This window comes from Paraglaciecola arctica BSs20135 (assembly GCF_000314995.1).
GTDB lineage: Bacteria > Pseudomonadota > Gammaproteobacteria > Enterobacterales > Alteromonadaceae > Paraglaciecola > Paraglaciecola arctica.
The window spans coordinates 57,672-161,114 of the sequence record NZ_BAEO01000051.1; the positions used below are offsets into that span (position 1 = coordinate 57,672).

Genomic DNA, 103,443 nt, shown 5'->3' on the forward strand with positions numbered 1-103,443 from the left:
GATGCCAAGTTAAAAGAAATCAAAGTGGGCGCTAATCCAAAAGACTTCATCTTTAACATTTCAGAAAACTTACTCAGCGCCTATGCCAATAGCGACCTGTTAAGCAAATACGATATTTACCAAATCCTGATGGATTACTGGGCTGATACCATGCAAGACGATGTGTATGTATTAGCGCAAGACGATTGGCAAGCAGGAAACACCTTACGTGAGTTAGTGGCTAAAAAGGGCGAAAAACTCAAAGAAACGCCTGACTTAATCATCAATAAGAAAAAGTACAAAGCCGAGCTTATTCCACCAAGCCTGATAGTGAAACGTTACTTTGCCAATGAACAAGCACAAGTTGATGCTTTGCAAGCCAAACAAGACGAAGCCACTCAAGCACTGGAATCTTACCTCGAAGAACATGGCGCTGAAGACGGTTTATTAGCTGATGCCATGAACGATAAAGATAAAATCACCAAAGCTAGTGTCTTAGCACAAACTAAACTAGTAGCTAGTTCTGAAGAATTAAAAGCTCTAATGCATGCCTCTAAGTTATTTAACGCAGAAGCTGCCGCCAAAAAAGCCGTAAAAGAAGCCCAAGAAGCATTGGACTTAGCGGTATTTAATCAATATCCAAAGCTCGACATTGATGAAATCAAACTTCTAATTGTGGAAGATAAATGGCTGGCAACATTACAAGCCAATATCATCGCAGAAATTGAGCGAGTTACTCAGCAAATGGCAAACCGCGTAAAAGAGCTAGAAGAGCGCTATAGCACACCCTTACCAACACTGGCCAAGTCGGTAGATACGCTAAGTGATAAAGTTGCTGGTCATCTTAAATCAATGGGCTTGGAGTGGCAGTTATGAGTTTAATCGCTAACCAAGTTATACCTACTGGATACCAGAAATCTGAGGTTGGAGTAATACCTGATGAATGGAAGATATCTACAATTGATGATATATCACTATTGCCTATGCAAAATGGCTTGTTCTATGAACCAGCTCGAAAAGGTAAAGGTATACCACTAATTAATGTGTCTGATATGTATAAAGCAGCCCCTATCTCAATAGATAGTCTAGAGCTTTTTGATGCTACATTGCTTGAAGTTAAAACATTCAAAGTTATAGAGGGAGACTTATTTTTTACCCGATCATCTATTGTGCCAAGTGGAATTGCTTATTGTAATGTATATCCGAAAGTAACTAGTATTGCCGTTTTTGATAGCCACTTAATAAAAGTGAGAGTTAACCCTGCAATAGCTGATTATCGGTTTATGTATCTCAATTGCTTAGCAACTCATGCGAGAAAACATCTGATAGCAAATGCCAAGACTGCCACGATGACAACAATAGATCAAAAGGCTATAAAGAGTTGTCCTGTATTGCTCCCATCAATTAAAGAACAAACCGCCATTGCCAATGCCTTATCCGACGTTGATGTGCTATTAACGGAATTAGAAAACCTCATCGCCAAAAAACAAGCGATTAAAACCGCCACTATGCAGCAACTGCTAACAGGAAAAACCCGTTTACCGCAATTCGCTACTTACATCGCAGGCGAAGAGAAAGGGCAAGCCAAAGGCACAAAACCCAGCGAACTAGGCGAAATCCCTGAGGATTGGGAAATAGTAAAGTTTGGAAGCATTGTAAATTATATAAAAGGATATCCATTCAAATCAGCAGAGTATACTGATTCAGGAATTAGGGTTGTTAGAGTAAGCGACACATCTTTCACTTCGATTAAAAACGAAAACCCAATATTCGTTTCTGAAAATTCGAGAAGAAAATATAAAAAATGGAGTCTAGAAAAAGGCAATATTATTTTTACAACGGTAGGATCAAAGCCGCCAATGTATGACTCACTCGTTGGTAAAGCAATTCTTGTAGAATCTCATCACGAAGGTTTTTTACTGAATCAAAATGCGGTATTAATCAAACCAAAACTTGCTGCTGAAAATATATCGAATTTACTGGTAAGCCATTTTAGGACAGAGAGATATATTGACCATATTGAGCAAATTTATCGTGGTAATGCTAATCAAGCTAGTATTACTCTCGATGGCTTATTTGAATTTGAAATACCCTTACCAAGAGAGCCAGAAGAACAAACCGCTATCGCCACCATTCTCTCGGATATGGATAACGAAATCCAAATCCTTGAACAACGCCTAAAGAAAACACGTCAAATAAAACAAGGCATGATGCAAGAGCTACTTACAGGCCGCACAAGGTTGCCGTTTGACACATCTGACGAAAAAAGTACGGAGATTAGGAATGCCAACTGAACAAAGCCTTGAGCAACTTCGTGCTTTACTAAAAGAGCTATGCCATTTGCCTGCTGAAACCGAATGGGTAGAATTTAAGCATAATGTTGATGTGGTTAAAATTGGTGAATATATCTCGGCACTGGCCAACTCTGCGGCTCTGCTTGGCAAGCAAACGGGTTATTTGGTCTATGGTGTTGAAGATGCGACCCATAAAGTGATTGGCACTGACTTTACCCCTTCAAGCCAAAAGCACAAAGGTCAAGAGTTAGAAAGTTGGTTGTTGCAGAAAACCGCGCCTAAAATTCATTTTCAATTCTATGAATTTACTAATGTTGATGGTTTACCAGTAGTTATTTTGGAAATACAAGCAGCCAGCCATACGCCAGTGCAATTTGACGGCATAGAATACATTCGGGTTGGTTCGTATAAAAAGAAACTGCGTGAGTTCGCTGAGAAAGAGCGAGAGTTGTGGCGAGTGTTCGACAAAGTACCCTTTGAACAACAAGCGGCGACCGAAAACAGTAGTGCGGAAGAAGTTCTTAAATTACTCGATTACCCCGCTTATTTTGAGCTTACGGCACAACCTTTGCCAGAAGGGCGAGATGGAATTTTAGAGGCATTACAGGCCGATAGGTTAATTAGTAAAAACGACAAGGGAAGTTGGCAAATCGCTAATGTAGGTGCAATTTTATTTGCCAAAAAATTGCAAAACTTTCAGCACCTTGGGCGTAAAGCGGTGCGCCTTATTCATTATCGAGGTAATAGTCGTGTAGAAACAGTACGCGAGCTAGAGGGTAATAAGGGATATGCCGCTGGTTTTGAAGGCTTGATTGACTACATTAAAACCCTCTTGCCAGCGAATGAAGAAATAGGCAAAGCTTTTCGTAAAGAAGTGCCAATGTATCCAGAATTAGCCATTCGTGAGCTAGTGGCTAATGCCATTATTCACCAAGATTTTACGTTAACTGGCACTGGGCCAACGATAGAGCTGTTTGATACCCGCATGGAAATAACGAATCCGGGTGTACCTTTAGTAGATACCGATCGCTTTATTGACTCGCCACCTCAAAGCCGTAATGAAATGCTGGCGTCATTTATGCGCCGTATCAATATTTGTGAAGAACGAGGTACTGGCATTGATAAAGTAATATTTCAAACCGAATTATATCAATTGCCTGCACCTATTTTTGAAGTAACCGACAGACACACCCGTACAGTGTTATTTGGGTATAAAGCATTTTCCGAAATGGATAAAGAAGATCGTATTCGAGCCTGTTACCAACATTGTTGTTTACGCTATGTAAGCCGAGAACATATGAATAATACTTCATTAAGAGAGCGTTTTGGAATAGAAGGAAAGAATAGTGCCACGGTGAGCAGAGTGATTAAGGACGCAGTTAGCTCTGGGCTAGTGAAACCATATGATGCAGAGGCTGGAACCAAAGCCATGCGCTACGTTCCACACTGGAGCTAATTTGCTTGATTGTTGTTTGATTGCAATCACTTGAATTTGTGTTTTACTAAGAATTTAGTGTATTAAGTCATTGATTTGTATTGTTTAATATTTGCTTGATCGTTGCTTGATCGCAAGGGTTTAATTAAAGGATTTAGTTTATGAGTAATGTCGGCCAAAAAGAACGGAAAACCCAAAACCGAGTTGTTCAATTTTTTAAAGAACAGTTCAATTACCAAACCAAGCAAGGCATGATTAAAGTGCTACTCACTTGCAGTACACGGTTGTCATTAAATAAGGGATAAAGAAACTATGGAAGGAACTGTGGAGCAAGTAAATAAACAAAACTATTTAGATAAACAAATAACAAAAGTTAAAACATTACTTTTATTACCTAACTTGAGCATTCCTGCTTATCAAAGGCCTTATAAATGGACTCAAGCCAACCTAGCGGATTTGCTCAGCGATTTAAAAATCTATCGAGATAAATCCGCATATCGCTTAGGTGCAGTAGTATTTCATCACCATTGTAATGCTGATGAAAACCAACTTGATATTGTAGATGGGCAACAGCGCACCTTAACGTTAGTCCTTTTAGTTAAAGGGTTGATTGATGAACGCTTATCTACATTAAAGCGACAAGATGTAAAAGATACCCTGACCTCACTTGTAGAGCCAGTAAACTCATTTTTAAATCGACAACGATTTAATAATGATATTTCCCATCGAAATTTGCATCAAAACTATATGGCAGCTAAACGCGCCGTTGCGCGTAGTGACTTTACTGAAGACGATATAGAGTTTTTATTATCTCGCTGCGAAGTAGTCACTTTTGTGCTTAATGATGTGTCTGAAGCTTTCCAGTTTTTTGACTCTCAAAATGCCAGAGGCCGTGATTTAGATCCCCATGATTTGTTAAAAGCCTTTCACTTACGTGAATTTTCGCAAGCTGAAACTGAGCTAAAAGCCCAATCTGTGAGCCATTGGGAAAGTTTAGAGAGTGACCAGTTAGCAAGATTGTTTGCAAATTACTTATTTCGCATCCGTAACTGGACACAAGGGAAGTCAGCACAGTATTTTGGTAAATCACAGGTTGGATTGTTCAAAGGAGTTAATCTTGAACATGTCGGTTTATATCCTTATGTTGAACCGCTGCGAATTTCCCACCACTTTGTCGATGAATATAACGGCCAATACCAGCGTCACATTGACCACCAACACATGCACTTTCCATTTCACCTTGATCAAATGATCATTAATGGAAGACGTTTTTTTGAAATGACGAGTCATTATCAACAAAAGATTGCTGAGATAGTGAGTGATGAGCACAGTGGAAATAATGTAGCTAACGAAAACAGTCCAATTCGAATATTAGGGCATGAGCTAGAGCCAATTGCTTGTAAGATTTTACAAGTGCTGAACAGTTACCATTCTCGTACTCGCACAGGTGATGGCTATATTCGCACTATGTTTGATTGTGCAGTTATATTTTATTTGGATAAATTTGGCGAACACCAGTTATCGCAAGCGATAGAAAAGCTGTTTATTTGGGCATATAGCTGCCGCTTACAAAAGCAAGTGGTTCAGTTAGCTACAATGGACAACCATGTTTTAGCGAACAATATATTTGAAAAAACAAAGCAAGCTGTGCAGCCCAGTGATGTATTGAATTGGCCGTTATTAACGATTAAAGAAACAGACTGTAAGGGAACCAAACTAGCTGAAATTACCGAGCTGTTTAAGGAAATGAAGTATTATGAATAATATCCAAGCCCGTGATAAAAAAAGCATTGGTTCCGACAGCAGCAATAAAATACAAAGCTACAGAATTAAAGAGTTATTGATAGACTCTAACAGTTATCTAGTGCCTATGTACCAGCGCAACTATGCGTGGGGTGAAGGTGAAATAAATCAACTCATACAAGATGTATTGGATTACCAACAAAATAAGCCTAACCAAACATATTACATTGGTACTTTAGTAGCGTTTGAACGAACTGACGGCAGATTCGAAGTTATCGATGGTCAACAGCGATTTACTACCCTAACTCTCCTCGCATTTGCACTCAAACGCCTCTCTACAAAACACCAAACAATTGATATGGAGTGGTATAACAAACCAAATTTAGGATTTGAAAGTCGAAAAAAATCGACTGATACCTTTGCGAGTTTGATACATGGCGTTGCTTTAAAACACTTGCGTACAGATGAATATAACCAAGATGTAATTAATGGTTATGAATTGCTTGAAAAAGCATTATTAGCCCTAGGAGATAAACTGAAAGGGTTTTGTAGCTATTTGTTTAGTAACGTGGAAATAGCGCGTGTTTCTGTACCAAAGGATACTGACTTAAATCACTACTTTGAAGTGATGAACAATCGTGGTGAACAGCTAGAAAAGCACGAAGTTGTTAAAGCGAGGTTGATCTCGGTATTAAATGAAATAGAAGATGAGCAGGAACGAGAACAAAATATACAACTGCTTAGCAAAATTTGGGACGCAACCGCAAATATGGAGCGATATGTTCAGTATGGTTTTAGCCCGGATGAACGCCACAAAGTATTTGGCAATGATGACTGGGGGCAATTTACTCCAACTAGTTACACAGACTTAGCCGCGTGTTTGGAGCACGAAGCCACCAAAGAAAGCGGGCAAACTGATAATGTATCGTTGTCGCTAAATGAGATACTTGCTAAACCACCTCAGATATCTACTAGTGGTGACGCAACTCTTACGCCAGAGCGCTTTAACAGTGTGATTAACTTCTCCAACTTTCTGCTTCATGTGTTGAGGGTTTTAACCAAGCTAGACATCGCGTTAGATGACAAACGTTTGTTAGAGCAGTTTGATACTTATTTAAATGATAACAATACAGACAAGGTAACAGCAGTAAAAGACTTTGTATTTTCATTATTGAAGTGTAAATACCTCTTTGACCAATACATCATTAAGCGCGAGTTTAGTGACGGTAAAGATAAGTGGAGTTTGAAGCGCTTGCATTTCTATAACGCCAAGAGTCAGAGCTATATCAATACCTTTGATAATAGCAATGAGCAAGATAGCGAAGATGGTTTTGAAGGAGTTAATCGTCAATTATTGACATTATTGAGCGCATTTCATGTATCAACACCTACTTTGGTTTATAAACATTGGCTAAATGGGGCGCTTTTTCATTTGTTCCACATGAACAACGTAACCCCTCGTCATTATTTGAGGAGGCTTGAACACTTAGCCAGACAGTTTGTATTTGGGCGTTTTTTAAGTATCGATGGCGCAGATTACTACAACATGATTTACCAAGGAAAATCGTTTTCAACTGTCGATTTTAGTGACTCACAGGTAATGGAACTGCTGAAATACGGCACAATTGAGAATAACTTAGTTTTTAACTACCTCGATTATTTACTTTGGTGTGATGGCACTAAAAATGGTAGTGATGACGTGGTCAATCAATTTGAATTTACTTTCCGAAGTTCAGTGGAACACTTTTACCCTCAACACCCCCTTGATGGACATAGAAAGCTAGCGAAAAACGATTTACACCGATTTGGTAATCTTTGTTTAATTAGTCATAGTAAAAATTCAAAGTTGAGCAACTTACAACCAACAGCAAAACGAGATCATTTCAAAGCAGCCATAGCAGACAAAAGAATTGATACACTCAAACTTTACGAAATGATTAAAGTTATGAATAGCGCTGGTGAGTGGACAGAAACACAAATAGCTGAGCATGAGCGCAACATGCTAACGATTTTAATTAATGATTCTAAAGCGGAGCACAGGGATGAGTAACGTCGGCCAAAAAGAACGAAAAACCCAAAGTCGAGTGGTTAAATTTTTTAAGGAACAACTCAACTACGACTATTTAGGTGACTGGGAATACCGTGGCGGTAACAGTAATGTTGAAAAGGATATTTTAACCAATTGGCTGGAAAAACGTGGTGTTTCCGAACCGCTGATTACTCGTGCATTACGTAAGTTAGACGCAGCCGCCGCCCTTGGAGAAGGCAAAAAGCTGTTTGATGCGAATAAAGACGTGTATCGCTTACTTCGTTACGGCGTAAAAGAGAAAGAAGGCACAGGTGAGCAAAATAAAAACGTTTGGCTGATTGATTGGGTGAATCCAGAAGCCAATCACTTTGCGATTGCAGAGGAAGTAACGATAAAAGGCGAGCTTAAAAAGCGCCCTGACATCGTTATTTATGTAAATGGTATAGCCTTAGGCGTTATTGAGCTTAAACGTTCGTCGGTATCAGTTAGTGAAGGTATTCGCCAAAACCTCGATAATCAAAAGAAGGCGTTTATTCGCAACTTTTTCACTTCAATGCAATTGGTCATGGCGGGTAACGATACCCAAGGAATACGCTACGGCACTATTGAAACCTCTGAGAAATATTATTTAGAGTGGAAGGAGCCTGAAGGCGCTAGTAGCCTTCCTACGCCTAATATAGATACAGAAACCTTGTTAGACACACATTTAGCTCAGCTATGCGATAAAAACCGATTTTTACATTTAATCCATGATTTTGTTGTGTTTGATGCGGGAGTTAAAAAGACCTGCCGACATAATCAGTATTTTGGTATTCAAGCGGCCAAGAACCATGTAAGAAACAAACAAGACGGTATTATTTGGCATACACAAGGTTCGGGAAAAAGCTTAACTATGGTGTGGTTGGCTAAGTGGATACGTGAAAACATCACCGACTCTCGCGTGCTGATTGTGACAGACCGCACCGAGTTGGATGAGCAAATTGAAAAAGTGTTTTCAGGTGTTGATGAGGAGATCTACCGTACTAAGAGTGGCCGCGATTTAGTTGCAACCTTGAATCAACCTAATCCTTGGTTATTTTGCTCGCTTGTTCATAAATTTGGGCGTAATGGTGAAGCAAGTGATGATGAAGACGATGCCGCAACAAAGGATTATGTAGAAGCGCTGAAGCAAAGTATATCTAGCGATTTTTCAGCTAAGGGCAATTTGTTTGTATTTGTTGATGAATGCCATAGAACACAATCAGGCAAGCTACACGAAGCCATGAAAGCCATTGTGCCTGAGGCCATGTTTATTGGTTTTACAGGTACTCCTTTGATGAAAAGGGATAAAAAGAAGTCCTTAGAAGTGTTTGGCCCATACATTCATACCTATAAATTCAATGAAGCGGTTAACGACGGTGTCGTACTCGATTTACGTTATGAAGCTAGGGATATTGATCAGCATTTAACGTCAGAAAAGAAAGTAGATAAATGGTTTGAAGCAAAAACCAAAGGCCTTTCAAATTTAGCTAAAATGCAGCTCAAACAAAAGTGGGGCACGATGCAAAAAGTGCTATCCAGTAAGTCACGACTTGAGCAAATAGTTAGCGATATTTTAATGGACATGGAAATCAAGCCAGCTTTAGCAACTGGCCGAGGTAATGCGATGCTGGTTTGTGCCAGCGTTCATCAAGCTTGTGTGGTTTATGATCTATTTAATAAAACTGATTTAGCTGGAAAGTGTGCGGTAGTGACCAGCTATCAACCTGCTGCTAGCTCTATCAAAGGCGAAGAGTCTGGCGAAGGGCTTACCGAAAAATTATTTAAATACGATACCTACCGAAAAATGCTCGCAGATTATTTTGAGCAAAGCGAAGACGAAGCGTCTAAGCGAGTCGAAGAGTTCGAAAAAAATGTCAAAAAACGCTTTATAGAAGAACCCGGTCAAATGCGATTGTTGATAGTAGTAGATAAGCTGTTAACAGGGTTTGATGCGCCTTCAGCCACTTATTTGTATATTGATAAGAGCATGGCAGATCACAGCCTGTTTCAGGCAATTTGCCGCGTAAACAGACTAGATGGGGAGGACAAAGAATATGGTTATATCATCGATTATAAAGATTTATTCCGCTCACTTGATAAAGCCATTAAAGATTACACCGCCGAAGCCTTTGATGGCTATGACGAAGAGGATGTGGCTGGATTACTAAAAGACCGATTAACTGAATCAAGAACAGATTTAGACAATGCTTTAGAAGCCGTTAGAGCTTTATGTGAACCCGTTAAAGCACCGAGAGATTCCAAAGACTTCATACATTACTTTTGTGGCGAATCAGGTCTTGAGCCTGATGATGAAGAGTCTCGTTCAGAAAAAGAGGCTTTGCGCTTAACCCTTTATCAGGCAGTTGCTAAGCTTATTCGCGCCTACACAAGTCTTGCAAATGAGATGGAACAAGCAGGTTATAGCGAACAAGAAGCTGCAAAAATTAAAAAAGAAGTCGCTTACTTTGAAAAAGTCAGAGATGAAGTAAAACTCGCTAGTGGCGACTTATTAGAAATGAAGCGATTTGAACCCGCAATGCGTCATTTGCTAGATATGTACATCCGCGCTGATGACAGCGAGACATTAATGGACTTTGAGGAACTTGGGTTAATAGATTTGGTGGTGAATAACAATTTAAACGCAGCACCCAAAGGGCTTAGAGAAAACGAAGAAGCCATGGCTGAGGCCATTGAAAATAACGTTCGCAAAACCATTGTTGATGAGAACCCTGTAAACCCCAAATATTTCGATAGCATGGCAACGTTACTTGATGAAATTATCAAACAACGCAGAGCTGGGGCGATTAAATATCAAGAGTACCTTGAGCAAATACGTCAACTTGCCAAAAAAGTGGTTAATCCTGCTGGGAATACTGCTCACAGTTACCCAGAAACCGTTGATACGCCTGCTAAGCAAGCGATTTACGATAACTTTGGTAATGATGAAGTGTTAACAACCAAAATCGATACTGCCGTTCGCTACACCAAAAAAGCTGAATGGCTTGGTGATAGGTTTAAAGAGCGAGAAATTGCCAATGCGATTCGAGAAGAAGTAGCTAGTTATGAAGTAAACATTGAAGAAGTTATGTCGCTGATTAAAGCCCAAAAGGAATATCACTAGTGACAGTAACTGATACTGAACTGGTCACTATCGGCGGGATAGACGTTGAGGTTAATCGCAGGAACATTAAAAATATTCACCTAAGTGTTTTACCTCCCAATGGTAGGGTGCGATTATCTGTACCTAGCAAAACAAGTGAGCAAACAATAAGGTTAGCGATCGTAAACAAACTGGCTTGGATCAAAAAACAGCAGTCAGATTTTGCCAAGCAACCCCGTCAATCTGTAAGAGAAATGGCCAATGGAGAATGCCACTACCTTTGGGGACAAAAATATAGGCTTGCGATTAAAGCGGCTAAAGGTAAATTTTCGGTTCAAATTAAAGGAAATAACAAACTAGAGTTAGCTGTTAGCAATTCGACAACAACTGACAATAAACTAAAGCTACTCAATCGTTTTTACCGTGAACAAATACAAGTTTCAATGGCCAAAATGCTTCCTAAATGGCAGAAGACGTTGGGGGTGGCACCTGACTCGATAGAGATCAAAAAAATGAAAACCAAATGGGGCAGTTGCAATATCCAAGCAAAACGCATTTGGTTGAACTTAGAACTCGCTAAAAAACCAATTGAGTGTATGGAGTTCATCTTAGTACATGAGTTAGTGCACCTTCATGAGCGCCACCACAACGAACGCTTTCGAGCATTAATGAATAAGCACATGCCCAATTGGAAAGAACGCAGAAATTTGCTTAATAGTCTTCCTTTGGTGTATGAAGATTGGAGTTATTAAACAATTCAATATGAATATGAATATGAATATGGAAATTTTATGCCATCAATAGAATCAGATTTCTCTTTAAAAGAAATTAATACTCGAATGCTCCGACTATTAGAAAGCATTGATCTTAGTTCAGAGCCATTAAAGATACTTTTGTACGGCAATGGGTTTGTTCCAAAAGAAGGTGCTCTTTGGGACTATAAGTCGGAGTATAAGAATGACGCATTGTCACTTGCTAAAACGGTCCTAAGGATTGTCAGCTTCTACAATACCTGTGGGGGTTACTTAATTTTTGGGGTGAAAGAACTACAAAGAGATAGCTTGTTTGCACCAGTGAAAGTAGATCTTTCGGAACTTAACCAAGCACAATTAAGAGATACTATTCGCCGCTACACTAGCACCAGTATTGATGTATGCGTAAATACTATCCAGCTAAAAATCGAGGATGTTAATTTTGAACTTGGATTATTGCACATACCCAAACGAACAAGTAAATTGCCTATCAAATTTGTTCGAAATGGTCCTTTAAAAGAAGGGTCTAATAAAAACATCTTTTGCATAGACCAAACATACTTCCGTTTCTTGGACGAATGTAGACCCGCACAAACCCCCGAAGACTGGCAATTATTACTTTCTTCAAGAACCTTTAATCCGAGCACTGGCGTTGGTTCATCCACACCCTTCAATAAAATTTCAACTCTCTATCACAATTTACCCGATAGGAACCTCATATGTTCAAAGTTTATAGGCCGAAATGAAAAAATAGCCCAGATATGGGAATGGCTTGCAGATGAATTTGAGTATATGAAAATCCTTTCTGGCGACGGTGGTAAAGGAAAAACCTCAATAGCTTATAAATTTGCGACTGATTTCATTCATTCATACCCAGAAGGATTTGAACGAGTACTTTGGCTATCAATCAAACAAAAACAATTTTCTGGGCTAAATAATGAGTATTTCGAGCTTGAAGGAGAAAAATTTCATGATGTTCTAAGCTTTTTAGAATGTTTAGCAATCAATTGCGCTCTAGATACCACTGAGTATTCTGAAATTTCGTTATCACTTATTAAAAAAGAGGTAAAAGATGCTCTTACTGAGTTCCCTGCACTTATCATAATTGATGACCTTGATTCATTAGAAGACGAAGAACAAAAAAACGTTGTCGACACTTGCAGATATCTAAGTAGCAACAAAGCAAGGTTTCTGATTACAACACGTAAAAAGCTAGGTTATACATCTGATCAGTGTATTGATGTACCGGGCCTACCTAAAGAAGATTTCGAAGAATTCATTTCTACTATTATTTCAAAATCGACGAGAAAGGTACTTACAAGGAGAGAAGTTGAAAGACTGCACCAAGCATGTGATGGCTCTCCATTGCTCTCAGCTTCCATCGTACGCCTTTTTAATTTAGGAATGCCTTTCCAAATGGCATTAGAGCAGTGGAAGGGAGAAGGAGGCGAGGATGCAAGGAATGCCGCATTAGAAAGAGAAGTGGAATCGCTTTCCCCGGATGCGAAAAGAATTCTACTTATAATTTTTTATTTCAAAACTTGCTCATATACCGAAATAAAACAAGTGTCTGATCATGGTGATATTAAATTAGCAGAGCTTTTAGAAGAACTTAAGTCCTTATTTCTTGTAAACGAACCTCGCTTTATTGAAAGTGAGGAAAGATATAGTATTTCGAATACCACTGCTCTTATTGTTGAAAGAAAAGCATCTAACATGGCTATCGATCATAAAAGAATTGATACCGCAGTCAAACAAATGAGGCGAGGAGTTAAACGAAGTAATAAACCAAATTCCAAAGAAATCGGAGCTGCAATAAGTCAAGCTGATGCTTTATTGAAAGATCACAAAGTCTATGACGCGATATCTACAGTAGATTCGGTGTTGAATCAATACAAAAAACATCCAGACCTTTTATTAATGAAAGGTCGATGCTTAATGCACAGTGATATTTTAGATTACGAAAAATCTCGCCAACTTATCAAGCATTCTATTAACGCAGGACAAAATAAAGAATTAGCTTTTGATCTGCTGTATATCTGTGAGACAAAATTAGAAAACAATACAGGTGCAATTGAAGTCTGTTCAAAAGCTCATGAACAAAGTGGATTTAATAATAGTAGCTGGGCAGAAAGACTTGCAAAAGAGCTGGTTCAGAGATCGTTTAGACGTAAAGGCGATTCAAGAATAAGTGACCTTATGGAATCTAGCTCAGTTTTAGGAAGCTCACTGAAAAGCTTAAGCAATCTCGCGAAAGAGCAGAAAGTTTTGGAGCTTAGTGAGATTCACGACCTAATATGGTCAGAGTTAGAAAACGTAACTGACTTAACATGGCTCTCCAAGTACGATACCTGTGCGGAACTGATCGAAAGAGGAGATATCCGGACACTTTCCTTTAGAAGAGCTTTCTCTTGTATTGAAAGGGCTTATAAGGAGCCTAGACCTTCAACTAAAAAGAAAGAGGCTCTCGAAATTGTTATATTAAAGTTTTCAAAGCTACTCAGCAAAACTAAGTCCAACGAAGTTCAAGTGAAGCTTTGCGAAGAGCTATCAAATGAATTGTCTAAAATAAGCGTAAATATTTAGTTCATAAGTGGCTGGGAAAAAAGCGAAATAGCCATATTTAGGATTTGATTGCGTACCATTGGTAATGAAAAAGATAGAAGCCCTCATAAGAGGGCTTCTGGTTGATCAAGGATCATCGTTTCCAACGGGGAACTTAATTCCCATGGGGTAACCCATTATTTCTGTAGGGGAACTTAGTTAATCTACACAGTTTCTACTGATTTGAGTAAATAAAACGTTTATAGGGATTAAATAAGACGTTTACAGTAAATAAGGTGTTTACAATATAAGTAAAGTCCACTGCACAGTGGGCTTATTTATGTCTAATTATTTTTAACAATTTTGTTAAAAATTCATTATCGTATTTTAAACCACTAAAGCCCAACCCATTTTAGCAGTTCGCGCAGCAATGGTTTTCTACAAATTTATATTCAGACACTCTCTATAAAATCCTTTTCTAAGCAGGTATTAGGTCATGGTAGACAAAATTGATAAATCGTTGGGCTGTATTTCTTTTGTTTTCGATATCATCGCCGACCCAAATATGGTGTTCTGGATTCAAGTCTTCGCGCCATCTATGTAGCTCTTTCCCGATAACATCGGAAACAACGCCATGTTCAACCATCCCATTAATACGACTACTTAGGCTATCATTTGCTATTCCTCGGTCACGCAACTGTTTACCAAACCTTAAACTAATCTCCATTTCCAAAAAAGAACGTAACGAACATTCCCAATAAGGTGCACTTCGTTCTACAAAGTTTATGATTTTTTCTCTGTTCTCTTCATGAGCAGTACGAACAAATTCATCAAAATTGCCTACTTTTAAAGAGGATGTTTCGTGGTTTTTAGTAATTTCTATTAGCTTGATACGATGATTGTTACCAAAAGTATAAGTTTTGATGAACTGCGCAAGCCCTTCTCGGTAGTGGCTAAGCAAAATTATCTGCTCGCAACGCTCAGACAAGTTGACCATTTCTCTATGGGTTGCGGAAACTCGGTGATCGTCAAAGGATGTGACGGGGTCATCAAATACAATGACGGTCTTTTGTAAGTCCTCTTCATTCATAGCGTCCAGAGATGCTAAAAATACTGATAACCCTAACGCGCGGCGGTCTGATTCACTGAATAATTTATCTAAGTCCACCTCTGGTATATCTTGTTGATGAAATTTAACTTTTAAATGATAAACAGGCTCGTGACCTGACGTATCTAGTTGCCGTTCTAACAGAAAATTTTGGCTACCTAATTGGGTGAAATAATGATTGATCGAGCCAAAGTATGTCTCTAAATATGCATTTTGTTCAGTGCTCAATTGAGTTTCTAAAGCTGGTATGTCTGCCTTAAATTGCTCAATAGAGGCGTTTAAGGCTATTAGCTCCTCACAATGAACATTTTTTTCCACGCGAGTTAACTGTTTTTCCAATCTGTTTGTTTCTTGAGTAATTTTGGACAGTTGTTCTTCCAAATATTGGGCATCTAAATGCTCTTTAAATTCGCCAATTGCCTGATTACATTGCTCGACCATTCCAACATATTCGGCTAATTTTTCGTCTACATCGCTGATATGGCCTAATAGCTGCGCAGAATCTAATTCGTCAACTGTTTGGTGAGGTTTGGCAATTTTAATATTGTACTTTTCTATAAAGGCAGCCCTTGTGGAAAGTAGCTCTTCATTAATTACAGTGAGTAAGCCATCTATACTGTCACTTAATGCTATCAACTGCTCGCGTGCAACCTTATAACCAATTATATCTGGGTACGTATCCCAAGTTTGTTTGTTTCTATCTATTTGGCGAGCAATCCGAGTGAATGCCTGACTGTCAAAGCTGGCGGATAAACGATCTAATTCTTGTCTGACAAAGGACTCGTGTCGATCAAAAGCTTCATCAAAGTACTGTTTATAATCGTCAATTAACCTTGTCGCATCATCCGAAAGTACTTGTCCACAAAACTGACAATTGTCACCCTTACCATATTTAATACCTTGTTGAAGCCAATGCTCACTGCCGTGCGCTGTCGCTAAGTGCATTTTAATATGAATCTGTAGTTGTTCTTTCGCCTGCTCATGATGTGTATCTAAGCTTGTGGAGTAAACTTCATTAATCTCATTAATATTTGGCACAATGTCAGCATAGTCTTCCTCGATATGCACCAATTCTGCTCTGGCTTTCAACTCTTCTAGACCGTTATTTTGTGTTTCCAAACGATATTTTTCTTCATTTAACCCATCTCTTTGCTTTCGGGTTGCTTCAATATCGGCAGGTAAGGCAAGCACTAAAAAGCTGTCTACATCATCAACGCTACTAAAAACATCTTTAAGCAAGGTCTTATAACGTTGTGAACATCGTCGTTTATTTTCATTTAATTCCTTTATTCGACTAGCAAGCACAACTCCTTGTTCACCTAGTATAAATTGGCTGAAATTAACTTTGGTTTCGCGAGTAAACTTACGCGAGGTAAATACATGATCGTGGTAAAAAGCGTCGTTGAACGTTTTGAGTCTGTGGGAATCTCGTAATCGTTGCTGCCAAGTGTTATTTCTAAATAAACTCAATCCTTGCCCTTCGTTTTCTCCTTCGGCTGCAAACTTAAACTTGATTGTCTGGGCATCACCATCTTGTGGAGCAGGGATTGATTTTCTGGCAAGTACAACATCATGTTGATTCTTTTCTAGTGAATAAAAAATGTCACCCAATGTTGATTTACCATAAGTATTGCGACCATATATCAGAGTGATTTTTTCAAATGGTACTTTGCTAGCATTGCATTGGCTAAATGTTCCAACATTTTTAATTTCAGCTATACGGCACAACATAATCGTTCCTTAATTAACTAGTAAGCAAAGTTCCGTACGTCAACCAACAGGTCTTTGACTTGTTTGTTTATTCGTTTATTAAACTCAAATTCGATTTCATCATCACTCAATTTGCTGATATTTACTTTAAAGTAATCAGCTAAAACCGTTTTTTTCTTGGCTAAGTCATACTCATCGAAGTTTGGAATATAGCTAGTTTCATACTTTCTGAAACTGAGTTCTTTAAATGCACGAACAAATTTCTTTGGTGTAATAGTTACGTTAAAGCGTTTTACCAGCTTCTTAACGTAATGATCTAAAGTATGCAGTAAAGCTTCATCATTAATCTCCGAAAAGAAAAACAGCCAGCCCTTACTCTTGTTGTCATAAATACAACCTGTAATTCTTAGGTTCAGTCGCCACAACAGGAATTGTTCACTTTTTTGCTTAGAATGTTTATAGCTGGTAAATATCGAGACCAAAGATGCCTTTAATTTTTCAATTGTTCCTGTTCGAGCGCTAATGAGGTCACCGACAAATTGATAGCCCAGATAGTCAAAGCGTTTACCTAGCCGAGCAATGGTAGATTTATCAGGCCGTTTTATAGGGTCATACATTTTTAAACCTATATTAGAGAACTGCGCTCTTACATCTTTTGCTATTGCCTGTGCATTATTGAAGTCACAAAAAATCATGACATCATCAACATAACGGTAATATTTTATGTTTGGATATGCTTCAAATCGTTTATCGATGTTTATGAGGTAAATGGCAGCCAAAATATTAGAAATGGCTAAGCCTTGAGGTACACCCCTACCAGAAAGCTGGTCGGTGCTTTTTGAAAAACTAACGGTTGGTGAAGTGATAGCAGAAAAGAGTACATCTTTAATTTTATCATCTCGGATTTTTCTCCCTAATCTACTGCGAAGTTCTTTATGTTTTATAGAGGGGTAAAAATTGGTTACATCGAGCTTGATACAACCGGTATAGGTGTCGGAAGTAATATCTTGTTTTACTTTTTTTATGATTTTCTGGGGAAGATTAAACGTTACAACATCGGCGTATATTTGAGTTAAAAAATCACACATTGCACGAAGGGCAATACGGTCTCTAACCGTAGGTATTGATATCTCCCGAGGCGCTTTCTCTCGACCTTTACTAACCAGCTTTAATTTATATTTCGTAAATTGGTAAGTACCAGCCAACATCTTGCGCGATAAAATAGACACTTGCTCATCAAGCTGTTGTCGAAACGCATACTGATTTAAATTATCTATGCCAGTAGCACCTGAATAAACTATGTGCTCAGAAAATATGCGTTTTAAGTTAGCTTCGGAAAAATGTTTTTCAAATTGCTGCTGTATTGTCACGCCAGTTTTTCCAACAACATAAACAAGCCTAATGGAGCCGCGTAAAACAGAGTTAAAATACAAAAACGATAGAACTTAGATTTAGTAAAATGAAACCAATGAAAGTTCGTTGGGTGTGGGTTCACTTTGGTTTTGTCTGCTGTAGTCAAATATGTTTCTACCAAGGCATTTGTATGATCAACAAACTTGTGATTTTCACAGCTATTTAAAATTAGTTCATAGTCTTGGGCTAACTGAGTTTTTTCATCAGTGCTGTCGGCTTGACGATGTAACAATGTATTCAATGCTTCGTAGCATTCTTTTACTTTATCTGCTCTGCTTTTAAATGAAAAACTACCAATAAAGATCGACACACAAAGCAGCATAACCGAATAAACAACCCAAGAAATTCCTGCTACATCTGAGTTTGGCTGAAATTTTACGTAAAATATGGATGCAGCTACACCAACTAATGAGTACCAAAAAAGCAATAACTGAGAATGAAAATAGGCACTTAAAAGCCTTTTTTCGAGCTGTATTCTTGCTTTCCTTGTCCACCAAACGTTATCTGAAAAAGCCATTTTTACGTTCCTTAATTAAGATGTCCTAGAGTGTCCGTAAGTTACATAGATTAAACGCCCCTTGCGGGGCAAGTTGCCTAACACTCTTACAAAATAGAAAGGCAACTAAGAGACAAGCTCTTCAATATTAGTTGCACTCACAAGTGAGTGGAAAGTCTTCTCCGAAGCAAAGACAAACACACCCTAGGACAAAACTGCTTAGACTAGTATTTCCCCCGTCTATTAATAATCGTGTTGTTATAAAAATCAGAAAAATTATGTACCTAATCAATGCTAAATTATTATAATTTTTTGTACGTCTACATTTAAGAGTATTGGAAAACAGTATTTGGAACAAGCAAGCTTTTTGTTTTAGCAGCGGTTAGTTAGGTTTCGCATTTATCTTTAGTTCATAAAGTTATTTCTGTGGCGGAGATGTTTTTGAGTTTTTATTATTTTTTCTTCTCGACTTTCAGCAAAATAACTTTGCTTAACGAATGCCTGAAACGCTAACGTATTGTTGTTAAATGCCTTTAGAAATAACTCAAATTCAATCAATTTTTCTTCTGTGATTCTCATTGCGCCAATGTCAGGTAAATTGTAAGTTTTAAAATTGTAGTAATGCATGAGTCCCTCGTCAAATATGACGTGTGTTGACAAGTGAAATTTATTTGTTACGATAAGCTTCAATTCGAAGTGAAATCCAGTTCAACCTCTTATTTTCATTAATAAAAACCTTAAATAATTACATATTTTAGTTGTTTGTAGTTAGTATTTTCTGTTGTTTTTAACGAATTTATTGGCTTTACCAATAACTTTTCATGGTTTTTATGCTTTTCCTTGTTATTCTCGTTATTCGAGACTATTTTCCGATTTGTAGCCACTGGAAAATAAGTTATGAAAAATGAAAGTTCACCGAAAATTAAACAGCCAACAGTCACTGAGTTAACTGAAAATAAAATTGACGATTATGTAACCCGGAGAGAGTTCGAAGGTAAATACATCCCGTATAAAACTGCTCGCCAATTCTCAAGTAATGGAAATGCCTCAACTGAGCAACTTAGTCAAGATGCACAACGTCATGAATACTTTTCAGACATGGAACGGCATTTTGGATTGACACTCAGTTATTTAAAAAATGTCTCCAAGGTAAAGACGCAATACCCTTTAATCGATGTTGATACAACATTAGCGGTTGCAACTCGTCTTAATATCGCCCATCCCCGTTTTGCGCCAAAACGTGGATTGGTAAAAGATGCTAATCAGGGGTATCAAGCGTCTATCATGACTACAGATTTTTATTTTCAATATGTCGATATTATGACGGGTGAAATAAAAAAGATTGCTGTCTCGTTAAAATACAATGATGAAATATTAATTGTAGATGGTGGTGATACGGTTATTGGCCGAACAAGAGATAAGTTACAAATCGAACAAGTTTATTGGGAATATGAAAAGCAGCAAGAGTATAGGTTAATCACATGTTCACATTGGACATTGAGTCCGAATTTAGTAAAAAATATTGCAATAGCTAGAAGGCATCGTGACCTTGATATCCCTCATATCATTCTTAAATCTTTTCAAGTTCATTTTTTAGAATCCCTCACTGGTAGAAAGCGCCATCGACTGGCAGATTTGGTTTTTCTGGTATCCAAAAAAATGACTATCTCGTTTGAAAAAACATATGGCGTGTTTTGGTATCTCATCTGGCATAAGGGCTTACAGGTAGACCTATTCCGTCCGCTTGCAGACGCTAGTTTCGTTTTTAATGCAAAGGAGGATTACGCATGGGAATGGTAGGTCTTCTGACAGAAAAGGCATTTGATTATTCAATTAACGAAATCATAAAAGCTAAAAATACAGACGAAAAAGAACTCGAATATACGGTTGCGTATACTTTTCCTGAATCAAATGTAGTTGCGCTATCTCTACAACGTAAAAAACCTATTAAGCCTATTCTGGTTAAAGTTGGCGATGATATCGAAGGGCGTGCATGGGATATGTTTGAAAGAACGCCTAATACGTTTAGTACGTCTGAACACTATTTGTCTGCCACAGAAAGTCGTGTAGCCACGGCGTTTGATAAATATTCAAAAATAAAACCACTAATTGATTCTGATGACATAGAATTATATATCAAAGGCGATTTATCCAGAAAATCTTTCGATGCTTACGCAGAGCTAGCCAATATAGCTCCTCAGTCGTTATATAACTACCTCAATCAATATTTAGCATTTGGCTCTCATCCTTTAGCGCTATTACCACTAAAGTATCTTTGTGGAACTAATCGAAAGTTACCTTTAAATATTGAAGAGGCTGAGGCGAAAAGAGCTAAACGAGGTGGAAATTTTATTGGCGCAAAAGGCGATTCAGATGAATATTTAAGGCGAGATGCTACGCAAGAAGACATCGAGCGAATTAAAAAATTTATAAAAAAATACTTATCTAGAGTTTCTGACCACAAATATACTTCATTACATAGCGAGTTTTGCCAGCACTTTTGTTATTCAACGACTGTCGTGTATGGACATAAAGAGCGCTATCTTGACTTTCGTAAGTTTATTTCTATTGATCAATTCATTTATCATTTTGACAAACATGTTGATTGGAATAAGTGGGCGGAGCTTAAAACGAGTGTAAAAGCAGTTCAAAATAACCAAGACATTAAACGCGGTAAAGCACAAGAAAACTCTATTGGCCCAAGCGACACTTATGAAATTGACGCCACTACACTAAATATTTACGTGGTATCGAGAATCAACAGCAGGGGAAAATATACAGATAAAGAGGTGCTTGGTCGCCCTTACTTGTACTTTGTAGTTGATACCTTTTCGGGGATGATCGTAGGCTATTGCATTACGTTTAAGCGTGGCGTTTCTGCGGTTAAACAAGCACTTTACAATGCTTTTACAAATAAAGTCGATTTTTGTGCCAGATATGGAATTCAAATTGATGAAGAAGATTGGCCTTGCCAACATGTTTGCGTACGATTGTTTTGCGATAGAGGGGGGGAATATACCACTACTCTTTATGACGACATGTTGGCAGCGGATTTACTGCTAGAAACGATTACCTTTTCGATTTCCTATTTGAGCAAAAGAAAAGGAACAGTAGAGGTGAATTTTGATTCTCAAGACAAGATTCTGTTTCAGCGATTGGAAGGGAGTGTAAAGCCTGATCCTGCAAAAGATGCCGTTCACCCTTCAAACTTCGCTATACATGATATTGATTCGTTAAATCGGCTAATTATTGAATCGATTTTGTCGTTTAATCGTCAAAGAATGAATCACACACGGTTACAATCTTTTGATGTGTTTGAAGGAGTTAAGCCGACGCCTTTAGCATTATGGAATAAGCACATTTCTAAAAGAATGGCAGGTGGGAATCGTCAGCCCAAAAAACTAGTGATGTACGCGATGTTGGAACAAGAGGAAGCAAAAGTATCCCTCGACGGTATACTCATTTCATCAAGTGAGCTTTTATATAGAACATCTCATAAAGGCTTCCAAGAATGGCAACAAGAGATCGGCTTTCGCGGTCAGGCTAAGCCTTCAATAAAAGTGCGTATAAACAAAGATGACCCGCGTTACGCATGGTACTTATCAGAGAAGTTCGGCCCCGAAATCATAGAGTTTACACTGGCGTCACATGATGAGAGGTTTGAAGACTTAACTGCTGAAGAAATTAAGCAGCAAAAACAAATCGAAAAGCAAAGGATGTCTATCAATCGCAAAGACCGAAGAATGGCGAACGTTGCCTTACAAGCATCAATCGCTGAAGAACGTGAGTTATCAAACGAAAACACTTCTACTAGACCCCCAGATCGCAAAGGCATAGTCGCCGGAATACAGGAAAACTTCAAGCAAGCACAGAAATCAGAAAACGCCAGAGATGTTATCGAAACTCGCCGTGTATTTGGCTCCAGTGCAATTGATTCATCCGCAGATGACCTTGATACTCCATCGTCAAATAGCGAAGGAGGCAGTGATGACTGAAGCGAACCTTCTGCTTGAACAATGGATTGATGATAATCCATTTATTACATCGCTTCAGATGCTGAAACTGACTGAATCTGAATTGATATCTCGACTATCGGCAAGGGACGATATTACTCCCAATTATTCTGCATTACCAAACAGTACCAAACGTATTGGTTTGGCTAAACGATTTTATGTTCCGCCAGAGTATGCATTTGATTTGTATAATCAAATTCATCACATGATCCTTATTGGTTATCTCAATCGCCACCCTAAGACAGACGATTACGATAAGTATCTCAATTTAGTTGAAAACGGCGAAGTTTCGGTGAAAAACCTACCCGCACCAAATGCTCTACTAGACGCAGGAACTGCCATGCTTTGTATGGGGCGCTCTGGGCATGGTAAAACTACCGTTCATGATAAAATGTTAGAAACGCTTAATCCTTTTGGTAACTTTCATCCTCCTTCTGAAAACACTGGATTTAGACGACTACCGCAAGTCATGTTCGTAAAAACTTATATTAAAAGTGCGACAAGTAAAAAAGCTTTCTTAGTTTCGATTCTTAATGCCATCGATAAAAAGCTCAATAGTCATCTCACTGCAAAGCTTCCAAGCAGAGACACTGTTGGTGAGCAGGTTGATTATGTCATTAAAATATGTCGAATGGTTGGCCTTGGCTTACTTGTAATAGATGATATTCAATGGGTTTTAAATTCTAAAACTACGAAGGATAACAAGGTTGTTACTAATGTTTTTTTAGAAGAATTTTACAACGATTTAGGCGTGCCAATGATATTCATTGGTACACCTGAAGCTGGAGACCTTTTCAGTGCTCCTGAACAGAGCGAGCAGTCTGAAAGGCGTTTAATCAGTGATGGCAAGTTTGTTCTAAGTGACCACTTTATTGAACACCTAACATGGAAGACAATGGTTAAAGCCTTAAGCATGAACTTTTTAGGTCTGAGCGAGAAGTTAGTTGATAAGGAGTTTGAACATGCAATTTTTTACTATTGCGAGGGGAACATAAGCAAGTTGAAGCGTCTAGTAAATCATATATTAATTGCGAATTTGAGTATGACCAAGAGTAATCGATTTAATTCTTTGTATACAGCGCATGCGGCCACTCACATACGCAAAGAATCGATTAAACCAAAGATACCTACAGTTGATGTCACGCCAGCCTATTCTGCGGAAAAAACAGCGCAAATAGATGATAAAAATACGCAGAAGAAGGACTCAAAAAACCAAGAACGAATTGATCGGATAAAACGACTTCAAGCCCTAGATATGGGGGACGAATGATCTCATGTTGAACACCAGTCTTTCATCCATACTGCTAGAGAATATTAACATCAAACCCGGTGAGTATTTTCCAACCTATTTCTATCGACTCGTGGAGTATGCAGACTTTTTTGCTCCAAAGGAATTTTTAAGTCTTTTTCAAATATCAAGTCCTCGTTTGATAGGAGAGACCATGCCAAGGTGGGCAGTGAAGTTTGCCGTACAAGCCTATGGAAGAAAAAGATTCGAGGATGTATTGACTGATAATATGGTGGGCAAATATTGGCAAGGATTCGTCTCTCGTGATGTATTAAATGTACATGTGAAAAATCAATTGAATGACAAGGCAACGGGACGCGTACTGTTTAATGCTGAAAAGCTACTAATGCCTTACCACTCTCTAAAATACTGCTCAAAGTGCCATGATGAAGATGTAAGAGCCAAGGGCTTTGTTATCTGGAAAGCAGATCATCAAGCAATGTCAGCTTTTATTTGCCATCAGCATAATACAGCGCTGAGCCAACGTTTAGTGAGCGAGTTTAATGGGTTTGAATGCTCAGGCGATTTTTTTGATAAATCTTCTTTTAGCACCCCTCATATTACACTTTTTCACCGTTGGTTTGATTGGGAAACTAAGCTGCTGATTAGAGGAGGTGTTGATTATCAGCGGGAGCAAGTCGAACTTCACAAGCGTGTGTTTATGGAGAGTAGCTTCTATTCCCATTCTCCAAGTAAAGTGAGCGTTGCTCTTAATAAGCAATGGCAAAGTGCACTTTGTAAGTACTTAATTATTTTGTTTCCAAATTCACAGTGTTCTGCCAAAACCACGGCTAATAACAACGCATTTAAGGCCAGTGCCATTATGTCGGAAGATGGCAGTATTCATCCTTTTATGTTTTTGCTATTCAAGTTTTTCTACCTATTTGAATACCAGCCGTGAATACTTCTGTTTACACCCCACGCATCCAGCAAGATGAAACTTTGTATTCATACATTGCTCGTTGCCATTTATTGTGGGGTGGTTCAAATCATCGACAGACTTCAATGGACTTTTTTGGACGTAAAGGCGTTTGTTTGAATCAATGCCTACCTACTGAAGTGAGCAATATAGCGAAGCATGCCGATTACCCAGTAGATTATCTCTTGAGTAAGCATACCTTCTTACCATTGTTTGACTTGATGAGTGCTAACTCGTCAGATTTAAAGCAGGCAATGTTGAGATGCGGTGGGTATACGCTTGCGAATGCTTCAGGTGTGTCTCAACTAGGGAAAGCGGATCTTATAAATTCTAAATTCTGCTCCAAGTGCATAAAAGCCGACCTTGAGAAAATTGGAGTAGGGTATTGGCATTTAATGCATCAATTTCCCGGCATAAAATGTTGTCATATACATGGTTGTTGTTTGGTTGAAAGAAAAATAAACCCGAGAGTTTATGAGTTACCTGAATTACCTAAAAATGAGAAGCTAACTCTATCCCCAGAGATTCAAAAATCGTTTGCTAAATATGTGGTTTCAATGGCAATCGAGGCCGAAGTAGGTAACTCAATAGATGTTCCACTTGTCTCTGCGAATCGTATTGATGCTTTGTTTCGCAAAGGGGGGCATATTGATATGCAGGGGCTATTATTTTTAATTAAATCAATCGAGGTAGGGTTAGGACTGCCGAGGTTGTTAAATGAATCATGTGTCAGAAACATCCTTAATGACGAAACGCATAATGCACACCCACTTAAAAAATTACTACTACGTTTCGTCATTGGTTTTATACCAGAAAGCCACCCTGCTTTGGATGAGTCTAGAACGAACGGTTTGGAGCTAGCTAATCGCGAAGCGCGATGCCTTAAATTACTTCAAGAGTATCACTTCAGCATGCGAGAAATATCGCGCCGAGTAAATATCAGTGTTAGCGCTATAAAGTCATTGGCTAAGCGGCACCATATTCGCCTAGATGAGCGGCGTCAGTTCATTACCGCTGATATGGAGAAGCAAGTCGTTCAAGAGGCTATTGATGGGCAGCATCGCAGTGATATCGCTATAAAACACGAAATATCTGTGGGGGCTGTCGAGCAAATAATAGAATCAGTTGCAGGGTTGTCTTTATGGCGACAGTATTTGCGAATGTATGATAAACGCAATGAGATGCGGGAAGAATTAACCGATACCCTAAAGCGGTTTCCTAATGCATCTAGAAAGGCTATTAGAAGTCATGCAAATCGAAGCTATATTTGGTTGTTTAAGTTCGATAAAAAGTGGCTGAATAAAGCTTTACCACACAAACAACCATACCAATATCACGGTTATAAACTTTGGGTAAAAAGAGATGATGAATTTCTGCCAAAGCTGACATCTTTTCTCAAAGATCAAATCAAAAACACATCTGCTGCTCCAACACTAAAAGCAGTTGATAAATTCTTTGGCAGTCATGGTTGGTTTACTCGCTCAATTGAAAAATTGCCCAGATGCAAAACTGCCTATGAAGTATTTATAAAAGATTTTCACAAACAAATTTAACCCCGTTAATTTACAACACAGAGGTAGCGAGCATGAGTGACACTGTTAAAATTAAACTTGATAACTTCTTAATCCAAGAAGCTGAAAAAGCATTAGAGCAATATCCCAAAACGGCCAGTGAGCAAATAGAACGCTGGTGTTACATTGGTATGGCCGCTGAAAAGTATCTGACTGGAGAGGAGTTAATAGCGTTACAACTGGGTAACGGAAAGGTGGTTTTAGTACCAAAGGCGTGAATGAATTCGACCTGTCCAAATGGATTGATAATTAAATTGCTGTATAAATAAACATGATATAATCCCTTGGTGTGAAGGAGGTGAGTTGTAGGTTGCACTGCAATTTCTTGACACGACTAATTTTAATTCAATTTGAGGTACTAAAAATGGCTAAAGGTTCCAGTATTAATGGTAATGCAGACGGTAAGAATGGAAGCAATAAATCTTATTCTGTTAAAGGTCGAGGAAACGTTTCACGTCCCAAGATGGTGAAAGAAGTTAAGCAAGGAAAACACTCGGATACGCATGTGCTAAAGGTAAATGGGGTTGAATACGCAAGAAATAACCCTAATCATAATAAACCAGATAATATTGATGATTAGTTAGCTACTGCGTAATTCTAAAGGAGCGTATGCTCCTTTTTATTTAAAGATAGTTGCCATTAAGACTCTATATTGTTAAGTTGTGTTTAAGCTTTATCACAGGCTAAGCAGTCTGATAATAGTATTTACGCGTATGACTTGTTAAGAGGAAGCGCGAGGCTGGCAGCCTTTCTGTTAGGTACAAACCTCTACGGGTGTATGGTGATAATTAATTGGGAGTAATTCTTTAAGGATACTCTGCTCGCAAACAGACAGCCCTTATCTGGCGTGCGACATCAATTATTTATTGGATACACTATGCCTGTAAAAAACTCATGTCCCAAAAGCCAATCTCTTCAACATTACAAAAATATATCGTATGAAACTCTAGCCGCTAGTTGGTTGCTTAATGACGGCTGGGACGTATTTATGCCCATGATTGATCATGGTTTAAAAACTGACTTCGTTATTTCAGATGGCGATACATTTTATCGAATTCAAGTGAAGTCGATACTGTCTGAGGATGAAAATACCGTCGTTGAAAATAAGTGGGGTAATGCCAGTATTGATTATGTGATTTATTTTTCTAGGACTGGAAATTGGGGGTATATCACCCCACCATTTAAGCAGAACAAGAAGAGGCTTAATTCAACTGGTCATATTAGGTTTCACCAACACCCTAAAAACTTTGTCAAAGCGTTTAACCTAGTTTAATCAGTCTGTTGGACTTCTGGCTCGTTTGCGAACATTCACTTGTTGATACTGTTATTGGGTCGATGAATGATGTAGTTTGTGATTGTTTAAAATAAGTGGTTGTATTGAACCATCATGAATTTATTAGGATAAAGGTTGTTGTAGCGATGCCAAAAAGAACGAATGATTTTCAGAAACTGGTTTTAGCTATAAACAATCATTTTGCCTCTGAGTCGGCAAAGGTAACCGAATCTGCCATGTTATTTGATCCAGAATCAGAGCAAGACAGAGAGATTGATATTCTTATTGAAGATGAAATCGGGGGATATCATTTAAAAGTTGGTGTTGAATGCACTGCTATTGGAAGACCATTAACTGTTGGTAAATTAGCCGAGCTTGTCGATAAACACAAAAACGTCGGCATTAACAAGACTGTGATTGTCTCTAGATCAGGTTTCGCTGGTAGCGCGCAAAAAAAAGCAGAAAAGCTTGGCGTCGAGCTAATAGCATATGAAGCTGCAATGGAGAAGGACTGGCCATTAGACTTTAAAGTGATGTCAAACATAAAACCTGTGCATGTTTCTTGCGAGTTAATGCCAGATTTACCTCTGGCTCTAGCCAAAGAAAGTTCATTGGATGGATTCACAAATGGTGAAGATTATACGGTGGTTGAGCATCACAAGCCCGTCTCCCAATTCTTATTTGAGTTGTTAAGCTCTAAAACCGGAGGATTAATGCTACCTCCTTACTTAAATACTGAGCATGCTGAAAATGAAGGGGTCTCTTTCTCAGAAAATTGGTCATTTGCCCCTCCAATTACATTGAGATCTAAAAATGGAAAAACTGCAAAAATAATAGGTGCCAGCCCAAGTTATATATATCGTCGAACAACCCTCGTTGGTGACCTTAAGGCTGGTATTTACAATAACCGAATGGTTGCTTCCTCGGTGCTCAAAAGTAATGGCATATTTAAGGAAAGTCGATTCACTATATCCAGTGATACAAATCAAAATGGCCAAAGTGGATTTTCTCTGAGCTTGTCTCTCGATACGGACTAGTCGTATTCCAATGAGTACTGGAAATACCTTTAAACGCCTAAAAGTCGTATATTGATAACGGAGTAGATAAATGTCGATATGTAGATTAACTAGTTAATCGTCAATTTTATATTTCCCGAAAACAAAAATTTAACTAATTCTGACAGACGTATAGGGGCGAATAAGAGACTTTTAGACTTTGTTTCATTTAGGTCTATTGCCACAGAAAAGCAGCAATCGACACAATTAACGAATACATTTGTCAACCGTTAGCATTACTTAGCGAATAAAGTGCTATTCAAAAAATGGAACTTGAGATGAAAATGACAGAAGCAGAAATTAGGACTTTAATTGCCCAAAATATAAAGGGGTTTGATCCGAAATTGGAAGTGATTGAAGAAGAATTTAAAGTTGAAATGGATGATGGAACGAGAGGGTTTATCGATATTCTGGCTAGAGATGAATTCGGATATTTGACAATTATTGAACTTAAGAAAAGTAGAGTTAGCGAGAGAAGTGCTATTCAACAGTTATTTAAATATTCAGCAATGCTAAAAGAGTATTTGAGTATTTCTCAAGAAAAAATTCGTCGAGTAATTATTTCAACAGACTGGAGAGAACTGAAAGCTCCTTTCGCCGAATCTTCGGCTAATGCAGATTACCCAATAGATGGTTATAAGTTAAGCATCAGTAATGGTCAGCTAAACTATGAAAAAGTTGTCCTCGCGACGGAAGAGATTGATAGAGATCCTGCTATCAAATTTCACCTTTTTAAATTTTCCACTCAGGAAGATAGAAACAAAGCATTGGGAATGATAGAGGAAATATCTTCAGATATTACAGAGCTTAATCTACTTGTTTTTAAAATTGAGCTTGACCAACCGAAATCTGAAAAGTTCTTCGTTCATTCGAACTACGGGTTTGGATTGATAGTTACATTTTTTGCCTGTCCTTATGAGAAGGCATTAGAGAAGTTGAATATAGAACCTATAGACTACATGCCTTATGGTAGTATTCACTGCTCAAATAATAAACTGTTAGTCTCCTTAGCTTTTAATGTTAAGTTTACCCGCTCATTAGCAAACATCATCGACTATCGCTACGAACTAGAAAATCTAGATTCTTTTAGTAATTATCTGAGTTGGTACCCAGTTGATAACAATTACATCTCATTTGGAAAGATGTTTAGCAAAGCATCTATTTTTATGTCAAAAGATGATGTCTTGCGCCACGCTAATGGTGTCAGTGGTTTGCACTCATACTATTTCTGTGAGCGTTTTTCTACTAAAAACCCAGCTGATTCTATGGTTTTTAGAAAAAGCTTAAGCAACTTCTTAATGTTTAACAAAGAATGGTTGAAAATTACAAATTACCTTCTCAATAATCTTAGTGACGATGATGACGTTACTGTTTCTATTTTTAACCCATTAAATGTCATAGCTCTGATTCATGATTATATTAGCAGTAAAGAGTCATTGAGAATTCCAGAGCTACATATCGAGATAAAGAAATCTAGTGGTGAGATTGAATCTTATAGGGGGGCACTTATGTGTGAAGGCAGAGGCATTTTTTCTGGTGTTATAGATAAGATTGAGGAGACCTATGGAAGTATAAAAAACTTCAAATTGAGGTTGCTTAACCATAAAACACCAAACAAAGATGAAGACTTATCAACAATATTGGGGCTAAAGCATTTTGTAATGAAAGACGATAAACGATTAATTGTAGGTGATGGTGTTCTAGAGTTAGCCGATATAGACCTAAAAAAGGTTGGGTTAAACGTGTTTTTCTTAGATAACATTCAAGTAATTGATGAGGTTGCTCGATTATATGATAAACATGGGTTAAGTCATGGCATCGTTCAATTTTTTCCAGAAGAGTTTTAACAACGCTTGCAATATTAGAAATTAATGGGGGAAGAATAGACTTTTTCTATTTATGTTACTAGGTGAGCAATTGATTGCTTGTGTGACATACAAGACAAAACTTATCATTTTAAACATCTTATTTAAAAAACAGGGGGTCTAAAAGTGCTGTCAAATAAGGATGCTATTAAACATCTAATTTCCGGTAAACATCTACGTTGCTCTTTAGTTTATTTTTTAGAAACGAGCTTAGGCTCGTTTTTTTATGGCTACGCCACTTATGCGCTGACGCTTACTGGCATCCATGCCTTTTTTCAAACGAATCCCTTCGTTCAACTTACTTTTTTACTGCAGCTAAAAAAAGTAAGCAAAAAAAGCCGCTCGAGGGCGATGCTCTTCATCCGATTATATTATGAATTAAGCAGGTCGTGATGATCCGCTCCCGGCGGTACATCACTTAATTGGCTATCCATGCCAATTACCCTACTGAATTCACAATATAATCAGCGAGCCTTGAGTCGAGGGGAAGTTAAAAGCATCGGCGTTGCCGACTAAAATAGACTGAATGACGATGCGTTAAATAAAGTTGTATTTAATATTCAGGGTTGGTAGTATTTTTACCAGTCTTTGTCACAGGCAAACATGTCTGATAATAGTATTAATGCATATGACCTCTTAAGGGGAAGTGCAAGGCAGGCCGCCTTTCTATTAGATACAATCCGTTATGGGTGTATGGTGATAATTAATTGGGAGTTGCTCGTTATGAGGACTCTGATCGTATACAGAAAGCCATGTGCTGGCATACGACATCAATTATTTATTGGATATATCTATGCCTGTAAGAAATTCAAATCCCGCAAACCAATCCCTTAAACATTATAAAAGCATGTCATACGAAACATTAGCCGCTAGCTGGTTGCTTAAAGACGGTTGGGACGTATTTATGCCGATGATCGATCATGGTTTAAAAACCGATTTTGTTATCTCTGATGGCGATGATTTTTATCGTATTCAAGTTAAGTCGATAGAGTCTAATGAAGAAAATGTCTTCGTTGAAAATAAGTGGGGGAACGCCAAAATCGACTACGTCATTTACTTTTCTCGAATAGGAAGTTGGGGATTTATCACACCACCTTTCAGGCAAAGTAGGAAACGCCTTAATGCTGTTGGTCATGTCAAGTTTTACCAAGATCCTAAAAATTTTATGAAAGCGTTTAATAGGGCTTAGCTGCATCTTTAATTTTTCTTCTTCGGTTTCAATCGAAAATTACAATGAGTGTCCTCGTAAGTAATCACCAAATTAAAATGGGTGTCTTTGTAAATGTTTTGGTTTAGCGATATTCTTCCAACACTCGATACTGGTGAGGCATTGGTTGTTGGTGATGCTTGTTTGCTGCCAAGTCGAATTCGCATTGATGAACCTATAAATAAACCTAATAGCGGTACTGTGAACTTTTGGGACGAGTGGCAAGAAGCAACACCCGCTAACAGATTAACTACTGCAATTGATAATTGGCGTAAGCAAAATATTCAATAAAGAAATATTTACACAGTAATATGAATAAGGTTCTAACTTATATTTTGTTTTTACCCTGGGCGGTAGCGCAGTTTTTTGAATGGATTAATCAATAAATATTATTAAATTTATTTAAGTATATTGTTGGCTGGGAAGCTGCGGTAAAAATTATAGGAGTAATAATTGAACTTAATTTACTTATATATTAAAAAGCACAAAGTTCTTGAACAAGAAGAGATAACATTAACTAGTCAGTACACTGTAGCGTACGATAATAATAAATTTGAAATTAAGGACAGCCAGTTAGAATCGGACTTTTTCACAGAAAACTTGGATATAGTTGCTCTGTTTGGGAAGAATGGTGCGGGTAAGTCCACAGCTATTGATGTAGTCACATCTATATTAGGCAAAAAGGAACTTCCTGATGCTCAATTTGTCAGTATTTACAAAATAGAAGGTGAATTTTTTTATGACTTTAAGGGCGATTATCGACAATCAGAAGTCAATGTTTTATATAAAAGTAAAAGAGTCAAACATTTAAGCGAAATTAACGGTTTTGATAAACGGCAAAATATTATTTTTTTCTCGCATCACGTAGAACCTCTAGCGAAAAAGACAATATATAGAAGTAAGGGGCTTTTCAACTATTTGGATTGCTCTAACCAAAAGTATGTATCTAAATTAAATAATAAAAAGTTTCAAAACGAAGAAATACGAAAAACTTTTAATTTATTAAAATCTTATTCTGATTTCAGTGTTCATGAAGAATATGAATTTGATAAAGTGCCTATGAATGGCGAATTTAGAGTAGAAAAAGAACTGTCAAAGAAACTAAAATGTATATTCTCTTCATTAATCAAGTCTTCTAACGCGTTAGGAGTTGAACCTTCTGGATTACTGCCTAAGGATACTGTTCACTCTTTAATTGATCTTGCATTACACTTTGATGTCAATATGTACGAAAATGAACCACGAAGTATCGTGCATGGCGAAGGTCAAATTGATATAGAGAATGAGCCTTCCGTAACTTTTGTTAATTTTTTAAATACAGAATTAATTACGAAAATTATTGGTTCTTTATTAGAAAACCGTCAAAAAAGGCTTTTGGATATAATTATCGAGTTTGAATACTTAGTAATTGAAATTGAAAACCTACATTCACGCATTCAATCTGGAAATATTGATAAGACACAAAAAGAATTCGAAAGATTTTTAGCCGTTTTTCTAGAATACCTAAAGGGACGGTATAATAGTGATAGTGCGCAATTTACTATAGATCAGTTTTCTTCATATACTAATGACTTTGACATTAAGGACCATCGGCCAGATTATGCCGACAATTACGAAATTTCACAAATTTCAGACTATGTTGAAAAAAGTATGTACAAGCAAAATAAACCACTTAAAAAGGTTAGATTTGCTGTTGAGACATACGATGAATTTGTTGGTCTTAATGAAGTATTTGACCGTTATAAAGAGTTGTTTTCTGAGTATGAATTTAAGTGGAATGGTATTAGTTCAGGACAAAACTCAATTTTAACATTGTTTGCGAGAATATTTGATATATACAAAAAATTCAATGAGGTAACCATCTTTATTGATGAAGGAGAAATACACCTTCATCCAGAATGGCAAAGAAACTACATTAATGAGTTAGTACGCTTCTTCTCATCTACCAACACAGAGCAGTGTAAAATAAAGTTAGTTATCACCTCTCATTCTCCTTTTGTATTATGTGATTTACCAAATGAATCTATAAATTTTATCGGGGAAAAAGATAGACTTAATACTCCAATGTTCGCATCAAATATTTATGATCTATACAACAAGGGCTTTGGACTAAAAAGAACTATAGGCGAGTTTTCACATACAAAGTTAAAAGAAACTATACAGTCAATTAAGAATGGTGAATTGAGTTATAAAGAAATTTTAAAGCGTTCAAACTCTATCGGAGATCTTTTTGTAAGTAAAATGATTAAAGATTTAGGTGAGGAATATAATGATTAACATAGCTCAATACTTTACTGAAGAGAAAAGAAACTCTCACATCAAAGGTGTTATAGGCCATTTAAATCGTAAATTTCTTCACACGGCCGTTCGTTATAAAGTAAAGCCCAAATATTACTTTGAAAAACGATTTTATAAAGCACTGTTAATAGATCGAGAGTTTTTAAAGCGGATTATTTTCGCTACCTATGATGAAATAGAGTCTTTCGAAAGCTCCGATTCTTATAAAGCACACAGATTGTTTTTCTTGCTTTGTCTTCCTAGTGAATTACGAAATAGTGAACCGTTTAGTACTCACTTTGGACTTGAATCCAATTGTTTTCCGAGAGAATTGATAGGGCAAAACATAGAGGAGATTAGTGCGGAAGTTCGAGTTAATTGTAAGAAAGTATTTGACTATGGTTCCTTTAGCAAGATTAGTAGAGCTGAAATTTATGACCGTGGTCAATGGAACGCATATAACTATTTAAATGAATTTATGCCGAAGACATGTCCTTATTGTAATATTCAACTAATCACAAGATTAGAAGATTGCTTAGAGGATGGTGGCTTGCATTATGAAATGAGACCTGCACTAGATCATTTTCTAAGTAAAAACAAATTTCCTTTTTTCGCACTTACAGTTTCTAACCTAATTCCGTCTTGTAAAGAGTGTAATACTGACTTGAAGCTAGAAAAAAACTTTAAGGACCCCAGGCACATTAACCCTATGGGGCAATCATTTGAAGGTATAGCTAAATTTGACATTAAGTTAAGAGATGATTCCGATATATTGCAAGCTATAGAGTCTATTTATAACTATGGTGAACTAAACACAGGTAGTATAAAAATATTTTTAGATACAACAGATACGGCAAGCGATCAAAATATTAGTGATTTTAATTTAGAAAATAGGTATAACAACCACATAGAAAACGTAAGGTTTTTTTTAGAGAAACTACCAAAGGTTGCGAAAGAAAAGATTAAATCCTATCAAGACCTATTTGAGATTGATGACTTTGAAACAGCATTACAAAGATTTATTGAACATTCGTTAAATCCAGAAGATCACAAGGACGTTATTTTTTCTATATTTAAAAGGGATTTGATTAGTAAGTATTGTGATTTATAGCTACTCCTTTAACTGCGGGGTCAAAACACAAGTACAAGTAAAAGGGGTCAGAGTCATTTTAAGTGAACTATACTCTTATTTATTAATAAACAATTAATTATCATGGCTGTCCTGTTAATTGGTCCGCAACGGTAAACCAGTCCTGCTTGCGAAAAGCGGTGGTGAGGCGGCGAAGGATCATGGTGTAACTCCCAGCTTTACTTGGTGTTCATCAATCAGACTGAGGATGAGCTTGTGTTGCTCAAGAATAGATCTGAAGCCCTCCAAGCGCAGCTGTCCATAAAGCGCTTTGTACAACATAATATTCTTGAAGCGCTGAGACCTCACCAAGTCAGAGCTGTATCCGGCGCCGGGCTGCTTAGTGACCCAAGGCAATCGATTGTGTATAGAGCTCAAATCAAGCATCAGAATATTGTCGAAATCGCCTTCACCGATTAGAAGCGGATCAACAATTCTGTACGTAAATTGAAAGTCTTCGTTTTTGTCTACCTCTGCTTTGTCGATTTTTGCACTGAGGTCTTGTAGGGCCTTAACGAGTTCGGAGCTCTTTATCATAGACATTTGTCCCGAGCTTTTTAAGGTCTCGAATGTGGTCTGGTTGAGATTGGCCCGCTCCAGTGAAAACAGGCCGTCTGCGATGAGCTTATCCAACTCATCTGATTCCATCACGGCTGCTGGTTCGGCATGGAATGTATAGAGTGCCTGACGTGCATTTTGCTGGCGCTGTAAATTGGCAATAGAGTCGTTCAAAATGCGAATGGAAGATTCTACATCTCGCTTCATGGAACTGAGATATCGGACTTCTTGAACGCGTTCAGCGCGATTCTCATTCCAATTGGTGATCTGAAAAGCAATCAGAATTCCTACCACTACAATGACAAAATCAAGCCCAACGGCGAACCAATTTTGGTCTTTAATGTGTTTGGTGAGGCGGCGTAAAATCATTGAGTGACTTCCGTATCGTTAACAAGCTTAGGTGAGAGTACCAAGGCGCTAGGTATCGTAAAAATAAGATGGAAGTAAGGAGGGTAAACCATCTCGCTGTGCTAAACAATACATCTTGATTTCGCTAGGGCACTAGAACAAAAGGTAACGTTTTTGAAGTGTTTAATGCTGTGCTTTGTTCGCTTCGCGCTGTGGACTTGGCCATCAGAAAAAGGGGTCGTATCCCATTACGTTCGACTGTTAGGCCGGCCCTGCTTTTTATGACCAAGAAAATGGCGTTTTTAAGGAAGTAAAAGGGGTCAGAGTCATTTTAAGTGAACTATACTCTTATTTATTAATAAAAAGAGGTTGGTTTCATGGCGAGAAGGCTGCGAGTTTCTAGTGCGGGAGTGCCCGAACACATAATACAGAGAGGGAATAATCGTCAGGCGATATTTGCTTGTGAAGAGGACATGCAGGCTTATATTGGTTGGCTCAAAACGTATTCTAAGAAATATAAAGTCAGTGTTCATGCATGGGTGCTGATGACTAATCATGTTCATCTTTTATGTACGCCAAGTAGCGCTGATGGTATTTCGCAGATGATGCAATCTCTTGGGCGAATGTATGTGATGTATTTTAATCGTAGTTACAAACGAACAGGTACGCTATGGGAAGGGCGCTTTAAATCTTGTTTGGTGCAAGAGGAAACCTACCTTATGCAAGTTTATCGTTATATAGAAATGAACCCTGTGAGGGCATCGATGGTCAATGAGCCCGCCGATTATTTTTGGTCAAGTTACCAATGTAATGCACTTGGAAAGAAGAGTGACTTGCTAACACCTCATTCTATTTATACCCGTCTTGGTAGAAACCCAAAGGAGCGCCAGTTGGTATATCGAGGGCTGTATACAGAGCAAATAGAAGGTAAGTTGTTGGAAGATATCCGTCAAGCCACCAATAAGGGATTAGCTATTGGTAACGATGACTTTTTTGCGGATATTGAAAGCCTTACTGGGAGGCTAGTTGTTGAAGGCAAACGGGGCAGACCAGTAGGGTGGCGTAAGAAGAAAAATGATTAAAAAAAGTATTAAAGTAACTCTGACCCCTTTATTTCAGTTGTTGGAAGATATCCGTCAAGCCACCAATAAGGGATTAGCTATTGGTAACGATGACTTTTTTGCGGATATTGAAAGCCTTACTGGGAGGCTAGTTGTTGAAGGCAAACGGGGCAGACCAGTAGGGTGGCGTAAGAAGAAAAATGATTAAAAAAGTATTAAAGTAACTCTGACCCCTTTATTCTGACCCCTTTATTTCTTTTTGGTTACTTTATTCTTAGCTGCAGAAGAAAAAGTAACTGGCTTGAAGGGATTCAAGACAAAAACCATCACGACGATGGCGCGCAGCGTGCTCTTTGTATTTCACACTAAAAAAGCCCTGCGACCTTTAGAGTCAGTATCTGATGTGCATTAGGCACATCCCTGTGTCTAAGCCTTAGGCCAGCCAATGCTGTGGCAATCGGCTTTCCTGTCTATTTGTTGATGCTCACTATAATCTTAACTGCATGACCAAAAACGACCATCATTCTTGACCATTTTTTAAGAAATATAATTCAGTAAAACCCATTTTTACAAATTCGGCATCTCTAAAATTTCTTACGGTGGCTTTGCCTTTACTGATTGAGGCAACTCGCTGCTCAGTTTGCAAAAACTGGGTAAGGTCTACTCCTTCAGCATCGGCCACTGCCTCATGCATATTTTGATAGCGGCTGTAAGAAAAGCTTATTTCCTTTGCCACACCATTAAACTTATAACGTACTTTATGGGCCATTTTATACTCTCGAGGGTCCATCAATTGCGAAAACTATTTGACCGCCATTATAAACTCAATAAGCTTAACAAAAAATATAAATGTCGGGGTCAGAACAAGGTTAAATAAACCATCGGCTACACTCAAGATTTGGTTAACTCAGAGATAAGGAAATCCTATGAGTCGTTTAGCTCGTATCTGCCCCCTTGGCATTGCCCAGCATGTCATTCAGCGGGGAAATGACCGTCAAATTTGTTTTGGTAAGGGAAAATGGGTCGTAAGGGAAAGGAACTGTTATCGGCAATGCCAACTGAAGTTTTGGTTGGCATCGTTATTCATCTAAATTGACCACTTGTTAGTTATTAGCTAAAAAAATTGACCCGAATAACACGTTGCATTAAGCTTTTAATTTCAATGTAGAGGAAGGATTCAATATGCCAAAAATAGAAACTGATTTATATCGAGCTATCAAAGAAGCTTCTTTTGACACTCCCTTTATCGTAGACGGTGAAGCTATTGATGGCCTACTTTATCCACGATTTCACGACACGAGCTATATTACCGCAAGTGGTGAGGAAAGAACCAGTAGCGCGGATGTAACACTCTACAATGACGCTTTAACTAAGGCTGAAATGGTGAAAACTGGTGGCGGCACATCTATGTTTGATGTATCGGGCTGGTTTGGTCCAGACTCTTGGGAATATTTTCATGTCCCCAAAGATACTGAATACAGTGAAGGCTTAAATATTAAAAGGGGTAGAAGCAAGCGTAAAAATCGTGACAAAAAGCTTAGTGGGCGCCACTATCAGATTGAGCCTAAAAATCCGATGACAGTTGATGCTTATAAAGGAGCATTGAATCATTTTGCACGTGCTGCCATTGCAAAACAAGTTCAAAACGCGAAGTAAGGAGGTACTATGCCCGAGATTAATGAACGCACGCTTGTTTTGGCCATTCAGGCTATCGACAAGGAGATCCATGCCTTTCATAACTTGGCTGAATCAGACGTAGTAGACGGAGATGAAGAGTTTCTAGTTTCACTGGAGAACGCAGCGGAGGATCTTGAAGAGGCATACGAAAAAGCATATCAAGAAGCCACCAATCTGCCCCCCTATCAACAGCTTGTTCGCGAAGTAGATGATTGATACTTAAGTATCTGGGTCAGAGTAAACTTAAGCCTAACCTCAAAGGTACTGATAGTTTAGGTTGCAATGTGCTGACCACAAATCATGATATTGCTGCTGTGTTTTATGAAGGCGGGTGTTGTGATGATTTTTCCAATCAACTGCATGCGTAAACGGACCTCATATATCCCCCTCAAATCCCCCCACATCAACCAACTAACAAAGAAAAAGAAGCGACAAACATGGGGTTCCATCTGAAATAATGACAAAGATGTTTAATATTGCAACGTGGTTACATTCTCTCGAAAATAGTCCAGCTGACCGTTGCATTCGTGAGAGATAATGTATGTCCTGCTCGTCACATTTTTCTCGGCTAAACCGTACCAAAATGATTGATCAAATGTAGTTAGATACCAGCCGTCACTCAATTCAAGCGACGTTAATCCGTTTATCATCGTGCCTTTAGGAAAAATCTCAACTCCTAATCGAGTTAAAACGTTGATAAATGCCTCTTTATTTTGACACTGCTGCCAACTAGTGTCGGCATCGTCTTTATAGTGGTCAATGCGGAAATCAATATCGTCGGCAATCAGTTCTAACAATGTCATATCTCCCTTTTCAAACCGATTTAGCAATTGATGGATTACAATATTGTCATGACGTTCAAACATTTTAGATACCTTATTATTAGTTGTATTCAATTAGCCCTTTCGAATAAATATCGAGTGCTGATAGAACATACGAATAACGTTAATTTTGTGAAATAGAAAATAACGTTAAGCAGAAGGTAGATAGATTAGTTAAAATTTACATATAGGTATAATATGTATTTTATTATCAAACCATAGGTAAATTGTGTGATAGAAGTTAAGCCTCTCCACTACTTTATAGCGGCTTATGAAGAGGGCTCAATTACTGCTGCAGCACTACGATGCTTTATTTCACAGCCGTCAATTACTCATGCCATCAAATCATTGGAAAGTAGCTTGGGTGTCATATTATTTGAGCGAAGCAAACAGGGGATACGGCCAACGATAGAGGGGGAAAAACTGTACAAACTCGCGACAGATTTGTTATTACAAAACCAGCAACTAGAAGCCGCCTTTACACCTAATAGTAAAGTTGAGTTGCATCTCTATATACAGCCAGACATTAACATTGAACAGTATTCCGATATTATTGAAACCATTAAACATAGCGCGCCATCTATTAATTTGTCGATAGTTGATAGCGTTGAACAATCGCAGTTGGCTATCATTGATGAGCAATTGCTTTCATCAAAATTTCAATTTAAAAGACTCAATCAGGAAAGTTACAAGTTGGTTGTGCGCCGGGATCATGCATTAGCAAATAACAATAAAGTCAGGTTAGAGTCATTCAAAGATCTTGAGTTTATTGAGCGACCTTACTGTACTAACCGCAAAGTGTTTGAACGACTCACCAATGAGAAAAACATAACAATCACTTACAAAGGAAAAGCTATTCACGACTTACAAATCCAAGGCTTGGTAAAGCTAGGATTAGGGGTTGCTGTGATACCAGGATCGTATATCCAACAAGACCACGACTTAAAGTACATATCCATTGTTTTGGATACCCCAATAACACGCTCCATTGTGCTCGCATATCGAAAGCTGCCTAATGTATTAATTAAAACTATTGAGGCAATACAACATAGGTCTATGGCGCTAGATAAAGTAAAAAGCAGCGACTAGACCTTTTACCTAGTTATTTACAATAGTCTTTATCAAGATGGCCATATACGAAGCATATGCTGCTCTGTCATTTACAGCACCTCCTGAAATATCCAAATTAAATAACGACGAAGTCATTAGCACTATTAGTCGCCACGGGGATCTTTAGAAGTAATTATTCAGCAGTACCTTGTTACTCGATTTTTAATAAGGCTAACATCAGTACACGCTCTTTAGGCGATAGGGACTCTAAGGTCTTTTTAAGAATAAAAGGTCAGAGTGAATTTAAATAAACTATATGAATTAACAAACAACCACGATAGTTTTCATTTTAGATAAATCATCTGACCTCAAAGGAGCAAACTATCAGGACAGTCACGTTAACTCGTGCATCAAATCATCACTTTGATTATATTACTTAGTGTTACACTTCGGTGAGTGTTAAGGAGGATACATACTAATTTATAAATCAAAATGGTTTAAAAAGTGAAATGATATGAAAGATAACATTCTAGATGTAGTACAGGATACAGCAAAAGATCTGGCAGAAGCAGGGGTGATGAATATGACAACTCTGCGTGAGTTCGATGCTATCTGCTTGCCTGAAGTGAAACATTATAACGCTGAAAACATTAAAGCTTTACGTGAAAAAGAACACGTTAGCCAAGCTGTTTTTGCTGCTTACTTGAACACTAGTCCATCAACGGTTAGACAATGGGAGCAAGGCAACAAAAAACCTCGTGGTACATCATTGAAACTACTTAACTTAGTGGCTCACAAAGGTTTGAGGGTGTTGGTTTATTAATCACTCCTGTTCTCTCTACCTGGCCTCAAAGGTACTGATAGTTTAGGTGGCAATGTGCTGACCACAGATCATGATATTGCTGCTGTGTTTTATGCAGGCGGGTGTTGTGATGATTTTTCCAATCATCGGCATGTGTTAACGGACCCACTCGGCAAATCGGGCAGCATTTATCTTCGGCAAATCTAAATGCTGTGAGGTAACCATTAATCGGGTGTGCATTTTTATCCGAATATACATACACCTTACTTTCTTCATGCTTTACGTACTTATCTTTGTCTACTTTTCGCACCATGTAGTTTTTAAATAAGGATAAATTAAATACCTGATTACCTAGGAATTGGTAAGGCCTGTTAAGGGTTAAGCTTGTTTCAATATGCCAATCGCTGTAGGGCTTTACTGACTTGCTAGTGATATAGCAAAGGCGCTGACCCTCTGGGTTTAATAACATTGCAAAGCTGTGTTTTAAAAAGCGATAAAGTAAATCACGATTGGCTAGGTTAGCGCGTTTTTTACGCTCTTTTTGAGGTGTAACGTCGCTATGTTGACTTGGTACTAAGGGGTGATTAAAAATGACTATGTCGGCAAAGTTTTGCGGTAGGCGGGTAACGCTTGCACTATCCTTTATATCGACACTATGTTTGACCATCACCCCCGCGCTTAACAAATCATCCAGTGCATTTCGAGTGTATTTGTTCCTTAGCCCATCCTCACTATCGTAAGTCGTTGCTATAAGATTGTTAGGGGGAATATGTTCTAGTAAGGCTCGCGAGAAACTTAAATCGCCATCGCCAATTGTAATAACACGGCAGTTTTTGGGTAAGTACATTATACCAATCCGTATAAAGAAGTGACCACTCAGAATGCACCAGACATTTTTGCGTAAGGCGTCACTATGCAGTAATGGTTAATCCCTTTCAAGTAGTGAGAACGAATCGCAAGAATGGCTGGTGCTTTCCCTTTAGGGCGAGTTTTAAAAGGACTTACTCTGCGTTGCTCGAATTCGCAATAGAATAACTATTACTTCATTCAAGCGCCTTGATTAAGTCCATTTAAAATCTCGCTGAGAGGTCACTTCTTTATGCACAATGGTATTAAGTACAAATGCAGCTGATTTTTCCAAAGTGTAACAAAATCAACGATAAGGGATTAAATTTATCTAGGTTAGAACAATTAACAAGACAGACAATTAACAAGACAGTCACGCTAATTCGTGGCCAGCTGTTTAAGCACTACGCCGTTCCTGATGGCGCAGTGCTTAACCCATAAATGGAATAAATTATTGACGAACTTTTATTCGAGGGTAGGTAGCTTTGTAATTAGTTATCGTGGTTGTTCTGTTAATTGTTCAGTCATTCTCAACTTCTGAAAATAGCACAAACCCGCCCAAAACTGCTTGAATATAGTTGCGCCAAAGCATCTTGATAGATGCTTAACTCTTTGCCCTTGCGGGTAAAAATTCTATTGCTTACTCTTTTTACTTTAACATTGCGCGGCGGGACTAATTGTTGTCCGTCCACTGCACGTTATTTTCTTCTTTTATTGCTGCCTTTAGTAAGTCGATTAAAGGTAAAGCACGGTGAGAAAGGCTGACAAAAGACGTTTCCTCGGTATCGTCTGTAGGTTCTTCTGATCCGGGTTGTTGCTCTGCTACCCCGAGCGCAGCTTCCAGATTCGTCAGTGCTGCTGGGACATCTTTTGCAAGTATTGCACTGGGAACAGTACCGCTATGCCCCATCATTTTCAGTAATTGCACTGCTATATCTCCGAACATAGTAATGTTGGCACTAGCCTGACTGGAAAAAATTACTAACATGATGAATTAACTCTTAAGGGTTGCTCAATAAATGTAAGATGAGTGTACGCCTATACAACTCTCTTTACTTCAACTACCTAGTTCCCCCCTCTTATTAAAAGTTCATTCTGACCTCCGATATTTAACCCCGATATTTAAATAAGTTGAAAAAATAAAAAATAACGTTGCTATACATGACCCTAAAAATGCTAAAGCCATATCTTTTTGAGCATCCCATATATCTCCTTGGGTGCCTAAATAGGCGTCTCCCTCTTCTACAAAAAACATATCGGCAACGAGCCATTCTATGATTTCATATATTGCACTAACGGAAAGTATAATCGTTATGGGTAAAAATAAGGCGATAGTTTTGGGGTATTTTAGCCATTTTGCAAAGCATTCTTGCATAGGGTAAAAAAGTAAAATACCGAAGCTAAAATGAACAAGGCGGTCATATTGGTTTCGAGGGGAATTAAACATATCCTGTAACCAATACCCAAATGGATTCTCTGAATAGGTATATTTTGAACCATATACATGCATGCATAAAAAAATACAGATCAACAAATAACTGAAGGTGCTGAATTTGTATTTTGTGTAAGTTGTTATTAAAAAAAGCAATGAAATGGCTGTCAGGGTATTTTCGATAAGCCAATTTGCAGTGTCGGTAGTGCCAATTATTGAATTTGTCCATATTGCGACAAACGAGATAATAAGGATAGCCAACCAAGTGGTGCTTCTCGTTTTATCACTGGCTTTTATAATCATATCCAAAACTATCCTTTATATTAATGTTTAATAGAACATAGGCATAGGAATATCGGTGGCAAAATCTGAGGTATCCCAACAAATAGTCCAGGTAAAACAATGAGATAATTAAATGTTTTAGCTAACATTCATGACATTTGGTGATCCGATCAATCGCCAAAACTCACAAAGCATTAATGCCATGAATGTAAACACCATATTGAACAATACCCTGTCACTTGTCACCTCAAATATGCACAAAGCTCGACGAATAGCGTTGTCCGCTTGTGTTCATAGTTTACTTACATGTGAGGAATTAGCATGACTCTGCTGTTAATTATTACTGTTAATTAACAGCAGATATTTTGGTAAACATTAAGCGGTGTTAATTCTCTTTACTTGAGTGGCTAATCGCTTTATTGGCAACTGAATAGGAGAATCCTTGCCCAATCAAATGTCTCAATGCTTTTTGTTTGATTTTTTCATCTACAATAGGAGGTTCACCAAATTTTTTAATTTTAAGTGCTAATGCTTTATCTAAATAGTCTTCTTCAGTGTTACTTATTGATTCTACGCACTCATTGATTATTTGGGATGTGAAGCCTTTGGTGTAAAGTTTTTGCTTTATTTTGTTGGGACCAATATTCTTTTCTGAATAACTTAGGGTCAAGCGTTGTGCATACCGAAGATCATCAACAATTCCTCGTTCGATAAGATGGTTGAGCGCTTCCTCATTAAATGAGGTGTCTTCTTTGAATAATAGGTTTGCCTTTTGCATTAAGGTTTTTGATGTGTAATCTCCATATTTGCCAATCAGCCACAAGAAATAACCTTTCACTCGCTCGTATGTTATCTCTTTAGGCTTTGCATCTTGTGCTTTCTTAAACATGTTTTAGCTCTATGAATTTATCTATTTTTTAATTTTAATTTTGATTGTATAAGTTTAATGTTTGCGTTGTTCACGCCATATCTTTTTGCAAGCTCAGTCCAATGCTCTAAGCTAGATTGTATTTCGTCCAATATGTCTTCAGCTTTTTGTTTTTTGATATTGGTCTCTTTAGCGAGTTTCAATAGGTGTTCAACGCTAGGGTTTCTGCCTTCACCCATAACAGTCGTGCTTTGTTCTCCACTTGGGCCAGACGAGAATGTCAAATCATATGCTGGAGAGAGCTTCCAATGACTATCTTCATCCATCAAAAAACTAAAGTTTTTTGAATGGTCATCACGGTTATGTGTGAGCACATTAAATGCGGCCAATCTGAATGCTTTTTCGACCTCGCGCACATCGCGAGTCAGCATGCCCGTTAAAGTTAAGAGGTCTTCGTAGTCTAAAGAAGGTGTTCTAAAATCTGAGTGCAGCAACCCGCAAGCGGTATGCATGTGATAGCGTTTTGAAGCAACACGGTCAAAGCGCTTTATCGCAAAATATCCGGGCCCTTTTTCAGCAGAGAAAAGGTGAACATCTGGCATATCAATGCCAGCGCCTTTTGCGAGAAGAGCGTAAACATATTCTATTGCGCCAGCATCAATGCCATCTTGTGTGTTAGAGAATTTTACTATCCAAGGCTCATAGCCTTCAGGGAGTGTGCTCACGCCATTAATAATATGATCGCGCTTTTGATTAACACCAATGAGGGCTTTTGGTCGCGCACCAGCCGAAGAGCCATTTAAAGCGATAAGGTTTTCCAGTACATCACTGCTTTTACCATCGAGTACTTTTTGTGCTTCTGCGGATATTTTATCTAAGTTGATACTTTCATGTTGTTCGACTAAACCAAAGTCAGGCTCGCCAAAATTAGATTGATAAGCCAGTGCGCCAAGCCCATGGGTGCCAATATTAGCTAGCCTATCTAGCGGTGTTATATCAGCAGGTAGGATCCCCTGAGTCCGTGCAAAACGGTCAAACAATAACCGCCCCCATCCATCGGGTAAGCTGTCATTAAATACGCCTGGCAACCCTTCAAATAGGGTATTGTCAAAACTCTGCAAGCCTGGCTGTAGTGGAAGTTTTATAGGTGATATTTCTAGGTTCAGTTCGATAAAACTGCGTTCATATTCAAAGTAGACTTTTCGCTCGCGCATAGCAAGGCGACCTATCGCAATGCGTTTTGTGCCGAAGTCGAGGCTGACTTTTATTTCATTTGTGGTCTTTCTTGTGCTCATTTTCGACTACCTCGCTGACGTGTTTTCGTGCTTGGTGTTTTAAGCACTTCATCAATCGATAAAAACTCAGTTTTTTTAGGCGCGCTAGCTTCAATAATGTCATCTAGGCCACCAAGCACCATATAAAGCTTGAGGAATGATTCTAGGGATATAGCTCCCTCTTGCTCGAACTTACGCAAAGTACGAAGGGGGACGCCAGAGCGGTTGGCCAGCCCCGCTTGTGTAAGATCCATTTGCAGACGCTTTGCTCTTGCATTCTCTGCTAGTTTTTTTTGAGATTTCGCTGGTGAGGCAAGTGACATCATTATGTTATTAAGTCTATTAAAAATAACTTTAATGACATTATAGTGTCACTAAATTGGTGTGTCACGATTTAAATGGCAAAAACAATCTTTGAAAAAAGGAATTTAATTAGCTTATGTGTGAAAAGCTATCAGGACAGTCACGCTGAAATATTGGAAATATCGGGCCGGAACACGATTATTCCCCCCTAGATATTTCAATTGAATCTAGGTTAGCCGTATCTTCTTTTTAAAGATGGGTGTCACCTTAGCTTTAAACCGTTTGTGTCACTGGCTTTATTAATGAGATAAAGTGTCAGTAACCTACTATGCGACGGTAGAGTTTTACTTTCATCCACTAAAAGAGCCCAAAAATGAAAAGATTTCTAGTCTTTGCCCTCTGTGCACTAATGACCAATACGGTAATGGCTGAGTTATCGGCGAACGAAAAGAAAATGCTTGAGTATATTGACCATAACAATCCTCAAGCGCTGCAATTACTTGAAAAAGTGGTCAATATTAACAGCGGCACCATGAACTTTGCCGGTGTTCGTAAAGTCGCTGATGTCTTAATTCCCGAATTTGAAAAGCTCGGTTTTAGCGCTCGCTTCGAAGACGGCAGTGCTTTTAATCGAGCCGGTCACCTCATTGCTGAGCTTCATGGCGGCAACGGACCAAAATTATTACTTATCGGCCATCTGGACACTGTATTTGCTGCCAATAGCCCATTCCAACACTTTGAACTACTAGAAAATAATCGAGCAAAAGGCCCCGGTATTGCGGATATGAAAGGTGGCAACATCATTATTTTACAAGCACTTGGCGCACTCAAGGCGGCCGGTGAATTGAATGATATGAACATCTTGGTAGTTATGACGGGTGATGAAGAGCTCAGCGGCAGACCACTGGCATTATCGAAGAAGGCCCTGATTGATGGCGCTAAATGGGCAGACATTTCCCTAGGCTTTGAAAATGGCGATGGCAACCCTAAAACCGCCAATATTTCCCGTCGTGGCTCGGTGGATTGGGAATTAAGCTTAAGCGGCGTGGCCTCTCACTCATCACAAATATTCAAAGAACAAATCGGCGCAGGCGCCATTTACGAAGCCGCCCGGATATTAAATCGTTTTTATGAGGAGCTTCGTAGTGAAGAGTTACTGACTTTTAATCCTGGGCGGATTATGGGAGGCACCGATGTCGAACATAATAAAGCGACTAATAGTGGCAGTACTTTTGGTAAAAATAATGTGGTTGCGCAATCGACTATTGTCACTGGTGATATCCGCGCCATTTCACTACAACAGTTAGAACGCGTTAAAACTAAGATGCATGCCATAGTGGCAGAGCATCTACCTAAAACGACTGGCGAACTGGTCATTGGCGAAGGTTATCCACCAATGGCCCCTACCGATGGCAATAAAATATTGCTTAGCCTGTTCAGCCAAATCAGTGAAGAGTTGGGATATGGATCTGTGGAGGCGGTAAACCCATTAAATGCCGGTGCTGCCGATGTGTCCTTCACCTCTGAGTATGTTGATATGGCACTTGATGGTCTTGGCATGAGTGGCTCGGCAGGTCATACCGTAAATGAAACCGGTGATTTAAGCACCCTAAGCTTACAGGCTAAGCGGGCCGCCATTTTATTAAACCGCTTAAAATATCGCTAATACCAATCCGCATAAAGAAGTGACCACTCAGCTGTAACAAATCAAAACGGACGATTTATGATCCATTTAATTTATGTTAGTGATTTTTCTCGAGAACTAAATCAGCAAGATTTTGACGATATTCTTGCTGTATCGACAAAAAATAATTACGAGCAAGATATAACCGGTTTTCTTGTGGTGAATGGCCAGAACTTTTTTCAGGTCTTAGAAGGTTCAAAAAAACATGTTTTTACACTATTAGAAGCAATCAGGCGTGATCCCCGTCATCAAAATTTGCGTGTCATTATTTCTGAAATAATAGAAAAGCGAGATTACCCCAATTGGAGCATGGGTTTTGTTTGCAACTGGGATAACGACCTTTCCGATGATCTTAAATCTGTGTTGACACAATACGGTAAAACCCAAGAATTCAAACTAAGTCATGGGAAAGGGTTGCGTGGGTTGTTGCAAGGACTAGGATAATTCAGGGGAGTAATTCGCGCTCTTCTCATAGCTGCTGGCACAGAGTTAAACTCAATATATCGATAAAGATGCAGAAAATAGGTTTCTTTCTCAGCGCAATTAACAGGACAGTCACGCTAATTCGTGCAACTAAACCTCAAATTCTCTAGAGTGCATTGAGTTTTTTTAAACAAATTTTAAAAATTATGCGTCTTTTTACTAATTGTTTCGTCTTAGAATAAGTACCGGAAATTTAAAATCAGTTGAGAGCATTTTTATGATATCTGAATGGCAAAATCACAAGGAGCAACTTCGCAGCTACGTTAACAAGCGCATTGATGACACAAATGCGGTAGATGACATCCTTCAAGATGTGTACATCAAAGCCAGTGACAATTTGCATCAATTAAAAATAAAAGGCAGCCTTAAAAGTTGGCTCTATCGTATTGCTCACAATACTGTTATGGATTTTTATCGACAGCGTCAGCCCTTTGAAGAATTGCCTAAAGATCTCATTTCTGAAGAGCAAGATACCGGTAAACAAGCACGTGAAGAATTGGCTCAATGCTTACGGCCGTAGATTGATAAACTGCCAGAAAAATATGGCAAACCATTGCGTTTGGCGGAGTTAGAAGGTGTTTCGCAACAAGTTATTGCTGATCAGCTTGGTTTATCACTCTCTGGAGCTAAAAGCAGAGTGCAAAGAGGCCGTGTAAAATTTCGAGAACAAATGATGGCCTGTTGTAATTTTGAAGTGGGTCAAGAAGGTATAACTGGCTATTCCCCAAAAGATCTAACTCAGAAAACTAAATGTTAGTTGCTTGCTATCTAGAGGCATAAAGTTTTCGTTTTTAACCACAGACACAGTTACCTTAGATCGCTAGCAAACCGATGTGCACTTGCAGCCTATAGCGTGGCGCAGACTAGAATTTCGGAGTAACAATGGATCATAAAACACGCCCTGTAATTTCACAGCATATAATCGATGAAGCCACTGAATGGGCGATCATGCATGGCGTCGCCTTTCGCCAAGCAGATAATACGGCGAGACATTGCCCATTTAGTATTGCGCCGATGACAATGGAGCGTGAGGTGTTCCAGCACTTGCGCCAAGTGACACCTCTGGTCACTAAGCTGATACACAATGTTTCTGAAGATCACGACTTCCTCCAGTCTGCACTGGGTGATGTAGCAAAAGCGGATCCATTTTTTGGTCGCTTGTATTCTTTACACCAACAGGCACATGGCGATATCGAACATCGACTTACAGCGGCTCGAAAACCGTTATTGTTAATGCGAACCGACTTTATGGATGATCGTCAGCATGGCGCAAAAGTGATTGAGTTTAATGGTATTGCTGCTGGTATGGCCCCTTTTGGCCAACGCGCGACAGAGTTTCATGCCTTTATGAAAGAGCAGTGGCCAGCGGTTTATCGTGACTGGTTGGAAGATAACCTATCGACACCGGCAGAAAATCAAGGGCTTGAACAGCTGGCTTTTGGTATTACCCAAGCCGCTAAACAAATAGCGGCGGTGTTTACTGACAAAACTTTAGGTACGCCTGAAACTGTGCAATATAAGCCTACCTTTTTGATGGTTGTTCAAGAAAATGAAGATAATGTATACGACCAACATTTACTTGAAATAGCACTGCAAAAGCGAGGTTTACGAACGGTAAGGCGCACCTTTGAACAACTCAGTACTCAGCTTTCAACCGGCGATAATAAGCGCTTGATGTTAGAAGACATAGGTGCAATTGATGTTGTGTATTTGCGAGCAGGTTATCAATATGCTGATTATTATTCGCTACAAAGGCATGAATCGATATGTTGCCAAACGTTAAGCCAAACACGACTGTTTATTGAGCAACACCATGTAGCGGTTAACGCAACATTCAGCCAGCAACTAACAACCAGTAAAACCATGCAGATGCTACTGACTAAAATGCCTGCACAAGAATATGCGCGCTGGGGACTTAATCTTGAAGAAGCCAAACAAGTAAAGAGTGTTTTAGCGGACATGAAGCCAGTAAACCCCGCGACTATTAATTGGTTTAACACACAAACTAATAAACAAGCCTGGGTATTAAAAAACCAAGGCGAAGGTGGCGGCCACTGCGTATTTGGTGATGATATCAGCGAGAAGTTGCAGCAACTCTTGCCACATGAGTATGACGCATGGGCATTAATGCAACGTTTGTATCCTCATGAGCGGGAGGTGCCAACGATTGCCGTACGTGATGGAAAGCAAACACAGATTGATGATCTTGTTAGCGAGATAGGTTTATTTAGCGTCTATTTTGATGGTGCTGCTGTTACTGAAATGGATGGTTATGCGGGTTACCTTATCCGCAGTAAACCTGCGAGTGAAAATGAAGGCGGTATTCATAGTGGCAAGGGGATTTTAGACTCCCTTGTACTGATTAATTAACAAAGTAAACAGGGCAGTCATTCTAATTCCACTAATTAGAATCTAAGAGAGTCGTTATTTACTAAACACTTTACCACCGATCATTTTAAATGCAGGAGTGCCTCTTATTAAGGTGTCTCTGGCAAAAATGGTATTACAATTTGGGCAAGTGCAGGGCGCTACAGTGAAATCTTTAGTGATGCGTTCTTTAAAACATTTTATCAGTGAGCCTTTGCCGCCTTTGCGGTATTTAAATAGCTGGGTTTTACACTGACTGCAGTAGATGTCTACGGATGACTCTGGGACTTTTTTATTGGGCTTAGCCATTTATTTTCCTGCCCAGTCGATGATTATGGATCAATGAATATAACCTTTGATTGACCTAATGATGTTTTATGAAATCTACCATGAATTAAAAAGTCATTGTCACTTCTTTATTGGGATGGGTATACCAGTCCCCCATTCATATTAACTAAAAAGTTGATATGAATGTCTTTGTAAATAGCCGACTTAAAGTACTTATGGTTTCGCTATTAATAGCGTTTATTGCGCCCTAGTAAACTTGTGAATTACCTGTACAAACTTTGAGTAATGCAGGCCTCGATTTGGTATTATATTGGCACTATTTAACAGGGATTTTGACCTTATGAAAGTGTATGTGCCGATTGCTATTTTATTTTTATTTTCTTGCTCTGGAGGCAGTGATGATCCTGAACCAAAAGTCACTGTGGATACCACTGCACCCCTGTTAGTTTTAAATGGTGAAGACCTTGTTTCGATTCAGCAAGGTGAGATATTTAACGATGCAGGTGTTACGGCGAATGATGATGTTGATGGTGATATATCTTCTGCAGTATTAGTTGAGGGAGAAGCTGATACTGCTTCTTTAGGTAAGTACGTACTCACATACAAAGTATCTGATGCGGCGGGAAATGCGGCTGTAGCTTTGACTCGAACAGTGTTCGTGGTAAATGACAGCCTTTTTCTGCAAGTCGATATTGATACCCATGGTGTCTCTATTGTAGACGAACCTAAAATTCTCGCGAGCATGCAAATGATGTCTGCCAATGAGATGATTTACGATGGCAATATTGGCATAGAAATTCGCGGTTCATCTTCACAATCTTTTGATAAAAAATCCTATGGTTTTGAGACTTGGGATAGTGAGGGCAATGATATGAATTTTGCCCTTGCCAACTTCCCAGAAGAAGAAGATTGGATTTTTTATGGACCCTTCAGTGATAAGTCTTTAATGAGAAATGTATTGATTTATCAACTGTCAAACGAAATGGGAAGATATGCCACCCGAACTGAGTTTAGCGAAGTAACCATTAACGGTGAATACCAAGGATTGTATGTGTTAATGGAAAAAATGAAGCGAGACAAAAATAGGGTTGATGTGAGTAAGTTAAAAGATGACGATATTACTGGCGGATACATAATAAAAATTGATAAAACCACAGGGGGATCTGCCGGCACTGACTTTTCATTTTCTTCTTTATACGACGGTTTTGGTGAAAGTAACGGTAGCCAGAAAATTAAGTTTTTATATGAATATCCTGATGCTGAAGATTTGAGTGAGCAACAGAAAGCTTACATTCAAGGGTATTACCATGGTTTTGAGCAGGCTTTGAAGTCAAGTCAATTTGCCGATGCGACTAACGGCTATCAAAAATATATTGATGTACCTAGCTTTATCGATTTTTTCATTCTTAACGAATTGTCCCACAATGTGGATGCTTTTCGTATCAGTACCTTTATGCACAAAGATAAAGGCGAAAAGTTAAAAATGGGGCCAATTTGGGACTTTAATCTTGCCTTTGGTAATGCCGACTATTGTCGTGGTGAAACTACCGATGATTGGGCTTATAAATTTAATGAGTACTGCCCGAATGACCTCTCTCGTGTGCCGTTTTGGTGGGGAAGGTTGCTTGAAGATCCTGCCTTTGTTGCCGCTCTCCAGGCAAGATGGACAGAACTTCGTGGCAATGTGTTAAGTCAAGCAAAGGTACAAAGCAAAATTGCTACACATAGCGCCAACTTAATCTATTCAAACTCGGTACAACGAAATTTCGACACCTTTGATGTTTTAGGCAGTTACTTATGGCCTAATTTCTTTGTGGGTGACACTTACGAGGAAGAAGTAAACTATTTGGATGATTGGGTTTTACAACGACTGCAATGGATGGATACGGCAATCGCTAATCTGTAGAGCTATTTTTAAGAAGCCTCCGATTGGGAGGCTTCAGTATTCAGAGTCTTATTTATGCGGATTGGTATTAGTTCGCAAGTCTGAGTTCACCACCTTGGGTTAACAACTTATGACTAATAAAAGCTTTGTCTAATTTTTTACCATTGAAGTTTGACTGCTCACCTTCTATAGGCCTTATTATCAAAGGTTTGCCTGCATAATACTTGTCACTCAAGTGGATCTTAACTTCGTCAAACGCGGGAGCAACAACGGCATATTCCATAATGCCTGGGGCCGTTGGGTAAAACCCCATCATGCTGAATATTAGCCATGACGAAAGGGTGCCTGCATCATCATTGCCAGGTATGCCGCCGGCTGTGTTGTGATAGTGCTGTTTGATGAGTGCGCTAACTTTTTCTCTGGATTTTGCAGCCTGTTCAGGAACATAGTTGAACAAGTATGAATAAGCTATATCTGGCTCGTTGGCCATGTCGTAATTGTTAGTGGCAAAAGTAGCCTCTAGCTGCGCAATAAAGTTGTCTTCGCCTCCCAATAAGGCAATTAAACCTGGGATGTCGTGAGGAACATAAAAACGATAATTCCAAGCATTACCTTCAATGTAGCCTGGGGCGGGTTCAAAGTTTCGTCCCAGTTGTGGATCGTAAGGTGTATACCAACTGCCATCGCGCTTTTTAGGGCGTAACATACCGGTTTGTTGGTCGAATAATTTGCGATACCCCTGAGCCCTAGCTAAATACTTTTTGGCATCTTTAGTTTTATCTAGTATTTGCGCCAAAACACCTAAATTGAAATCCGCTAAATAGTATTCAAGACTGCTTGAGACACTGCCATCATAGGGTCCTTCATCATCAACAGGTACGTAGCCCAAGTGTAAATAATCTTGGTTTTCTGGGCGTAATGGGTTATTCAAAGCGGTATCAGCTGATTTTTGCATGGCAGTGTAAGCTGTGTTGATGTCGAAATCTTGAATGCCTCGCAAATACGTGTCAGCAAGGACTACAGTAGCCGGATCGCCGACCATCACCTGAGTCTCCATTCCCAATAATTCCCACTTAGGTAACCAACCACTTTCATTATACATAGCCACCATAGTCGCCATCATTTCCGATTGTATCTCAGGATAAATCAGGCTTAGTAGAGGATGAACATTACGATTGCTATCCCATAGTGAATACACAGAATAGCGATTTTTTTCTCCGCTGTTTTTGATGTTGCCAAACAGTGGGCCAGAGGCCTGACGGTTTGCTTGCATAAGCGGATAATCACCATTTACATCTTGAATGATACTAGGGTGAATTAGGCTGTGGTACAGGGCGCTATAAAACAGGGTTTTGTTTTGGTCTGTGCCTTTGAGTTGAATGCGTTTTAGTAATCTATTCCAAGCATGTTCGGCGGCCTTTTGAGTTTTTTCAAAATCAAAATTAGGTTGCTCTGCTTTAAGGTTTTCACGCGCATTGTCGATGCTAACATAAGAAATCCCCACTTTTACTTGCAAGGTTTCATCGGCTTGAGTATCAAAACTGAAGTAGGCACCAATTTCATCACCGGCTAATTCCTGACGGTAATTAGGATAAGGTTTGATGACATCGTTATGACCAATCCATTCGCCTTCAACACCAGTATATTTTGGCATTTTTTTAAACCCACCGAAGCGTTTGGCGGCTTGACTAAATTGCGCCACAAAATAAACCGGACGCACATCCTCAGGGTTGTAACAAAAAGTGCCAATTGTGCGACTGCCTTCAATCTCGCGATCGGACACTATACGTAACGCACCACCTGTCTCATTGCTTAGCCCTAGGCCAAGATTAAGGATAATGTTGGCCTGACCTGCAGGGAAAGTATAACGGCTTAGCCCGGTTCGTTGGGTGCTGGTGGCTTCTGCCTTGATGGCATATTTTTGTAATTCATTGCTGTAATAACCAGGTGTAGCCTGTTGGTTTTTATAAGTTGAACCATATTTTTCAGAGTCTAATTCTAGCTCCCCAGTGGTAGGCATAAGCAAGACTACACCCAAATCCGGACATCCCACACCACTTAAATTCACATGGCTGAAACCTGTTAAAAAAGCATTGTCATCTACATAAACCCGTGAATTCCATGCCGCATCTTTTTCGAACTTATTCAGCTCGGGACTATGGGCTACATTAAAGGGCGAAACTGATGTTAAGGCATGGGGATATTGCGCACCAGGGTGGGTTGCACCAAAGTTTGATGTGCCGATAAAGGGGTTAACATAGTCAGTAGGCTGCTTGGCCTGAACTGACAGGCCAGCCAAAAACATACAGAAAATAGGGATCCGTTTGGAAAATATTTGCATTACGCTGCTCTTATTCTAATGGGTGGGACTCATAATAAAGACTAATTCACCACCGGCCATAATTTCTTGATGGGTAATAAATATTCGCTCAAGTTCTTGGCCATTAAGTATGGCCTTTTTAACGTAGACATTTTTATCTGACTGATTTTCAGCCCTCACTTTGAAGGTGTTGCCATTATCTAAATTGAGTACCGCACTATTAATCTCGGGGCTACCTAAAACATACTCACCAGATACAGGGTTGACTGGGTAAAAACCAAGGGCACTGAACAGATACCAAGCAGACATTTGCCCTGCATCTTCGTTACCCGCAAGTCCATCAGGTTTAGTTGTATATAGGTCATCCATGATTTTTCTGACTAATGCCTGAGTCTTGTGCGGCTGCTCTACGAAGGAGTACAAATAGGGCACATGATGGCTTGGCTCATTACCATGCACATACTGACCTATATAACCCGATATCCACTCAGGTACTTCATCCATGCTTTGTTCTACTTCAAACATAGTATCTAACTTATCGGCAAAGGCAGTGTTACCTCCCATTAGTGCTACTAAACCTTCGATGTCGTGAGGCACAAAAAAACTATATTGCCAGGCATTGGCCTCGCAATAATCCTCAGGATGATAAGCATTTTCATCAAAAGGTTGGCGAAATTGACCTTGCTGGTCTAAAGCGCGCATGAAGCCGGTTTGGGAGTCAAAATGTTTACGATAGTTTTGGGCGCGTTCATTAAACTCTTGGTACAAGGCGTCTTCGCCCAAATCTTTGGCTAACGCGGCAATGGCCCAATCATCAAAGGCATACTCAAGGGTAAGAGACACATTCCATTTACGTTCTTCAAAAGGTACAAAACCTAGTTCTTGGTAACTTGCTAGGCCAAATTTTTGTTGTGTTGCGCTTTGTATTGCTGCATCCAAAATGTCTTTTGGATCTTCTTTTAACAGGCCTTTTTTATAAGCATCCACTAATACAGGCACGCTGTGATAACCCATCATCATGTCTGTTTCATTTCCTTGAAAGTTCCAAACAGGTAGTCTACCTGCGACCTTATAATGATCCATTATGGAGGTCATCATTTGACTGCTGCGATCAGGATCAACTATGGTTTTCCACGGATGTAAGGCTCTGAAAGTATCCCAAAGAGAGAAAAATTCGTAGCGTGGTTCGCCGTTTTTAGCAAAACCACTACTAGTATGAATATTACCGTCTGGCCCTTTATAACGGCCGTCAGAATCAGAAAATACCCGTGGAGCAAGGGAAGCGTGATACATAGCCGTATAGAATTGGCGCATATTGTCAGTATCTGCTTGGATTTCAACTTTGCTTAATTCGTTTTTCCAAGCCTGTTTGGCTTCCTTTCGAGTCTGCTCAAAGGTTTTGTCGCCGCCTTCTGCGAAAAAATTGTTTTTGGCGTTATCTATGCTGACTGAACTGATAGCCGTGCGCACTTCCACCACTTTTGATTGATTGAGGTCGAATTCAAACTCCGCCGCAATTTCAACACCTTGATGGGCTTTACCTACACTTGGTTGACCGTCTTTATTGATGACATAATCTTTGATCGGTGCTGAAAATTGGGTGTAAAAGTACACGCGCTGATCCGGCGCCCAACCAGTCGACTTACGATAGCCAGCTATGGTGCGTTCATCGATAATCTGAATAGATGATCCTAAGGTTTTATCCCAATTTCTGCTGTATCCAAGATCTAACCTGACAACACCAGTTTGGGTGTCTGCTGAATAGTTATAACGCTGATAACCAGTACGTAACCCAGCCGTTAATTCAACCTGTATGGAGTAGTCGTCGAGCATCACCTGATAATATCCAGGTGATGCCGATTCTTGTTGATGAGAAAAGTGGGAGGCTATGCTGCCTTGTTTGGGGCCACCTTCTAACGCTAGTCGTTTAAAAGGTTTGGTTATGGGCATGAAGGAAATATCGTACAAGTCGCCAGCACCTGTGCCGGAAAGGTGAGTATGACTGAAACCCGCGATGACATTGTCGGGATAAAAATAGCCTGAAATCCAGTCCCAACCTGTGCGTCCATTGTCTGGGCTAAGTTGCACCATTCCATGGGGAACAGTTGCTCCGGGAAAGGTTTTGCCTTTTCCGTCTGTACCAATAAAAAGGTCAACAAAATCTGTTGGGTCAAACTCTTTGTTCTCAGTTTGACTAGAGACAATAGAGGCTTGTTCGGTCTTAGTAGCAAGGTTACATGCCACTAAACCCATGGAAGCAACTATAAACAATAGGTAGGGCAGGGGAGCATTTATCAATGTACGACTTTTCTTCATTATTGTTCAGCCCAGAGTCTTAAGTACTTCAAAGCAGGCGCCTAAAGTATGGTAATCACACTTAGACCCGGCGGCACTTTTTTCATCTGAGTATTTGCTATTGTCTCTGTGTAAAACCCGAAACCAAGCACCGTATTTATGGTCGACCATATGTTGCCAACTGTATTGCCACAGCGCCTGATAAGCATCGAGAAACTGCTGCTCAGCTGTCACTTTGTACAACATGGACGCGGCCGCAAAACTTTCGGCTTGTACCCAAAAATATTTATCGTCGTCACAACATTCACCATCTGGGGCAAAACCGTAGATCAGCCCGCCATGCTGTTTGTCCCAAGACTTTGCATAAGCACGTTCAAACAATTGTTTGGCTTGTTGTATCCACTTTGGATCTGCTGAATGTTTATGTAAAGTGAGTAAAAGTTTGCTCCATTCAGTTTGGTGACCTGGCTGAAATCCCCAAGGGCGATACAAGTTTTTAGGATCATGCTTGTTGTATTCCCAATCCGGTTGGAAGTCGGTTTTATAATGTTCCCAAATAAGATTGTCGGTTAAAGCGGCTTGTTTGAATGCAATATTTTCTGCCAGAGTAGTGGCTCGAATTAAGAACTTTTTATCGTTGCTTGCTTCGTATGCGGCCAACATAGCTTCGCACATATGCATATTTGAATTTTGGCCACGGTAGTCACTTAACACTCCATCTGCGCTTATTTCGTCGGCATAGAGTCCATGTTCAGGTAACCAGAAACGATCTTCTAGTTGTTGGTAGACCATATCTAAAGAATCATTGTTATCGATAATACCTGCTTTTTTACAGGCAGCGTAAGCGAGAAGAACAAAGGCATAACCGTAAGCTTGTTGCGTCATGTCCTGAGGCTGGTTGTCTTGTATCGTCCATGCATAACCAGCGGCGTCTTCGCACCAATGGTGATTTTCGAGAAAGGCTAAACCATGTTTAGCTACGTCGATATATTCGGGGCGATTAAGCACTCGTGCTGCTGTGGCATAGTTGACTATGATGCGGGTGCTGCTGACCAATTGTTTAAAACCAGGGTCAAATACAGTGCCATCGTCTTTGTAATTTTGATGGTAACCACCATTAGGATCGATAACCTTAGGATCGTAAAAATCCATAATGTCCTGACAATGTTTAAGCAAAAATGTTTGATCATAAAAATTCATAATAGCTTCCCTTGGAGAAGTTGGCTGATGGCATCAGCATTGAAACCGGATTGAGTATGTAAATCGCTTGCTGCCTGAAAAGATGGTAGCGCAGGGAAAGCACCTGGTTGGCTGACGGCAATTGCGCCGCAACAACTGGCAAAGGCGATCACTTCGGATACTGTTTGACTAGAGGTAAGGGCCTTGATGGGATCGGCTAAATGACTCAACAAAAACAACATGCCACCAATAAATCCATCACCACCCGCAGTGGTATCTACGGCTTTTATTTTTGGTGGGTTCACTTGGCCATGATGACCTTCACAATAATAATCAATTTGGCCTTCACCATCGGTTATTATTAACAATTCACAGTGCTGCGCCAAACATTTTGCAATGTAAGACTCTGCTTGGCCATCACTAAGGTAGTCAAATTCGTCTTTGGATAGTTTCACTAAATGTGACTGAAATACCAGTTCATTAACCAAAGCACGGTCCGCTTGGCCGTCTTCCCAGAGGTTATGCCTTAGGTTTACATCAAAGCTTACAAGGCACTGCTGCGCTCTTGCCTGAGTCACTATTTCACGGGTGCAAGAGGCAATATCTGCGGTGGTTAAGGTGTTACTGCAAAAATGGAAAACAGGTGAGTCCACAAACCATCTGGCATCAACTTGCTGGCTAGTAAACAAAACATCAGCACTGTTGTCTCGATAAAATGAAAAACTACGATCACCAGTGTCATCAAGCATCACAAATGCTAAAGCGGTTTTTGCGCTAGGGTGACGGGTCAATAACTCTGTGTTCACGCCGTATTGGGTAAGGGCGGTTTGTAGGAAGTCTCCGAATGCGTCTTTACCTACTTGCCCAGCAAATTTAGCGTTACCGCCTAATTTAGCGACAGCCACTGCCGAATTAGCTGGTGCACCACCTGGATATTGTCTAAATGACGGTAACATTAATTTATCTTGTTCAATCACATCTTGGTGCAAAAAATCAATTAGCGCCTCACCGAAGCATAAAACTGGTCTCATACAGTTTGTTCTCCAGTTTTGTTGGCTGCAGCCAAGTCTGCTGCATCTGGTCTTGAGCCATAAAGGGCATACCAACTAATATAAATATAGGCAAATGCAGGCACTAAAAAGCTCATTTGTACTGAAGTAAGATCTGCTACTAATCCTTGTAGTAAAGGCAACAATGCGCCGCCTACAATACCTTGAACCAATAGACCTGAACCGCGACTGGTTAATTTCCCAAGTCCAGTGATGGCCATAGAAAAGATTGTCGGGAACATGATTGAGTTAAACAAACCTACCGCTAATATGGTCCACATGGCTATAGGTCCTTCACTGCCAACTGAAACAAGTATAAAAACGATGGCTAACACACTGTTCACGGCAAGGATGATGTTAGGTTTGATATAAAAAGTCAGAGCAGCGCCAATAAATCGGCCAATGAGGGCTGCGCCCCAATAATAAGAAATCATCTTACTGGCATCATAATTACTCATAGACATAATATGAGACTCTGCAAAGTAGTTAACCAGATAACTTCCCACTGACACTTCTGCGCCCACATACATAAATATGGCAATGGCACCAAATACTAGTCTTTTGTGTTGCCAAACTGAGTCGTTAGCTGACTCTGATTCATCAGCAGGATCACCACTGGTAATCACAGGCAATTTCAAAAACATAAATATGCCCGCAGTAGCCAAAGCCACTCCAGCTAGAATTAAATAGGGTAATTGCACCGCTTCAGCTGTGACCACAGCTACGCCACCACCAAATATAAGGGCAGCACCAAACATTGGACCCAAGGTATGGCCAAGTGAATTGATAGCTTGGGCTAAGTTGAGTCGGCTTGCTGCAGTACGCGCTTCACCCAAAACAACCACATAGGGATTTGCTGAAACCTGTAAAATTGTGATCCCCGAGGCCAACACGAATAAAGCAAACAAAAAGACAAAATAAACTTCCATCTCAGCAGCAGGGTAAAAAATACTACAACCAGCAGCGATACCAATTAGGCCTATAATAATGCCTTTTTTGAAGCCCACTTTTTCTATTAAACGCCCAGCAAAAGGTGATACCACAAAATAAGCGCCAAAGAAGCAAAATTGCACCAATCCAGCTTCCAGATAACTCAAATCAAAAGCGGCTTTTAAATGTGGGATCAACACATCATTCAATGCGGTGATAAAGCCCCAGATAAAAAACAATGAAGTCATAACGATAAATGCAAAGCGTCTATTTGAGTCTGTGCCAGTACTTTGTGGCACAGAATTAGGTATTGGTCCGGCCATTTATTTAGTCCTTTTTAAATCGTTGAGGTTGTCATGTAATGACATTGAGTAGGGTTGTGCACTGATGTCGGTTGCCCAATTAATATTTGGCTCTGCAGCCATTTCAAAAGTGAGGGTTCCGCCTTGCTGAACAGCTTGTGAAGACAACCACGTTTTTTCATGTGCCTGACCATTAAGCAGGGTTTTCTGTACATACATATTGTTTTTACTATTGTTTTTTGCAGATATTTCGAAGGTATTGCCGTTCTCAAGTTGCAAGGTGACTTTATCAAACAAAGGCCCGCCAAACACATATTGGTCTACGCCCGGTGTAACTGGATAAAATCCCATTGAGCTAAATATATACCAAGCAGATGTTTGCCCATTGTCTTCATCACCACAATAACCATCTGGTGTTGCAGAGTAGAGAGAGTCCATCACTTCACGTACTTTTTGTTGTGTTTTCCATGGTTGGGATGCGTAGTTATAAAGATAAATCATATGCTGAACAGGTTGGTTGCCGTGAGCATAGTTACCCATATTAACAATTTGCATTTCACGTATTTCATGGATAGTGAAGCCATAATATGAATCGTCGAATAAAGGCGGCATTTCAAAAACCTCATCCAATTTAGCAGCAAAATTCTGGGTGCCGCCCATCAAGGTTTTAAGGCCTTCAATATCGTGAAAAACTGACCATGTATAATGTAAGCTGTTACCTTCAGTGAAGGCATCACCCCATTTGAGAGGATTGAACGGCGATTGAAAACTACCGTCTTCATTTTTCCCACGCATCCAGCCACTTTCAGGATCAAATACATTTTTATAATTTAATGAACGCGCTCTGAATTTTTCAGCGTCGGCGTCTTTACCAAGTTTTTTGGCGAGCTGATAGATATTAAAATCGGCAAATGCATATTCTAAAGTCCGTGCTGCATTTTCATGAATACCCACATCATATGGCACGTAACCTAGTTCATTATAATAATCTACGCCCTCTCTGCCTACTGAGCTTACTGGGCGACCTTTATCAACTTCGGCATTTTTCAAAATTGCTTCATACAGTATGTCTATTTCGTCATCTGCGTTTGCTTTAAGGTATGCGTCAGCAATATTAATGGCTGAGTTTGAACCAATCATAACACCGCGGTGACCAGGACTGGCCCACTCTGGCAACCAGCCAGACTCTTTATAGGTATTTGCGAGACCTTGCATAATTTGTGTATTCATTTCGGGGTACATCATATTAAAGAAAGGAAATACCGCTCGAAATGTGTCCCAAAAACCATTGTCAGTGAACATGTAACCTGGCAAAACTTCGCCATTGTATGGACTGTAATGCACTATTTTATTATTAGCATCATACTCATAAAACTTCCGTGGAAACTGCAACACACGGTACAGAGAAGAATAAAAAGTTCGGATGTTATCAATATTGCTATCTTCTACGCGAATTTTGCTTAATTCTTGTTGCCACGCTTGATTGGCTTTTGCTCGGGTTTCATCGAAATTGTCGCTGCCAATCTCTCGTTGTAGATTAAGTTCGGCCTGTTCAAGGCTAATAAAAGAGGATGCCACTTTTACATTTACTTGTTCACCGCGCTTGGTTTTGAAACCTAAGATTGCGCCTACATGATCACCTGCACTTTCCAGTGAATCTGCCTTGAGTGCATAATCATCATGCCAGGTATGGGTTACTTCAAAATCTTTATCAAAAACCGCAACAAAATAATTATGAAAATTATCGGGGACACCACCGTGGTTATTACGGGCATATCCCACTACTTTTCGTTGTTTTGGAAATATTTTAACCATAGAGCCTTTTTTAAAGGCGTCCAAAAGAATATATGATTGTTCAGAGTCAGGAAAAGTGAAGCGAAATTGTGCCCCTCTGTCGCTGGGAGCAAGTTCTGCCACAACGTCATGATCGGCTAAATAAACCCGGTAATAATCTGGCGAAGCCTGTTCGGCTTTGTGGGAAAACCAAGAAGCCCGATCATCTTCATTAAACTTCAATTCACCAGTGATGGGCATAAACGCAAATGCACCGTAATCATTTAGCCATGGACTTGGTTGGTGGGTTTGTTTGATGCCACGAATTTTGTTGTCGTCGTACTTGTAAGTCCAACCATCACCAATAGGCGCCGTCATAGGTGTCCAGGAATTCATTGCCCATGGTTTAGTGATTGCAGGATAAGTATTGCCATTTGATAGGCTAAACTCTGAATCTGTGCCCATCAACGGGTTGACGTATTGTACGAGGTTTTCTTTGACTAAGTTTACTGGGCTCTTTTTAATTGGTTTCTCAATTGATTTTTCAGCTGAACATCCAGCCAAAAGCACAGCGACAATAAAATAGTATTTTGATAGTGTTTTCATTTTAAAAATTCATCCAAAGACAACTCATGTGGAGACGTTTAGTCCAAATGCTGTAAGGTTCAGGTAAAAAGTAATATACGAAATCAAATTAGTTTGGTATATTTGCAATCGATTACATTAATAACAATATTATAACAACAATATTGATTATTCAACTAGATTCGAGTTAATTGCTGATTAAACTCTAACTATATGAATAAAATCATTTAAATTTAAAATAATGGCATTTTGTTAGTCGCTAAAATGTAAGTGTAATGTATTTTTATCTTTAAAATATGTGACGAATAGCTTGTCGAATTGAATGTACTCCGTTACATTCGAGATATCTGCCCACACAATAATAAGTGATTTTGGGTTTCAACTGGACTGAAAATTTTAGATGACAACGGTAAAAGAAGTATGCAGATTAGCTGGTGTATCTACCGCTACGGTTTCTCGTGCGTTAAAAAACCCTGAGTTAGTCTCGGCTAAAACACGAGAGCGCGTTTTTAAGGCCGTGCAAGAGTCTGGTTACCGTCCTAATATGTTGGCTTCTAGTGTTAAAACAGGTAAGTCCAATTCACTAGTTGTGTTAGTCCCCAATCTAAGTAACCCATTTTTTATGCGGATCATCCAAGGCATTGAACAAGCAGCCCACGAACAAGGTTATTCTGTTTTGCTGGGGGATACCCAAGGAGAGCCTGCAAGGGAACATGAAATTGCCGGTATGGTTTTATCGAATAGAGCAGATGGATTAATACATCTCGACCATTCTTTTCCTTTTTCTGCTAACGATGCACACCTGGCAGAACGTGTGCCTGTAGTAAGCGTATGTGAGAGAATTATGGGAGACAAAGAGTTTCCTGTTATCGAATTAGATAATTATGCCGCGACCCGCTCTTTGGCTAAACATCTGGTCAATTACGGACATAAAAAATTTGGTATCATTGCTGGGCAAAGAGATAGCCAAATACATCTTGATAGATTAGCGGGTATTAAAGACGTTTTTGCCACTGAAGGTATTAGTTTTAATGAGGATATGATTGTTGGTGGTGCCTACTCAATCGAAATGGGTCAGCAAGGCGCGCGTGATTTAATGGCAAAAGAAAACAGACCTACTGCTATTTTTTGTTTCAATGATGACATTGCCCTTGGCACAGTGTTCGAGCTAAAACGAATGGGCATTCGTATACCTCAAGACGTCTCTGTAGTTGGTTTTGATAATATCAAGGTTTCAGCTTTTATCGACCCGCCACTAACCACTATTGACCAACCTGCTCATGACATGGGCCGCAGGGCAGTGGAAGTGGTATTGCAAATTATTAAAGGCGTGCCTTTAAAGCGTAACAGGGAAATATTTCCTTATAATATACTAGAAAGAGAAAGTAGTGGCCCAGTCAATCCAGACTTTTAATCATAGCAAAAAATTTCATATTCCTATGTGTGGACCTAAATAAAATTCTTTATAAATCAATTGTGTAGATCGATTTTATGTTAAATGACTGCAAGGATCATAACGATAGATTTGTTGTAGCAATTAACAACTTTTTTCGAAAGCGGAAGAAGAACCTCCCAGCCCAAAATAGATTGCCTATAACGCTACTAAGACGGGCACATCTCTGGTTTGATATTTTTCTCCTGTTTAGTTGCGAGTAGAAAATAAACCCTAAAAATACTTCTTTTAATTATTATACAAAGTTAAATGTTAAATAATTGTACAAATATGTTTGTTTGCAGTTGACAACAAAATGCACCATGACTATGATTGTGATGCAATCGATTACACGTAAAGTAAAATTTAAATGAAAATAAAAAATTACTATCAACCCCATAATAAATATAAATAATAAGCATTATTTCACACCAGAGATGTAATCGATTGCATTTAGTGTAAGTGAAAATGGTGATGCAGTTTATTTATAATTGCAGAACTCTGCTGGTGTGAGCTGGTGTCAAAAGAACGTAGAAAGGGGAGTCATTGTGAACGAGGCTACAAAAAGAACCTTCATAGAGGAAAAATCATGAGAACCAATATCAAGCGTAAATCGGATGTGTATGCCGTATCTACTCTATTTAAAAGATCACTAATATGCGCCGCAATCTTTGGCGTCATTGGAACCAGTCATGCTCAGCAAACTCCGAGCGAAACCAATGCTGAGGCTGAAGAAGTCATAGAAATTCGTGGTATAAGAGCCAGCGCCGCAGAAAACTTAGCCATTAAAAGACTCTCCAACGCGGTAGTTGATGCGATAACGGCTGAAGACATCGGTAAGTTTCCAGATAAAAACGTCGCAGATTCATTGCAACGTGTACCTGGTGTCGTAATTCAACGTAGCGGTGGTGAAGGTACTTCTGTCAGTATTCGTGGTTTATCGTCTGACTTAACTTTTACTCAATTGAACGGTAACTTTATTGCCTCTTCCCCGGGAGCACCTACACGCTCATTTTCCTATGACTTGCTTCCTTCTAACTTAGTTGGAAAGGTAGAAGTATTCAAATCGGCACAAGCTCGATTAGATGAAGGCGGTGTTGGTGGTACTGTGATAATACACAGTCGCAAACCTCTGGATATGGAAAAGAATTCAGGTGCGGTTAATCTTGAATACACCTATGCAGATATCACGGATAAATTCGAACCTCAATTTAGTGGAATTTATTCTTGGAAGAATGACGATGAAAACTTTGGCATCTTGGTTGGTTATACCAATCAGGCTCGGACCAATCGTACTCAAACCTCAGCCGTCAATATTATTAACCAAAATTATCAATATTCTGAAATGAGTAATGGCCAGCCTGTAGAAGGCGGTGCAACAGGTTATTCTCCTCAAAGCTTCAGACAATTGGTATTAGAAGAAGACAGAGAACGTACTGGTGTGCAATTCACCACTCAGTGGAGACCAACAGAGAACTTGGAACTTGGTTTCAACTATTTTGGCTTTAAATTGGGTTTGGATTCCATCTTACATCAGCTCGAATACCCAGAATGGCATAACAATGCCAAGTATTGGACCGATGTACATGTCGATGCTGATTCAGAATATGTCACTGGCATTGATTATAGTGTTGGCGCTGGTGGTACTGAACAAATTGCGCAAATACCCAGAATTAATGGTGAATTTGTTATTGAGGAATCGAAATCAGATACCTTCGATTTCTTTGCAAATTATGAAGCTGATGATTACAACGTGAAACTTGTCGCTGGCCATACCGAATCTGAAGGTGGCCCTTCCGAAAAATATCGAGCTGCTTATTATTCTGGCTCAAATGCTCAGCAACAAAACAGCTCTCAGTTTTTTGGTTGGAGTTTTGAAAACCAAAAACTACATACCTATATGGATCCTGAGATGTTTAATAATCTCAAGGCCGGTATAGGTGGTGAACCAGATCAGGGGGCAACAGATTCAAGTTTTGTAGGTGGTACTCAGGAAGAGGATTATGCTCAGGTAGACGTGGATTGGTTTGTTGATTGGAACGTCATTGAAAGTTTACATTTTGGTGTTAAGTATCGTAAAGGGGAAATACGCCGCGATACTCGCAATACCTTTTACCTAGATCCTGATTTTGATATTGCAGCAGGAGAAGCAAGTCCAGATGGTATCACTCTTGAAGATGATTATTCGCGCAACGATGGCATACCTAACATTTTGGATGTGTTGCCAGACAAGCCATTAGGAAATTTGTCTGACGTCATTAACGTGAATGTTTTCCCAGCTGTGGATTGGCACAAGTACCAGGCAGAGCTTAATAAAAACTTTAAACCTTACACCCGTTTCGAACCGGATTATGTGTACGAAGTTGAAGAAGAAATTTTTGCAGCATACGGTCAAGCCGATTACAAATGGAAAGATCTGCGCGGTAATTTCGGTTTGCGAGTCATTCGTACAACAACTACTAGTACTGCGAGCGACAGGTTTGAATATAGGTTAGATCGTACCGATGCTGATGGTTTCGATATTCCAAACGACACAGCTATCCAAAAAGATATTCTGATTATCCCTAAAAGTGAAGAGAAGACTGAGGTGTTACCTAGCTTTAATATAGCTTGGGATTTCAATGATAATTGGGTCTTCAGGGGAGCGGCTGCAAAAGTTATCGCTCGTCCTAGTTACGACGATTTAGGTCGATTCCAAACATTGACTTACCGCTCTGCTGAATGGGCCGCTGATTCAAGTTCTCGTGATGACTTCAATCCGGAAACTGATAGTGAAGGATGGTCAGGAAGTGGCGGTAACTCCTCTCTTGAACCATTTGAGGCTATCCAGTTTGATCTCTCTGCTGAGTATTATTACGGTGAAGGTTCAGGTGCCAGTATTGCGTTTTTCCACAAAGACGTAGATAACTTTGTGGTTCCATTAGTTTTAGCTGTGCAACGTAACGTACCAGGGCAATCTTTCACTGTTAATGGACAGACAATTAACGTTGGTGGAGACATAGCCGTTAGAAATTTCTCTACTTCTGCTAATGGTACCAATGCCACTTCTAAAGGGGTGGAATATGCATTCCAACACTTCTTTGATAACGGTTTTGGCATCTATGGGAACTACACCCGCAATCTTACCAATCAAGCCGATGTTTCTATTGATGGTGCCAAGGTTGGAGAGTCGCCACTTACAGGTAGTTCAGACTACCAAGGAAACTTTTCAGTCTTTTATGAAAACGACTTGTTTAGTGTACGTGCGTCGTATAACGAACGTGGCCCAACTATTGGTGGCTTAGTGACCTCTTGGGATCTTAACTACTATACCGATACTTATGAACAGATTGACATAAACGGCAGCTACAACATTACTGAAGACTTAGTGTTATCAGCTTCTGTTATCAATCTGACCGAATCGGAAAGTTACACTCATTTAGGTAATGATACCAAAAACAGATTTATTTCAAATAGTTACAGTGGGCGCCGCATCTACGCTGGCATTAATTACAGATTCTAAGAACTTAGCGGTGTGCCAAAGATTCAGCGGTCTTTGGCGTCCTATAAAACAGATTGGATAGAGGAATAACAATGAAAAAACTCAAAATCAACAAAACGTCAACCGCTTTGCTGTTGTCAATCAGCACGTTATTCGGTTGCAGTGCAGATGATCCCGTCGCCACTGATATACCAGAGCGTGCAGCGATTAATAAAGTGACATCGGCTGATATTACTGGAAGCGCTATAAAAGGCACTTTGAGTAATGGGGTTGTCAGTTTGCAACAGATGAATGGTGCGGATATTAGTATCTTGTCCACAAATCAAACCGATGCAGACGGAGCCGTTAATCTGGAAGTGCAGGCCAATGCTGGGTTTGGCATAGACAGTATGTTTAAAGTCACGGTAACTGCAGCCAGCGATACACAAATGATGTGTGATGCTATTACTTGTGCCAGCGTTGGCATGGGTGAAGTATTAAGTGGCAGCCCTTTGACTGGTTCCAACTTGACCACTTTGACCTATGTCAATGTGCCACTTTACAGCCAAGCAGACGGTACCGCAGATGCGACTTTTAATGCCAATGCATTAACTACCATAGCGACATCTTTGATTGAACAGGCCGTGACCGAAGGTCGAAACGTTGCTGTAAGACAGCTTTATGAGCTGGCGTTAGAAGAGTATTCTGCAACAACATTAAAAGCCCTTGGAGTATTCTCTCCAGGAACGAATGTCTATCAAACTCAAATGATCAGTGCTGAATCTTACCAAAACTTCGTAGTAGGTGAGGATTGCCAAATGGTGTCATCTGTCGATGAGGACGGTAATCCAATAGTCGATGAAGACGGTAATCCAATAGTCGATGAGGATGGTAATCCAATAGTTGATGAGGAAGGTAATCCTATTGATGTCGAAGCGTGTACAGACGTCTTGGCAGATAATGATTTGATTAAACTTTCACTGGCCAATGCAGCTTTTGCGAACATTAGTGAATTTGAAGGTTTTAACGCTCTATACAGCGAAACTGCATCACGTATTCAAGCTGCAATTGCTGGCGATGCATTTGCCCTTGCACCTATACGTGAACGTTTATTGGCGTCAGTAAAAGCTGTGCCATTTTTGGCAGAGTTGGGTTTAACAGCAGAGCAAGTTATTGATGTTGAATTAACTTTCCTTGACGACGTTTCAAGTGGTGGCCCTGTGCAAGAAGTCACTACAGCTGAAAACATCGCAACTGCTATTATCACCGCTCGTAACAGAATTGGTGATGGTGAAATTGAAACTAAGGCGTTTGATGGCGATCTTGAGACCAAGTGGCTTGATCACAATGATTGGGCTGGAGCACCAACCATTGAAGATCCATCTTGGGTGCAAGTTCAGTTTGCAGAAGCACATGCCGTTAGCAGTCTATTTATTACCAGTGCTAATGACGCCGATGGCCGCGATCCAGAGAACTTTAATCTGGCGGCTTCTAACGATGGTGTAAACTGGGTAACTCTAGCGAGCTTCCTAGGTGAGTCATTCGATGAACGTCTGCAACGTAAAGAGTTTAGGTTCAACAATGGTATTGAGTATTCTTATTACCGCTTGAATATCACCAAAAATAAGGGTGATGACACGCTAATGCAAATAGCCGAAATTCAACTTGTTGGTCCTGTCTATGCCAGTGTAGATCATACCAAGCCAGTTGGAACAGGCGTGATTACTGCTCGCAACTTCATTGGTGATGGTGAAGCACCTACTATGGCATTTGACGGTGACCTCGAAACCAAGTGGCTTGATCATAACGATTGGTCAGGTGCACCAACGGTTGAAGATCCTTCTTGGGTGCAAATTGACTTTCCAGCAGCTGTAGCGGTTAACTCTCTGGGTATTACTAGTGCCAACGACGCTGACGGTCGGGATCCTGAAAACTTTACTCTTGTAGGTTCAAATGATGCTGGCGTAACTTGGACAGTCTTAGGTGAATGGTTAGGCGAATCTTTTGACGAACGTTTTGAGCGCAAGTTGTTTAGTGTTGATAACATCTTAGCATTTGAAACTTATCGCTTAAATATCACCAAAAACAAAGGTGATGATACTTTAATGCAAGTAGCTGAAATTGAGTTCATAGGTCCTATTTTAGCGGGTTTAAATCATGGAAGAACAGACGGCGCAATTATCACTGCTCGTAACCGTATCGGTGATGGCGAAGTAGAAACTAAGGCATTTGATGGAGATATTGAGACCAAGTGGCTTGATCACAACGATTGGTCAGGTGCACCAACAGTTGAAGATCCATCATGGGTACAAGTACAACTTCCTGCTGCGGCAACAGTTAACAAACTAGGTATTGTCAGTGCCAATGACGGACCCGGTCGAGATCCTGAAAATTTTGATTTGCTTGCTTCAAATGACGGTGAAAACTGGATAGTGCTCAATAGCTGGATAGGTGAAAGCTTTGACGAACGTTTTGAACGTAAACAGTATAGTTTTGGCAATGACCTAGGCTTTAGTTTCTACCGTTTGAATATCACTAAAAACAAAGGTGATGACACTTTAATGCAAGTGGCAGAAATTGAATTGTTAGGTCCGCAGTACTCGTCTGTTGATCATTCATCTGCTGCTGATGCCGTCATAACTGCCCGTAATCGTATTGGTGATGGTGAATTAGAAACTAAGGCATTTGATGGAGATGTTGAGACTAAGTGGCTTGATCATAACGATTGGGCAGGCGCACCAACAGCAGAAGACCCTTCTTGGGTACAGGTTGATTTTAGCAATGCAAGGATAGTCACTAGTATTGCTATTACCAGTGCCAACGATGCTGATGGTCGTGATCCTGAAAACTTCAACTTAGTTGGTTCAAATGATGGTGGTGTGACTTGGCAGCCCATCGCTAGCTGGATAGGCGAGTCCTTTGATAATCGTTTTGAGCGCAAGTTGTTCGAAATGGGTAATGGGTTTGCCTATATGAGCTATCGTTTAAACATTACCAAAAACAAAGGCGATGATACTTTGATGCAAATCGCCGAAATTGAACTTATTGGCCCTGAGCTTTAAGTAACTAGAGGATTAACACCTCTTTATTAATTGGCTGTCGGCTCATAGAGTCGGCAGCTAGTTTTTTCGTGTATTTTCTAAATCATAATAACTTGAGTAGGGGATTAAGAATTCCACATGTTTTTTATAGGCCAATACCAGAATTAGTTCAGTGATAAAAACCAACTAATCTGCTCAAATGATAGAAAATAGACCAAAAGATTAACCTAATGACGGATGAAGCAATTCCTTTGAAACACACCACCACAGATACAGACTCCAACTCGCCCAAGCCTACTTATTTGGTCGGTATAGATGGAGGTGGAACAAAATGTAGAGCCAATATTTACAATACAGATAAACAATTACTTGGAACTGGGGTAAGTGGTTCTGCTAATCCCGTTAATGGCCTTGAACAAACAAAAACCTCCATTAACAATGCTATTGCTCAGGCTATCGAGCATGCAAAGATTAAGTGTCAGCCTAGCCAATTAATTGTTGGTGCTGGATTAGCCGGGTTACATCTTCCTGCAATGCAAGAAAGTATGGGGCAGTGGCAGCATCCATTCAAATTCCTACATTTTACTACTGATATACACGCTGCTGTATTAGGTGCGCACCAGCAAAAAAATGGCGCAGTTATCATTTTAGGTACTGGCTTTAGTGCACTTGCTATGGTCGATGGTAAACAAATGTCTATTGGTGGTTATGGTTTTCCTATCAATGCCACATGTAGTGGTAGTTGGTTTGGACTGGAAGCCATAAAGGCAGTACTTCTAGATAAAGATCAAGTAGGGCCATATACATCCATGACCCAAGCTGTATTTGCTGCAGAGGATGTCATTGCACTGGCTACTCGTCTCAATAATGCCCAGTCTTTTGAATTCGCTAAGTTTGCACCTTTAGTCTTCAGTCATGCAGATAATGGCGATGAACTCGCTATTAGTTTGATTAAGCAAGGTGCTGATTTTATTAATAGTGTCATTAGACGCTTTCTTGCAGGAGGGGTGCATTCAATTGCCTTTGTTGGCGGAGTCGCACCACAGATCCAAAAATGGCTTGACCCTGAATTAAGACTGCATGTAGTCGAACCCAAATTTTCACCGGAATACGGTGCAATGTTATTAGCACAACAACAAATGGCGGTAATCAATGGCTAACAGAAGAGATTTTTTAAAATTATCTGCCATAGGCAGTGCATTGGGATTGGTATTTTCAAATATCAGTTCCGTTTCGGCTAAAAACATCAAAAAGCCCCAGAAACCTATAGTGGTATCCACTTGGCAGCACGGCTTAGCCGCTAATGAAGCAGCATGGCAAGTATTAACTAACAACGGTCGTGCGATTGATGCTGTAGAAACTGGGGTGCGCATTCCTGAAGCTGATCCTAAAGTGAGAACAGTCGGCTTAGGTGGTTATCCAGATAGCAGCGGTAAAGTCACATTAGACGCCTGCATCATGGATGAAAATATGAACTGTGGCTCGGTGGCTTATTTACAGAACATTAAACACCCAATTTCAGTTGCCCGAAAAGTCATGGATGATACTCCTCATGTCATGCTGGTAGGTGAAGGTGCGCAACAATTTGCCAAACAACAGGGTTTTATTGAAGAAAACTTACTCACCGAAGAATCTAAGTTAGATTGGCAAAATTGGCTGAGTTCAGGCCAGGCAAAAAAACTCATTAATATCGAAAATCACGACACTATAGGCATGTTGGCTTTGGATAACAAAGGCAATTTATCTGGTGCTTGTACTACTAGTGGTGCTGCATACAAGTTGCCTGGTCGGGTAGGCGACTCGCCAATAATAGGTGCAGGTTTGTATGTAGACAATGAAGTGGGCGCGGCTACTGCCACAGGTATGGGTGAGCTGATGATGAAAACCGTAGGTTGCCATCTAGTGGTAGAACTTATGCGTCAAGGTGCGTCCCCACAAGAAGCGTGCAGACAAGCAGTGCAACGTATCGCTAACAAATTGGATGATTTTGAGCAATTCCAAGTTGGCTTTTTGGCTTTGAATAAACAAGGAGAATACGGTGCGTTTTGTATCCAGTCTGGTTTTAATTATGCAGTGCGGGATGCGCAAGGTGAACAATTAATCGATGCAAAAAATTTGTTGGAAAACAAAGCATGAGAAAACCTTGTGTCACTATCTTTGGGTTGTTAACTTTGCTCTGCCAACCAATCTCGGCAGAAACAACGGCAGAAATAACGGCTAATGCCGCGCCTTTTGCACTTACCCTCGAGCAGGCCAGAAACTGGACTCCCAAAAGTCAATTCGCCTCAGCCGAAAACGTTTCAAGCATAGCTTTAGCTAGACGAATAGATGCCCAACTCCATGGGGAAATGTCAAATTTAGACACCCGCGCCAAAGTATTATATGCCCCAGACGGTATGAATAATTTCGGTAATTATTTGCAGACTCAGCCTAAGTTTAACTTGTACAACTTTACCCATTGGGCGCAAATTGATGTGCTGAATTGGTTTGCTGGCACTGCCGATCATACGGTTCAGATCCCCGCTAAACCATGGGTCGACACTGCACACAAAAATGGCGTCAAAGTTATAGGTTCTATCTTCTTAGCTGTCGCTCAATGGGGCGGCAATCCAGATACAGCAGAAACTTTTTTAGAGCAAGATCCACAAGGGCGATTTGTGTTTGCTCATCGATTGGTTGAAATCGCCAATTATTATGGTTTTGATGGTTGGCTGATGAACCAAGAAACCAATTTAACTGCCGTCAAAGATGAAAACAACCAACTAATAAAAGGGCAATCCAATCCCAAACGTGGCGCAGAGCTTGGCGAAAAAATGCTGCAATTTATGCAGTACTTAACAGCAATTGCCCCCCAGGGAATGGAAATTCACTGGTACGACGCAATGTTACGCAATGGCCAAGTGAAATGGCAAAACGAAATCAATGCAAACAACCAGGATTTTCTGCAAGCAGCAGTGCCCAGCGCCGACGCTATCTTTGTTAACTATTGGTGGAATAAAGAAATGGTGCTTAATTCCCATAAACGCGTCAAAGCCCTGAAGCGCTCACCTTTTGATGTGTATTTTGGTGCGGATTTATGGCCTAGCAGAAATGCTCAGCGTTCTTTTAGTCGCAGTCAATGGCTTGATTGGTTATTTGATCCAGAAACGGGCGAGGCATTATCTTCGATAGCCTTATTTGCCCCCAATCTAAATTTTAATTTCGATGGTGAATCTCATACGCCGGCATTTAGTCAATTTAAAACCAATCCCGATGACTATCGAAGTTTTTACGCAACCGAGCAGCGTTTGTTCAGTGGTGATGACTTAAACAGTGCGAGAAAGGATAAACAGGGTTGGTCGGGAATGGATAGTTACTTAGCGGCTAAATCAGTCATTACTAGTTTGCCTTTAGTGACCCATTTTAATACTGGGCAAGGCAAGTTTTGGTTTGAGCAAGGCCAAGCTAAAAGTGGCCCTTGGACCAATATAAACAAGCAGAGTTTATTACCTACTTGGCAGTTTGCGGTGATAGATGAAGATACTAATTCCAGCATGCAACCTTATTATAGTTTTGAGCAAGCCTATCAAGGTGGAAGCGCGTTAAGTATTGAGGGGCAATCGGGATCTGGAAAAACCATCATTCCACTATTTTCTACCAATGTTCAGACTCAAGATATCAAAAATATAGAAATTGTTGCGCAAGGAGACACTGCTGACTTGTCTGTATATACCACAACAGATAAAGGGGAAATGTTGGTTTACAAATTGAAGAACAAACAAGCTAAGTCTAACCAAGGTGAATGGCAAAGTTATCACTTTGTTGTACCCAACAAAAAGCCAGAAAAGATCACCCAAGTTGGCTTGCTGTTGACCCCAAATGCTGGTCGAGCAGTGAGTGTGAAAATCGGTAAGTTGGCGGTGTATTAAGTTATGGTCAATATCGAAATCTGTATCAGCAGCGACAACTTGCCCATGCTTGAAAGGCAAGTATTAGCAGCAATAAATGGTGGCGCAAAACGTGTTGAGTTGTGCGGCAATATGCAAGAAGACGGCTTAACTCCTAGTTATTCTGCAATAGAACTCGCCAGCTCAGTGTTAACTGACGCACAAGCGCTGATGGTCATGATCCGTCCAAGGAAAGGTGGTTTTTATTACTCCCTACAAGAAATACAACAAATGCGCAGCAGCATTATTGCTGCTGCTAAGTTCGGTGCCAAGGGCGTGGTATTTGGACTGCTTGATGCCACAGAAACTGAGCTGGCGATCACTGATATGCAGTCTTTAGTCGAACTAGCCACAGAAAATGGCTTAGAAGTCACTTGCCACAGAGCTTTTGACGTCTTAAGCGACCCCCTTGCCGGTTTAGCACAACTAAAAGCCTTAGGTGTAACACGAGTGCTGACAGCTGCTGGAAAATGGGGACAGCCCAGTCTGGCTACAGATAATGCAGAAGTTTTTTCAAATTATCTACGGGCAGCACAAGGCGAGCTCGAAATTATCTGTTGCGGTGGAATAACCCCTCAAAATGCTGCCTTGATTGTGGCACAACAAAAACCAATCAAAAATGAATCGAGCAACTGCTTATCCTTACATGCTTATTCAGGTGTATTAACTGATGGCCTAGTAAGCGAAAGCAAAGTGGCCCTGTTATGCAGTGCGGCAAATAACGCTTAATTATATTTAACCAAACATTGAAAGGCGGCTTTTTGACAGAAAGCCATAACAAAACACTATGATATCTAATTTGACGAAGCAGAAAATATGATTAACAAAACCCAGTCTCTACATGCTTGTCAATATCTCTTAAATGGCGAATGGCAATTCAAACAACAAGGACATGACACTTGGCTACCGGCTTCAGTGCCTGGCTGTAACTTTACCGATTTGTTAGCTAACGGTTTGATTGACGATCCCTTTAATCGCGACAATGAAACTAATTTACAGTGGATCGAACAAGAAAATTGGCACTATCGGAAATATTTTGAGCTAGATGAAGAAGCGCTAGCGCACAGTCAAATGCAATTGGTGGCAGAAGGTTTAGATACCTTTTGTGAAATCTTTATCAATGGCGCTAAAGTTGCTGATAGCTGCAATATGTTTATTGGTCACAAATTTAGTTGTAAAAACCAGCTAAAAGTAGGCCAGAATTTAATTGAAATTCGCTTTCGCTCGCCCATTAAAGAAACCATGCCACAATACTTAGCTGCGGGTTATGCCTATCCGGCAGAAAATGACAAATCTGAAGAAAAACTCAGTGTTTATTGCCGTAAAGCGCCCTGCCATTTTGGTTGGGATTGGGGGCCGAGGTTTGTCACATCTGGTATTTGGCGAGATATTTATCTACAGCCAGTGGCACCAGCAAAGATTGAAGATCTTTATTTCAGTATCCAACATCTATCGGATGAGCTTGCTGAGTTTTCGTTTCAGCTTGAAACCGCTGCCATGGAAAAATTTGAAGGGCAAATGCATATTAAGTGCAAACAAGCTCCTGAACTCAATCAGGTTGTAGACTTAACTATACCCGCAGTTAAAGATCATCAAAAAAACACCTTAGTTGCTATCAATTTTAGTCTCGACGCTCCCCAAAAATGGTGGCCCAATGGTTTGGGAGAAGCGTTTTTATATCACTTCACATTTGAACTTGTGTCTAATGGACAGGTTGTTTCTTCACTCGAACAAAAAGTGGGTTTAAGAACACTCGAAGTGGTTAATGAAAAAGACCCTGATGGTGAATGTTTTTATCTAAAAGTAAATGGTCATAGAGTGTTTATGAAAGGCGCCAATTACATTCCAGCTGATAGTTTCATCCATCGAGTGACTCCAGAAAAACACCAAGCGTTTTTTGCTGCAACCCAACAAGCCAATATGAATATGTTACGGGTGTGGGGCGGCGGTGTGTATCAAGACGACCATTTCTATCAGTTAGCCGATGAACATGGCATTTTAATCTGGCAAGACTTTATGTTTGCCTGCACTTTGTATCCGGCTGACGATGCCTTTATAAAAAATGTGCAACAAGAAGCCAGTTACAATATTCGCCGCTTACGTAATCATCCATGTATCGCACTTTGGTGCGGAAATAATGAAGTTGATATGGCCATCAAAGATTGGGATTGGCCAGAAAAGTTTGGTTACAGCGAACCACTGTTTGAGCGCTTAAAAACTGACTATAAAAAGTTATTCGAAAGCTGCCTGCGGGAAGCCGTTTTAGAGCATGACCCGCAACGTTTTTATTTACGTTCGTCACCCATAGGATCTTGGGAGTCTGATGAAGATCATATTGGTAATCATCATTATTGGGGAGTTTGGCATGGTGAAGAGCCCTTTAGTGAATATCAAAAACGTATTCCTCGTTTTATGAGCGAATATGGCTTTCAGTCATTTCCTTTACTTTCATCGGTGCAAAAATTCACTGCTGAACAAGAGCAGCATTTGGGTTCTGCAGTGATGCAAATACATCAAAAACACCCAAGGGGAAATAACTTAATTAATAGTTATTTAGAACAAGAGTTTAAGTCACCTAAAAACTTTGAAAGTTTGCTTTATATTAGCCAAGTGCAACAGGCTCTAGGCTTAAAATTAGCCTTTGAAGCCCATAGGCAAGCCATGCCATTTTGTATGGGAACTTTGTATTGGCAGTTAAATGACACTTGGCCGGCCGCATCTTGGTCAGGTATTGATTATTATGGAAAATGGAAAGCTTTACATTATCAAGCCAAACGTAGTTTCGCCGAACAAGTGTTAGTGATTAACCATGATGAACAGACTTTAACGATTAACTTAGTATCAGACCAACTGACTGCTTTTACTGGGCAGCTTGAATTAGCTATTGTGGATTTTTCTGGAAAATCACTTTGGTCTGATGCACAAGAAATACAAGTTAAAGCGAATACTAGCCAACAAGTATTTAGTGCGCCTACAACTCAGTTATTAGGCAAAATTGATATGACGCAAAGTGTGTTTATTGCTAAAGTCAGCACCTTAGACGGAACACATTGTTATTGTGATAATGCTTATTTCTTTGTGCCAAATAAACAGCTGCTGTTACAACCAACACCGCTCAATATTGTTGGAAAAATACAACACAATGAATTGCAGTTAACCCTTTCAGCCTCACAGGTTTTGCGTCAAGTTTACTTAGATATTCCTTTAGAAACGGCGAACTTTAGTGATAACTTTTTTGACCTAATACCCGGCCAAACAAAAATTGTGAGCGTTTCTTTAGCTAATAGTGAATCATACAATGTTGAGTCTTTAATAGAGCAACTTACTTATATGTCTCTGTATGACAGTTTTACTGAACAACTAAGTCAGGCGAATAGTTTCAGAGTGGGATGCAGTTAATGAATTTGAGTTGGATTGATATTGTTATTATTGCTCTATATTTGAGCTCTGTGTTGCTGCTTGGTTTATATATTTCGAAACGAGCCAGTACCGACTTAGACAGCTACTTTTTGGCTGGTAAACGTATCCCTTGGTGGGCGTTAGGTGTATCTAACGCGTCAGGCATGTTCGATATTGCAGGCACAATGTGGCTAGTTTCAATGTGTTTTGTGTATGGACTTAAAGGCGCGTGGTTACCTTGGATATGGCCAATATTCAACCAAATATTTTTGATGGTGTACTTATCGGTGTGGTTAAGGCGTTCCAATGTATTGACCGGTGCAGAATGGCTTAAAACCCGCTTTGGCAGTGGTAAAGGGGCAGAGATGTGTCACTTAATTGTAGTCATTTTTGCTGTAGTCAGTGCTATTGGTTTTATCGCTTATTCGTTTAAAGGTATAGGTAAATTTGCTGAAATATTCTTTCCCTGGGATATATCACCTGACGTTTATGCGCTCATCATTTTTGCTGTTACCACTATATATGTAGTCAAAGGTGGCATGTACAGCGTGGTGTTCACTGAAGTATTACAGTTTGTCATTATGACTATAGCAGCGGTTGCTGTGGGCGTTATTGCGATTTATGCCGTGAGTCCTGAGCAAATTGCAGCGGCTACGCCCGAAGGCTGGGGCAACTTGTTTTTTAGTTGGCATTTAGACCTAAACTGGACTGGTGTGATAGATAGTGTGAATGACAAGATCCAAAACGATGGCATGGAATTGTTTGGATTAATGGTGATGATGATGTTGTTCAAAGGCATTCTATCCAGTATGGCGGGGCCTGTACCTAACTATGATATGCAACGAATTTTGGCCACTAAAACCCCCAAAGAAGCCGCAAAAATGAGTGGTTTGGTTTCTTTAGTGATGTTTTTTCCTCGTTATATGATGGTCACAGGTTTATCAGTATTGGCGCTAGTGTATATGGGACCCGACATTCAGGCTCAAGGTGAACACTTTGATTTTGAACAAATTTTACCTTATGCCATCAATAATTTTGTACCTGTTGGTTTAACAGGCTTATTGATTGCCGGATTACTCGCGGCCTTTATGTCGACATTTGCTGCCTCGGTAAACGCCGCACCCGTGTATATAGTTAACGACATCTTCAAACGTTATTTCAAACCTAACGCGGACAACGCAACCTTGATAAAAATGAGTTATTTAGTTTCTTGTTTACTAGTCATTATTGGGGTGTGTTTAGGCCTAATGTTAGAGAGTATTAATGAAATTATGCAGTGGATATTTGCCGCGTTATTTGGTGGTTATGCTGCCGCTAACTTGCTCAAGTGGCATTGGTGGCGCTTTAATGCCTATGGATATTTTTGGGGCATGTTGGCTGGACTAATTGGCTCACTTGTATTGCCCTTAGTGTTGCCTGATGTGCAACCTCTGATGGCATTTCCTTTACTTCTATTGGCGGGTTTAGTGGGTTCTGTTGTGGGAACACTAATGACTCCAGCAGAATCGGACGAAGTGTTATGTCAATTTTATCGTCAAGTTAGACCTTGGGGATTTTGGACACCTATACGCAACAAAGTGATACAACAAGATCCAAGTTTTATTGATGACAGTAATTTTGGTCGCGACAGTATTAACGTAGTAGTAGGCACAATTTGGCAATTGACCTTAGTCATTATGCCTATTTATTTAGTGGTACAGCAGTGGTGGCCAATGTTAGGTGCATTTGCAGTAATGGCAGTTACCACTTGGTTTTTAAAGAAAAATTGGTTAGATAAGTTGGAAGAATCATGATTAAAACAGTAGTAAAGGGTTGTCTAGTAGTATCGCTAGTATTAGGTGCAACAGGTTGTGCAAATGAGTCAACTAACGCGGTTAAAAGCGCTGTTGTGAAGGACAAGGCAACTTCTTTAGAAAATCTAGAATACGTCAACCCTTTTATCGGTACTGGCGGCCATGGACATACCTTTCCTGGCGCAGTAGTGCCTTTTGGTATGGTGCAACTTAGTCCGGATAATCCTTCTAAAGGTTGGGACTGGACTTCTGGTTATCATTATTCGGACAATCAGCTGTTAGGTTTTAGTCATACTCATTTGTCAGGAACAGGCGTAGGCGATCTACTGGATATATTAGTGATGCCGTTTCGCGGAGACTATCAAAAACGCCTCGACAATGAGCTAAAACGTGTTGTCAGCACCTATAGCCATGACCAAGAAACCGCGAGCCCTGGTTATTATTCAGTTGTACTACCTGAAGAAAACGTCAGTGTTGAACTGACAGCTACTGAACGCACAGGTATGCATAGATATCAGTTCTCAGGTTATGAGTCAGCTAAAGTACTGATTGATTTGGGGTACGCCCAGAACTATGACAAAGCCGTTTCGACCTTTATGCGCGTGGTAGATGACACAACTTTAGTGGGTTATAGGATCTCAACTGGCTGGTCTGACTTTCAACCCACCTATTTTGTTGCCAAATTTAATCGCCCTTTTACGCACCAGTATTATTTAGAGGGCAAACCTTTTTTTGGTAGCGCACCCATAAAAGGTGACACCATCAATCGGCCTAAAACTGAGGTAGTTTTAAACTTCGGCGACCTCTCAAATAAACCCTTAGTGGCTAAAGTTGGCTTGTCTTACACTAGCATTAAAGGTGCAGAAAAAAATCTAGCTGCAGAAGTAAAAGACTTTGATTTTGATAGCATCAAGCAGTCCGCAGAAAATTTGTGGGCCAAACAACTAAACAAGTTTAAAGTCACTGATCCTAACGAAGAAACCAAAACCAAGTTTTATACTGCCCTTTACCATTCCTTTTTAGCACCTCAAACATTCAATGATGTAGACGGTCAATATTTTGGTGCCGATGGCTCAAGTCACAACAGTCAGGATTTTAAGCGTTATACCCTGTTTTCTTTATGGGATACGTTTCGAGCACTACACCCCTTGCTCACTATTAGTGATGGTGGACGTGTGCATGACATGGTTGAATCTTTGTTAGCTTTTTATGATGAAACAGGTTTATTGCCAACCTGGGATCTGATGTCAAACGATACGGATGTGATGATTGGTTACCATGCAGTGCCCGTTATTGTCGATGCTTATTTAAAAGGCTTAACAGATGCCGATCCCGAAAGAATATTTGCTGCGGTTAAAGCCTCAGCCATGCAAAATCAATTTGGTGTCGACACTTTCCGCGAATATGGATATATCCCTTCTGAACTTGAAGTCGAAGCAGTGTCGAAAACCCTAGAGTATGCCTTTGATGATGCAGCCATTGCTGCTTTAGCCAAAAGCTTAGGCAAAGATGACGAATACGAATATTTCAGTCAGCGAGCAAATGCATACAAAATATTGTTCGATAAAAACACCAGCTTAATGCGCGGCAAAGACAAAAATGGCGACTGGGTAAAAAACTTCAGACCCACCTATGTTGATCACCGCAACACTGACTATACCGAAGCCAATGCTTGGCAATACACTTGGTTTGCCCCTCATGATGTAGAAGGTTTAATCGAGTTATTTGGCGGGGAAAAACCATTTGTAGAAAAACTAGATACCTTATTTAGTATGAGTTCTGAAATGGAAGGATCTGTTGTTTCACCGGATATTTCTGGCCTGATTGGTCAGTATGCTCATGGTAATGAACCTGTGCACCACGTGCCTTATATGTACAGCTATGCCAATCAGAAATGGAAAGGCGAAAATCGCATTATTGAAATTCGCGACACTATGTATCGTAACCATGTTGATGGTTTGGCAGGCAATGATGACTTAGGTCAAATGTCAGCTTGGTATGTGTTTAGTGCGATTGGCTTTTATCCAATGAATCCTTTTTCTGGTGAATATGTGTTTGGCACGCCAGAGTTTCAACAAGTGGATATCCAACTTGAAAATGGCAAGGTATTCAGTGTTAAACAACAAGGTTCACGCTCTGCTGCCACGCCTTATGTGAAGCAAATTAGACTAAACGGCACAATCACTGATCTTCACAGCTTAAGTCATAAAGATTTACTAGCAGGCGGTGAATTGGTCTTCGAGTTTTAATCTATTTTACCAAGGTGCACGTTATCAAGATGTAGCATCTCAAAACTAAATGGCCGATTTAGGCCCCCTCAACGAGGGGGCTACGAGTAGGACAACCTCTAGTTTATATGCCGTGTCATCACGGCATATTATTTAATCATGCTGTTTTGTATATTTTATCAACTGCAAAATGTGTGAATGGAAATACCATGACGAACCAATCAAGCAAAACCCTCAAAATCTGGGGTTTATTAGTAATATTATCTATCGTTTTACTGAGTGCTGGGTTGCTCCTCAACGATAATGAAAAACAGTACGCAACTGTTAGTTCTCCAGACTCTGGCATTAGGCTCGAATTTAAAGTTATTAGCGGCAAACCTCACTATCGCGTATTTAACCAAAACGTAGAAATAATAAGTTATTCAGCGCTAGGGTTTGATTTTAATGATCAAGAGCCACTAAAAAACAATTTACAGGTGACGGACACAGTCATCAGCGAGTTCAAAGAACAGTGGCAACGCCCATGGGGGCAATCTAAAACAGCGTTAAATCACTACCAACAACTCACAATCACCTTGGATGAGAAAAGTAGCCTACAGCGCCAACTTATCATCGAATTTAGGGTATTTAACGATGGTCTTGGGTTTCGCTACCAGCTACCAGAACAACCTAACTTGCAACAATTTGAAATAACCTCAGAAAACACTGAATTTTCTCTGGTCGGCGACCCAACCAGTTGGTGGATACCCCAAGATTTTGAAAGTTACGAATCGCAATATCGTGAAACACCATTGTCCAAAGTAGAAGCGGTTAACACTCCTATTACCATGCAAAATGAAGAAGGTACTTTTATCAGTATCCATGAAGCCGCACTGACTAACTATGCGGGGATGACGCTGAAAAAAAGTGTTCTAAACAATACTTTGGTAAGTGATTTAGTGCCTTGGCCTGATGGTATAAAAGTAAAAGGTCAAACCCCATTTCAAACGCCATGGCGCACTATACAGTTAGCTAAAACTGCAGGCGACCTGATTACTTCTGACCTAATTGAAAACCTCAACGAAGCTAACATGCTAGAAAATGCCTCTTGGATTACCCCGATGAAATACATCGGCATTTGGTGGGGCATGCATATGCGTCAATACACATGGGAAGCAGGCCCTAAACATGGAGCAACAACGGCTAATACCAAAGAATATATCGATTTTGCCAGTAGCCACGGGATCAAAGGGGTGTTGGTAGAAGGATGGAATAAAGGATGGGAAACTTGGCATACGGGTCTTAATGTTCAAGATTTTACGCAAGCTTATGACGATTTTGACTTAAAAGCAGTCACCGAATACGCAAAATCAAAAGGGGTAGACTTAATCGGACACCATGAAACTGGTGGCAACATCCCCATGTATGAAGAACAGATAGAACAAGCCTTTCAGTTGTATAACCAGATGGGCGTGACGGCCATAAAAACAGGTTATGCAGGGAAAATGACACCTGAAGGTGTACATCACCACGGCCAACAAATGGTCAACCATTATCGTATGGTGCTTGAGTTAGCAGCCAAATACAAAATCATGCTCAATGTACACGAACCGATCAAACCAACGGGCATTCGCCGCACATACCCTAATATGATGACACGGGAAGCAGGTCGTGGCATGGAGTGGAATGGCTGGAGTGATGGTAACTCACCAGAGCATACATTAATGTTACCTTTTACAAGATTGTTAGCTGGTCCAATGGACTATACACCTGGCATATTCAACATTCAGTTTGACCCACAAAAGCAATACAGGGTGCACACCACCTTAGCGCGGCAACTTGCCCACTTTGTCACTCTGTATAGTCCCATGCAAATGGCCTCTGACATGATTGAAAATTATCAAAACCAAGCGGCTTTTACCTTTATCGAAAAAGTCCCAACTGATTGGGATGAAACATTGGTTATTAACGCAGAAATTGGTGATTTTCTAACAATTGTCAGGCGTAATAACAATAGTTGGTTTATAGGCAGCATGACTGATGAAGACCCGAGAGAATTATCTATCCCTCTTCACTTTTTAGGCCAAGGGCAAGAGTATATTGCCACTATATATGCAGATGCCAAAGACACCGACTTTGTTAACAATCCGACGGCGATAGAGATCACTCAAGTTTTAGTTAAAAAAGGCGATGTGATACCAGCCGTTATGACTAGTGGTGGTGGGCAAGCAATCGCCATCGAACCGATTACCGCCGCTAATCAATTGCATTTACCGCAAATTAGAGATTACCAGCAACAAGTTAAAGGACGATTTGCAGAGTTTGAGCAAGGCAGTCGTTATGGCGAAATTAATAAAGTACAACACTTAGCGGTTAATAAAGAAATAATACTGAATACCGAATATGATGCCGGCTATTCAGGTGGAGGCATGTCAGCTTTAGTGGATGGCATACGCGGTAACCCTGACTACAAAACACTGTGGCAAGGTTACAGAATGCAAGATTTAGATGTAACAATTGACCTCCAACAACAGCAACTTGTTAAACAAATTGATATTGGGTTTCTACAAAGTATTTTGCATTCAATACTACTACCTAGTGAAGTGCATTTTCAGATATCCACTGATGGCCATAATTATCTGACAGTAGGTCAATCAGAATACAGCACACAAAAAGGGCAGCCCGATTTTCAAATCAAAAACTTTAGTGCATCATTTTCCGCGCAACCAGTACGTTACATTAAAGTGACAGCAAAAAATATTAATGCTCTACCTGATTGGCATATCCGCCCAGGCCAAGAATCATTTATTTTTTCTGATGAAATTCAAGTACATTGACGGCCAATGGAAAACATTCCCAAATGAATATCTCATCATTTTGCAAAAGCAATTAACAAGACACCCAGCGTAAATAACTAAAAAGTTAAGATGGGTGGCTTTGTAAATATGCTGAGGTAATGGCTTTGTTGGGAGCTACAAATACCATACCGCCGTTTTCATCTAGATAGAAAAAGTCGGGATGCGCATAGTTTTGAATGTCCTCTACGCTAATCTCGTCAATTTTACCGTCATTATCTAAATCTTCTGGGAGGGTGATCTTCCAGTGAGATAAATCAAATTTAGATGCAGGCATCATCGCTTTATTGGTTGATGAATTGGTTGTCGTAGTGCTGCTGCCAACTCCCGAGCATGCCACTAAAAGCGTTACTGATAAGGGGATTATGGCACTGGATAACACAATCTTCTTGATTCGGGCTTTGTTCATTATTTTGTTATCTCTACGTATATAGAATGAAAACGTTAAGTAGAGATGATTGTAGTAAAATTCCAGTCCAAATAATAATTGGTAATCTCTTATATTGCCTGTAGAGCAGCGACAATATGAACCTGCGGTGATTTTGTAAATAGTGTTATGGCGTCTGTTGTACATCAAAGATTTTTTAAGAACTGTTGACTTGTTTGCCACCCCAGGTCTTGTAATTGTCTGGCTTGTTCCTGTGATAAACCTGCGGTATAGCTTATCCCAGCCGGTGGTTTACCTTGCAGCGTGGCGTAAAAAACACAAGCTGCCAGATAGGAGCCAGCTAAGCTCGGATGTTTCTCTATGGCTGAATAAACGACCTGACCTTGTTCATCAAGCCCTTGTACATCTTTGTTATACAGTTCAATAGCCGGAAACTTTTCTTGGCTAGCAGCAAAGGCCAGGCCAACCGGTACCACTAACATATTCAGTTTATTGGCCTGTGTCACATAGGCATCACGTAGTTGCTGCACCATGGCTTGATTGCCGTTGTAGGCCCAGGTCATAAAAAATACAGGGGTGGCATCGTGTTCGCGAATTATCTTTGCAAGCTCGCCGCTACTTTGTTGAAACTCTTTAATACTTTTGCTGTTTTTTATGGGGCCATTACTATATTCCTGCAATATCACCACATCCCAAGACTGAGTGTTGGGTAATGTGAGTAATTCGCTAATTCCGGCAAGGTGTTCAGCAAGGCGCCCCCCTGAAATGGTTTTCTGGCGAGTGCCAAATTCACCGTTGCGCCACAAGCCAGATGTTCTGAGAAGATTACTGTACATTGTGGCGATGCCATTGTTGTAATAACTATAACTATTTCCAATAAAAAGTACCTTAGCCGGGGCATCAACAGATGTCACTGTTGGTGATAATTTGTTTGGCTCTGCTATGCTGTTGCAAGTAAATATCAGAGCAGCCAAAACGCCCCATAAAATCCTTAATCTGAACATTGTGTTTCCTCTTTTTATTTACTCACGTTTTTACAGCTTGGTGTAACCCTTAGTTTTGCTGGGTAAGCAGGTAATTTATGACTATTGGATAAATTAGCTCGTGTTGGATTGCTTTGCCATGCATAGCTGATATAAGCAACATTGTTGGAATTTTTCACCTGCAGTGACACATAACTTGGGTGCAATTCTCCTTCTACCCAGTGATATTTAAGGTTATCTTCACTGATGGCAAAACCTTGTACTTTATTGTCTGGGCCGCTGGTCGCTAATGGGGAAAATTCACTGTGCACTTTTATCTTGTTATCACTCACTCGCTCTGCGCAGTTTAATACAGGTCCTCGATAGGCCATATCGGCTTGGTTGTATACTGTTTGCAATGCAGCATTGGATAAACGTTTGCCTACTGTGGCTTTGTCTTTGGGATGAATGTCGTTCCATTCCCCTAAGTCAATCGCTGACACCATAGCGGTATTGGGCAGTGAGAGACCACTGGTTTGAGCTGCTCGAATATCAGCCCAACCAACTATGCTTGGGTCATGTTGCGCATCTAAATAATTAGGCAACTGTACATACAAAAAAGGTAATTTGGGCTGAGCAAAAAGGGTTCGCCACTTGGTGATCATGGCCGGAAATAAACGTTGGTAAATGGCTGGGTCATCGGCATTACTTTCCCCCTGATACCAAATAATTCCTTTGATTTGGGTGTTAGCCAGTGGCGCTAACATGGCGTTGTATAATCCAGCGGGTTGTTCATTGGTTTTAAAGCTGGGCGCTGGCAAAGGGCTAGACATGCGGTAACCCACCTGATATCGCCACAATCCACTGAGTGCAATATGCGAATCATCAAAACGCAGTTGATAGGGTTTAGCAGACACAAAGCCGGCGTGACTGACATGATGGGACACAACACGTACGCTGATTTGATTGAGCCCAGCTTTAAGTACACCAGCCCTTAGTGCATACACACGTTGTGGATATTGATAGGGTGTACTGCCAACTAGTTGTCCATTAATGTATACATCATCTTGATCAACAATACGGCCAAGTTCGAGACTCGCAGATTGGGCTGCTTGCTCAGCAGATACCATAAATGAGCGCCTAAACCACATGCTGCCACTAAAGGCCTCTTGCCCTTGATTGGTCCAATAACCGGGTACTGAGAGTTGTGGCCATTGGTCGTCGTTTAGTTGTTCGGTAAACCAGCCATCGCGTAAGCCAAGATCACTAGCTGCCAACGCTTGCTGCCATTGTTGATGTTGGTCTTTATCCCCAGATACTAATTGCTCGATATTACTTGCTAATTTATTACGTGCTATTAGTTTAAGTTCTGCAGGGTAGTTAGCTAACGCCTGCTCACTTACCCAAGCTTGTATACGTGCACCGGCATAAGCGTTGTTAATGATACCTATAGGTACGCCAGTTTGCTCTTGAAGGTGTTTCGCAAAAAAGTAGCCCACCGCAGAAAACTCTTTTAATGCTTCGCCTTTGGCTGTGAGCCATTGGCCTTTGGCGACTGTAGTTAAAGGCCCTTGGTAGGCGGCATTGCGAGCCACTCTGAACTGGCGGATTTGTGGAAAGTTAGCAGATGCGATTTCTGACTGGTAGTCACTGCCAGGCGTACCGAGTGTGTACTCCATATTAGATTGCCCAGAGGCGAGCCACAGATCACCAAACAATATATTGTTTAACACAATTATTTGGCTTTGGGTTTGCAAGCTTAAAGTATGCGGGCCGCCAGCGGCGGTTACCGGTAATGTAAACTGCCACGCGCCTTGTTGTACCTCTATGGTCTGCAGCTGAACACCATCCACTGAGATCTTGATACGCTCATGACTGTCAGTATAACCTTGCACTATATTGACAGTATCCCGCGGCAACAGCATATTATCGGCGAACTGCGGGGCTAGGGTGATCTTCGCATCAGCGGAAAATACCGCCAATACTATGCTCAGATATACAGCCAGTATTACGCTGGCTGCAAGCGTGCTTTTGCTATTTAACAATGACTTCATAAAGGGCTATTGGACAATCTTTATGCGTTTTTAATAGTTTAATTCGCAGCTTGTCACTGCTAATAGGCGATGTTAAAACACAGTCAACTACCGCCTGATAATTATCGGTTTTTTCATACAAGACGACTCCTTGAGCATCTAGAATTTGAAAATGTTCAACACAAAAGGGCACGCGATCTTCTGGATGTCCATAGAGAGTTGATTCTAGGGCATGATCAAAATCAGCATCAAAGTGCAAAATAATTTCACTTATGTTTTGCTGCTGTTGCCACTCAAGTGTTAATTCAGCTTCAGTTTGGTCTAATGCGGCACACCAGACATTGCTGCGTTGATAAGGTCGTGTATAACCATTTGTCAGGTTAGTTGTAGCAAAACAATTAAGTGGCGGATTGATTGTTAGGGCAAGGTTATGCCCACCTGGACGTCTTTCAGGTGTCCAAAATTCAAATTCATCTACGCCTTTATCCCCTTCAACAATTTGTTTACCGTTATTAGACACAGCCTTGTTGACGCCATTAAATACCGCTACCAGACTAGAAATACGACTGTTTGTGCAGGCAATTTCAATGTCAGGATTGGCTAAAAAGCACAACATGGCGTATTGATCTTCTGCTAATGTCTCAGCAAAGTTTATGTCTAGAAGATGTTCTCCGGCGGTCAAAATAAAGCTCTGCTGAGCAAGAATCACCTCAGGTGTATAGTTAGTCACTTTTTCACTGTGGCGCAATTGCGCATAAAGTGTGGTGTCTTTTAGTACCCGTACTTTGACCGAAAATTGATAGGCAGTGTCTTTTTGTAACGGTAATAATTGACCTGCAGAGATCTTCAGAGGTCGCCAAGGGCCATCATCTTGCAAAGCATTGAGTTGCAGTTCACTAGAGGCACTGATAGTTGCTTTATTTGCCAGATTGTATTGCGGCTGCATCGGCACATTGGGGATAAAGTGGCCTTTCTCATTGAGATTGTGTTGCAACTTTTTAATATGTGGAGCTTGCAGTAATTGCGCTGGTTTACAAGTCTGACTCAAACAATAAGCCACGGCTTCACCTACGGCTTGTCCACCATGGCCACAGGTTGCCATCACCCTAGTTGAGCCAAATGCGATATGGGAAACACTAATAATGCGCCCTGCAAAAAATAGGTTATCAATGTCTTTACTGATAAAAGATCCCAGAGGGATTTGATAAACCCCTTTGGTATGATATTGGGTGCAGGGTGGTTTATCGCTGTAGATGCCATCACCAGGATGATGGTCAATCGCCCAGCCACCGAAGGAAATCGCATTATCAAAGGGTTGTTGTGTTACTACATCTTGTTGTGTCATAAACGAGTGGCCAATAAAACGACGGCTTTCACGTTTACCAGGAATAGTACCGACCCATTCTAATGTTAGGTTTTCTACATTTTCAAATTTACCGCTGTTTTTAATGTAATCCCATACCCCATAGACTACCTTCCACAATTGCCATTTAATGTCTTCTGATTCACCTATGGTATCGCTGTTACCACCGTATTCGAGCCACCACAAGCGTGGCCCAACATCTTGGCTGCGAATGCGCTTCATTCTATCTTCTGTCATGCCATCTATTGATGCAAATGACGGTGCTACATATTTCACGGGTTTGCCGGCGTCTTTACTGTAAAAGTAAATAGAGTGACCTAGTAACTCTTTGCCTGGCTGTTCTGGTGCCATTTTCTCAGAAAACTCGCTTGCGGCTTCTGCGCCCATGCGAAACTCTGCACCAGCCTGAAAAGCGACAATACCATCCCCGGAGACATCACAAAAATACTCTCCGCGCAGATCATAAAACTTACCATTTTGAGAGCAAAACGCCTCTACTGAGGAAATATTGTTATCAGCATTTTTGTGTGTTGCAAACACCGAGGTATTTAACAGCAAGGTAATGTTTTTTTCTTCCACCACTTTTTCCAACATTATGGTATCGAAAATAAGTGCGTTGCCTTCTTTATTACGAAACAGGTTTTCCAATAACAATTCGCCAATAATGCCACCCTCACGTGACCAGCGATTGTTATTACCCATGTGAGACGTCGCCCCTAAGACCCAGAGTCTTACTTCGCTTGACGCATTTCCACCTAATACCGGACGGTCCTGCACTAAACTTACTTTTACACCAGCCCGTGCTGCTGATATAGCACAACAAACTCCTGCGATACCGCCCCCGACAACAACAAGATCGGACTTTACCGTTTCTACGGTTGAGGATCTGCCATGAGGTTCGGTTAGTTCGTGATACATGATTACTTTGCTCCTAAAATAACTTTATTTGTTTTTAACAAAAACCACAGCGCCGGTAGCGCAATGATAAGTCCAACACCAAGCGTCTCAGCATTGGCAGAATCGGTTACAGCGCCTAAACCCATTAGAAGAATACCTATGGCTAGTATTCCAATACTGAGTATTTTTTTGCTGTAAGCGTTGTCACTTGCTTGTACTTCACTATTGGACGTTTCTTGGGTTTCGCGACTCAATTGGTATGCAATATAGTTGTCGTAATCAGGGTTACTACCGCGAGACTGGTAGTAATAGATTTCAAATCCAATTAACCATATTACCGGTGTAATAACGCCCAACATCATTTCCCACTCTCTGCTTAATGAAAGGTCAAATAAGCTAGGTGTTACAAATTTAAAGAAGGCATTAATTAGTAAGCTAAAGATGGTGGTAAGCAGTAGGCTTTTGCCGGTTTGACGTTTAGAAAAAATAGCCCAGATAGGCGGTAAATAAAGCGATGCACCTGTGAGAGCTGCAATACTCAACACTACCTCTACAATTCCCCCCATGCTTTGTACCGCCAGAGCGACTGCAATAGCCAAAAATCCAAAAACAAAAGTAGAGATCCTAGCCACTTTCATTAAGCGCTCTGCTGGGTAGTTAGGCTTAATAGATTTGAATAAATCATTAGTAAAAACACCCGCAGCGATATTGATGGCGGTGTTGACTGAGCTAGCTGTAGCAAAAACCATAGCCGCTAGAATCAAACCAAGCAGGCCTTCAGGCACTACCAGTTTACTCATAAGCAGGTAAGCTTCTTCTGCTTCTGTGCCCGATAAATCGGGATTGATCACGCGATATATCATAGGCGGCAGCATCCAAATGATCGGCGCGACTAAATACAAACCTCCAAATAATAAACCTACTTTTTTAGCATCTTTAGGTTTTGCAACACTAGTATAGCGCTGTACGTAGGCCCAATTACCACCGATAAAAACTGTGTTATAAATCACAAATGCAATGAGAAAAATCCAACTGTAGTTTTCATTTTGTAAGGCCATAAAACCATCGGGTAACTTGCTTAAAAAGGTGTTAACGCCACCCACCTCACCAAACGCGAGTGGAATAATAATCAACACTGCAGCGGTCAGTACCACAAATTGCAGAACGTCAGTTACTAGCACAGCCCAAAGTCCACCTACTGTGGTGTAAGCAATAACAAATAAACCCAACACCAATATCGCCACATTTAAAGGGATACCTGTAGAGACTTCGATAATTTTGCCGACCGGATAGAGAAATGCACCAGCAGTAAACAAATTGATAAACAGAAAAGCGGATGAATAGATTTTTTGCACTGACTTACCTGCCCGATGTGTAAGAAAGTCGGCAACTGTTAGTGCCCGTGTTTTATTCCAAGCGGGAGCAATGATGCAACCAATAATGATGCCGGCAACGGCCATAGTGGATTGAATAACTACAGCCACCAAACCATCGCTATAGGCGATAGACCCCCAGACGACAAAAGTGCCTACCGAGAAAAAGCTCATGAACAGCGAAAGCCCGCTGATCCACCAGGGAACAGCCCCACCAGCGGCAAAAAAGGAAGTCATACTCTTACCGCTGCGGGAGAACATTAATCCTAAAAATAAAATAACTAACGCAAATGCGATAGCAACGTAGTAATCAAATTGGTTCATAACGTTTCTTTTAAATAATGGGGCCAAAGACTCAATGATAACGACAATACACTGCAATTGGCGTGCTATCGGTTTAACCTTAGCTGCGCAACTTAATGTTGTGGTTAGTCATAAAACCTTAACCTCGATACGAATAACGCAAATATGTATCACTATTAGAAACATGTCAATGTAAATGCGTTGTTATTTTAATATCTATCAAATGCTTTGTTAGAATGGTTTTTACGTTTATTTATCTGAAGCTCCACTAAAATAGGGTTTGTAAGTTTTTTGTGGTTTTTGTGGAAAGTATAAGTAAAGTTGTGTAAATGTAAAAAATGTAAAGAATATAAAACAAAAAAGCTTGTAATGTATCTATTATAGATTTATAAATGTCCGTGAGATACTAATGACATGTAAAAAACTACATTACACTAACAGGTGTATTGTCTTGTTAATCAAGGGGGCACAAATGAATAAGTCGACTAAACAGACTCTTAAACTAAATAAAATAACTAAAACATTTATTACCATGGGCACACTGGCGCTGGCGTTTTCTGGCTACGCACAGGAGCAACAAACAGCAGCGGATATCGCAGCGGATAAAAGTGCTGAAAATGTAGAGCTTATCCAAGTAACTGGTATTAGAAGTCAGCTCACCCAAGCGGTAGCCACTAAACGTGACAGCGTACAGTTTGTTGATGCCATCTCGGCAGATGATATGGGTAAATTGCCTGATGCTAATGTTGCTGAATCTTTACAGCGTGTTTCGGGTGTACAGTTAGAGCGAGGAATTGGTGAAGGTAGTGCTATTTCAATCCGGGGCTTAAGCCAAAATGTTATTTTGGTTAATGGCCGCCAGGTCACCACAGCCGGTGGACGCGGTGATAAAGGTCCTGATACCTTAGAGTCTTCGTCTTATAGTATGTTATCACTTATTCCTTCTAGCCTAGTATCCAGTTTGGAAGTGTCTAAATTACCTAGCGCCAGCGAAATTGAAGGTGCTTTGGGTGGGATCGTTAATATCAAAACCCGCCGTCCTTTAGATAACGATGGCCAAAAATTTGTGGCCAGCGCTACCGGTTCCTACAATGATTTATCGGAAGATAATGGCTCAGAACTATCTGCTTATTATTCAAATACCTTTTTAGATAATACTTTGGGTATACAGGTTGCTGCTTCAAGTTCTAGCGCCACGTTTCAAGAAGAAGGGCTGAATACTTTCTCCGGTTATAGTTATGACGCATCAGTCACTCCGGACCCAGCTGACGAAACCCTAGTTTTTAACGATATACGTTACTGGGAAATCAATGACAAACGCGACAAGGTTGGTTTGAATGCCATGGTGCAGTGGCAAGCTTCTGATTCGTTGGAACTGTATCTTGATACTTTTTATAGCAAAGTTGACTCAGATCGGGAGCGTTACTGGACTGGGTTTTGGACTTGCTGTGGTTATGAAAATACCGAAATTTCAAACAATGGCGTATTAACTTCGGGTACAGTCAATCGGCCTGTGCAAGCTAATACCGAGTTTGCGCCTGCTTATATGGAATTTGCAAGTACTGCACTAGGCTTTAAGTGGTATGCCAATGATTGGGAAGTAACGGGTGAGTTTGCTTACACAGATTCAACCTCTAATTCGCAGCAAGATTTTATGCGTTTTCAAACTGCAGTAAGTGCCGAAGTTGATTTTGATTTGTTAGCCGGTGATGACGCGCCCGATGTCACTTTTGGTGACGCTGATTTAACATCGCCTGATGGTCTAAACCTAGCTATCGTTTACGATAATACCTCTTACAATGAAACCACCGATGCAGCTGCCAAAGTCGATGTCACGCGTTTTTTTGATGGTGATTTTTTAACCTCAGTTAATTTTGGTGGACGAGCAAATACCCTTGATACCAGTCATGATTATGTGGCTCGAGCGATAACACCTAATTTTGCATTAACCGATCTGCCACAAATTTATACTATGTATAGCAATAACAATTTCTTCTCTGGTGATGGCCCAGCAGTCAATGATCAATATTTGATCGTGGATAAAAGTAAGTGGAAAGGCTGTACTACTTTAAGTGATTATTATGATGCTGCAGGCACTGCTGAATGTGCAACGACTCACGATCTTTCACCTTCCTATAAGATCAAGGAAGGTATTGTTGCTCTATACACTCAAGCAAACTTTGCCAGCGAGTTAGGCGGTCATAATATTTCCGGTAACTTCGGGGTACGCTATGTTCAACGGGATTTAACCTCAGAAGGTCATTCTGAAGATGTCGCTACAGGTGTCGCCACACCTTTTACAACTAAAGTGTCACATTCTGAATTTTTACCTTCAGCTGTCGTTAAAATGGATCTAACTGACGATCTGGTATTACGTTTTGGAGCTGCTCGTACCCTGACTTTTCCTGATACCTCAGATCTCAGCAGCGGTATTTTTGTTCGCGGGGATTTTACCGCTAACGGCGGTAACCCCGAGCTCGATCCCTTTATTATCAATCAGCTAGACTTTGCTGCTGAATGGTATTTTGGTGAAAGTAGTATTTTGTCTGCGGGCGTGTTTTATAAAGACGTTGAATCTTTTATTGTGAATACTATCCAGCCACGTGATTTACCAAACTATAGTCAGCAAGTGTTTGTTGAACAGCCAATTAATGGTGAAAGCGGTACAATCCAAGGCTTAGAAGTGTTGTATCAACAAGCGTTTACGTCTTTACCTAGCTTTCTTAAAGACACAGGTATTATGGCAACCTATTCATTCATAGACAGCGAAACACCTTTTGAAGATGGCCGCGGTAATAGTTTACCTATCCCAGGTTTGTCAGAAAATAATATTAATATGGTCGCCTATTATGAAGTTGAATCTTTTGGGGTTAGGATTGCTTACAACTGGCGTGATGACTATTTGGGGTACTTAGGAGCTGGAGATAACGGCGTATTTTATAAAAGTTATCAAGACTTAGCCGTTACTGCTAACTACAAAATTAACGATAATGTCAGCCTAAATTTCCAAGCTGTTAACTTGCTTGATACTAGACAGAAACAATATGCTGCATACGAAGAAGCAATTCAACGTAATGTCGAATTTGGCACAACTTACAAAATGAGTGTGTCGGTTAACTTCTAATACTAATAGTCTTTTACGCTGCCACTCTGTGGCAGCGTGATTTTATTTTGCAGTACTGCCTAGCTGCTTTTCTATGTAGAATGACTGCAAATATCAATGGTTCTGCAAAATAAACTATGCCCAACTCCAGCGCAAATCTAAAAAAACACGGTAGTCAATTAAACCATAGCCTTATTGAAGGTATTAACGTTTTACAGGGGCTCGCCTCTTTCGAGCGTCCTGTAGGTTGTCGTGAATTAGCTCGTTTCCTAGAATTGGATACCACTAGAGTCAATCGCTTGTTACGCACTTTAGACTTTATCGGGCTGGTACGTAAAAATGACGATCGCAAATATGTTACTGGACCGGCTATGTTGGTATTAGCGGCTCAAGGCCTGTGTGCGTCTGGAGTTACTACCAAAGCGATTAAACCCTTAGAAGAACTGCGTAAATATGGTTTAGTGGTGGCAATGGGGGTGTTATGGCATGACAAGGTCACTTATCTTTATCATTCTTTGCCTGACATGGGCGAAGAGAGCCCGCTTGGTCGTTTGGGGTATTTTCCAGCGACTGAATGTGGAACCGGTATTTCTTTATTATCAGATCTTGAAGATGACGAGGTACGTGTTTTATATCAAGACCGCGACATCCCTGGCTTTCCTGAAGGAGTTGAAAGCTTGCTGACTGCACTGAATCAATATCGAAAGCAAGGTTACGTTAAGATGCAAACTCATTATAAAACCCATTTACCTCATCATTCGGTCACTATAGCCGTCAACGTTAAAGGCAATATGCACAGTGCGATAGCACTATCAGGCTGGATCCCAGAAGAGGCCACCGATGAGTTGGTCACCTTACTGAAAAACAAAGCTAAAGAAATTGAATAAAATTAAATAAAGTACCGCTTTGCACAAAGTGTTTTCAGAGATTGATTGGCTAACTAATCAATTGATTAACCTTTAACCACATAGTTAATGACTGAAACCAGTCGTAATTATGATACATACCAAAACCATGTCCGCCATCGGCTAACAACAAAAGTTGTACCGGCACTTGAGATGCCATTAGAGCGCGGTAATAGCATAGTGAGTTTTCTACAGATACATTGACATCGTCATTGGCGTGCATAATAAATGCTCGGGGTGAATCGCTGTTAACTTGTCTATCATTCGAAAAATATTCGATGTCTGCTGGACTAGCATCCTCACCTATTAACAATGCTTTAGAACCCGAATGGGTTATTTGCGGATCCATGCTGATCACTGGATAAATGAGAATTTGGAAAGCAGGTTTAATCATTACAGGGCTGAGTGTTGGCAACACTGGTCGTTGATAATGTACCGCAGCACAGCTGGCCACATGGCCACCAGCCGAAAATCCCATAACGCCTATTTTTGCCAGATCGAGCTGCCACTCAGTCGCATGGCTTTTAACAAGCTGCAGCGCTTGTTGCACGTCTTGCAAGGGACCCAACTTACGATTATCCATAGTGTCATCACAAGGCAAACGATATTTAAGTACAAATGCACTGATGCCTAGCTTTACCAAGCGCAAGGCAATGGCATCACCTTCCTTATCTACCGATAAACCTCGATAACCGCCACCAGGACATATCACCACTGCGCAACCATTACGTAAATTTGCATCGGGCCAATAAGCAGTCAGTTGTGGTTGACTAACCCCTATGACAAAACGTCCAGTGGAGTCTTGGGACTCAACACACTCCTTATTAACGGCCTCTTTGGCTCCAGGGATATCGTCACTATAAAGCGTTACGCTTTCAATTTTTTTTATTTGCATAGCACCATCACTGTTAGCTGAGTCACGCTTTATCTGCACAAAATGAGATTAATCTAATCTGCACTATGTGCAAGATGATCACTAGAGTAATTTTTTGTTTTTTAGGTGTTTTCAGTTCTTAGGTTTGTTTTCTGGTAGAGCCAGCGAAGTCAGGTTTGTCGAATAATTGGATTTTAAGTTAGCAGGTGAAGTGAATACTAGGTCTGGTGAACATTCACCCCAAAATATATGGGGATGTTCTTGTAATATTTCCGTTACTTGGCAATATACGACAACACCTCCACTCAAAGACGAGTGTACGGGTATTTAAGACTAGGATTGGTTTTATAGTTGCTCGGAATTTAAGCTCTGTACTGTACATGATTTTATTATTTTTAAATTATTCTTAACAAGGATTTGCATTAATGTTGAATAAAACATCTCGTCATTTTTTCTATACCTTAATCTTACTAGCGCATTTATCTATAGGTGTTTCTTATGCATGGAAAGATGTCGCTTTAGGCAGTGGATTTACATTAGCTATCGATGACAATGGCGCTCTGTGGGCATGGGGTGATAATGCTTGGGGGGCTTTAGGCATTGATGATACCCGTAATATTGATAACTATCCTCCTCAAAAAATCGGTAATGATACAAATTGGCAAAGACTTGAAGCGGGTAGTTCATTTGCTTTAGCTTTAAAAGCTGACGGCACCTTATGGTCTTGGGGATATAATTATAATGGTCAATTGGGTCACGGAGATAATGCGCGTCAATATAAACCCAAACAAATTGGTACAGCTACTGACTGGCACTTTATAACGGCTAATCAGGAGCAATCATTGGCAATAAAACAAGATGGCACGCTTTGGGGCTGGGGTGATAACTTATTTTCCCAACTGGGAGATGGGACTCTGAATGATCATGCAAGCCCTGTGCAGATCGGCCAACAAAAATGGGCCAAAATAGCATCGGGTAGTAAACATATTCTCGGGATCCAACAAGATGGTAGTTTATGGGCCTGGGGCAGTAATGCAAACGGTCAGGTAGGTAAAGGTGGCAGCGACCGAAGTGTACAAAGTGAGCCAATAAAAATAAGTGATGATAATTGGAAAGACATTTCAGCTGGTGAACAACATTCATTAGCCATAAAAAGTGATGGCAGTTTGTGGTCTTGGGGAGCTAATTCTCAGTTCGAATTAGGCTTAAATGAAAACCAAAATATTAGATTTTCCCCAGTCCAAGTGGTAACAAAATCAGATTGGCAATCAGTCAAAGCAGGTTCTATAAATAGTTTTGCCATAGATGAGAATGGCGTTTTGTATTCATGGGGAAATAGCAGTAATGGTTTATTAGGTTTAGGTGAAGATGGCATTGCACATGTTCCCACCCCATTAGAATCAGATTTGACTTGGAAAACAATTAGTACCAGTTCTGCCCCTAGTAGCTGGACGCATCATGCGGCTGGAATAAAAAGTGATAATTCAATATGGTTATGGGGTAGAAACCTCAAAGGCGAGTTAGGTTTTGATGAGTCTGAAAATAACCAATTTACTCCTAAAAAATTGCCCGCTTTTGATAGCGACAATGATGGCGTAGCAGATGATCTTGATGCGTTTCCCTATGATGCTGCAGAAACCCAAGACAGCGACAACGACGGGGTTGGTGATAACGCCGATGCTTTCCCTAATGATGCAAGTAAGTCAAAAGTGGTAGTCGAAAATGCTACCAAAAGTGGTGGGGGTAGTGTAAATACAATGTTTATTTTACTTCTGCTGATATTACTTTCTATAAAGTTATATCGGAATGATTCTATATCTAAAGAGTAAGTCTATCTGCAGCGGCAGAGTCGATGTTTTTTGTGGCTTTGCCATTGTTGTTGATTGTCTTCCTATGTGCTGCCTGTAAAAAAACTAAAAATCCTCTTCGTTTTCATGGGCTAAGCTTGTCGTCATCTGCAGCAGCTTTTGCTGCCAACAGTCTTATTAAATTAAGTCATCTTGTTTGAATTATCTAATCCAAAACCTTTTTCATATGAAACCTTAATAATTGGATCCCATATGGAAGGCACAGGGTTACCTGGTTTATTGAAAAAAGTACCGGTTAATTCGGCTTTTCTTCGAAGCGCATTTGCCTGTGCTTTAGTCGATTTAGCAAGATACAAGCTGCCTCCGATTGGAGCGCAGTTTAGATCTTTATGTCGATAAAAGAATTGATTGTAGGGGGCGAACAATATGGTGCCTGGGGTGACTGAACTAGTAATTTTGTCCTCTAGATTTTTCAGCAATTCAGTGTCACGCATTGGGCGATAAAAATAGACTAGGTTAAAATCTTTATAATCATCGAAGGTTATTCCATCTCCATGGATAATAAGGGTGTTTTGCACGTACATTTGTGCCAGTAATTTTTGGGCGTCATTTGCGTAACCTTCATCATATTCTAGCCCAACTGCATGGTTAAAAAATTTGGACGCCTGCAACACCTTCATACCACAACCGCACCCGACATCAATAAACTGTGATTGCGTTGCGTGCCCCTGAGCTAGCATTAAGCGATAAGCGGCATGAACATTTTCTAAAAAAACACTGTTTGGAAGGGAAATGTCGGGAAAGCAGCCGTGATTTAATGCATCGGCGCCTTGGCTATTAGTGCTCAATAGTACTCGAAGGTCTTCAAAGGCACTGTCATATGCTGATAGTTGACTGATAGTAATGTCATTTTCTGCAGTAGTTTTATGAAATAACTTGCGCCTTTTGGCAGGCACTTGCATTCGCACTAAATAATCAATTTGCGGCCAAGCAGCCATCCAGCTGCGAATTTGATTGCTGTTATCCATGGCCGCGATCAATGCGGATTTGATTGCTGGATCAGTTTGATTGTGATTATTTTCCGCCAGTTTTGTCGATATAAGCAGCAAGGCTTTGGAAACCTGATGATTGTTAGTTGCAATAGCAGCAAGCACTCGGTTGATTTCTGTTATGTTTAGAACGCTGTTTGGTTTGAGATTAATCACAAGGTTTGCAACTAAAGTTTCAGTCTGTAGAAGATGTGCTTGCAGGGATTTATGTAAAAGCACCGCTTGTTGAAGATCAAATTCCATGGCGCACTCCACTAAAATAGGGTTGGAAGAAATTCAACAGTTTGCTGCCTAGAATTCTTATGCCTTTGAGTATTAAGTAGAATAAACACTATTCTAAATCTATACAATAGCCATGAATTCTTCGAATTACTGAGACAGCTATCGTAATTTTTAGACGATATTTACAATGGGGAGCGAATTGATTATTTGTGCGTTTTAATGCATGACGTATCTGTGATTTTTCCGTATATTTACTGAGTTCGTTTGTTTTTTAAACTAATTGTTGTTGGTAAGTGTTATTTGCATAAAATTGTTGTCGCTAATGAACGAGAAAATCATAATATAAAGTACTGTGGTACAACAGATACAGGATGTAGTAATGAACTGTGGAAAATTGTTTCAAACTCTTGGGCTGCTTGCGTTTATCAGTTTTCAAACCCATGCACAGATGCTCTCAAAACAAGGCTTGCTGAAGTTTCAGTCCGATTTTGTGCAGACCGAGCAGCAAATAGATTCCCTTCTCGCTGACAGTCCCAAAAGTGCTCCTTCAATCGAACTTAATTTGCAAAAAGCCCAGTTGTATATGTTGTTCCAACGAGCCGATTTACTACAACCTTTATTGAGCGGAATTCAGAAACAGGTATTTGCGCAAGATGATGCTGCAGCTCAGAGCCAATGGCATTTATTAAATGGCATCCAATATTATCTGCTCGGTAAATATGCTCAAGCCCAAGACAGTTTCAAGTCATCTTTGCAGTTACTTGAAGTGGTAAATAGGCAACAGAAATACGCTTACCAAGAAAATTTTATTTTAATGTATCAGGCCGTTAACCAAGTGTATTTGCAACAATATGAAGAATCTCTCAATGCGCTTACTGACATATTTAAACGAGCAGAAAATAACAACTGGCCCATTATTAAGGCCCGCACTTTAGTTTTTTTTGGTGAAGTTAGTTACGCTTTAAAAAACTACGAACAGGCGCTGGAGTATTATCAAAATGCTTACAATACCTATCCTAAGGATGCGGTAATTTATCGCGCTGAAAGTCTTATGTATGGCGCCCAGATGGTGAACGTTGTTGGCGATCGTAATGTCGCTTTTGAGCAGTTAGATCAAGCTATGGAAGTATTTATTAACCAGCATGATGATACCCGACTGGCCAATGCTTATCTGTTGAAATCCTATTTTTACAGCAAAGTACCAGATGATGCCAAAGCTTTGGAGTGGATTGCCAAGTCAGTTGCAAAACGGGAAGAATTAGGTAATCCCATTGAAATTGCCAATGTTTATGTACATTACAGTTCGCAATTGGGCATAGATGGTCAAATACCACTTGCCTTAGAATATGCAAAAAAGGCGGCGGATTTAGCCGAACAGCATGAGGATATTTCCGGGCAGTGGGATTCTTACGGGAATTATGCTGATTTGTTAAATCAGGCTAACGATTATCAGCAGGCCTTTCACTATATGCAATTGAGTGAACGGGCCTTGTTGAAAAAAGCCCGTCTGGATATTACTTCTCAAACCGCCACATTAAATGCCGAATTCAATTTGAGTCGTGAGCAATTAAAGAACGAGTTTTTAGATAAACAAAGCCAGCTTTTGGAAGAGCGTAATACCTTGTTAAATGAACAATTGGTGATGGAGCAGCGGCAACAGAGGCAACAAAACTGGGTGTTGATGGTTCTGTCATTGGCGCTGGTGTTCTTTTTGATTATGTGTGGCGTTATTTATCGCCTGTATATAAAAAATAAACGACTGGCCAGTCGCGACCCCTTAACGTCACTTCATAATCGCCGCAGTATTATAGCGCTTGGGGAAGAGGCAATCATCAGCAGTGATCGATATCAATATGCGGTGAGTGTATTGATGTTGGATATTGATAGCTTTAAGGCGGTGAATGACAGTTTTGGTCATGAAACCGGCGATCGAGTGATTCAATATGTGGCTGATATTTGTATAGCCACTCTTAGAAAACCAGACTATGTAGGGCGTGTTGGCGGTGAAGAATTTTTGCTGATTTTACCTCATACGGATGAAAATGCTGCATTGTTGTTAGCGGAGCGTTTATGCAAACAAGTCGTAATGGCGGATAAAAATAGTATTGGGCAAGTCGAACAAGTGACAGTCAGTATTGGTATTGCGACTAAAAACATTCACAGTGACCAACCCCATAACCGTTTGCCAGATAAAGATCTTAGCCAACTTATTCGTGAATCCGATGCTGCCTTGTATGTCGCTAAAGAGCAAGGGCGTAATCAGGTGCAGATTTACCACACTGATATAAAACTAAAAGGCCATGCTGTGGATTTGGAATCAACAATGCCGGATATGTTACGTACCTAATCTTAAAAACGGATATGTTA

General features: G+C 40.1%; 74 protein-coding genes and 1 pseudogene (1 of these 75 cut by a window edge). 49 read left to right on the plus strand and 26 right to left on the minus strand.

The genetic code is table 11. The features are described from left to right. From GARC_RS16090 to GARC_RS16125, 8 genes are all read left to right on the plus strand, one after another. Window positions 1-855, plus strand: the final stretch of a protein-coding gene (locus tag GARC_RS16090; protein ID WP_007622075.1) for a type I restriction-modification system subunit M. 1,614 nt of this gene lie to the left of the window's left edge; 855 of the gene's 2,469 nt are visible here — the last part of the coding sequence; its start codon lies beyond the left edge, outside the window; its stop codon occupies window positions 853-855. Beyond that, window positions 852-2,273, plus strand: coding sequence for a restriction endonuclease subunit S (locus GARC_RS26010; RefSeq protein WP_007622078.1), 1,422 nt, complete (start codon window positions 852-854; stop codon window positions 2,271-2,273). The genes GARC_RS16090 and GARC_RS26010 overlap by 4 nt, the downstream gene beginning before the upstream one ends. Further along, window positions 2,263-3,729, plus strand: coding sequence for an ATP-binding protein (locus GARC_RS16100; RefSeq protein WP_007622079.1), 1,467 nt, complete (start codon window positions 2,263-2,265; stop codon window positions 3,727-3,729). Before GARC_RS26010 ends, GARC_RS16100 begins: the two co-directional genes overlap by 11 nt. Before the next feature lie 291 nt (window positions 3,730-4,020). Beyond that, window positions 4,021-5,472, plus strand: coding sequence for a DUF262 domain-containing protein (locus GARC_RS16105; protein ID WP_007622083.1), 1,452 nt, complete (start codon window positions 4,021-4,023; stop codon window positions 5,470-5,472). Further along, the gene (locus GARC_RS16110) at window positions 5,465-7,501 is read left to right on the plus strand and encodes a DUF262 domain-containing protein (RefSeq protein ID WP_007622085.1); all 2,037 of its coding nucleotides are present in this window, start codon (window positions 5,465-5,467) and stop codon (window positions 7,499-7,501) included. The genes GARC_RS16105 and GARC_RS16110 overlap by 8 nt, the downstream gene beginning before the upstream one ends. Next, on the plus strand, window positions 7,494-10,622 hold the full coding sequence (locus GARC_RS16115) for a type I restriction endonuclease subunit R (protein ID WP_007622088.1): 3,129 nt from the start codon (window positions 7,494-7,496) through the stop codon (window positions 10,620-10,622). The genes GARC_RS16110 and GARC_RS16115 overlap by 8 nt, the downstream gene beginning before the upstream one ends. Further along, entirely contained in the window at window positions 10,622-11,353 is a 732-nt protein-coding gene (locus tag GARC_RS16120) for a M48 family metallopeptidase (protein ID WP_007622095.1), read from the plus strand. The genes GARC_RS16115 and GARC_RS16120 overlap by 1 nt, the downstream gene beginning before the upstream one ends. A gap of 39 nt (window positions 11,354-11,392) precedes the next feature. Further along, entirely contained in the window at window positions 11,393-13,939 is a 2,547-nt protein-coding gene (locus tag GARC_RS16125) for an ATP-binding protein (protein WP_007622097.1), read from the plus strand. Window positions 13,940-14,375: 436 nt separating this feature from the next. Here the strand turns inward: GARC_RS16125 and GARC_RS16130 are convergent, their stop codons facing one another. From GARC_RS16130 to GARC_RS16140, 3 genes are read right to left on the minus strand one after another with little or no spacing between them, the layout of a single operon-like run. Continuing rightward, entirely contained in the window at window positions 14,376-16,736 is a 2,361-nt protein-coding gene (locus GARC_RS16130) for an AAA family ATPase (RefSeq protein ID WP_007622099.1), read from the minus strand. A 17-nt stretch (window positions 16,737-16,753) separates the two neighbouring features. Beyond that, entirely contained in the window at window positions 16,754-18,085 is a 1,332-nt protein-coding gene (locus GARC_RS16135; RefSeq protein ID WP_007622101.1) for an RNA-directed DNA polymerase, read from the minus strand. Further along, the gene (locus GARC_RS16140) at window positions 18,082-18,645 is read right to left on the minus strand and encodes an SLATT domain-containing protein (protein ID WP_007622103.1); all 564 of its coding nucleotides are present in this window, start codon (window positions 18,643-18,645) and stop codon (window positions 18,082-18,084) included. The genes GARC_RS16135 and GARC_RS16140 overlap by 4 nt, the downstream gene beginning before the upstream one ends. An 876-nt stretch (window positions 18,646-19,521) precedes the next feature. Here GARC_RS16140 and GARC_RS16150 point away from each other — a divergent pair. From GARC_RS16150 to GARC_RS26015, 14 genes are all read left to right on the plus strand, one after another. Continuing rightward, window positions 19,522-20,424: a TnsA endonuclease N-terminal domain-containing protein gene (locus GARC_RS16150; RefSeq protein ID WP_007622109.1), complete on the plus strand. Its 903-nt coding sequence runs from the start codon at window positions 19,522-19,524 to the stop codon at window positions 20,422-20,424. Further along, window positions 20,412-22,619 (plus strand): transposase, encoded by a 2,208-nt coding sequence (locus GARC_RS16155; RefSeq protein WP_007622110.1) that lies wholly within the window; start codon window positions 20,412-20,414, stop codon window positions 22,617-22,619. Before GARC_RS16150 ends, GARC_RS16155 begins: the two co-directional genes overlap by 13 nt. Continuing rightward, window positions 22,612-23,907: an AAA family ATPase gene (locus tag GARC_RS16160; protein ID WP_007622111.1), complete on the plus strand. Its 1,296-nt coding sequence runs from the start codon at window positions 22,612-22,614 to the stop codon at window positions 23,905-23,907. The genes GARC_RS16155 and GARC_RS16160 overlap by 8 nt, the downstream gene beginning before the upstream one ends. A gap of 4 nt (window positions 23,908-23,911) precedes the next feature. After that, the gene (locus tag GARC_RS16165) at window positions 23,912-24,826 is read left to right on the plus strand and encodes a hypothetical protein (protein WP_007622112.1); all 915 of its coding nucleotides are present in this window, start codon (window positions 23,912-23,914) and stop codon (window positions 24,824-24,826) included. Further along, window positions 24,823-26,397 carry a TnsD family Tn7-like transposition protein gene (locus GARC_RS16170; protein ID WP_007622113.1) on the plus strand — a complete coding sequence of 525 codons (1,575 nt, stop codon included), beginning with the start codon at window positions 24,823-24,825 and terminating at the stop codon, window positions 26,395-26,397. Before GARC_RS16165 ends, GARC_RS16170 begins: the two co-directional genes overlap by 4 nt. Before the next feature lie 32 nt (window positions 26,398-26,429). Then, window positions 26,430-26,633: a ParD-like family protein gene (locus GARC_RS16175; RefSeq protein ID WP_007622114.1), complete on the plus strand. Its 204-nt coding sequence runs from the start codon at window positions 26,430-26,432 to the stop codon at window positions 26,631-26,633. 146 nt (window positions 26,634-26,779) lie between these two features. Continuing rightward, a complete protein-coding gene (locus GARC_RS16180) occupies window positions 26,780-26,995 on the plus strand; it encodes a hypothetical protein (protein WP_007622115.1) in 216 nt (71 codons plus the stop codon). 297 nt (window positions 26,996-27,292) lie between these two features. Continuing rightward, window positions 27,293-27,688, plus strand: coding sequence for a group I intron-associated PD-(D/E)XK endonuclease (locus tag GARC_RS16185; RefSeq protein ID WP_007622116.1), 396 nt, complete (start codon window positions 27,293-27,295; stop codon window positions 27,686-27,688). A gap of 104 nt (window positions 27,689-27,792) precedes the next feature. After that, window positions 27,793-28,725 (plus strand): restriction endonuclease, encoded by a 933-nt coding sequence (locus GARC_RS16190; RefSeq protein WP_153810950.1) that lies wholly within the window; start codon window positions 27,793-27,795, stop codon window positions 28,723-28,725. Window positions 28,726-29,021: 296 nt separating this feature from the next. Further along, window positions 29,022-30,590 carry an endonuclease NucS domain-containing protein gene (locus GARC_RS16195; RefSeq protein ID WP_007622119.1) on the plus strand — a complete coding sequence of 523 codons (1,569 nt, stop codon included), beginning with the start codon at window positions 29,022-29,024 and terminating at the stop codon, window positions 30,588-30,590. An 811-nt stretch (window positions 30,591-31,401) separates the two neighbouring features. Next, window positions 31,402-31,797: a group I intron-associated PD-(D/E)XK endonuclease gene (locus GARC_RS16200; protein WP_007622121.1), complete on the plus strand. Its 396-nt coding sequence runs from the start codon at window positions 31,402-31,404 to the stop codon at window positions 31,795-31,797. Window positions 31,798-31,890: 93 nt separating this feature from the next. Then, a complete protein-coding gene (locus tag GARC_RS16205; protein WP_007622123.1) occupies window positions 31,891-32,106 on the plus strand; it encodes a hypothetical protein in 216 nt (71 codons plus the stop codon). A 162-nt stretch (window positions 32,107-32,268) separates the two neighbouring features. Further along, window positions 32,269-34,092, plus strand: a complete 1,824-nt coding sequence (locus GARC_RS16210) for an AAA family ATPase (RefSeq protein ID WP_007622125.1) — start codon at window positions 32,269-32,271, stop codon at window positions 34,090-34,092. Continuing rightward, on the plus strand, window positions 34,085-35,203 hold the full coding sequence (locus GARC_RS26015; protein ID WP_007622127.1) for a hypothetical protein: 1,119 nt from the start codon (window positions 34,085-34,087) through the stop codon (window positions 35,201-35,203). Before GARC_RS16210 ends, GARC_RS26015 begins: the two co-directional genes overlap by 8 nt. 177 nt (window positions 35,204-35,380) lie before the next feature. Here the strand turns inward: GARC_RS26015 and GARC_RS16220 are convergent, their stop codons facing one another. Then, window positions 35,381-36,148, minus strand: a complete 768-nt coding sequence (locus tag GARC_RS16220; protein WP_007622129.1) for a DUF6090 family protein — start codon at window positions 36,146-36,148, stop codon at window positions 35,381-35,383. Window positions 36,149-36,504: 356 nt separating this feature from the next. Between GARC_RS16220 and GARC_RS16225 the strand changes: the two genes are divergently transcribed. Then, the gene (locus GARC_RS16225; RefSeq protein WP_007622131.1) at window positions 36,505-37,209 is read left to right on the plus strand and encodes a transposase; all 705 of its coding nucleotides are present in this window, start codon (window positions 36,505-36,507) and stop codon (window positions 37,207-37,209) included. After that, window positions 37,202-37,396 carry a hypothetical protein gene (locus GARC_RS26945; protein ID WP_007622134.1) on the plus strand — a complete coding sequence of 65 codons (195 nt, stop codon included), beginning with the start codon at window positions 37,202-37,204 and terminating at the stop codon, window positions 37,394-37,396. The genes GARC_RS16225 and GARC_RS26945 overlap by 8 nt, the downstream gene beginning before the upstream one ends. Window positions 37,397-37,708: 312 nt before the next feature. Here the strand turns inward: GARC_RS26945 and GARC_RS16235 are convergent, their stop codons facing one another. After that, window positions 37,709-37,957, minus strand: coding sequence for a DUF2960 family protein (locus GARC_RS16235; protein ID WP_007622136.1), 249 nt, complete (start codon window positions 37,955-37,957; stop codon window positions 37,709-37,711). A gap of 413 nt (window positions 37,958-38,370) precedes the next feature. Between GARC_RS16235 and GARC_RS16240 the strand changes: the two genes are divergently transcribed. Both GARC_RS16240 and GARC_RS16245 read left to right on the plus strand, forming a co-directional pair. After that, window positions 38,371-38,844 (plus strand): Tse2 family ADP-ribosyltransferase toxin, encoded by a 474-nt coding sequence (locus GARC_RS16240; protein ID WP_007622138.1) that lies wholly within the window; start codon window positions 38,371-38,373, stop codon window positions 38,842-38,844. Window positions 38,845-38,853: 9 nt separating this feature from the next. Continuing rightward, complete coding sequence (locus tag GARC_RS16245; protein WP_007622144.1) at window positions 38,854-39,081, plus strand: hypothetical protein; 228 nt, start codon at window positions 38,854-38,856, stop codon at window positions 39,079-39,081. A gap of 254 nt (window positions 39,082-39,335) precedes the next feature. Here the strand turns inward: GARC_RS16245 and GARC_RS16250 are convergent, their stop codons facing one another. After that, entirely contained in the window at window positions 39,336-39,731 is a 396-nt protein-coding gene (locus GARC_RS16250; RefSeq protein ID WP_007622146.1) for a hypothetical protein, read from the minus strand. Between the two features lie 186 nt (window positions 39,732-39,917). Between GARC_RS16250 and GARC_RS16255 the strand changes: the two genes are divergently transcribed. Together GARC_RS16255 and GARC_RS16260 are read left to right on the plus strand one after the other, a co-directional pair. Further along, window positions 39,918-40,775, plus strand: coding sequence for a LysR family transcriptional regulator (locus tag GARC_RS16255; RefSeq protein ID WP_007622147.1), 858 nt, complete (start codon window positions 39,918-39,920; stop codon window positions 40,773-40,775). Window positions 40,776-41,250: 475 nt separating this feature from the next. Beyond that, a complete protein-coding gene (locus GARC_RS16260) occupies window positions 41,251-41,559 on the plus strand; it encodes a helix-turn-helix domain-containing protein (protein WP_007622148.1) in 309 nt (102 codons plus the stop codon). Window positions 41,560-41,584: 25 nt separating this feature from the next. On the opposite strand, the gene GARC_RS16265 is transcribed toward GARC_RS16260, so the two are convergent. From GARC_RS16265 to GARC_RS16290, 6 genes are all read right to left on the minus strand, one after another. After that, complete coding sequence (locus GARC_RS16265) at window positions 41,585-42,385, minus strand: class I SAM-dependent methyltransferase (RefSeq protein WP_007622150.1); 801 nt, start codon at window positions 42,383-42,385, stop codon at window positions 41,585-41,587. Window positions 42,386-43,057: 672 nt separating this feature from the next. After that, window positions 43,058-43,372 (minus strand): DUF1840 domain-containing protein, encoded by a 315-nt coding sequence (locus GARC_RS16270; protein ID WP_007622156.1) that lies wholly within the window; start codon window positions 43,370-43,372, stop codon window positions 43,058-43,060. A 102-nt stretch (window positions 43,373-43,474) separates the two neighbouring features. Then, on the minus strand, window positions 43,475-44,119 hold the full coding sequence (locus GARC_RS16275) for a DUF2238 domain-containing protein (RefSeq protein ID WP_007622158.1): 645 nt from the start codon (window positions 44,117-44,119) through the stop codon (window positions 43,475-43,477). Window positions 44,120-44,483: 364 nt separating this feature from the next. Continuing rightward, on the minus strand, window positions 44,484-44,987 hold the full coding sequence (locus GARC_RS16280; RefSeq protein ID WP_007622160.1) for a regulatory protein RecX: 504 nt from the start codon (window positions 44,985-44,987) through the stop codon (window positions 44,484-44,486). 17 nt (window positions 44,988-45,004) lie between these two features. Continuing rightward, window positions 45,005-46,261: a type II toxin-antitoxin system HipA family toxin gene (locus tag GARC_RS16285; RefSeq protein ID WP_007622162.1), complete on the minus strand. Its 1,257-nt coding sequence runs from the start codon at window positions 46,259-46,261 to the stop codon at window positions 45,005-45,007. After that, entirely contained in the window at window positions 46,258-46,566 is a 309-nt protein-coding gene (locus tag GARC_RS16290) for a helix-turn-helix domain-containing protein (RefSeq protein WP_007622164.1), read from the minus strand. The genes GARC_RS16285 and GARC_RS16290 overlap by 4 nt, the downstream gene beginning before the upstream one ends. Window positions 46,567-46,916: 350 nt before the next feature. On the opposite strand from GARC_RS16290, the gene GARC_RS16295 reads away from it, so the two are divergent. The 5 genes from GARC_RS16295 to GARC_RS16310 all read left to right on the plus strand — a co-directional run bounded on the left by GARC_RS16295 (window position 46,917) and on the right by GARC_RS16310 (window position 51,080). Next, entirely contained in the window at window positions 46,917-48,209 is a 1,293-nt protein-coding gene (locus GARC_RS16295; RefSeq protein ID WP_039989879.1) for a M20/M25/M40 family metallo-hydrolase, read from the plus strand. Between the two features lie 57 nt (window positions 48,210-48,266). After that, a complete protein-coding gene (locus tag GARC_RS16300; protein WP_007622166.1) occupies window positions 48,267-48,671 on the plus strand; it encodes a BLUF domain-containing protein in 405 nt (134 codons plus the stop codon). A gap of 256 nt (window positions 48,672-48,927) precedes the next feature. Beyond that, window positions 48,928-49,230 carry a sigma factor gene (locus tag GARC_RS27370; RefSeq protein ID WP_226989186.1) on the plus strand — a complete coding sequence of 101 codons (303 nt, stop codon included), beginning with the start codon at window positions 48,928-48,930 and terminating at the stop codon, window positions 49,228-49,230. Between the two features lie 9 nt (window positions 49,231-49,239). Next, on the plus strand, window positions 49,240-49,467 hold the full coding sequence (locus GARC_RS27375; RefSeq protein WP_226989193.1) for a sigma factor-like helix-turn-helix DNA-binding protein: 228 nt from the start codon (window positions 49,240-49,242) through the stop codon (window positions 49,465-49,467). A 125-nt stretch (window positions 49,468-49,592) separates the two neighbouring features. Then, the gene (locus tag GARC_RS16310; protein WP_007622167.1) at window positions 49,593-51,080 is read left to right on the plus strand and encodes a glutathione synthase; all 1,488 of its coding nucleotides are present in this window, start codon (window positions 49,593-49,595) and stop codon (window positions 51,078-51,080) included. Between the two features lie 54 nt (window positions 51,081-51,134). Here GARC_RS16310 and GARC_RS16315 read toward each other — a convergent pair whose 3' ends face one another. Beyond that, window positions 51,135-51,386, minus strand: coding sequence for a hypothetical protein (locus GARC_RS16315; RefSeq protein ID WP_039989880.1), 252 nt, complete (start codon window positions 51,384-51,386; stop codon window positions 51,135-51,137). Window positions 51,387-51,705: 319 nt separating this feature from the next. Here GARC_RS16315 and GARC_RS16320 point away from each other — a divergent pair, with 319 nt between their 5' ends. Continuing rightward, window positions 51,706-53,271: a CotH kinase family protein gene (locus GARC_RS16320; RefSeq protein WP_007622169.1), complete on the plus strand. Its 1,566-nt coding sequence runs from the start codon at window positions 51,706-51,708 to the stop codon at window positions 53,269-53,271. 67 nt (window positions 53,272-53,338) lie between these two features. On the opposite strand, the gene GARC_RS16325 is transcribed toward GARC_RS16320, so the two are convergent. The 6 genes from GARC_RS16325 to GARC_RS16350 form a co-directional block, all read right to left on the minus strand. Further along, on the minus strand, window positions 53,339-55,591 hold the full coding sequence (locus GARC_RS16325; protein ID WP_007622171.1) for a GH92 family glycosyl hydrolase: 2,253 nt from the start codon (window positions 55,589-55,591) through the stop codon (window positions 53,339-53,341). 15 nt (window positions 55,592-55,606) lie between these two features. Then, window positions 55,607-57,823 (minus strand): GH92 family glycosyl hydrolase, encoded by a 2,217-nt coding sequence (locus tag GARC_RS16330; protein WP_007622172.1) that lies wholly within the window; start codon window positions 57,821-57,823, stop codon window positions 55,607-55,609. Window positions 57,824-57,892: 69 nt separating this feature from the next. Next, window positions 57,893-59,065 carry an AGE family epimerase/isomerase gene (locus GARC_RS16335; protein WP_007622174.1) on the minus strand — a complete coding sequence of 391 codons (1,173 nt, stop codon included), beginning with the start codon at window positions 59,063-59,065 and terminating at the stop codon, window positions 57,893-57,895. After that, a complete protein-coding gene (locus GARC_RS16340; protein WP_007622176.1) occupies window positions 59,062-60,075 on the minus strand; it encodes a carbohydrate kinase family protein in 1,014 nt (337 codons plus the stop codon). The genes GARC_RS16335 and GARC_RS16340 overlap by 4 nt, the downstream gene beginning before the upstream one ends. Next, the gene (locus tag GARC_RS16345) at window positions 60,072-61,346 is read right to left on the minus strand and encodes a sugar MFS transporter (protein WP_007622178.1); all 1,275 of its coding nucleotides are present in this window, start codon (window positions 61,344-61,346) and stop codon (window positions 60,072-60,074) included. The genes GARC_RS16340 and GARC_RS16345 overlap by 4 nt, the downstream gene beginning before the upstream one ends. Continuing rightward, window positions 61,347-63,704 carry a GH92 family glycosyl hydrolase gene (locus GARC_RS16350; protein WP_007622181.1) on the minus strand — a complete coding sequence of 786 codons (2,358 nt, stop codon included), beginning with the start codon at window positions 63,702-63,704 and terminating at the stop codon, window positions 61,347-61,349. 379 nt (window positions 63,705-64,083) lie between these two features. Here GARC_RS16350 and GARC_RS16355 point away from each other — a divergent pair, with 379 nt between their 5' ends. The 11 genes from GARC_RS16355 to GARC_RS16405 all read left to right on the plus strand — a co-directional run bounded on the left by GARC_RS16355 (window position 64,084) and on the right by GARC_RS16405 (window position 85,778). Continuing rightward, window positions 64,084-65,097: a LacI family DNA-binding transcriptional regulator gene (locus tag GARC_RS16355; RefSeq protein ID WP_007622183.1), complete on the plus strand. Its 1,014-nt coding sequence runs from the start codon at window positions 64,084-64,086 to the stop codon at window positions 65,095-65,097. Window positions 65,098-65,704: 607 nt separating this feature from the next. Further along, window positions 65,705-68,617 (plus strand): TonB-dependent receptor, encoded by a 2,913-nt coding sequence (locus GARC_RS16360; RefSeq protein ID WP_007622185.1) that lies wholly within the window; start codon window positions 65,705-65,707, stop codon window positions 68,615-68,617. Window positions 68,618-68,688: 71 nt separating this feature from the next. Further along, window positions 68,689-71,637 (plus strand): discoidin domain-containing protein, encoded by a 2,949-nt coding sequence (locus tag GARC_RS16365; RefSeq protein WP_007622186.1) that lies wholly within the window; start codon window positions 68,689-68,691, stop codon window positions 71,635-71,637. Window positions 71,638-71,846: 209 nt separating this feature from the next. Next, complete coding sequence (locus tag GARC_RS16370) at window positions 71,847-72,776, plus strand: BadF/BadG/BcrA/BcrD ATPase family protein (protein WP_007622188.1); 930 nt, start codon at window positions 71,847-71,849, stop codon at window positions 72,774-72,776. After that, window positions 72,769-73,752: a N(4)-(beta-N-acetylglucosaminyl)-L-asparaginase gene (locus GARC_RS16375; protein WP_007622190.1), complete on the plus strand. Its 984-nt coding sequence runs from the start codon at window positions 72,769-72,771 to the stop codon at window positions 73,750-73,752. The genes GARC_RS16370 and GARC_RS16375 overlap by 8 nt, the downstream gene beginning before the upstream one ends. Further along, on the plus strand, window positions 73,749-75,524 hold the full coding sequence (locus tag GARC_RS16380) for an endo-beta-N-acetylglucosaminidase (protein WP_007622201.1): 1,776 nt from the start codon (window positions 73,749-73,751) through the stop codon (window positions 75,522-75,524). Before GARC_RS16375 ends, GARC_RS16380 begins: the two co-directional genes overlap by 4 nt. A gap of 3 nt (window positions 75,525-75,527) precedes the next feature. Continuing rightward, window positions 75,528-76,271 (plus strand): copper homeostasis protein CutC, encoded by a 744-nt coding sequence (locus tag GARC_RS16385; protein ID WP_007622203.1) that lies wholly within the window; start codon window positions 75,528-75,530, stop codon window positions 76,269-76,271. Between the two features lie 87 nt (window positions 76,272-76,358). After that, window positions 76,359-78,941, plus strand: coding sequence for a beta-mannosidase (locus GARC_RS16390; RefSeq protein ID WP_007622205.1), 2,583 nt, complete (start codon window positions 76,359-76,361; stop codon window positions 78,939-78,941). Further along, entirely contained in the window at window positions 78,941-80,734 is a 1,794-nt protein-coding gene (locus tag GARC_RS16395) for a sodium:solute symporter family protein (protein ID WP_007622207.1), read from the plus strand. The genes GARC_RS16390 and GARC_RS16395 overlap by 1 nt, the downstream gene beginning before the upstream one ends. Beyond that, window positions 80,731-82,983 carry a GH92 family glycosyl hydrolase gene (locus tag GARC_RS16400; protein ID WP_007622215.1) on the plus strand — a complete coding sequence of 751 codons (2,253 nt, stop codon included), beginning with the start codon at window positions 80,731-80,733 and terminating at the stop codon, window positions 82,981-82,983. The genes GARC_RS16395 and GARC_RS16400 overlap by 4 nt, the downstream gene beginning before the upstream one ends. Window positions 82,984-83,171: 188 nt before the next feature. Further along, on the plus strand, window positions 83,172-85,778 hold the full coding sequence (locus GARC_RS16405; protein WP_007622216.1) for a glycoside hydrolase family 97 catalytic domain-containing protein: 2,607 nt from the start codon (window positions 83,172-83,174) through the stop codon (window positions 85,776-85,778). Between the two features lie 109 nt (window positions 85,779-85,887). Here the strand turns inward: GARC_RS16405 and GARC_RS16410 are convergent. From GARC_RS16410 to GARC_RS16430, 5 genes and pseudogenes are all read right to left on the minus strand, one after another. Beyond that, window positions 85,888-86,205 (minus strand): annotated as a pseudogene (locus GARC_RS16410) (polysaccharide lyase family 7 protein); the annotation flags it as partial. A gap of 164 nt (window positions 86,206-86,369) precedes the next feature. Continuing rightward, window positions 86,370-87,188 carry a hypothetical protein gene (locus GARC_RS16415; RefSeq protein WP_007622218.1) on the minus strand — a complete coding sequence of 273 codons (819 nt, stop codon included), beginning with the start codon at window positions 87,186-87,188 and terminating at the stop codon, window positions 86,370-86,372. Window positions 87,189-87,202: 14 nt separating this feature from the next. Next, window positions 87,203-89,200, minus strand: coding sequence for a sialate O-acetylesterase (locus GARC_RS16420; protein ID WP_052151517.1), 1,998 nt, complete (start codon window positions 89,198-89,200; stop codon window positions 87,203-87,205). Next, entirely contained in the window at window positions 89,181-91,460 is a 2,280-nt protein-coding gene (locus GARC_RS16425) for an FAD-dependent oxidoreductase (RefSeq protein ID WP_007622223.1), read from the minus strand. The genes GARC_RS16420 and GARC_RS16425 overlap by 20 nt, the downstream gene beginning before the upstream one ends. A gap of 2 nt (window positions 91,461-91,462) precedes the next feature. Continuing rightward, window positions 91,463-93,136 (minus strand): sodium:solute symporter family protein, encoded by a 1,674-nt coding sequence (locus tag GARC_RS16430; RefSeq protein ID WP_007622224.1) that lies wholly within the window; start codon window positions 93,134-93,136, stop codon window positions 91,463-91,465. A gap of 451 nt (window positions 93,137-93,587) precedes the next feature. On the opposite strand from GARC_RS16430, the gene GARC_RS16435 reads away from it, so the two are divergent. Together GARC_RS16435 and GARC_RS16440 are read left to right on the plus strand one after the other, a co-directional pair. After that, entirely contained in the window at window positions 93,588-96,239 is a 2,652-nt protein-coding gene (locus tag GARC_RS16435; protein WP_039989883.1) for a TonB-dependent receptor, read from the plus strand. Between the two features lie 116 nt (window positions 96,240-96,355). Next, window positions 96,356-97,105: an IclR family transcriptional regulator domain-containing protein gene (locus GARC_RS16440; RefSeq protein ID WP_007622233.1), complete on the plus strand. Its 750-nt coding sequence runs from the start codon at window positions 96,356-96,358 to the stop codon at window positions 97,103-97,105. Between the two features lie 49 nt (window positions 97,106-97,154). Here GARC_RS16440 and GARC_RS16445 read toward each other — a convergent pair whose 3' ends face one another. Further along, on the minus strand, window positions 97,155-98,018 hold the full coding sequence (locus GARC_RS16445; protein WP_153810951.1) for an alpha/beta hydrolase: 864 nt from the start codon (window positions 98,016-98,018) through the stop codon (window positions 97,155-97,157). Window positions 98,019-98,422: 404 nt separating this feature from the next. Between GARC_RS16445 and GARC_RS16450 the strand changes: the two genes are divergently transcribed. Continuing rightward, window positions 98,423-99,826, plus strand: a complete 1,404-nt coding sequence (locus GARC_RS16450) for an RCC1 domain-containing protein (RefSeq protein WP_007622236.1) — start codon at window positions 98,423-98,425, stop codon at window positions 99,824-99,826. Between the two features lie 161 nt (window positions 99,827-99,987). On the opposite strand, the gene GARC_RS16455 is transcribed toward GARC_RS16450, so the two are convergent. Further along, window positions 99,988-101,097 (minus strand): class I SAM-dependent methyltransferase, encoded by a 1,110-nt coding sequence (locus tag GARC_RS16455; RefSeq protein WP_007622238.1) that lies wholly within the window; start codon window positions 101,095-101,097, stop codon window positions 99,988-99,990. Between the two features lie 358 nt (window positions 101,098-101,455). Here GARC_RS16455 and GARC_RS26020 point away from each other — a divergent pair, with 358 nt between their 5' ends. After that, window positions 101,456-103,423, plus strand: coding sequence for a diguanylate cyclase (locus GARC_RS26020; RefSeq protein ID WP_007622239.1), 1,968 nt, complete (start codon window positions 101,456-101,458; stop codon window positions 103,421-103,423). Window positions 103,424-103,443 lie beyond the last annotated feature (20 nt).

What these genes read in the sequence shown, in the direction of transcription:
- GARC_RS16440 (WP_007622233.1), top strand. Translation starts at nt 96,356, where the DNA reads ATGCCCAACTCCAGCGCAAATCTAAAAAAACACGGTAGTCAATTAAAC.
- GARC_RS16105 (WP_007622083.1), top strand. Translation starts at nt 4,021, where the DNA reads ATGGAAGGAACTGTGGAGCAAGTAAATAAACAAAACTATTTAGATAAA.
- GARC_RS16245 (WP_007622144.1), top strand. Translation starts at nt 38,854, where the DNA reads ATGCCCGAGATTAATGAACGCACGCTTGTTTTGGCCATTCAGGCTATC.
- GARC_RS26945 (WP_007622134.1), top strand. Translation starts at nt 37,202, where the DNA reads ATGATTAAAAAAAGTATTAAAGTAACTCTGACCCCTTTATTTCAGTTG.
- GARC_RS16300 (WP_007622166.1), top strand. Translation starts at nt 48,267, where the DNA reads ATGATCCATTTAATTTATGTTAGTGATTTTTCTCGAGAACTAAATCAG.
- GARC_RS16220 (WP_007622129.1), bottom strand. Translation starts at nt 36,148, where the DNA reads ATGATTTTACGCCGCCTCACCAAACACATTAAAGACCAAAATTGGTTC.
- GARC_RS16205 (WP_007622123.1), top strand. Translation starts at nt 31,891, where the DNA reads ATGTTTTGGTTTAGCGATATTCTTCCAACACTCGATACTGGTGAGGCA.
- GARC_RS16345 (WP_007622178.1), bottom strand. Translation starts at nt 61,346, where the DNA reads ATGGCCGGACCAATACCTAATTCTGTGCCACAAAGTACTGGCACAGAC.
- GARC_RS16180 (WP_007622115.1), top strand. Translation starts at nt 26,780, where the DNA reads ATGGCTAAAGGTTCCAGTATTAATGGTAATGCAGACGGTAAGAATGGA.
- GARC_RS16140 (WP_007622103.1), bottom strand. Translation starts at nt 18,645, where the DNA reads ATGGCTTTTTCAGATAACGTTTGGTGGACAAGGAAAGCAAGAATACAG.
- GARC_RS16100 (WP_007622079.1), top strand. Translation starts at nt 2,263, where the DNA reads ATGCCAACTGAACAAAGCCTTGAGCAACTTCGTGCTTTACTAAAAGAG.
- GARC_RS16430 (WP_007622224.1), bottom strand. Translation starts at nt 93,136, where the DNA reads ATGAACCAATTTGATTACTACGTTGCTATCGCATTTGCGTTAGTTATT.
- GARC_RS16160 (WP_007622111.1), top strand. Translation starts at nt 22,612, where the DNA reads ATGACTGAAGCGAACCTTCTGCTTGAACAATGGATTGATGATAATCCA.
- GARC_RS16200 (WP_007622121.1), top strand. Translation starts at nt 31,402, where the DNA reads ATGCCTGTAAGAAATTCAAATCCCGCAAACCAATCCCTTAAACATTAT.
- GARC_RS16195 (WP_007622119.1), top strand. Translation starts at nt 29,022, where the DNA reads ATGAAAATGACAGAAGCAGAAATTAGGACTTTAATTGCCCAAAATATA.
- GARC_RS16335 (WP_007622174.1), bottom strand. Translation starts at nt 59,065, where the DNA reads ATGAATTTTTATGATCAAACATTTTTGCTTAAACATTGTCAGGACATT.
- GARC_RS16375 (WP_007622190.1), top strand. Translation starts at nt 72,769, where the DNA reads ATGGCTAACAGAAGAGATTTTTTAAAATTATCTGCCATAGGCAGTGCA.
- GARC_RS16155 (WP_007622110.1), top strand. Translation starts at nt 20,412, where the DNA reads ATGGGAATGGTAGGTCTTCTGACAGAAAAGGCATTTGATTATTCAATT.
- GARC_RS16360 (WP_007622185.1), top strand. Translation starts at nt 65,705, where the DNA reads ATGAGAACCAATATCAAGCGTAAATCGGATGTGTATGCCGTATCTACT.
- GARC_RS16150 (WP_007622109.1), top strand. Translation starts at nt 19,522, where the DNA reads ATGAAAAATGAAAGTTCACCGAAAATTAAACAGCCAACAGTCACTGAG.
- GARC_RS16285 (WP_007622162.1), bottom strand. Translation starts at nt 46,261, where the DNA reads ATGAGCACAAGAAAGACCACAAATGAAATAAAAGTCAGCCTCGACTTC.
- GARC_RS16330 (WP_007622172.1), bottom strand. Translation starts at nt 57,823, where the DNA reads ATGGGTTTAGTGGCATGTAACCTTGCTACTAAGACCGAACAAGCCTCT.
- GARC_RS16450 (WP_007622236.1), top strand. Translation starts at nt 98,423, where the DNA reads ATGTTGAATAAAACATCTCGTCATTTTTTCTATACCTTAATCTTACTA.
- GARC_RS16380 (WP_007622201.1), top strand. Translation starts at nt 73,749, where the DNA reads ATGAGAAAACCTTGTGTCACTATCTTTGGGTTGTTAACTTTGCTCTGC.
- GARC_RS16355 (WP_007622183.1), top strand. Translation starts at nt 64,084, where the DNA reads ATGACAACGGTAAAAGAAGTATGCAGATTAGCTGGTGTATCTACCGCT.
- GARC_RS16315 (WP_039989880.1), bottom strand. Translation starts at nt 51,386, where the DNA reads ATGGCTAAGCCCAATAAAAAAGTCCCAGAGTCATCCGTAGACATCTAC.
- GARC_RS16365 (WP_007622186.1), top strand. Translation starts at nt 68,689, where the DNA reads ATGAAAAAACTCAAAATCAACAAAACGTCAACCGCTTTGCTGTTGTCA.
- GARC_RS16420 (WP_052151517.1), bottom strand. Translation starts at nt 89,200, where the DNA reads ATGAAGTCATTGTTAAATAGCAAAAGCACGCTTGCAGCCAGCGTAATA.
- GARC_RS16270 (WP_007622156.1), bottom strand. Translation starts at nt 43,372, where the DNA reads ATGTTAGTAATTTTTTCCAGTCAGGCTAGTGCCAACATTACTATGTTC.
- GARC_RS16130 (WP_007622099.1), bottom strand. Translation starts at nt 16,736, where the DNA reads ATGTTGTGCCGTATAGCTGAAATTAAAAATGTTGGAACATTTAGCCAA.
- GARC_RS16175 (WP_007622114.1), top strand. Translation starts at nt 26,430, where the DNA reads ATGAGTGACACTGTTAAAATTAAACTTGATAACTTCTTAATCCAAGAA.
- GARC_RS16400 (WP_007622215.1), top strand. Translation starts at nt 80,731, where the DNA reads ATGATTAAAACAGTAGTAAAGGGTTGTCTAGTAGTATCGCTAGTATTA.
- GARC_RS16185 (WP_007622116.1), top strand. Translation starts at nt 27,293, where the DNA reads ATGCCTGTAAAAAACTCATGTCCCAAAAGCCAATCTCTTCAACATTAC.
- GARC_RS16125 (WP_007622097.1), top strand. Translation starts at nt 11,393, where the DNA reads ATGCCATCAATAGAATCAGATTTCTCTTTAAAAGAAATTAATACTCGA.
- GARC_RS16225 (WP_007622131.1), top strand. Translation starts at nt 36,505, where the DNA reads ATGGCGAGAAGGCTGCGAGTTTCTAGTGCGGGAGTGCCCGAACACATA.
- GARC_RS16110 (WP_007622085.1), top strand. Translation starts at nt 5,465, where the DNA reads ATGAATAATATCCAAGCCCGTGATAAAAAAAGCATTGGTTCCGACAGC.
- GARC_RS16295 (WP_039989879.1), top strand. Translation starts at nt 46,917, where the DNA reads ATGAAAAGATTTCTAGTCTTTGCCCTCTGTGCACTAATGACCAATACG.
- GARC_RS26020 (WP_007622239.1), top strand. Translation starts at nt 101,456, where the DNA reads ATGAACTGTGGAAAATTGTTTCAAACTCTTGGGCTGCTTGCGTTTATC.
- GARC_RS16425 (WP_007622223.1), bottom strand. Translation starts at nt 91,460, where the DNA reads ATGTATCACGAACTAACCGAACCTCATGGCAGATCCTCAACCGTAGAA.
- GARC_RS16445 (WP_153810951.1), bottom strand. Translation starts at nt 98,018, where the DNA reads ATGCAAATAAAAAAAATTGAAAGCGTAACGCTTTATAGTGACGATATC.
- GARC_RS16350 (WP_007622181.1), bottom strand. Translation starts at nt 63,704, where the DNA reads ATGAAAACACTATCAAAATACTATTTTATTGTCGCTGTGCTTTTGGCT.
- GARC_RS16115 (WP_007622088.1), top strand. Translation starts at nt 7,494, where the DNA reads ATGAGTAACGTCGGCCAAAAAGAACGAAAAACCCAAAGTCGAGTGGTT.
- GARC_RS16415 (WP_007622218.1), bottom strand. Translation starts at nt 87,188, where the DNA reads ATGTTCAGATTAAGGATTTTATGGGGCGTTTTGGCTGCTCTGATATTT.
- GARC_RS16280 (WP_007622160.1), bottom strand. Translation starts at nt 44,987, where the DNA reads ATGTTTAAGAAAGCACAAGATGCAAAGCCTAAAGAGATAACATACGAG.
- GARC_RS16165 (WP_007622112.1), top strand. Translation starts at nt 23,912, where the DNA reads ATGTTGAACACCAGTCTTTCATCCATACTGCTAGAGAATATTAACATC.
- GARC_RS16405 (WP_007622216.1), top strand. Translation starts at nt 83,172, where the DNA reads ATGACGAACCAATCAAGCAAAACCCTCAAAATCTGGGGTTTATTAGTA.
- GARC_RS27370 (WP_226989186.1), top strand. Translation starts at nt 48,928, where the DNA reads ATGATATCTGAATGGCAAAATCACAAGGAGCAACTTCGCAGCTACGTT.
- GARC_RS16310 (WP_007622167.1), top strand. Translation starts at nt 49,593, where the DNA reads ATGGATCATAAAACACGCCCTGTAATTTCACAGCATATAATCGATGAA.
- GARC_RS16275 (WP_007622158.1), bottom strand. Translation starts at nt 44,119, where the DNA reads ATGATTATAAAAGCCAGTGATAAAACGAGAAGCACCACTTGGTTGGCT.
- GARC_RS16265 (WP_007622150.1), bottom strand. Translation starts at nt 42,385, where the DNA reads ATGTACTTACCCAAAAACTGCCGTGTTATTACAATTGGCGATGGCGAT.
- GARC_RS16320 (WP_007622169.1), top strand. Translation starts at nt 51,706, where the DNA reads ATGAAAGTGTATGTGCCGATTGCTATTTTATTTTTATTTTCTTGCTCT.
- GARC_RS16260 (WP_007622148.1), top strand. Translation starts at nt 41,251, where the DNA reads ATGAAAGATAACATTCTAGATGTAGTACAGGATACAGCAAAAGATCTG.
- GARC_RS26010 (WP_007622078.1), top strand. Translation starts at nt 852, where the DNA reads ATGAGTTTAATCGCTAACCAAGTTATACCTACTGGATACCAGAAATCT.
- GARC_RS16370 (WP_007622188.1), top strand. Translation starts at nt 71,847, where the DNA reads ATGACGGATGAAGCAATTCCTTTGAAACACACCACCACAGATACAGAC.
- GARC_RS26015 (WP_007622127.1), top strand. Translation starts at nt 34,085, where the DNA reads ATGATTAACATAGCTCAATACTTTACTGAAGAGAAAAGAAACTCTCAC.
- GARC_RS16390 (WP_007622205.1), top strand. Translation starts at nt 76,359, where the DNA reads ATGATTAACAAAACCCAGTCTCTACATGCTTGTCAATATCTCTTAAAT.
- GARC_RS16325 (WP_007622171.1), bottom strand. Translation starts at nt 55,591, where the DNA reads ATGCAAATATTTTCCAAACGGATCCCTATTTTCTGTATGTTTTTGGCT.
- GARC_RS16290 (WP_007622164.1), bottom strand. Translation starts at nt 46,566, where the DNA reads ATGATGTCACTTGCCTCACCAGCGAAATCTCAAAAAAAACTAGCAGAG.
- GARC_RS16435 (WP_039989883.1), top strand. Translation starts at nt 93,588, where the DNA reads ATGAATAAGTCGACTAAACAGACTCTTAAACTAAATAAAATAACTAAA.
- GARC_RS16240 (WP_007622138.1), top strand. Translation starts at nt 38,371, where the DNA reads ATGCCAAAAATAGAAACTGATTTATATCGAGCTATCAAAGAAGCTTCT.
- GARC_RS16250 (WP_007622146.1), bottom strand. Translation starts at nt 39,731, where the DNA reads ATGTTTGAACGTCATGACAATATTGTAATCCATCAATTGCTAAATCGG.
- GARC_RS16395 (WP_007622207.1), top strand. Translation starts at nt 78,941, where the DNA reads ATGAATTTGAGTTGGATTGATATTGTTATTATTGCTCTATATTTGAGC.
- GARC_RS16340 (WP_007622176.1), bottom strand. Translation starts at nt 60,075, where the DNA reads ATGAGACCAGTTTTATGCTTCGGTGAGGCGCTAATTGATTTTTTGCAC.
- GARC_RS16235 (WP_007622136.1), bottom strand. Translation starts at nt 37,957, where the DNA reads ATGGCCCATAAAGTACGTTATAAGTTTAATGGTGTGGCAAAGGAAATA.
- GARC_RS16455 (WP_007622238.1), bottom strand. Translation starts at nt 101,097, where the DNA reads ATGGAATTTGATCTTCAACAAGCGGTGCTTTTACATAAATCCCTGCAA.
- GARC_RS16385 (WP_007622203.1), top strand. Translation starts at nt 75,528, where the DNA reads ATGGTCAATATCGAAATCTGTATCAGCAGCGACAACTTGCCCATGCTT.